Source organism: Shewanella sp. YLB-07, assembly GCF_009377275.1.
Genome location: NZ_VOQB01000001.1, coordinates 461369 through 576711 on the forward strand (window position 1 = coordinate 461369; position 115343 = coordinate 576711).

At 44.9% G+C, this 115343-nt stretch carries 97 protein-coding genes, 3 tRNA genes and 1 pseudogene (2 of these 101 running past the window's edge); 52 read left to right on the top strand and 49 right to left on the bottom strand.

Going from position 1 to position 115343, the window contains the following annotated elements; all coding sequences use genetic code 11:
- The 6 genes from FS373_RS01860 to FS373_RS01885 all read left to right on the top strand — a co-directional run.
- On the top strand, positions 1-897 hold the final stretch of the coding sequence (locus FS373_RS01860) for an ABC transporter permease subunit (protein ID WP_152828932.1). The gene continues 1359 nt to the left of window position 1, outside the view; the window shows 897 of its 2256 coding nt (coding positions 1360-2256); the start codon falls outside the window, past its left edge; it ends in the stop codon at positions 895-897.
- A 366-nt stretch (positions 898-1263) separates the two neighbouring features.
- Complete coding sequence (gene pstA / locus FS373_RS01865; protein WP_144047357.1) at positions 1264-2916, top strand: phosphate ABC transporter permease PstA; 1653 nt, start codon at positions 1264-1266, stop codon at positions 2914-2916.
- Positions 2917-3056: 140 nt separating this feature from the next.
- Positions 3057-3875: a phosphate ABC transporter ATP-binding protein PstB gene (gene pstB, locus FS373_RS01870; protein WP_144047356.1), complete on the top strand. Its 819-nt coding sequence runs from the start codon at positions 3057-3059 to the stop codon at positions 3873-3875.
- An 86-nt stretch (positions 3876-3961) separates the two neighbouring features.
- Positions 3962-4672, top strand: coding sequence for a phosphate signaling complex protein PhoU (gene phoU / locus FS373_RS01875; protein WP_144047355.1), 711 nt, complete (start codon positions 3962-3964; stop codon positions 4670-4672).
- A gap of 834 nt (positions 4673-5506) precedes the next feature.
- Positions 5507-7483, top strand: a complete 1977-nt coding sequence (locus FS373_RS01880; protein WP_144047354.1) for a BCCT family transporter — start codon at positions 5507-5509, stop codon at positions 7481-7483.
- Between the two features lie 148 nt (positions 7484-7631).
- Positions 7632-7994, top strand: coding sequence for a YajD family HNH nuclease (locus tag FS373_RS01885; RefSeq protein ID WP_144047353.1), 363 nt, complete (start codon positions 7632-7634; stop codon positions 7992-7994).
- A gap of 71 nt (positions 7995-8065) precedes the next feature.
- Here the strand turns inward: FS373_RS01885 and FS373_RS01890 are convergent, their stop codons facing one another.
- Positions 8066-8311 carry a DUF1289 domain-containing protein gene (locus FS373_RS01890; protein WP_152828933.1) on the bottom strand — a complete coding sequence of 82 codons (246 nt, stop codon included), beginning with the start codon at positions 8309-8311 and terminating at the stop codon, positions 8066-8068.
- A gap of 322 nt (positions 8312-8633) precedes the next feature.
- Between FS373_RS01890 and FS373_RS01895 the strand changes: the two genes are divergently transcribed.
- From FS373_RS01895 to FS373_RS01935, 9 genes are all read left to right on the top strand, one after another.
- Entirely contained in the window at positions 8634-9824 is a 1191-nt protein-coding gene (locus tag FS373_RS01895; RefSeq protein WP_144047351.1) for a chemotaxis protein, read from the top strand.
- Between the two features lie 306 nt (positions 9825-10130).
- A complete protein-coding gene (locus tag FS373_RS01900) occupies positions 10131-11426 on the top strand; it encodes a methyltransferase (RefSeq protein WP_152828934.1) in 1296 nt (431 codons plus the stop codon).
- A 227-nt stretch (positions 11427-11653) separates the two neighbouring features.
- Positions 11654-12703, top strand: coding sequence for a 3-oxoacyl-ACP synthase III (locus FS373_RS01905; protein ID WP_144047349.1), 1050 nt, complete (start codon positions 11654-11656; stop codon positions 12701-12703).
- A gap of 114 nt (positions 12704-12817) precedes the next feature.
- Positions 12818-13705, top strand: a complete 888-nt coding sequence (locus tag FS373_RS01910; protein ID WP_144047348.1) for an alpha/beta fold hydrolase — start codon at positions 12818-12820, stop codon at positions 13703-13705.
- Positions 13706-13800: 95 nt separating this feature from the next.
- Entirely contained in the window at positions 13801-15558 is a 1758-nt protein-coding gene (gene oleC / locus FS373_RS01915; protein WP_152828935.1) for an olefin beta-lactone synthetase, read from the top strand.
- Between the two features lie 3 nt (positions 15559-15561).
- Complete coding sequence (gene oleD, locus FS373_RS01920) at positions 15562-16656, top strand: 2-alkyl-3-oxoalkanoate reductase (RefSeq protein ID WP_152828936.1); 1095 nt, start codon at positions 15562-15564, stop codon at positions 16654-16656.
- A gap of 57 nt (positions 16657-16713) precedes the next feature.
- Positions 16714-17187 (top strand): hypothetical protein, encoded by a 474-nt coding sequence (locus FS373_RS01925; protein ID WP_227992507.1) that lies wholly within the window; start codon positions 16714-16716, stop codon positions 17185-17187.
- A 104-nt stretch (positions 17188-17291) separates the two neighbouring features.
- The gene (locus FS373_RS01930) at positions 17292-18167 is read left to right on the top strand and encodes a DMT family transporter (protein WP_194165808.1); all 876 of its coding nucleotides are present in this window, start codon (positions 17292-17294) and stop codon (positions 18165-18167) included.
- Positions 18168-18231: 64 nt separating this feature from the next.
- Positions 18232-19092, top strand: coding sequence for a LysR family transcriptional regulator (locus tag FS373_RS01935; RefSeq protein WP_152828938.1), 861 nt, complete (start codon positions 18232-18234; stop codon positions 19090-19092).
- Between the two features lie 617 nt (positions 19093-19709).
- Here the strand turns inward: FS373_RS01935 and FS373_RS01940 are convergent.
- The 5 genes from FS373_RS01940 to FS373_RS01960 form a co-directional block, all read right to left on the bottom strand.
- Positions 19710-20321: a hypothetical protein gene (locus tag FS373_RS01940; RefSeq protein WP_152828939.1), complete on the bottom strand. Its 612-nt coding sequence runs from the start codon at positions 20319-20321 to the stop codon at positions 19710-19712.
- Between the two features lie 269 nt (positions 20322-20590).
- A complete protein-coding gene (locus tag FS373_RS01945; protein WP_152828940.1) occupies positions 20591-21088 on the bottom strand; it encodes a DUF417 family protein in 498 nt (165 codons plus the stop codon).
- Positions 21089-21167: 79 nt separating this feature from the next.
- On the bottom strand, positions 21168-21707 hold the full coding sequence (locus FS373_RS01950; protein WP_144047340.1) for a carboxymuconolactone decarboxylase family protein: 540 nt from the start codon (positions 21705-21707) through the stop codon (positions 21168-21170).
- An 84-nt stretch (positions 21708-21791) separates the two neighbouring features.
- Positions 21792-22343, bottom strand: coding sequence for a TetR/AcrR family transcriptional regulator (locus tag FS373_RS01955; RefSeq protein ID WP_144047339.1), 552 nt, complete (start codon positions 22341-22343; stop codon positions 21792-21794).
- Between the two features lie 106 nt (positions 22344-22449).
- Entirely contained in the window at positions 22450-22797 is a 348-nt protein-coding gene (locus FS373_RS01960; protein ID WP_144047338.1) for a DUF6508 domain-containing protein, read from the bottom strand.
- 184 nt (positions 22798-22981) lie between these two features.
- Here FS373_RS01960 and FS373_RS01965 point away from each other — a divergent pair, with 184 nt between their 5' ends.
- From FS373_RS01965 to FS373_RS01975, 3 genes and pseudogenes are all read left to right on the top strand, one after another.
- The gene (locus FS373_RS01965; protein ID WP_194165809.1) at positions 22982-23773 is read left to right on the top strand and encodes a substrate-binding periplasmic protein; all 792 of its coding nucleotides are present in this window, start codon (positions 22982-22984) and stop codon (positions 23771-23773) included.
- A gap of 202 nt (positions 23774-23975) precedes the next feature.
- Positions 23976-24737 (top strand): annotated as a pseudogene (locus tag FS373_RS01970) (alpha/beta hydrolase family protein); the annotation flags it as partial.
- Between the two features lie 269 nt (positions 24738-25006).
- Complete coding sequence (locus tag FS373_RS01975; RefSeq protein WP_152828943.1) at positions 25007-25762, top strand: putative porin; 756 nt, start codon at positions 25007-25009, stop codon at positions 25760-25762.
- A 260-nt stretch (positions 25763-26022) separates the two neighbouring features.
- Here the strand turns inward: FS373_RS01975 and FS373_RS01980 are convergent, their stop codons facing one another.
- A complete protein-coding gene (locus FS373_RS01980; RefSeq protein ID WP_152828944.1) occupies positions 26023-26886 on the bottom strand; it encodes an RluA family pseudouridine synthase in 864 nt (287 codons plus the stop codon).
- A gap of 95 nt (positions 26887-26981) precedes the next feature.
- Positions 26982-27308 (bottom strand): SMR family transporter, encoded by a 327-nt coding sequence (locus FS373_RS01985; RefSeq protein WP_144047333.1) that lies wholly within the window; start codon positions 27306-27308, stop codon positions 26982-26984.
- Between the two features lie 383 nt (positions 27309-27691).
- On the opposite strand from FS373_RS01985, the gene FS373_RS01990 reads away from it, so the two are divergent.
- Complete coding sequence (locus tag FS373_RS01990; RefSeq protein WP_152828945.1) at positions 27692-29413, top strand: phospho-sugar mutase; 1722 nt, start codon at positions 27692-27694, stop codon at positions 29411-29413.
- Positions 29414-29515: 102 nt separating this feature from the next.
- Here FS373_RS01990 and FS373_RS01995 read toward each other — a convergent pair whose 3' ends face one another.
- The 3 genes from FS373_RS01995 to FS373_RS02005 form a co-directional block, all read right to left on the bottom strand.
- Positions 29516-29800, bottom strand: a complete 285-nt coding sequence (locus tag FS373_RS01995; protein ID WP_144047332.1) for an HU family DNA-binding protein — start codon at positions 29798-29800, stop codon at positions 29516-29518.
- The gene (locus FS373_RS02000) at positions 29797-30084 is read right to left on the bottom strand and encodes an HU family DNA-binding protein (RefSeq protein WP_185976859.1); all 288 of its coding nucleotides are present in this window, start codon (positions 30082-30084) and stop codon (positions 29797-29799) included. The genes FS373_RS01995 and FS373_RS02000 overlap by 4 nt, the downstream gene beginning before the upstream one ends.
- 245 nt (positions 30085-30329) lie before the next feature.
- Positions 30330-30554, bottom strand: a complete 225-nt coding sequence (locus FS373_RS02005; RefSeq protein ID WP_144047330.1) for an amphi-Trp domain-containing protein — start codon at positions 30552-30554, stop codon at positions 30330-30332.
- A gap of 244 nt (positions 30555-30798) precedes the next feature.
- Here FS373_RS02005 and FS373_RS02010 point away from each other — a divergent pair, with 244 nt between their 5' ends.
- The 8 genes from FS373_RS02010 to FS373_RS02045 all read left to right on the top strand — a co-directional run bounded on the left by FS373_RS02010 (position 30799) and on the right by FS373_RS02045 (position 39607).
- Entirely contained in the window at positions 30799-31107 is a 309-nt protein-coding gene (locus FS373_RS02010) for a hypothetical protein (protein ID WP_144047329.1), read from the top strand.
- A 283-nt stretch (positions 31108-31390) separates the two neighbouring features.
- Positions 31391-32206 carry a GNAT family N-acetyltransferase gene (locus FS373_RS02015; RefSeq protein WP_144047328.1) on the top strand — a complete coding sequence of 272 codons (816 nt, stop codon included), beginning with the start codon at positions 31391-31393 and terminating at the stop codon, positions 32204-32206.
- Between the two features lie 136 nt (positions 32207-32342).
- On the top strand, positions 32343-33233 hold the full coding sequence (locus FS373_RS02020; protein ID WP_152828946.1) for a helix-turn-helix domain-containing protein: 891 nt from the start codon (positions 32343-32345) through the stop codon (positions 33231-33233).
- A 334-nt stretch (positions 33234-33567) separates the two neighbouring features.
- Positions 33568-34587 carry a hypothetical protein gene (locus FS373_RS02025; protein ID WP_227992508.1) on the top strand — a complete coding sequence of 340 codons (1020 nt, stop codon included), beginning with the start codon at positions 33568-33570 and terminating at the stop codon, positions 34585-34587.
- 400 nt (positions 34588-34987) lie between these two features.
- Positions 34988-37687 (top strand): M16 family metallopeptidase, encoded by a 2700-nt coding sequence (locus tag FS373_RS02030; protein ID WP_194165810.1) that lies wholly within the window; start codon positions 34988-34990, stop codon positions 37685-37687.
- 122 nt (positions 37688-37809) lie between these two features.
- Positions 37810-38193: a VOC family protein gene (locus FS373_RS02035; RefSeq protein WP_144047324.1), complete on the top strand. Its 384-nt coding sequence runs from the start codon at positions 37810-37812 to the stop codon at positions 38191-38193.
- Positions 38194-38292: 99 nt separating this feature from the next.
- The gene (locus FS373_RS02040; RefSeq protein WP_144047323.1) at positions 38293-38787 is read left to right on the top strand and encodes a GyrI-like domain-containing protein; all 495 of its coding nucleotides are present in this window, start codon (positions 38293-38295) and stop codon (positions 38785-38787) included.
- A 133-nt stretch (positions 38788-38920) separates the two neighbouring features.
- Positions 38921-39607 carry a helix-turn-helix transcriptional regulator gene (locus tag FS373_RS02045; RefSeq protein ID WP_144047322.1) on the top strand — a complete coding sequence of 229 codons (687 nt, stop codon included), beginning with the start codon at positions 38921-38923 and terminating at the stop codon, positions 39605-39607.
- A 22-nt stretch (positions 39608-39629) separates the two neighbouring features.
- Here FS373_RS02045 and FS373_RS02050 read toward each other — a convergent pair whose 3' ends face one another.
- The 4 genes from FS373_RS02050 to FS373_RS02065 form a co-directional block, all read right to left on the bottom strand.
- Complete coding sequence (locus tag FS373_RS02050) at positions 39630-39971, bottom strand: NIPSNAP family protein (protein ID WP_144047321.1); 342 nt, start codon at positions 39969-39971, stop codon at positions 39630-39632.
- A 15-nt stretch (positions 39972-39986) separates the two neighbouring features.
- Positions 39987-40289, bottom strand: a complete 303-nt coding sequence (locus FS373_RS02055; protein WP_144047320.1) for an AzlD domain-containing protein — start codon at positions 40287-40289, stop codon at positions 39987-39989.
- Positions 40286-41002: an AzlC family ABC transporter permease gene (locus FS373_RS02060; protein ID WP_152828948.1), complete on the bottom strand. Its 717-nt coding sequence runs from the start codon at positions 41000-41002 to the stop codon at positions 40286-40288. Before FS373_RS02060 ends, FS373_RS02055 begins: the two co-directional genes overlap by 4 nt.
- 85 nt (positions 41003-41087) lie before the next feature.
- Positions 41088-41963 (bottom strand): AraC family transcriptional regulator, encoded by an 876-nt coding sequence (locus FS373_RS02065; RefSeq protein ID WP_152828949.1) that lies wholly within the window; start codon positions 41961-41963, stop codon positions 41088-41090.
- Positions 41964-42162: 199 nt separating this feature from the next.
- On the opposite strand from FS373_RS02065, the gene FS373_RS02070 reads away from it, so the two are divergent.
- On the top strand, positions 42163-43434 hold the full coding sequence (locus FS373_RS02070) for a transporter substrate-binding domain-containing protein (protein ID WP_152828950.1): 1272 nt from the start codon (positions 42163-42165) through the stop codon (positions 43432-43434).
- A 125-nt stretch (positions 43435-43559) separates the two neighbouring features.
- Here FS373_RS02070 and FS373_RS02075 read toward each other — a convergent pair whose 3' ends face one another.
- Complete coding sequence (locus FS373_RS02075) at positions 43560-44039, bottom strand: hypothetical protein (protein ID WP_144047317.1); 480 nt, start codon at positions 44037-44039, stop codon at positions 43560-43562.
- A 157-nt stretch (positions 44040-44196) separates the two neighbouring features.
- On the opposite strand from FS373_RS02075, the gene FS373_RS02080 reads away from it, so the two are divergent.
- Positions 44197-44598 (top strand): thiol-disulfide oxidoreductase DCC family protein, encoded by a 402-nt coding sequence (locus FS373_RS02080; RefSeq protein ID WP_144047316.1) that lies wholly within the window; start codon positions 44197-44199, stop codon positions 44596-44598.
- Between the two features lie 45 nt (positions 44599-44643).
- On the top strand, positions 44644-45270 hold the full coding sequence (locus FS373_RS02085) for a GNAT family N-acetyltransferase (protein ID WP_144047315.1): 627 nt from the start codon (positions 44644-44646) through the stop codon (positions 45268-45270).
- Positions 45271-45351: 81 nt separating this feature from the next.
- Here the strand turns inward: FS373_RS02085 and FS373_RS02090 are convergent, their stop codons facing one another.
- From FS373_RS02090 to FS373_RS02105, 4 genes are all read right to left on the bottom strand, one after another.
- The gene (locus FS373_RS02090) at positions 45352-46278 is read right to left on the bottom strand and encodes a metal ABC transporter permease (RefSeq protein WP_152828951.1); all 927 of its coding nucleotides are present in this window, start codon (positions 46276-46278) and stop codon (positions 45352-45354) included.
- Entirely contained in the window at positions 46262-47215 is a 954-nt protein-coding gene (locus FS373_RS02095; RefSeq protein WP_144047313.1) for a metal ABC transporter permease, read from the bottom strand. The genes FS373_RS02090 and FS373_RS02095 overlap by 17 nt, the downstream gene beginning before the upstream one ends.
- A 63-nt stretch (positions 47216-47278) precedes the next feature.
- Positions 47279-48142, bottom strand: a complete 864-nt coding sequence (locus tag FS373_RS02100; protein WP_144047312.1) for a manganese/iron ABC transporter ATP-binding protein — start codon at positions 48140-48142, stop codon at positions 47279-47281.
- Positions 48143-48352: 210 nt separating this feature from the next.
- Positions 48353-49246 (bottom strand): metal ABC transporter substrate-binding protein, encoded by an 894-nt coding sequence (locus FS373_RS02105; RefSeq protein ID WP_152828952.1) that lies wholly within the window; start codon positions 49244-49246, stop codon positions 48353-48355.
- 234 nt (positions 49247-49480) lie between these two features.
- On the opposite strand from FS373_RS02105, the gene FS373_RS02110 reads away from it, so the two are divergent.
- The 3 genes from FS373_RS02110 to map all read left to right on the top strand — a co-directional run bounded on the left by FS373_RS02110 (position 49481) and on the right by map (position 50733).
- Positions 49481-49696, top strand: coding sequence for a ParD-like family protein (locus FS373_RS02110; RefSeq protein ID WP_144047310.1), 216 nt, complete (start codon positions 49481-49483; stop codon positions 49694-49696).
- A complete protein-coding gene (locus tag FS373_RS32400; protein ID WP_265575319.1) occupies positions 49693-49824 on the top strand; it encodes a hypothetical protein in 132 nt (43 codons plus the stop codon). Before FS373_RS02110 ends, FS373_RS32400 begins: the two co-directional genes overlap by 4 nt.
- A 201-nt stretch (positions 49825-50025) precedes the next feature.
- Entirely contained in the window at positions 50026-50733 is a 708-nt protein-coding gene (gene map, locus FS373_RS02120) for a type I methionyl aminopeptidase (RefSeq protein ID WP_152828954.1), read from the top strand.
- Between the two features lie 31 nt (positions 50734-50764).
- Here the strand turns inward: map and panP are convergent, their stop codons facing one another.
- The 4 genes from panP to FS373_RS02140 all read right to left on the bottom strand — a co-directional run bounded on the left by panP (position 50765) and on the right by FS373_RS02140 (position 56448).
- Positions 50765-52423: a pyridoxal-dependent aspartate 1-decarboxylase PanP gene (gene panP, locus FS373_RS02125; RefSeq protein ID WP_416221743.1), complete on the bottom strand. Its 1659-nt coding sequence runs from the start codon at positions 52421-52423 to the stop codon at positions 50765-50767.
- 223 nt (positions 52424-52646) lie between these two features.
- Positions 52647-53828, bottom strand: a complete 1182-nt coding sequence (locus FS373_RS02130) for a glycerate kinase (RefSeq protein WP_144047308.1) — start codon at positions 53826-53828, stop codon at positions 52647-52649.
- A 95-nt stretch (positions 53829-53923) separates the two neighbouring features.
- A complete protein-coding gene (locus FS373_RS02135; protein ID WP_152828955.1) occupies positions 53924-55282 on the bottom strand; it encodes a GntP family permease in 1359 nt (452 codons plus the stop codon).
- Positions 55283-55548: 266 nt separating this feature from the next.
- Positions 55549-56448: a LysR family transcriptional regulator gene (locus FS373_RS02140; protein WP_152828956.1), complete on the bottom strand. Its 900-nt coding sequence runs from the start codon at positions 56446-56448 to the stop codon at positions 55549-55551.
- Between the two features lie 225 nt (positions 56449-56673).
- Here FS373_RS02140 and FS373_RS02145 point away from each other — a divergent pair, with 225 nt between their 5' ends.
- The 3 genes from FS373_RS02145 (at position 56674) to FS373_RS02155 (ending at position 59598) form a co-directional block, all read left to right on the top strand.
- Positions 56674-57219 (top strand): carboxymuconolactone decarboxylase family protein, encoded by a 546-nt coding sequence (locus FS373_RS02145; protein WP_152828957.1) that lies wholly within the window; start codon positions 56674-56676, stop codon positions 57217-57219.
- A gap of 197 nt (positions 57220-57416) precedes the next feature.
- On the top strand, positions 57417-59075 hold the full coding sequence (locus FS373_RS02150; RefSeq protein ID WP_152828958.1) for a 2Fe-2S iron-sulfur cluster-binding protein: 1659 nt from the start codon (positions 57417-57419) through the stop codon (positions 59073-59075).
- A 40-nt stretch (positions 59076-59115) separates the two neighbouring features.
- The gene (locus FS373_RS02155) at positions 59116-59598 is read left to right on the top strand and encodes a DUF1348 family protein (protein ID WP_152828959.1); all 483 of its coding nucleotides are present in this window, start codon (positions 59116-59118) and stop codon (positions 59596-59598) included.
- A 107-nt stretch (positions 59599-59705) separates the two neighbouring features.
- On the opposite strand, the gene FS373_RS02160 is transcribed toward FS373_RS02155, so the two are convergent.
- The 9 genes from FS373_RS02160 to FS373_RS02200 form a co-directional block, all read right to left on the bottom strand.
- Entirely contained in the window at positions 59706-60929 is a 1224-nt protein-coding gene (locus tag FS373_RS02160) for a glycosyltransferase (RefSeq protein WP_152829098.1), read from the bottom strand.
- A 585-nt stretch (positions 60930-61514) separates the two neighbouring features.
- Positions 61515-62543, bottom strand: a complete 1029-nt coding sequence (locus tag FS373_RS02165) for a transposase (protein ID WP_152829099.1) — start codon at positions 62541-62543, stop codon at positions 61515-61517.
- A 211-nt stretch (positions 62544-62754) separates the two neighbouring features.
- On the bottom strand, positions 62755-63216 hold the full coding sequence (locus tag FS373_RS31805; RefSeq protein ID WP_227992510.1) for a hypothetical protein: 462 nt from the start codon (positions 63214-63216) through the stop codon (positions 62755-62757).
- A gap of 112 nt (positions 63217-63328) precedes the next feature.
- On the bottom strand, positions 63329-64048 hold the full coding sequence (locus FS373_RS02175; RefSeq protein WP_152828960.1) for a hypothetical protein: 720 nt from the start codon (positions 64046-64048) through the stop codon (positions 63329-63331).
- A gap of 175 nt (positions 64049-64223) precedes the next feature.
- A complete protein-coding gene (locus FS373_RS02180) occupies positions 64224-64556 on the bottom strand; it encodes a hypothetical protein (protein ID WP_152828961.1) in 333 nt (110 codons plus the stop codon).
- 627 nt (positions 64557-65183) lie between these two features.
- Positions 65184-65615: a hypothetical protein gene (locus FS373_RS02185; protein WP_152828962.1), complete on the bottom strand. Its 432-nt coding sequence runs from the start codon at positions 65613-65615 to the stop codon at positions 65184-65186.
- Between the two features lie 2 nt (positions 65616-65617).
- Entirely contained in the window at positions 65618-67927 is a 2310-nt protein-coding gene (locus FS373_RS02190; protein WP_152828963.1) for an MIX and LysM peptidoglycan-binding domain-containing protein, read from the bottom strand.
- A gap of 388 nt (positions 67928-68315) precedes the next feature.
- Complete coding sequence (locus tag FS373_RS02195; RefSeq protein WP_152828964.1) at positions 68316-68822, bottom strand: helix-turn-helix domain-containing protein; 507 nt, start codon at positions 68820-68822, stop codon at positions 68316-68318.
- A 422-nt stretch (positions 68823-69244) separates the two neighbouring features.
- Complete coding sequence (locus tag FS373_RS02200; protein WP_152828965.1) at positions 69245-69970, bottom strand: TetR/AcrR family transcriptional regulator; 726 nt, start codon at positions 69968-69970, stop codon at positions 69245-69247.
- A 291-nt stretch (positions 69971-70261) separates the two neighbouring features.
- On the opposite strand from FS373_RS02200, the gene FS373_RS02205 reads away from it, so the two are divergent.
- Complete coding sequence (locus tag FS373_RS02205; protein WP_152828966.1) at positions 70262-71410, top strand: efflux RND transporter periplasmic adaptor subunit; 1149 nt, start codon at positions 70262-70264, stop codon at positions 71408-71410.
- A 2-nt stretch (positions 71411-71412) separates the two neighbouring features.
- Entirely contained in the window at positions 71413-74472 is a 3060-nt protein-coding gene (locus tag FS373_RS02210; RefSeq protein ID WP_322619451.1) for an efflux RND transporter permease subunit, read from the top strand.
- Positions 74473-75070: 598 nt separating this feature from the next.
- On the opposite strand, the gene FS373_RS02215 is transcribed toward FS373_RS02210, so the two are convergent.
- From FS373_RS02215 to FS373_RS02270, 12 genes are all read right to left on the bottom strand, one after another.
- Entirely contained in the window at positions 75071-76219 is a 1149-nt protein-coding gene (locus FS373_RS02215; protein WP_322619452.1) for a sugar diacid recognition domain-containing protein, read from the bottom strand.
- A gap of 166 nt (positions 76220-76385) precedes the next feature.
- Positions 76386-77180 (bottom strand): hypothetical protein, encoded by a 795-nt coding sequence (locus tag FS373_RS02220; protein WP_152828968.1) that lies wholly within the window; start codon positions 77178-77180, stop codon positions 76386-76388.
- A 143-nt stretch (positions 77181-77323) separates the two neighbouring features.
- On the bottom strand, positions 77324-78304 hold the full coding sequence (locus FS373_RS02225; protein ID WP_144049045.1) for a GGDEF domain-containing protein: 981 nt from the start codon (positions 78302-78304) through the stop codon (positions 77324-77326).
- A gap of 157 nt (positions 78305-78461) precedes the next feature.
- Complete coding sequence (locus tag FS373_RS02230) at positions 78462-79085, bottom strand: uracil-DNA glycosylase family protein (protein WP_144047297.1); 624 nt, start codon at positions 79083-79085, stop codon at positions 78462-78464.
- A 333-nt stretch (positions 79086-79418) separates the two neighbouring features.
- Positions 79419-81530 carry an MtrB/PioB family decaheme-associated outer membrane protein gene (locus FS373_RS02235; RefSeq protein ID WP_152828969.1) on the bottom strand — a complete coding sequence of 704 codons (2112 nt, stop codon included), beginning with the start codon at positions 81528-81530 and terminating at the stop codon, positions 79419-79421.
- 14 nt (positions 81531-81544) lie between these two features.
- Positions 81545-82546, bottom strand: a complete 1002-nt coding sequence (locus FS373_RS02240) for a DmsE family decaheme c-type cytochrome (protein WP_144047295.1) — start codon at positions 82544-82546, stop codon at positions 81545-81547.
- A 93-nt stretch (positions 82547-82639) separates the two neighbouring features.
- Entirely contained in the window at positions 82640-84649 is a 2010-nt protein-coding gene (locus FS373_RS02245; RefSeq protein WP_152828970.1) for an OmcA/MtrC family decaheme c-type cytochrome, read from the bottom strand.
- A 432-nt stretch (positions 84650-85081) separates the two neighbouring features.
- Positions 85082-87301 carry an OmcA/MtrC family decaheme c-type cytochrome gene (locus FS373_RS02250; protein WP_152828971.1) on the bottom strand — a complete coding sequence of 740 codons (2220 nt, stop codon included), beginning with the start codon at positions 87299-87301 and terminating at the stop codon, positions 85082-85084.
- A 508-nt stretch (positions 87302-87809) separates the two neighbouring features.
- Positions 87810-89969, bottom strand: a complete 2160-nt coding sequence (locus FS373_RS02255; protein WP_152828972.1) for an OmcA/MtrC family decaheme c-type cytochrome — start codon at positions 89967-89969, stop codon at positions 87810-87812.
- A gap of 103 nt (positions 89970-90072) precedes the next feature.
- Positions 90073-91962, bottom strand: coding sequence for an OmcA/MtrC family decaheme c-type cytochrome (locus FS373_RS02260; RefSeq protein ID WP_227992511.1), 1890 nt, complete (start codon positions 91960-91962; stop codon positions 90073-90075).
- A gap of 126 nt (positions 91963-92088) precedes the next feature.
- A complete protein-coding gene (locus FS373_RS02265) occupies positions 92089-94215 on the bottom strand; it encodes an MtrB/PioB family decaheme-associated outer membrane protein (protein WP_152828974.1) in 2127 nt (708 codons plus the stop codon).
- 13 nt (positions 94216-94228) lie between these two features.
- Positions 94229-95191, bottom strand: a complete 963-nt coding sequence (locus FS373_RS02270) for a DmsE family decaheme c-type cytochrome (RefSeq protein ID WP_407695668.1) — start codon at positions 95189-95191, stop codon at positions 94229-94231.
- 422 nt (positions 95192-95613) lie between these two features.
- Here FS373_RS02270 and FS373_RS02275 point away from each other — a divergent pair, with 422 nt between their 5' ends.
- From FS373_RS02275 to glnS, 3 genes are all read left to right on the top strand, one after another.
- Entirely contained in the window at positions 95614-95883 is a 270-nt protein-coding gene (locus tag FS373_RS02275) for a FeoA family protein (RefSeq protein WP_144047288.1), read from the top strand.
- Entirely contained in the window at positions 95876-98167 is a 2292-nt protein-coding gene (feoB, locus tag FS373_RS02280; RefSeq protein ID WP_152828975.1) for a Fe(2+) transporter permease subunit FeoB, read from the top strand. The genes FS373_RS02275 and feoB overlap by 8 nt, the downstream gene beginning before the upstream one ends.
- A gap of 215 nt (positions 98168-98382) precedes the next feature.
- Entirely contained in the window at positions 98383-100053 is a 1671-nt protein-coding gene (gene glnS, locus FS373_RS02285; RefSeq protein ID WP_144047286.1) for a glutamine--tRNA ligase, read from the top strand.
- An 82-nt stretch (positions 100054-100135) separates the two neighbouring features.
- On the opposite strand, the gene FS373_RS02290 is transcribed toward glnS, so the two are convergent.
- Entirely contained in the window at positions 100136-100732 is a 597-nt protein-coding gene (locus FS373_RS02290) for a Yip1 family protein (RefSeq protein ID WP_144047285.1), read from the bottom strand.
- Positions 100733-101119: 387 nt separating this feature from the next.
- Between FS373_RS02290 and miaE the strand changes: the two genes are divergently transcribed.
- Positions 101120-101908, top strand: coding sequence for a tRNA isopentenyl-2-thiomethyl-A-37 hydroxylase MiaE (miaE, locus tag FS373_RS02295; protein ID WP_144047284.1), 789 nt, complete (start codon positions 101120-101122; stop codon positions 101906-101908).
- A 76-nt stretch (positions 101909-101984) separates the two neighbouring features.
- Here the strand turns inward: miaE and FS373_RS02300 are convergent, their stop codons facing one another.
- Both FS373_RS02300 and FS373_RS02305 read right to left on the bottom strand, forming a co-directional pair.
- Complete coding sequence (locus tag FS373_RS02300; protein ID WP_144047283.1) at positions 101985-102719, bottom strand: UDP-2,3-diacylglucosamine diphosphatase; 735 nt, start codon at positions 102717-102719, stop codon at positions 101985-101987.
- 9 nt (positions 102720-102728) lie between these two features.
- Positions 102729-103223, bottom strand: coding sequence for a peptidylprolyl isomerase (locus FS373_RS02305; protein WP_144047282.1), 495 nt, complete (start codon positions 103221-103223; stop codon positions 102729-102731).
- A gap of 263 nt (positions 103224-103486) precedes the next feature.
- Here FS373_RS02305 and cysS point away from each other — a divergent pair, with 263 nt between their 5' ends.
- Positions 103487-104866, top strand: coding sequence for a cysteine--tRNA ligase (cysS, locus tag FS373_RS02310; protein ID WP_144047281.1), 1380 nt, complete (start codon positions 103487-103489; stop codon positions 104864-104866).
- Positions 104867-105216: 350 nt separating this feature from the next.
- Here the strand turns inward: cysS and folD are convergent, their stop codons facing one another.
- A complete protein-coding gene (folD, locus tag FS373_RS02315) occupies positions 105217-106077 on the bottom strand; it encodes a bifunctional methylenetetrahydrofolate dehydrogenase/methenyltetrahydrofolate cyclohydrolase FolD (RefSeq protein ID WP_144047280.1) in 861 nt (286 codons plus the stop codon).
- Positions 106078-106488: 411 nt separating this feature from the next.
- Between folD and FS373_RS02320 the strand changes: the two genes are divergently transcribed.
- From FS373_RS02320 to FS373_RS02360, 9 genes are all read left to right on the top strand, one after another.
- Positions 106489-106565 (top strand) — tRNA-Pro (locus tag FS373_RS02320).
- Positions 106566-106755: 190 nt separating this feature from the next.
- A tRNA-Arg gene (locus FS373_RS02325) sits at positions 106756-106832 on the top strand.
- A gap of 8 nt (positions 106833-106840) precedes the next feature.
- Positions 106841-106916 (top strand) — tRNA-His (locus FS373_RS02330).
- A 253-nt stretch (positions 106917-107169) separates the two neighbouring features.
- A complete protein-coding gene (gene tig / locus FS373_RS02335) occupies positions 107170-108474 on the top strand; it encodes a trigger factor (RefSeq protein ID WP_144047279.1) in 1305 nt (434 codons plus the stop codon).
- Between the two features lie 90 nt (positions 108475-108564).
- Positions 108565-109176 carry an ATP-dependent Clp endopeptidase proteolytic subunit ClpP gene (gene clpP / locus FS373_RS02340; RefSeq protein WP_144047278.1) on the top strand — a complete coding sequence of 204 codons (612 nt, stop codon included), beginning with the start codon at positions 108565-108567 and terminating at the stop codon, positions 109174-109176.
- 81 nt (positions 109177-109257) lie between these two features.
- Positions 109258-110535: an ATP-dependent protease ATP-binding subunit ClpX gene (gene clpX, locus FS373_RS02345; protein WP_144047277.1), complete on the top strand. Its 1278-nt coding sequence runs from the start codon at positions 109258-109260 to the stop codon at positions 110533-110535.
- A gap of 149 nt (positions 110536-110684) precedes the next feature.
- Positions 110685-113042 (top strand): endopeptidase La, encoded by a 2358-nt coding sequence (gene lon, locus FS373_RS02350; RefSeq protein ID WP_144047276.1) that lies wholly within the window; start codon positions 110685-110687, stop codon positions 113040-113042.
- Positions 113043-113300: 258 nt separating this feature from the next.
- Positions 113301-113573: an HU family DNA-binding protein gene (locus FS373_RS02355; RefSeq protein WP_013052264.1), complete on the top strand. Its 273-nt coding sequence runs from the start codon at positions 113301-113303 to the stop codon at positions 113571-113573.
- Positions 113574-113762: 189 nt separating this feature from the next.
- A protein-coding gene (locus tag FS373_RS02360) for a SurA N-terminal domain-containing protein (protein WP_144047275.1) crosses the window boundary here: on the top strand, positions 113763-115343 show its 5' portion. The gene runs 285 nt beyond the window's last position; only the first 1581 of its 1866 coding nucleotides appear in the window; it begins with the start codon at positions 113763-113765; its stop codon lies off the right edge, out of view.

Below are 115343 nucleotides of genomic sequence, written 5' to 3' on the forward strand. Positions count from 1 at the left end.
AAAGCCGCTTTCTATGCCATGATGTTTGCCACTCCTTTGGCGATTGCCGGTGCCATCTATACCGCCTATTTTATGACGCCTAAAGTACGCTCCATCGTCAAGCCAACCATCGAGATCATGGAAGCCTTGCCTACGGTAATACTCGGTTTCCTTGCCGGTTTATGGCTGGCGCCCTTGATAGAGGACCACTTGCCGGGGATCTTAGTCTTACTCACTCTCTTGCCGCTCTCGATACTAACCAGTGCTTTCATCTGGCATAACTTGCCAGGTAAGGCTAAAGAGTACTTGCCTGAAGCCTATCAGGAGTTGATGTTGATTCCGGTGATTTTATTCGTCGGCTGGTTCTCTTTCGCTATCAGTCCAGCATTGGAAATCGCCTTCTTTGATGGTGATTCAAGATTATTTATCACCAATGAACTCGGTATCACCTTCGATCAGCGTAATGCGCTGGTTGTGGGTATCGCCATGGGATTTGCAGTCATACCAACTATCTTCTCGATAGCCGAAGATGCGGTGTTCTCTGTGCCTCGTCATCTTTCCAATGGCAGTTTGGCGCTGGGTGCGACCACCTGGCAGACTCTCACTCGAGTGGTATTGCTTACTGCAAGTCCGGGCATCTTCTCCGCCATTATGATGGGAGTTGGACGCGCGGTTGGTGAAACCATGATCGTACTCATGGCGACAGGTAACACGGCTATCATGGAGTGGAGTGTGTTTCAGGGCATGCGCACCCTGGCGGCGAATATTGCCGTCGAAGTACCTGAGTCGGCCATAGGCAGTTCTCACTATCGGGTACTCTTCCTGGCGGCTTTTGTACTGTTTATTTTCACCTTTATTTTCAACACTATTGCCGAAGTGGTGAGACAGCGTCTACGTGAACGCTATAGCTCACTTTAATCGCTCATTTTAGTAGCAAAGAAATGATGAATATATATATGAACATGAATATATGGGTTTTACAGTTGAACTTATGGAGACACTCTCATGGGTAATTGGTTTAAATCTGTTTCTCCTTGGGCTTTGGGAATGAATGACATGGTGCTTGTTGCTAAGTTTGATCTACTTCTTGGGAGTCAGTGTCATGGGTAATTGGTTTAAGTCTGGTTCTCCTTGGGGCTGTGATATGGCAGGTGGTGCGGTATGTTCAGCACTAGATGTATGGAGAAACTCACATGGGTAATTGGTTTAAGTCAGGTTCTCCCTGGGACTGTGATATGACAGATGATGCGGTATGTTCAGCACTAGATGTAGGGAGTCAGTGTCATGGGTAATTGGTTTAAGTCTGGTTCTCCCTGGATCTGGATGACAGGTGGTGCGGTCAGCATCAGTTTGATTGCAGTATTGGGTCTACTCTTGATGATTGCATGGCGGGGCTTGAGTTACTTTTGGCCTGCTGAGATCTATCAATGGGAGATGCAAGATCAACAGGGGACCCAATATACGCTTATCGGGGAGATATACGACACCGAGCAGGTGCCCACAGAGCAGTTGATCTCGGCTGGTCATGTGTTTGAAGAGGCGCCGGGTGATACGGTTACCCGTTACTTAGTTAAAACGGGTAACCGTGAATTTGTTGGCCTGGATTTTCGTTGGATTCTAGCCACTGATATCATCTCTCGCAGTCGACCCGAAGATATCGCGGTCATCGAGCGCAGCAAAAATGGCGATTTTTACGGCTACCCTGTTGCAGTCATCGAAAATGGTAAACGACTCGACTTCGATAATGTCGAAGCCTCGTTCGAGTCGCACATAGATCGTTCTGTGGCGCTCAATGATAAGGCGGTGGATCTTCAGAAGGGGGAGATTGGTTCGATAAACTACGCCATTGAGAAGCTTCGTCTGCAGGGACGTGGTTATGAACTCGATGGTAAGCTAACACCAGTGATTAAGGCCGACTTAGCCCTGAAACGGGCGGACCTACAGGCTCAATATCTGATTGTAGAGAAAAAGTTCTTCGGACTCAGGAAAGAGGCGGGTCGGGATTCGGTCGTTATCAAAGACATGCGCGGCGTGGAGGTTACCCTCAAGCTGGACAGCATTTTGGATGTGACTTATTCCAATCGTCTGGGCCCGCTGGATAAATTGGGCCATTGGTTCGTCGGTGTTGGGCGTTTCGTCAGTGACGATCCTCGTGAAGCCAACACTGAGGGCGGAGTATTTCCGGCTATTTTTGGTACTGTCTTTATGGTGATGTTGATGGCTGTGATCGTGACGCCTTTTGGGGTGATTGCGGCGGTTTACCTGCATGAATATGCCAAGAAAGGCCCGGTCACTAAGATGATCCGCATCGCCGTGATTAATCTGGCTGGTGTGCCCTCGATTGTTTACGGGGTATTCGGATTAGGCTTCTTCGTCTATATGTTCGGTGGCAGCATAGATCAGCTCTTTTTTCCCGAAGCGCTGCCGGCGCCGACATTTGGCTCCCCGGGTGTACTCTGGTCTGCATTGACCTTAGCTATCTTGACCTTACCTGTGGTTATCGTGTCGACCGAGGAAGGCTTGAGCCGTATCCCAAGTTCGGTACGCCAAGCTAGCCTGGCACTAGGGGCTACCAAGGCGGAAACTCTGTGGCGCATTATCTTGCCTATGGCGAGCCCGGCGATCATGACAGGACTCATTCTGGCTGTGGCGCGCGCCGCGGGTGAAGTGGCTCCCTTGATGTTGGTGGGTGTGGTTAAGCTTGCGCCAACCTTGCCCATAGACATGAACTTTCCCTTCGTGCATCTGGAGCGAAAGTTTATGCACTTAGGTTTTCATATTTACGATGTGGGCTTTCAAAGTCCGAACGTAGAGGCCGCGAGACCTCTGGTTTACGCCACCTCGTTCCTGCTGGTTACTGTCATTGTGTCATTGAACCTGACGGCGATTGCGGTTCGAAACCATCTACGTGAGAAATATCGCTCACTCGAGCACTAATATTGGCTAGCGGAGTAATGCAAACCCAGTATGATAGAGAAACAGAATCATACTTTTAAGTTGCAGTTATAAACCAAAAAGTTGTCACACAGTGACTCAAATAGAGATGCGTAGCAGATCTATAAGTGATAGGACATAAAATGATTTCGATAGATAAGTCAGCGATGAGTACTAAATCAGTGGACCTGAAAAACTTGAGCCAGGAAGAAACAGCCCTGGAGATCCGTAACTTAGATCTGAAATATGGCGATAAACAGGCCCTGTTTGATGTATCGATGAAGATACCGGAGAAACAAGTTACCGCATTCATCGGCCCTAGTGGTTGTGGTAAGTCGACTCTACTGCGTTGTATTAACCGGATGAATGATCTGGTGGATAACTGCCATATTAGTGGTGATATCCTGCTTCACGGACAAAATATCTATGACAAGAAGATCGATGTTGCCGCCTTGCGTCGTAACGTTGGCATGGTATTCCAGCGTCCTAACCCTTTTCCTAAATCAATTTATGAGAATGTGGTCTACGGATTGCGCCTCCAAGGGATAAACAATCGTCGCGATCTTGATGACGCTGCCGAGCGCTCTCTTCGCGGTGCCGCGATATGGGATGAAGTGAAAGACAGACTTCATGATAACGCCTTCGGCCTTTCAGGTGGTCAGCAACAGCGTCTGGTGATTGCTCGCGCGATAGCTATCGAGCCTGAGGTATTACTACTGGATGAACCCACATCGGCTCTGGATCCCATCTCGACCCTGATCATTGAAGAGCTGATCAGTGAGCTTAAATCAAAATATACCGTGGTGATAGTGACCCACAACATGCAGCAGGCGGCTCGGGTGTCAGATCAAACCGCATTTATGTACATGGGCGAGCTGGTTGAGTACGCCGATACCAACACCATTTTTACCACGCCGCAGAAACGTAAAACGGAAGATTACATCACCGGCCGTTACGGGTAATTAAGGCTAATTAGAGTGAGTCAACCAATCCAAGTCCAGTGAGCTAAGCTCCCTGGGGATGAGATACTGAAAAAGGGTTAACACCGATGGATAATATGAATTTAAATAAACACATTTCGGGTCAGTTTAACGCCGAGCTGGATGATATTCGTAACCGCGTCTTGGCCATGGGTGGCCTGGTAGAGCGTCAGTTGGAGCAAGCTCTGGATGCTATTGCAACCTTAGATGCTGAGCTCGCCCAGAGCGTGATCGAAGGCGATCATAAGGTTAATGGTATGGAGGTCGCGATCGATGAGGAATGTGCCCGTATCATCGCCAAAAGGCAACCTGCGGCGAGTGATTTAAGGTTAGTGCTGGCCATCTCTAAAACCATCACAGATTTAGAGCGTATCGGTGATGCTTGTGTGAAAATTGCCAAGGTTGCTCTGGATAAACGTTTGAAAAAGCAACAGCCTCTTCTGGTGAGTCTCGATAGCATGGGACGCCACGCGACCCGCTTTCTTCACGGCACCCTAGATGCCTTGGCTCGCATGGATGCTGATGCAGCTTTCGCGCTACATAAGGAAGACGCTAAGCTAGATAAAGAGTATGAAGGTACCATCCGCCAACTTATGACCTATATGATGGAAGATCCCCGTTCAATACCTGAGGTGTTTGATGTGCTTTGGGCGACACGAGCGGTGGAGCGTGTCGGCGATCGCTGTCAGAATATCTGCGAATACATCATCTATTATGTTAAAGGAAAAGATGTACGCCACGTTTCTTATGAAGAGATGGAAAAAGACCTGAACTTATAACTTGGCTAAGCGAAAAGTCTGGTAATAGAAAAGATGCCCGGCAATCTCATATCTTATGAAGAGATGGAAAAAGACCTGAACTTATAACTTGGCTAAGCGAAAAGTCTGGTAATAGAAAAGATGCCCGGCAATCTCATATCTTATGAAGAGATGGAAAAAGACCTGAACTTATAACTTGGCTAAGCGAAAAGTCTGGTAATAGAAAAGATGTCCGGCAATCTCATATCTTATGAAGAGATGAAAAAGATCTGAGTCTTTAGGCTAAATTTTGAGCCCACAATGGTGTAAATCTTGATTAAAAGCAGCTTATCGCTGCTTTTTTGTTTTAATTGTCTAGCCGCACATTACTGGATCGGCATAGTAGGTTATTATATTAGCGAGTTTTGTGAGTATCTGTTTTTTTGACAGAGCAAGGATATGATTACCGAGCTCTGTAGATAAATCGATACGCAAATTCTATTTAATAGCTGGGCAGCAGCCCGCTCTAACACCTGGAGTCTGCAATTTGGATTCGGATCTTGTGTTCAGGAGCTGGCGTGAGCCGGACTCACTTTAGTGAGAGTCTTGGGCTGGGTTATTCAATATGATTTGTTTCAGCATCTTTTACGCTAAATTTCCTATTTTTATCTATTAAGCGGATGAAAGGCTTTTAAATACCTAATCGTATGCCAGAAGGATTTAGTGGGCTTTACCACAAAATGCAACTTCCCGGTTGCTGCATATACTTAACCTGTGTCGGATTTGATGCGTCATGGTGTGAGTGTGTCGTGCTTCGGGATCCGAGTGGCGTCATCATTACTTGTGTGCCGCCGCATGTTAACGTGCGGGAGCTATATGTCTATTAAGACCAGTATCAATCCACCTGTTTTTTTTCCATCGTTATTTCTCATCATCTTGATGGTGTTCGTCGGCTCTGTGTGGCCAGAACAAGCCCAAGATGTATTCAAAACGGCTCAGACTTGGTTTCAGGTTAAAGCTGGTTGGCTTTACATCTCAGGCGTAGCCATTTTCCTTATTTTTATCATCTTTGTCATGTTTAGCCGTTTCGGTGATATCAAACTTGGGCCAGATCACGCTGAACCCGATTACAGCTATAAGAGCTGGATAGCCATGCTGTTTTCTGCTGGTATGGGCATAGGCCTGATGTTTTTCGGTGTTGCCGAACCTGTGATGCACTATATGTCGCCACCTGATGCTACTCCTGAGACGATTCAGGCGGCAAAAGATGCGATGAAGATAACCTTCTTTCATTGGGGGATCCATGCTTGGGCCATCTATGCCGTCGTTGCCCTGAGTCTGTCTTATTTCTCTTATCGTCATAAATTACCTCTGTTGCCGAGAAGTGCCCTTTACCCCTTGATTGGTGAGCGTATTTATGGACCCATAGGTCATGCGGTTGATACGTTTGCCGTGCTAGGTACCATGTTTGGCGTAGCTACCTCTCTGGGCTTCGGCGTACTGCAGGTTAACTCGGGTCTTAACTATCTACTCGGTGTGCCGGTGAATGCTATGGTGCAGGTAGGCTTGATCATCGCGATTTCGTTGATAGCTACCCTGTCTGTATTCTCAGGTTTGGATAAAGGGGTTAAACGACTCAGTGAGCTCAATTTGGGGCTGGCAGTGCTTTTGTTGATTTTTGTGCTTATTTTTGGACCAACGGTCGAATTACTACAGGCTTTTGTGCAAAATACCGGTGCCTATCTGAGTGATATAGTGGGTAAGACATTTAACTTATATGCTTATGAACAGAAGAATGATTGGATAGGCGGTTGGACCTTGCTCTATTGGGGCTGGTGGATCTCCTGGTCACCTTTTGTCGGCACCTTTATCGCACGAGTTTCCCGAGGCAGAACCATTAGGGAGTTCTTGATTGGCGTGTTATTTGTGCCATCGGCTTTTACCTTCTTATGGATGACGGTCTTTGGTAATACCGCTATAGATGCCATCATGAATCATGGCGCTACTTATCTGTCCGAAGCGGTTTCATCGGACGTGTCTGTCGCCCTGTTTGTCTTCTTCGAACACATGCCTTTCTCGACGCTGTTGTCGACTATTGCCCTGTGCTTAGTGATCACCTTCTTCGTCACCTCGTCAGATTCAGGCTCCTTGGTGATCGATAATCTGACTTCGGGAGGTGATTTAGAGGCTCCTGTGTGGCAGCGTGTCTTCTGGGCTCTACTTCAGGGTGTGGTTGCTTCAGTGCTCTTGCTGGCAGGTGGTCTACAGGCCTTGCAGACTGTGGCTATTGCCAGTGCGCTGCCATTCTTGCTAGTGATGTTGTTGATGTGCCTAGGTCTTTATAGGGCACTGCGAGATGATTGGATCAAGATCAATAGTGTGCAGTCACATAATACCAGTGTGCAGTACAGTAAGACCGATGTGGACTGGGAAGATCATCTCGATGTCCTGGTGTCCCATCCCAGTGAAGATGATGTACAGGAGTTCCTCGAGCAGGTGGCGACGCCGGCGCTGACTAAGGTGTGTGAGAGCTTCGTTCGTCGTGGTATTCCGGCTAAGTTTGTCAATTTTGATAATCGAGTCAGGTTTGTTATCCCTAGTGAAGATCATAACGATTTTGTCTATGGTCTGCGTATCAGAGCCTTCACCATTACCAATCCGTTAGTCAGCGAAGTCGACGATGGTGAGACTGATTACTATCGCGCCGAAGTCTTCCTTGAGCATGGCGGCCAGCACTATGACGTGATGGGGTTCACTCAGAAACAGATCTTGGCCGATGTAGTGACTCAGTATGAGAAGTATAACTATTACCTGCATATCTCAAGTTCAGAATATCTGGGTGGGGATGCATAAGCTTTTTAGCAATAGGCTTTTCGTGGAAAGTCGGTTAAACAGTTAAATTTACCCTGTAGCGATGTTATTATCGGTACAGGGTATTTTTTTGCTATCGTGCCGGTAATGATGAAGTCAGTTTCGATAGCTGTGAGCAGGATTAAAGTATATGTCGGTAAGTCAAGGTCAAAGTAAACTAGATAAAGTATTAGCTGAAGCCAGAGATTATAAAGCGAAGCGCGAAACGGGCTATCGTGAGCAGGCGCTGAAGTTATATCCATGGGTGTGTGGCCGTTGTACTCGTGAGTTTACTCACTCAAATCTGCGAGAGTTGACCGTGCATCATAGAGATCACAACCATGATAACAACCCATCGGATGGCTCAAACTGGGAGTTACTCTGTCTTTATTGTCATGATAATGAACATTCGAAATTTGAAGAGTTGATTCAGTACGGTGCGACGACTGAAACAAAAGTAGAATCGGCAACCTATAATCCCTTCGCCGATCTTAAAGGCATGATGAAGAAGTAGTTTACCGGCAAGACGATTAAGAGATATGTGCCAGTATCGCCTATATCTCTTTTTATCGATTTTTATATCAATTAACGCTCGTTCAGTGCTATCCGAGCCTCAGCTTCTAGCCATTTCTGTCGACTGATGCTGTTACTTTCGCTGAACTCACCTTTGGCTAGTTCGGTCTTACGCAGGGCTAGTTTCTCCCATACTTGAGTTTTAAACCCATCGTCACCCGCACTCCAGCCGACAATCTCATCGATAGTCCGGTAACACCCCATACAGATGTCATCATCGTTTAAACCACATTTGGCCACGCAAGGCGAGTGAATCATAGGTTTCGGCTCAGATTGTAATTCCAAAATCATTGACCGAGATTTTAGTGATCCTTGTCACGATTTTCAAGGGGGAGTGAGAATAATCCTCAGTTAGCTAAAGCCTATGGTTGTTTGATTGTAAACTTGATGTTTATTAGTTTGTTAATATTTTAATCCCAATGAAAACAGAGTGGGGTATATTGAGCTGATGAATGATCTATAGCACTGTAAGCTATAGGTAAAGCAGACCTCAAATGTTAGACTCGATTGAATTTTTTATCGATTTGTTTTTTCATTTATTTAGCTTTTCAATGGATTGTGGAAAGTTACTGGGGGCTTTATGAAAGCGTTGCTACGCTTAAGTGTTTTTGTCGTGCTGGGTCTGCTTACGACGGCATGTTCTCTGTTAGAGGTAAAACTTGAAAGTGGTGTGGTGCCTCTGCCACAAGAGCAGCTAAATATGCGGGTATTTAGTCGTGATTTTAGCAGCACTTTTTACAGTCAGGTCGAACAGACTGCCGACCAGATTTCAGCGATCGAATCTAACGACGAGCAAGATATCTATCTGAAATCTAACGCTCTGATGTGGAAGATAAATGCTGAACAGGCACTACAGAGGACTATTTTCCAGGCCTCACCAGTAGCAGCCATGGTCGATACCTGGGCATTTACGGCGCAGATGAGTGACTTTTATGACACTGGCGCGGGTAAAGCCCTGTTTGGCGAGCAACAAGCGCTGGTTATTGAGACCAGCAGGGCATTAGAAGCTCAGTTTGAGAAAACAGTTAAAGGTTTCGTCTCCCAGAGTGACTTCAACAAGAACCGCGAATTTATCAAGCAGTACGTGCTGGATAATCCCCTTACTGATATCACATTTAGTCGCAAGTCGGCATTCAATGACTGGTTAACATTCAGAGAGATCAATGAATTTGAAGCCGTGACTACCTTCGGTTCAGTGCCAGAAGTGATGAGTGATATCTCAGACCGTATGGCGATGATCTCTGAACAGATGCCCAAAATTTTAGGTTGGAAAGCCGAGCTCTATGCACTGCATTCCAATATCAATGCCGAAGAAATCCAGGCAACGCTTGTGAGCATCAGTGAGACATCAGCAAGGTTCCAGGAGCTGATGGCACAGAGCCCTGAGATGATGCAAAGCTTAGCCGTAGATATGCGACGTGAGCTGAGCCCCTTACTGCAGCAGCTCAGCGATTCGACCGACGACAAGCTTAAGCAACTATCGGTCGAACGTCAGGCACTAGAGTTAATGGTGAAGAATGAGCGCCTGGCTTTGGAAGAGATGGTAGCCAGAGAGCGTGTCGCCGCGGCGGCTAATCTGGATGAGATCTCCAAACACACGGTAGAGGTAGTGTTTCAGGAGCTGACCAAGACTCTTAAGAGTCTGATCCTCTATTTCGTGCTCTTCTTGCTAGTGGTTTTCTTCGCTCCTCTTGGTCTAGGTGTTTTCTTGGGTAAACGCATGGAAAGCAAGAAGACGAGTAAGCTGAGTAGTAAGGTTATAAAAACTTAATTGCTAGAAGATTCATAGCTAGAACAGGCTAGTGGTTTTCTTCGTCTCTCACCTAATTGGGTCTCGGTGTTTTCTTGGGTAAACGCATGGAAAGCAAGAAGAGTTAATTGAGTAGCAAAGCAGTAAAAAGCTAATAGATAGCAGGTTGCTAATGAACAGGCTAGTGGTTTTCTTCGCCTTTCAGCCAGTTGGGTCTTGGTGTTTTCTTGTGTAAACGCATGGAAAGCAAGAAAGCCAATAAATTTAGTAAAGAGACAGTTCCTAGGGCCTAGGAACTGATTTTGTTCCTGTTTTTCACCTATAAAAATGAGTGCCAACACCTTGCAAGCAACCTCCCATCGCCATCGACTCAAGCAACTCGATACATTATTAGTTCAGAGCCGTGCGCTATGGCAGGTGAAGGCGTTCGACTGCACCCAATTACCTTGGGAGAAACAGTTCCCTGGTTTGGCGGAAAAAGTGTGGTCGATATCTGATGTCGATATCGATGAACTCGATAAGGGTCAAGCTAAGCTCAACACTGAGCTGCTGCCAGCGCTACTGCGAGATTTAAAGCGAAATGGGTCGGCGTGGCAACTAGACTTGCTCCTGCAAGTGGACCCCGTGTTAACTGGTGGGAACACAAGCCAATTGCAACACTCGGTTCAGCAGTTGTCGGATAGGGAAGTCTCCCATTTAAGCGCTGGAATAAAAGGGCGCAAATGGTCACAGATCACGGCATTTGCGGCTCAAATCAAGCAAGATAGCAGCGAAGTACTGGAGTGGTGCGCCGGAAAGGGCCATCTTGGTCGACTCATCGCCAAGGCTCATTCTCGTCCTGTGGTGAGTCTGGAATGGCAGCAGAGTCTGTGTGATGAAGGAGCAAAATTTGCCGGTAAGTGGGATCTGCCTCAAGAATTTATCTGCGCCGATGCATTTACGCCTCAGCAGTCCAAGCTAAAGAGGGATCAGCAGGCCGTTGCACTTCATGCCTGTGGCGATCTCCATGTGCGCCTGTTAAGGCTGGCATCTCAGGCAAACACCCGATCTATTATTATTTCTCCCTGTTGTTATCATCTTATTCAAGCTGAGCAGTATCAGGGGATGTCTGAAGTGGTACTAGATAGTGAATTGATGTTATCTCCACATGATCTGCAAGTGCCACTGCAACACAGCACCATTGCCAATGCGAAACAGGTCGAATATCGCCACAGAGAGATCGTTTGGCGTTTGGGATTCGATTCCTTGCAGCGAGATGTGAACCGAAGCAGGCGATATCTCCCGATTCCATCAATAAAGCAGAGTCAGTTGAACCAAGGTTTTGAGGCATTCTGTCACTGGGCGGCCGGGAAAAAGTCTGTAGAATTACCTGTTGCTCTGGATGTTGATTTTTACCTTGAGTTAGGCGTTCAGAGACAGAGACTCACTCGACGAATCGATCTGGTTGCCCATCTGTTTCGTGACATTCTGGAACATTGGTTACTGCTCGATAGAGTCTGCTTTCTCGAAGAGCAAGGTTACTCGGTAAAGCTCACCAGGTTCTGCAGTGAGGCCATTACCCCAAGGAATTCACTGATTTTGGCGGAAAAACCAGCAAACGAATGTTTAACCGATAAAGGATGAACTAAGTCTATGTTTTTATAGTGAAGATATACTAAGTCATATGAATTTATTTCTTTTACACTGCATTTTTTTGATGAAAAATGCAGTTTATTAGTGAATAAATCGCACCTATGACGGTTTTTTATTGAATCATTAGCCTTTTCTTGCTCAAATGATGGGTTAATACTAAATAATAATACTTATTGGCTGAAGTCGCGCCGATATTGTGAGCGAAATAATACTGTTTCATGAAATATTCCCGAGTATTTATCAATAGCCTGGCATATGAACTGGCACCTGAAGTTGTGTCAACTTCCGAATTAGAATCTCGTTTGGCACCTCTATATAAGAAGTTTCGAATCCCAATGGGGCAACTTGCCGCATTAACTGGGATCACCGAGCGTCGCTGGTGGCCAAAGGGCCATAGATTATCAGACGGTGCTCTGGCAGCGGCTCATAAGGCTATTGATGAAACTGGCGTGAAAGTGAGTGATTTAGGCGCTGTGGTTTATACCGGCGTTTGCCGTGATCAACACGAGCCGGCTACGGCGTGCCGTATCGCTGCCGAGCTTGGAGTATCGAAAGACACCGCCATCTATGACATTAGTAATGCTTGTCTGGGTGTGCTCTCTGGGATCTTAGATATCGCTAACCGCATTGAACTCGGTCAAATTAAAGCCGGCTTAGTGGTCTCCTGTGAATCAGCCCGCCATATTGTCGATATCACCATAGACAATATGTTGGCCGATCAAACCATGCAGAACTATGCCCAGTCTCTGGCAACCCTAACTGGTGGCTCGGGAGCGGTAGCCGTCTTGCTTACCGATGGCAGCTTGCCATTGAGTACCGAGCGTCAACATCAGCTTTTAGGTGCGAGCCACCTTTCTGCACCTGAACACCATAACTTGTGTCAATGGGGTCTTCAGGAAGCGGGTTTACATCTCTACCGCGAGTTTATGCGCACCGATGGTGTGACTCTACTCAAAGAGGGAGTAGAGCTTGCCCGTCATACCTGGAGCCATTTCCTCGAACAGCGTGACTGGGTGGTGGAGCAGGTCGATAAAGTGATTTGCCATCAGGTGGGGTCATCAAATCGCCTGAAAGTGCTCAATGCATTGGCTATTCCCCAAGAGAAAGAGTTTCCTACTTACCAACTACTGGGCAATATGGGCACGGTTTCTCTGCCTGTCACGGCAGCAATGGCCCACGATCAGGGTTTCCTTAAGAAAGGTGATCAGGTGAGTTTTCTTGGCATAGGCAGCGGACTTAACTGCATGATGCTTGGGATCAAGTGGTAACGAGCTGCAGCCAACTAGTGCGAACTTTGCGCGTTTCAGTTCCATACCTCACATAATCACGTTATGCGCCTCAAGTTTGAGGCGTGATGATGCAAAGAATATTTAGGAAGAGTCATGTTAGACACTCTGTTTCCCTTCAAGCGAAATTATCTCGACAGAAACGGCCATAAGCTACAGTACGTAAATGAAGGCCAAGGTGAGCCTGTAGTCATGGTTCATGGTAACCCTAGCTGGTCTTTCTATTATCGAAATGTGGTGTCTGCTCTGAGCAGTAACCACCAGTGTATCGTGCCGGATCATATCGGCTGTGGCCTGTCTGATAAGCCGGATGACAGTGGTTACGACTACACATTAAAGAATCGTATCGACGATCTCGAAGCCTTACTCGAACATTTAAACGTCAAAGAGAATATCACCTTAGTCGTACACGACTGGGGCGGGATGATAGGCATGGGTTATGCTGCGCGCTACCCTGAGCGGATAAAACGTCTGGTTATTCTCAATACCGGCGCGTTTCATCTTCCTCAATCTAAGCCGTTTCCCTGGCCCTTATGGATCTGTCGTAACACCTTACTAGGCACGGCCATGGTCCGAGGTTTCAACGCGTTTTCATCCATAGCCTCCTATGTCGGTGTTAAGCGTAAACCTATGGCGAGTGAGATACGTAAAGCCTATGTGGCGCCTTTCAATTCCTGGGCTAACCGGATCTCGACCTTGAGGTTTGTACAGGATATTCCCCTCAAAGAGGGTGATAGAAACTATGAGCTGGTCTCTGAAATAGCCGCCAGTCTGCCAAAGTTTGCTAATGTGCCGACTATGATCTGCTGGGGCCTGAAAGACTTCGTTTTCGATAAGCATTTTCTGGCCCAGTGGAAAGTAGAGATGCCCCATGCGAGCGTGCATGAATTTGCAGATTGCGGTCACTATATTCTTGAAGATGCCACTGATGAAGTCGTCGGACATATCACTCAGTTTATGAACAGCGACTCTGCCGCTGTTTAATACTCGCAGTCAGCTTTTAGCGAGAGGATAAAATACAAATAAGCGGTCAAGATTGACCGCTTATTTCATATAAGCAATGAGAAAGGTCATCGAACATGTCAGCCTCTTTAACTGCCAGCCATTCTTCAACAGTACAAAACAGCGACATTAACACGAGAGCGGACGCTAATCTCTGTCGTCACCTCATTAGCGCCGCAAGCCATTCCCCTAAAGATCTCGCCGTAGTGGTACAAACAGCTAGCGGGACTATTTTCTCCGTCAAGACGCTGGAATATCAAGAGCTCAACTTTTCAGATCTCAATCAACAAAGTGATCGTTTAGCCCATGGCTTAAATGCTTATGGGATAACGCGTGGCATGAAGGCCGTGTTGATGGTGACCCCGAGCGTCGACTTTTTTACGTTAACCTTCGCCCTGTTTAAGGCGGGTGTTGTGCCTATTTTGGTGGATCCGGGCATGGGAGTGAAGAATCTCAAGCAATGTTTCATCGAATCTGAGCCCGATGCCTTTATTGGTATTCCTAAGGCGCATCTGGCCCGCAAGCTCTTTGGTTGGGGCAAGGGGTCGGTTAAGCATCTGGTGACCGTAGGCGGTCGCAGTTTGTTTGGAGGAGTGACACTGGAAGCCATCGCAGCACGCGGCTCATCAGAGCCCTATGACATGCACTGGCTAGACCAAGATGAGATGGCCGCTATTTTGTTTACCAGTGGTAGCACAGGAACGCCCAAGGGTGTGGTCTACTCCCACAAGATGTTTGAAGCTCAGATAAGCGCTCTGAGAGATGATTACGGCATTAAGCCTGGTGAACGTGACCTGGCTACTTTTCCGCTATTTTCTTTGTTTGGACCCGCACTGGGTATGGCCTCGATTATTCCAGAGATGGATGCCAGCAAGCCGATAACGGCCAATCCTGATTACTTGTTTGCCGCGATCGAGAAGTACCAATGCAGCAACATGTTTGTCAATCCGGCTTTGATCGAGAGGTTGGGGCAAGCGGGCGTACAAGAAGGACTGGACGATGAGGTTAGTTACCATAAGTTGCTAAGCATCAAACGTGTCATATCCGCAGGTGCTCCGGCGACTATCTCTTCTATCAAGCACTTTAGTAAGATGCTGAGTGATGGTGTGGAAGTGCTTAACTCTTATGGTGCCACTGAATCTTTGCCCCTGAGTAAGATGGGCAGCCAGGCATTGTTTGACACCAGTGCCATCACAGATAATGGCGGCGGGATTTGTGTCGGTGACGCCATCTCTGGGGTGGATATTGCCATCATAGAGATCACCGAGAAACCGCTCACGCACTGGAGCGAGTCATTGAGGTTAGAGGCCGGTCAGATAGGTGAGATAGTCGTTAAAGGACCTATGGTGAGCCGCAGTTACTATCGCCGTGATAGCGCGACCGAGCAGGCTAAGATTCAAGATGGTGAAACGATACGCCATCGTATGGGCGATCTCGGTTATCTCGACAGTGAAGGCAAGCTATGGATGTGTGGCCGTAAGGCCCATAGAGTCGATGCCAGTTGTGGTAAACGCTACTTTTCCATCCCCTGTGAACGTATCTTCAATACCCACCCCCAAGTAAAGCGAAGCGCGTTAGTTGGGGTTGAGGTTAATGGCGACGCTGGTACCCCAGAGGTTGTGCCTCTATTGTGTATTGAGCTGGATAAATCTCTGGCATGCTCGTTAGGCGCCGGTTTATATGCTGAGCTTAATGCCATCGCCGAGCAACATAGCCAAACTCTGGGTATCAAACGTTTTCTCATTCATCCTGAATTTCCTGTCGACATTCGTCATAACGCTAAGATTTTTCGTGAGAAACTGGCAGTCTGGGCCCAGAATAAACATAAGGAGTAATCCATGTCAGCGACTCATGTCTCAGTCGATACACACGCTGTTTCATCTGCTTTAGAAGCGTTTCATGTTCTGGAACAAGCAGCGGTCCTGGCTCTTAAAGGTAAGGTGGATCATGCCTTTGTCACAGGTGCTGGCGGTTTTTTAGGTAAGGCAATCTGCCAACGTTTATTGGCGGCGGGGATTAGGGTGACAGGCTTTGCCCGAGGTGAATATTCTGAGTTAACGGCCATGGGCGTGACTATGGTTAGAGGCGATATTGCCGATGAGGCTGCTGTTGTTGATGCAATGAAAGGCTGCGATCTGGTTTTTCATGTGGCTTCCAAGGCGGGTGTCTGGGGCAGCAAACAGAGCTACTTTTCACCAAATGTGGATGGCGCGGCCAATATCATCAGCGCTTGTCAGCAGCTTAAGATCAGCAAACTTATTTACACCAGTACGCCAAGTGTGACTTTTGCCGGTGAGGATGAATCCGGGATCGACGAGAGTGCGCCTTACGCCGCTAACTATTTAAATCATTATGGTGAGTCTAAGGCGGTTGCGGAGCAGATGGTGCTCGAGGCCAATAGCCAAGTATTGAAGACTCTGGCGTTGCGCCCTCATCTTATTTGGGGGCCAGAAGATCCTCATTTGGTGCCGCGTGTCATTGAGAGGGCAAAAGCCGGACGACTCAAGTTAGTCGGCAAAGAAGATAAATTGGTGGATACCATTTATGTGGACAATGCTGCATATGCTCATATCCTAGCCGCCGTTAACTTGTGCTGTGAGGATGCGTCGGCCGCGGGTAAGGCTTACTTCCTCAGTAATGACGAGCCAATCACCATGGCTGCCATGCTGAATAAGATTTTAGCCTGCGCTGACTTACCGGAAGTGACCAAGCGGGTTCCTGCTGGCCTAGCCTATGCCGTCGGTGTCGTGCTCGAAAGCGTCTATGGTGTCCTTGGTAAGACAGATGAGCCTATGATGACCCGTTTCGTGGCTAAGCAATTGTCTACTAGTCACTATTTCGATATTTCGGCCGCGAAAACAGATTTCGGATATTCTCCTATTATTAGCATTGACCAAGGGATGGTGAAACTGAGACAGTATCTTAAGTCTTAAATCAATCTAGCTTAGGCATGCAGAATGAACATGCCTAAGCGCTACCAAGGAAGAAACATGTTCGCTCCAAGTCGTCTGCTCTTATCTGTTTTGGTCTCACTCTCGTTGATTTTCTCTCTACTCTTACTAAGCTCTACGGCGCTAGCAACTGAGCTTTCGACTAACCCTTTTATTGGCAGTTGGCAGTTAGAATCGGGCAAGTATCTGGATGACAGAGGTGAATGGCAGGACTATAAAAACCTTAACTTGACAGCCATCAAGGTTATCTCGTCCTCTCATTTTAGCTTCACTACCATGAAAGAGATTGAGCAAGCTGATGGTAAGAAGAGGCAAGAGTTCTGGGCCGCAGGTTCGGGGCGCTATGAGTTCACCGATAGCCAATATATCGAGTATCCTCAACTTAATTCTTTCGGCGTAACGCCTGGAGAGTCATTTGCGTTTGAGTATCAGATGAAAGGCCAACAGCTGCATACCAAACGTATCGAGCAGGGCGTGCTTAAAGAAGTTGAGGTCTGGCAGAGGTTGGACTAATTATCTATTCGTTTTTCGAATGCTATTATCCATTATTATTCGTTTTTATAATCAGTTCTGTTTGGTTAAGCTCTTCTGATAAATTCTAACTAGGGTGAATGCTAATGCATTCTAAGTATCAGCTTTCGTTACAGACAGCGGCTTTTCTTTTTGGCGCTTCAGCATTAATCGCTGAGCAACTGGCGGTCGGGGTTGTGGTGATAGTGTTCGCTCGTTGCCTGTTTGCCTCACTCACTCTTACTGCCTTAGTGCCGTTTTTTAGACATCAGTTACTCTCGCCATTATCTGTCAATGAGATGCTCAAATTATCTGTGTCTGCCACTCTACTAGCACTGCACTGGTTCAGCTTCTTTATGGGAGTCAAGCTAGGAGGATTAGCCATAGGTACATTGGGCTTTGCCTGTTTCCCGGCTTTTGTGATCGTGTTTGAGGCGCTTTTCTTCAAAGAGAAAATTACGGCTCATGATGGGGTTATTATCCTGTTGATAGGTATTGGGATATGGCTAATCACACCAAACTTTGATTTGTCAGATGAATCAGCCCTAGGCATGCTGTGGGGGCTGGGATCCGGTGTGATCTACAGCATCATGATGCTTACCAACCGCTATCTGGTTGACGGGGTTAATCCTATGCAATCATCTTGGGTTCAATGCCTGGTTATTACTTTTCTGCTGTTGCCATTTTCCTTCGAAGGCATGTTAAATATCACCTTAGAAGAGTGCTTATTACTCGCTGTATTAGGTATCTTATGCACCGGCATTGCCTATACCTTGTTTATTTATGGCGTATCAGGCGTTAAGGCTAAAGTCGCCGCCACTGTTATTGCATTAGAGCCCATTTATGCCATCTTGTTAGCCTGGATTATTTTTTCTGAGCAGCCTTCTTTAGTTGTATTATCTGGTGGCTTTGCCATTATTCTTGCTGTAGTCATTTCGTCACAGAGACGTGTATTTAAGCAAGAAAAGACGGCTAGTATTTGAATAATTCTTTTTGGTTACTTCTATTTCAGTTGCTATGTAAACCATGTCGCAAAGAGAAATCATAATGAGTGAACTTAACCTTGAAATAAGCTGGCTCCACTCGTTCGTGACAGTCGCCAAGACTGGTTCTATGACGGAGACGGCAAAGATTCTGCACCGCTCACAATCTGCGATTAGCATGCATATCAAGAATATCGAAGACACTCTAGGGCGAGCCGTGTTTAGCCGTGAGTCGAGACGCTTGAGCCTGAATGCATCGGGGCAAGAGTTGCTGGTTCACGCGCAAAAAATTCTTTATGTTTATCGCAATTCTATGCGGGAACTTATGGGATCTGATGTCCAGGGACATATCAGCTTAGGTATTCCTGACGATTATGCCATGGCTTATCTGCCTGCCTTACTCAGCATATTTTCCGAGAAATACCCCTCTATAGAAATTACCTTATGCTGCGAGCCTTCGTCACAACTCATCCCTAAGATAGCAGCCAATGAACTGGATATTGCCGTCATCACACAAGATAAAGCCGATCGCGGGGAGTCTCTTTTTTCCGAAGAGCTGGTCTGGGTTGGCAAGCAATCTCAGCAGATTTGGAACCGGAGTCCGCTGCCCGTCGCCATGTATGAGTTTGGCAGTCAGGCTAGAGCTAAGATACTTGATAAACTCGAATCACTTAGCTTCGGGTATCGCATCGTCTACAACAGCCCTAATATTGCCGGTCAGTTGGCCGCCGTCGAGAGTGGCATGGCCATCGCGGTGTTAACAAGATGCAGCGTACCGGCGCATCTTCAAGTGCTAAACAATACTAGGTTGCCTAAATTACCGGCCCTAGATGTAGGTGTTATGACCAGCTCTTCAGTCACTAAAGGGTCTCTGGCGCACTTGCTCTATGATGAAATAGTGTTAACACTAAGGAAAGAAGCTTAGCTTTCGGTATTTGTTGATGGGGAAGTTACTCTAACTCATCTATAAGCATTCTTCTCCAGAATTGACTCTTCGGCTTTTAAAAATTAGAACTTCTAGATTAAGCCACCTGGATACCTTGCAGAAACAGAAAAAACTTATGACTTACAGTAGTTTGTTACTGAATTTATAAGCGGTTGTTTCTATAAGGATGTAGGTAAGATGCGGTATCGTGCTGTTAATGTGTTGAGTGTGGCCCTTCTGTGCTCCTCTCTAAGTTCTGTGATGCTCATTCCACAGGCCCAGGCTATTGAAAATAGCACGGTGTCCTTTTGGGGGCGTTCAAAGTCAGCCAGCAAGGCGCGGCAACTTACAGCTTACCTATCGATGTGCCTAATGCCCGCGGCTTAAAACCCAATTAAGACGCTCAGAGTTGTCAGGTGATACACAAAATACCAAGGAAAGTTTGATGACTAAAGTTCTATTTATCTTGATTGTATTTTTATTGGGGTGTGAGCTTGTTATTTTCCATTCCTGTATTTTGGTTAGCGGGAATAATATTTTCAGCTTTATGGCTTCACAATAACCTCTAGGCGGTTATGCACTGACATGTTGCCATAGTTGTTATGTAGTAAGTAAGGTTAGAATAATACTGATTGAAATCTGTTACCCAAGCTGCATAAGAAAAGCTTCACACTCCATGGCTGTGCACATTTCAGCCTATCTGAATTTTGTGTGTTGAGTGCTGAGTAACGATGATATAACTCGCTTTGGTGTACCAATAACAGCTCGAAGCGATTAATCAGTGTTTGAATCGCCTCGACTAACACTTGCTCTAGTCTAGCTAAGTTTTCATGGGTCTCCTTTATCCTTAGAGTAAATTCAGGTTTATCGGTTTTGAGGCTGGTCAATGTTTCTGAAACGAATTGACTCAAATGATAAAACTCATCAGAAGCAGTATTGAGCTCTCCAACCTCATCAATGTAACCATAAAGCAATCGCTCCGAACGTTCAGTTAAATAGTTAAATCGGGCATTAAGCAGGCATAATTGTTTTTGTGCCGCGCCTGCCTGAACGCACACGGCATCACTCAGTGATACTTCGGGGAGGGTGAGTAACTCATCAGTCTTTAATTCATCATGAGCTATTTTATAGAGCGACAATGTGTTCTTAGCCGCTAATAGAGTTTCTGCTGTGCCTTTGTTGATTAACGACTTAATTGACTGCTCTGTTTCTAATAATACATTTTGCATATTCCCTCCCTTTGTTCAGCTAGTAAGACTTGCTTTCCTTTCGTCGAGTAAGCTATCAAGAGGCTTAATCTATGTGTTACTAAATAGGCTTCATTTTGCCAACTATTTCTCTTGGTTGTGCATCCTATTTGTTATCGGGTTGTGTTTTATTGCTGCCGCCCCATAAAAACTCGGTGGAGCGGTGCAATAAAACGTTCTACGTCCAGACTTCATTTCATTACTGCATGACATAAGCGAGTTTGTTTGCTCTAGTGTTAGTTTCAAGGTTATTAGTCTTGACGTTGTGCAGCTGCCCATGTTGTTAGACTATGCCCAAGTACAAAGAGAGAGGCGGCAAATAATCCCGCATCTTTGAGTAAAAACTCGCCGAAGAAACTCAGTGTCGGAAAGCCTGCTTCGGTTGTGATACCAGGCAAAAAAATCATCATACTTAGGGTTACCGTAAATAGAGTGATTGAGAGTAGGCCGCCAATAGCGGACAAAGCAGGATTAACAAATCGCCCAATAATCAAGATACCGATAAGCACTTCCAGGCTTCCTAGAAAATCAACTAAACCTTGTTTAGAGAAAATGATATACATCCACGAGACTAAAGGGTTATTAGCTATCATGCCGTACATGCCTTCGGCCTGGCCAGAGGTGAATTTCATTCCCCCAAACCAAATATAAATAATTCCTAGCGTGATATAGATCAGGGGTAAGCCCGTCTTCTCAATTTTTTGGCCAAGGGTCGATAAGGTTTGCAGTTGGATGGTATTAACGTTCATGGTTCACTCCTGTGGCATGTGCCTGATTATATTTAGGGCTCTATGGCCCAACATGTGTTTGCTATGTACTTGGCGGCGATTATTCAGTTAGGCTGATTTTTGGAAAATCGATGTCAATCTCAAAAGCTTCATTGAAATAATTAGTGAAGGTGTTTAGCGCTATATGTGCTATGACCTCAACAAGTTGCTCTCGGTTAAATCCTGCAGCTTCTGTCGCTGCGAGTTGTTTCGTCGTGACACGGCCTTTTTGCTCTATCACCTGTCTAGCAAAACTCAATATGGTGTTTGTTTGGCTGTCTTCAGAGCGGGCATTTAAATTCGCTCTTATTTCTGCCTCTGACAAGCCGAGTTTTCCACCGATAAAAGCATGAGCTGATGCACAGTAGTGACAACCATTAGTCCCGGCGATAGTTAACGCGAGTTGCTCTGACAATTTTTTGCTTAAAACGCCTTTTTCAAGGGATCCCTTAAAATTTAAAAAACCTTCTAATGCACTGGAAGAGTTGGCTATTGCGCCAAATAAATTGATTTCGGCGCCCATCGCCTTTTTTAATGCTGTGAGCTGAGTTTGTGCCTGACCTGTCGCGGTATTAACAGTTAACGTAGTAATGCGTTGCATAATAAAATCCTTAATTAATTAAAGTTAAGCTACCTTCTAGTAGGTAGGTGTAATGGTTAAAATTTTTAGGGTTTCCCCTCCTTCTTAGCTAATAATATCCAAGCAGGCGTCACAGGTTTGCTTATATAACCCTTGCTGGTTACGGTTTAACATCAGCGCACCTTTAATCGCGCAGCAGATAATGACAGCTTGTTGCTCTGGTGCCCCATTAAAGCGAAACTCACCCGTTGTTAAGCCCTTTAGCAGCACACCACTGAGTATCTGTAATTCTAATTGAACCAGTTTATTTACTTGTTTTTGCAACTCTGCACTCAGGAGTTTCAAATCTGTTTGCATAGAAAATATTCCACACATGCCTCCAAGCTCAGCACAATCATCAAACACTGAAAAGTAACCTTGTAATTGTGCCCGGGCTGTTTTTTTCATCGATAATTGCTGTTGTAACTCACTGAGCGCATCACTTTTTTGCTGACAATAAGCAATCCCCAAATCCGCTTTGGTAGGAAAGTGATGATGTATACTGGCTTTCTTTATACCCAGCTTTTTGGATAAGTCAGCATAACTAAAACCATTAAAGCCATTTTGCTGAATTAATTCATCAGCGTACTGTAAAATATCTATGTATGTAGTGTTCATGCAATCAATGCTACCTACCAGTTGGTAGGGTGTCAAGGTTTGTTATATCAAAATACGCTGGCCATAACGTTGAGATATTTCAAATCAATGAGTTTCAGGCACTCAATCAATGGCTACTAGCAAACCAACTTAGCCGATCCATTACAGCTTTTAGTACGCCAAGTTGCCGCATGTTATCCAGAGTCTTAGGGCTAAACCGTTCAAGCCTGATAATAGCCGTGAGTATCAGCTGACATTCAAATATCGTGGAATCAGAGATATAATCAGGTCTATCAATAAAATGGCTATAATTATACCAGTCTTCCCAGCGGAAGCTGATTAGTAATAGATTTCTGTTCTCTAATTCTTTTTCAAAGTTTTTCTTATTACACAATAGTGATGAGCCAGATTTTTCTAAGCAGCTTCCAAATCTTTCGTGAATAAATGAAGTGTGTTGCAATAGAGGTTTGTTCATGTTTATTCTTTCTCCTATTTAATAAAGTAGCAATAACAAGCATTAGACAGTAAACAGAGACCTGTACAATCAAAATAAAATTTCAATAGTTATTTTTTGGGAATGGTTTTATGTATTCTCCGGTCTTTATATCTTGAAGTATGGTTAAATAATCGATTTGTAGTGATTAACACTGGGGGTTAAGGTGAAATTAAATATTCTCGTTCTCATTTATGTTATTCCACAGCTTTCTCTAGCTGATTGTCTAGTTAAAGTTGGAGTTGAAGATTTTTTCCCTCAATCTTATTTACATAGTAGCGGGCATTGGCAGGGGATGAATATTGAACTCGCAGAGGCCTTACTCGATACGATCAACTGCACTCCGGACTACATGACTATCCCTAGGAAAAGGGCTCTTCACCTGATGATGAATGGGGAAATAGATATGTTACTCAATGTTTCTATCACTGAAGAGAGAAAGCAAGGGATGTATTTTATTGGGCCTCAGCAGAATGAGGCCATCGTACTTGGCATAGATGAAAATTCAAAATTTTCGATAAGCTCAATAGATGACCTCACCCATTTAGGTGGATTAATTTCCATTCAACGTGGTGCTCACTATGGGGATGAATTTTCTCTAAAGCTAGAAAATGAGCCAGATTTTTCTCATTATTTTGTCACTGTAAATGGCAATAAGGATAAAATAAAACTCCTAAATTTAGGCAGAACAATAGGCTTCTTGGAAGAGTATTATCAGTTGCGCCACGCCATTGCTATTCATCCTGAATACAAGAATGTTAAGATACATCCATTTGTTATTCATACAAACTTGGTTTACTTTGCCTTTAGTAAAAAATCAATTAAACCTGATGTTTACCTGAGTTTGAAGATAGGTTTTGAGAAGGCGAAAGAAAGTGGGAGCTTTCTAAAAATAATAAATAAGTACAACCGAGTTGATGTTCCTATAGAGGGAGAACCTACAGGGGATTTTAAATAATATTACGCCACTAACAAGTATTAATGGGTGCAATCCTTTTAAATAGGAAGTTTAATATGTCTGAGGTCAATATTTAAATGTCATTTTAGTGAACAGAAAAGACCATTACTCTTATTATTTTTCAGCGTTAATAAATACAAGTGTTTTTTGAGCTAGTCGCGGCCATAGATGGGCTAAATAATCAGTAATTGAGGATGCCAGCATGAAAGAGAAAGTTGAATTTATCAGTAATGGTCAGACATTAGTCGGTTTATTAGAGCAACCAGCTGGTAATGTTAGTGCTTTTGCCTTATTTGCCCACTGCTTTACTTGTGGCAAAGATATCGTTGCCGCCTCAAGAATATCTCGGGCTTTAATGGAGAAAGGTATAGGTACACTTAGGTTTGATTTTACTGGACTTGGTAGCAGTGATGGTGATTTTGCTAATACCAATTTCTCCTCAAACCTTGACGATCTCAAAGCAGCAGCGGATTTTTTGAGACGAGAGTACGATGCGCCGCAGCTATTAATTGGTCATAGTTTAGGTGGTGCCGCGATGCTGTCAATCGCCGATGATATTCCAGAGTGTAAGGCTGTTGTTACTATAGGTGCGCCTTCAACTGCCGACCATGTGATCCATAACTTTTCCGGTTCAATTGACGAAATCAACACCGAAGGGTTAGCTCATGTGACCTTGGGGCCGCATACATTTACCATTAAAAAACAATTTCTAGATGATTTAGACTTGCATGCTAAAAAAGGTTTTACCCTAACAAAAAAAGCCTTGTTGGTTATGCATTCTCCAGTGGATACCACAGTGTCTATTGCTCAGGCCGAGAAGGTATACTTTCAGGCAAGACACCCTAAAAGTTTTATCAGCTTGGACACTGCAGATCACCTAATAACACGCAAAGAAGATGCAGAATATGTAGCGATAAACATAGCCAGCTGGAGTAGTCGATATTTATGCTTCTCTACGGCTCATAAATAGGGCTAGGAGTTGGTCATGACTGGGTTAAACGGTTAAAGAACCGTTTATTTGTAGAACAGCCCATCGATTGAGAAAAATACGACTTAAATTCAAGCTCTGAAATACAAAACTGTAAACATTGAAGCACTGATCCTTTCTTTTCCTACCCTTAGGAAACAAATAAAAAATATTTTTATCAGATAGTTATGGTTGTTTTACATTGGCTCAGTTAAGTCATCGAACACCATCAATTATTATGTCATTAGACATGTCAAGGAAAGAGAATGAAATTAATTACTGCTTCAACATTGGTTATAGCCCTATTGAGTGCAAATGCAATGGCTGCACAGGATAATGCATACCAGCATGAAGCTAGCGTGGGTTATCTTACCAATTCAGATGAAATGGGTGACGGCATTTTGGGTGTTAATTATCGATACTATGCCAATCCTGTCGCACAAAATACTAGCCCTTATGCGCTAAACGGTTTTCTTGCCCAGGAATCTAATATTGGAGCGCATTATGCTAATTTTGATGCTCTGGACCTTGATACCGTAGGCGTTGATGGTACTTATGTCTTCGATTCTAATTGGTTTGTGGGTCTAAACTATCAACGTAGTAGTATTGGTAATGTGGATCTCAACACTTATGGCGTTGAGCTTGGTTATTATGTTAATGAGCAGACATCTTTTTCAGCTTTTTTTGATGGTGGTACAGATGATAATGCAGAGGAAAACTACGGCTTAAATATTCGTCGTTATTTAGAGCTAGACTCAACACCTGGAATTGATCTGTCGGCGGGCTGGGTACATGCCAATTCGGAGAATAACTATAACTTAGGCGCTGACTGGTATGTAACGAACTCATGGTCCGTTGGATCTGGATATACACGCGATGCTGAAGATGGTGACTTCGACATTAGAACCGCTTATTGGTTACGTATTTCTGATGATTTCTCTGCTAATTTCGCAATATCAAAAATCATTAACGAAGATATCGACGGTGTCGGTTTAGGTATTACGCTCACTGGTCGATTCTAAAGGCTTATTTATAGTCGATTCACTTATCTTGTTTGTGTCTTAATGGTTTCAATCATTGGGTGAGATTTGTTTTCTGCATGTCTACACTTAAGAAACATGCTTAGGTTTAGCTTGGGCTATTCTTGATGTGAGTCAGTAGTGCGGCTCTCATCAACATGCTTGTCTTGGATGTTTTTTAGCTCTATTCCGTCCGAATAGAGCTTTTTTTTTGTGAAAAATTGAGACTGAGAACGGTGGGAGACTTATATTTTCATTCTGTATCAGCACGCGATGAGTTTAGGCTTTAACCTTTCAGGCAGTTCAAATTCTTTAATTTCATCTGTGATGGGACAAGTGAATTTAAGATAGCAAGAGGTGAGCTGCAGATTCAATTCACCTTCTTTCGCTACGCCGTGGAGTCTGTCTCCTACGACCGGATATCCAATAGATGCCATATGAATACGGATTTGGTGCTTACGTCCCGACTCAATTTTCACCTGTACTAAAGAGCGTTTTTTCTCTTCATCAAAGGCTAACAATCTAGCGTGTGAACGGGCTGCTTTGTTATCCACATCTGTCGCTATGGTGACTGACTCCAGATTTCCCGAGTTAAATTGACCTTCTACTATTACCTGATAGTACTTATCGAGTTGCCTTAGCTCAAAGAGCTTAGCCAGGGCCGCGGTGGTTTTTTTGCTGTGACCGATAAGAACCAAGCCTGTCGCGGCTCTATCTAGCCTATGAATGATAAATGCCGGACGATCGGGGGCGAGGTGAATCTCGGCGTAGCGGTTAATAGTGGTGTGATCGCCCCATTTAGACCCCTGACACAACATGCCATAGGGCTTGTACCAGATACTGTATTGACCCCCATCGAATATCAATTCGGCTGCATCGACACTGTGTGCTAACACTTGCGGGTTGTAATACAGATGTAGCTCATCGCCAAGCTTTAAAGTCCGTTTAGCACGGCGAAGTCTCTGGGTCTGTTTGCCTCGTGTAAGCCAAACGGCTCCCTTGTTCATCGCCTGCTTTATCTGTTGCTTAGACAGTTTTGTCTCTGCTGCCAATAATGAAGCAGCATCAAGTTCGAGGTTATTAATGGTCAAGTGGGATTCGAGCACATTTTGAGTGACTTGGGGCATAAAATATAGGCATAGCTGATAGTGTTAGACGCTATTTTACATCATTTGATAATGAAATCTGCTGATTATTGTGCCCAATCACTACTGGTGTTATTTCAACATATGGCTTTAGTATTCATATTGATTAAAGATACGCCTATGATGATCAATATCATGCCGAAAATGGTGTCCATATTGGGTATATCTCCTCTTATTGCTCCGATAAGTGCGATCAGCACTATTCCAGCTCCACACCAAATAGCATAAACCACGGCAGTAGGAATATTGGCTGTCGCTAATGAGAGGAAATAGAATGCACTGGCATAACCTATAGCGCACCCAAGGGAAGGCAATATCCGGGTAAAGCCCAATGTAACCGGGAGTAAGGTGGTAGCAATGACTTCTGAAATGATAGCGATACTTAAATAGAAGTAACTGTTCATTTTTAATCTCTGGGGGTCAATGTAGGCTTTAGAAGTGGCTCTATGAGTTTAAAAAAACGGCCCTGACAAACTCAGGGCCAAAATAAAACCATAAAGGAGAAGCTAAGACGAATAATGCCTCTGCAGGGCAAGCCTACTTAGGTTAAAACCATCAGGATTTAGTTAAGTAGGGTTGACGACTTCGGAGGGGATAATGCCCTATGCACGTCTATTAGGCATCATTAAGGATTTTGATTAAGCTTGGTAGTTTTCATTAATCATTTTTTAAAGTGCAAATTTGCTTGTTCTCTATAGATGCTAGGTTTAGGGTTAATGATAACTATTTCCAGCTGCTGACGGTAATTTAGGCCAGGCGGCACAATCTATACCAGGTGAAGTGAATTATGGATACACAGTTAAAGTTTAGGGTTAAACATTGGCTTGATTATGATCCAGATCCCCGTACTCGACAGGAACTGCAGGCGCTCATAGATACTGGCAATGAAGCTGAGTTACAGCAACGTTTTTCGGGTCGACTCGCATTCGGTACCGCCGGGCTAAGAGGCGTCGTCGAAGCGGGCCCCATGGGGATGAATCGCTTGGTAGTACAGCAGACATCGGCAGGGCTTGGAGCCTATCTTAAGCAACAGGTTAGCGATGTCGACACTCGTGGTGTGGTCATCGGATACGATGGACGCCACGATTCAAAGCAGTTTGCCCATGATGCGGCGGGCGTACTCACTGCCATGGGAATCAAAGTCTATTTGACCTGTAAGGTAGCGCCGACTCCTTTAGTGGCATTCGGGGTTAATCATCTCGATGCGGCGGCAGGAATAGTGGTGACCGCGAGTCATAACCCACCTCAGTACAATGGTTATAAGGTGTACTGGGGCAACGGGGCACAGATCATCCCGCCTCACGACTCAGGTATTGCGGCGTGTATCGATAAGGCGGCGACAGAGTCAATCCATTTATTGGATCTCGAATCTGCCAGGGCCAATGGTAAGCTAGTCGTGTTGGAAGATGATTTCTATCAAAGTTATCGTCAAGGGATCAAGGATGCATCTGTGCTGCAAAACCACACTCAGCCTGAGCGGGTAAGCCTGTCTTACACCGCCATGCATGGTGTCGGCGCGGAGATGGCCGAGACTGTACTGGCCGATGCTGGCGTGACTCAGGTCTATTCTGTGGCCGCTCAACGTGAGCCCAATGGTGACTTTCCTACGGTGAATTTCCCTAACCCCGAAGAGAAAGGGGCTATGGATCTTGTGATAGCCGAGGCGAAGAAGCACGGCGCCATGTTGGCTTGTGCTAACGATCCCGATGCCGATCGTTTTGCGGTTGCCGTTCGTACAAAGGCCGGTGATTATCAAATGTTAACCGGTGACCAAGTGGGTGTGCTGTTTGGCCATTACTTGATGACTCACGCCGCTAAAAATCAACGTCTGACCTGCACAACTATCGTGTCTTCAAGCCTATTATCGAAAGTGGCGGCGAGTATGGATGCGACCTGTTTGACGACACTGACAGGCTTTAAGTGGCTGACTAATGTCGGCATGGCGGAGCAAACTGAGGATAACCAATGCCTGTTTGCCTATGAAGAAGCCTTAGGTTACATGGTTGGCTCTATGGTGTGGGATAAAGACGGTCTATCTGCGCTGGTGGCGTTTGCTCAGTTAACTGCTGAGCTTGCCAGTCAAGGCAAGACCATATGGGACAGATTAGAAGCCATCTATCGTGAGCATGGGTTTCACCTCAATGCACAGGTGAGCATAGCGCTTAAGCCCACTACGCCTAATATTGGCGCATATCTACGTAAGGAGCTACCGAGTGTGATTGCCACAAAGCAGGTATTGAGCACAGATGATATCAGTTGTGGTTTGCGAACCTTTAAAGACGGCACCACTGAAGTTATCGATCTACCTGCCAGTGATGTGCTTATTTTTAAGCTGGAAGGAGGGGGACGTGTCATCGTCAGGCCGTCAGGCACAGAGCCCAAGATTAAGTGTTACTACGAAGTGGTCGCGAACATGACGAGTGATGACAGTTTAGATAGCGTTCAGATCCGTGCTCAAGCAGAGATGGATACCTTTATCTTGGCTCATCAGGCATCTTTACCTCAATAATCGCTATTGATATAAGGCGTTTTACGTTTTCTTTTCTGAGCCTAGCAACTGTGAATAGTCGCTAGGCTCAGAAATAATTGGGAGTTGGTTGCTAGGTAAATGCTATGGGCTTATGTCGGTGGTGGAGCGGGAAGGTACAAACCAAGGGACAATTTTTTCAGGAACGATTATTTGTTGATCTGTTTTGGGATTGCGTTTAATCCCCGAGGGACGGATATTATACTTTATGACCCCAAAACCTCGAATTTCAATTCTCTGTTGTGCCCTGATTGATTCAATGAAAAAGTCTCGTGTTGCCTCTACTATCAGCATGGCATCTCTCTGGGGAATGGAGAATTCATGGCTTAAACGCTGAGCCAAATCTATGAGGTGGATTTTCACGTTCATGTTTCCTCCGGTGTCTGTGCGAGATTAGGACGAAATTTAAACGTTAATCGACTTCTGGCGGCTATGATCACATCTTCGCCCGTTTTGGGGTTTCTTCCCGGTCTAGCCGCTTTATGAGATTGCTGGATATTCCCTAGGTTTTTCAAACTAACGATATAGCCTGACTTCGCTATTTCAACTATGTCGTTAAGTAAAAAATCAGTCATCTCTTTTAGCTGTTCGGCTCGATATTTTGATAAGTCTTGCTTTACTCGGACCACAAGATCTTTTTTTGTTTTTGTCATTTGATTTATCGTCATAAGAGTTTGTAATCATAAAATAGGCAAGGATTGCGCAGTCAGTAGGGAATAACATACTCGCTATCTGTTGAAAAAAGGCTCTAAACAGAGAGAGTAAAGAGCATTAAACAGCAACAGGGTGAGATTTCTTAAGAATCTCTGGGTATATTTATAGTCGAAACAGTGGCCTTTATTGTTTCTTTAGCGTTTCGGGCTGAGGTTTTCATTATGCCTTTTGTGGCCATGAATGTTTAAACGTTAGTCCATTTTATCTGGAACTCAATTTCCTCTTCGTCTCCCTCACGTTCATGCTCTATGTTGTACTTTGCACGCACTGGCACATAGATACGCTCGCCGGCGATCTGAATCTCAAACTTACTCTCGCTTTCCAATGAATCAGCCAGTCGGCGAAGTTTAGCCACGAACTCTGCCTTTGGGTAATCCTTCTCTATGTCTCTATCTGCTTTATTCGTCATGTGTATTCCTTCATTGAGAGTGAGAAATTGTCCAATATCACTTTACTTAAAAATGGGCTGGTTTCCTCTTATTTTAGGGAAAATAAATTATTTCTAGATCCATGCTTGACCCTCCACTAAGGGGAGGGATTATCCTGCTGTTATTGAAAACGAGGAGGCTAGTTGGCAAACTTTATAGCCCTCGTGAACAGCAAATTATTAGCCCTTATTTATAATTAATCGAACCTAAATTGTGGAGTTAAACATGAAATTATTGATCAGCGCAGCCCTATCAGCCATCTTAGTACTCTCTTCTGCATCCGCCTTTGCCGAGACTCCAGATTTCTCAAAAACAGCTGCTGCGCAATCTAGCTATGATTTTTCAAATAATCAGCCTGCCAAGGGAAATAATGTGCAACAGAGCTCGGCACAGCACGATTTTTCCAAGACTGCGGCAGCGAGTCGCCAGTATGACTTCTTAAACAATCAAGTTGCCGAGAAGAAAGCACATCACCTTCTTGCTTCCACACAACATGATTTTTCGACAACAGCGGCAATAAAGCAGGTTTGTTAATTCAGTGAGCTGTCACTGTTTCAGGTGAAAAGCCAAGCGTGTCTTGGCTTTTTGTTTAAGAACCTTTGTTCTCCCTGAATGCGGGTCATATTTTCAGAGTAGACACCTTAGAGAAAAGCTCGACAACAGAAATAGTACTCACATCTAGTTCATGCGATTTATCACTTTATTGCTCAAAGTGTCGTTTTTATTCAATCTTATATTCCGGCCATCTCGTACTATTTTCCTATCGAAAGCGAGTTCCCTCGTTAGTTTTTCAAATACATTTGTTAGGTACAGAGCCATGTTAGAAATTAAAAAAATTGTGTCATTAAGCGAGATCTGTAAACTAAAACTGCAATATTTTTCGCTATCAAGGGCCCCACTCGATGGCATGTGGCATTTCGGTTTTGTCCCCATGTCTGACCATTTTGCTTTTTACGAGAATAATCGCCTAGTAGGTTTCTGCTGCATTAATGGTGAAGGCTATATGTTGCAATTTTATCTATCTCCAACAGCGAAAACCAAAGCTACAGAATTGTTTACTTTGATTGCGAAAGAAAATATTTCTGAATTTGGGAAAGTACTTGGGGCATTCGTGAGTACTGCAGAGACCGATTATTTATCACTTTGTTTAGATAACACGTCTTCAGTTAAGGTCAATGCTTTAATGTATCAGCACAATAAGGTACAGAATATTGAGACCATAGAACCGTTGGGAATGACATTAGCGTATCAGGAACAACTTAATGATTTCGTTGGCTTTGCAGCGACCAATATTGGTGCGCCAGAACAATGGTTGTCGGCATATTTTGGTAACTTGATTCAGCGCCAAGAGCTATGGGGCTACTGGTATGAAGGCACATTATTAGCAACTGGTGAGTGCCGGTTATTCGATGATTATCAGACTGACTATGCGGATCTAGGTATGATAGTTGCTGAATCTGAGCGAGGTAAAGGTGTTGCGACTCGTGTTCTTTATCACTTAATTAATCAGGCTTCAAAGCAAGGGTTAATACCGATTTGTTCGACAGAAAGTAGCAATATTGCTGCTCAAAAAGCCATTTTCCGTGCAGGATTTATCTCCTCAAACCGAATAATTCAGTGTGAATTTACCTAGGGTTAATGAAGGATTCCTATAGCTTCATTCCTATTTAGGGATGAAGCTATTTGCCTTAAATGAGTAAGCTAACTGTAATTAGTCATGGTTTAGCATATAGTAACAATGTAATCCAAGATGATGGTTATAGACTACAATGATCAACTGGCTTCAGGCGCCCAAGTCTCAAGACGTCGCCAAATATATTGAGTGTTATTGGCTTATTGAAAAATGCCCTAGTGTAGAAAGTTATCAATATCCCAAGTTAAACCCAGATCCATCGGCTCACTTAATCATATCCCCAAGCAACCAAGCCTATGATTATGGTATGGACCTTGGCACAGTTGATGGCCATGGTAGTCATTTGTTGTTTCCTCATCTGCAAACTTTTCAGCTCGATCACTCAAAACCATTTATTCATTTAGGAGTCAAATTTCGTGTTGGCGCATTGTACTCCCTTGGTTTTCCACTCTATTCCCATTCGATGTTAGATGTTATTGAAGAAATTAATCTTGCTAACTTATTTTATTCAAATGAGTCAAATGTAAATGAACTTGATGAAAATAAACTTATAGAAGTGGCAAGAAGTGATTCTGAACTATGTCGTAATCAATTAGATACTTTATTTTTGCCTTGGCTTGGGAACTGCAAAGAGGATCAGCATAGCAGGCTTACTCGAAAAGTACTTCAGTTACTGGACGCATCTCCAATCTCTAAACTTGGCAATATGCTTTTTTGTTCTCAAAGAACTTTAGAGAGAAGCTTTAGTCGGGTAACAGGCCTAACATTGAAACAATGTCAGACGATGAACAAGTTAGAGGAGATGCTGGAATATCTTTATCAACGTAGTGCTAATGAAATTGATTGGGTTGAAGTCGCTTTTGAGTTTGGGTTTAGCGATCAGCCTCATCTTATTCGTCACTTGAAAAAGCAGATAGGTTTAACACCAAAAAGTTACGCTAATGAGAGGGGCTTAACCATAGATGTTTATGGTGGTGTTCGTTCTTCCTTAGCCAAGACTTCAACTATTGCTATTCCAACGAACTGACTTATTTAATACGCTAGCCATACAGTTGGTTTTAAATGAGCTATTTAGTATTTCGCCTTTTTTCAAGAAGTTGCACTTATTTCTGGAGTGGCAGGCACATCAGGGAATCTAAATAGGAAAATGAATCTAGTTAAAAATGTAATCAAGCTTTATTTCAACCTTTCTCTACTTTGTTAACGAAATTAGGTACTAGATGTTATTATCTGATATCTCATATTTGTATGACATTGGATAACAGTTGTTGCAGGTTAGAAGCTTACTACTTTCACTATCGCTTACCTTTATGGCTTTGACAATTGCTGAAGCTCAGGGTCAAGCTCTGGAACCTGTTCTGATGCAATCTCGAACTCAAGTGAATAAGCCTGTTGTGGCGAGCAATGCTGGACTATCTCTTGAGCAAGAAGCTATGGATCCAGAACCTACTGAACAAGACGCCGATGCACAAGAAGATGTAGAGCCAGTAAAAGAGAAAGCCTCACTCGATAAGGCTGAAGAGGCTCTTGATCCCTGTTTAACCCACTCGGCAGATAATACCGCTTTCGATCAAGCCTTTGATTATCTCAATACTAAGTTTTGTCAGCCGGCTATCTGGTTCGACAGCTTTTTTGTCGATGATCGTACTCAGGAAGATGCTCGGGCCGGGACCTTAGTTCGCTGGACTAATGATTTCTCTTATTACTTCAAGGAAGGGTTCAAATATAGGGCAAACCTCAATGCCAGGTTCAATCTTCCCGGGGTCAACCAGAAGCTTAAAGTGATCATCGACTCTCAAGGGGAGGACGATCCGTTCGCTTTCCTAAAAGGGCCCGATGATGAGGGGGAACGGGATATCGGGCTTAGATATGATTGGTATGCTAAGGACAGAGTGAGTTTCAATATTAAGGCCAACTTTAAACCTAAGTTAGAGGCGAGGTGGCGCTATACCTATCCCATCTCCCAGGGCACCATTACTCGACTCACGCAGAAAATCTATCAAGAGAAGAAGGTGACCGGAGAGTCTACCGAGTTCGATATTGAGCATTCCTTCGATGAAGATTTTTTATTGCGTTGGAGCGTGGTCGCTCAGTATGAAAATCGTGATAATGGCTGGGAGTTTGGCAGCAGTGTTAACCTTTACCATTACATCAGTAGTAAGCAAGCACTTAACTATATTGCCAGTATCTATGGTGTCGATACGCCTTATCATTATGTGGAGAATGCCAGAATCGCCATCACCTATCGGCAAAATTTCGCCAGGGACTGGTTATTCTTCGAAATTACCCCCGAGTATAACTGGAGTAAAGAGATCGACACAGACAGGTTAGATCAAGCCATTATCACCTTTCGATTAGAAGTAATGTTTCAGAACATCTGATCTATTGTATCTATTTTGTTTAATACTTATCCGGCTTTGGGTTGGTTGTTGTTTTTACTGTGATTAATTGATCTTATAGTGATCTACTATTGGCCTTTACATAGTATGCCACCCTATATTGAAACAGTTTGTATCCACCTCGTGCTAATCTCACGCCAATCTTTTAGCAGTAGTATAAAAATAGAGACTTTAAAATACTATTCGCTTCTTATTTTAATTATATAAATTCATGAGGTTATGGAATATGTTGCGTATTCGATCGAGTTTACTAGTCATCATTTTTACACTGGTTATTCCTATTGGATTTATCGATGCTGCTCCCTTACAGCCAGTAGATAAGAATGATGCACTTTGGTATCCGAAAACTGATCTGACACTGCATCCCAGAGTTAAGCCATATGTGTTAGAGAATGGTATGAGATACATACTAATTCAAAGTCAATCTCCGAAAGATGAGGTGGAAATCCGGCTGCATATCCGTGCAGGGTCAGCATTGGAAAAAGGCCCGCAGCCAGGTGTGGCACATTTTTTGGAACATATGGCATTTAATGGGTCTAAAAATATTCCTGAAGGTGAAATGATCACTATGTTGCAAAGGGATGGGCTCGCTTTCGGTGCTCATACCAATGCGTTCACCGATTTTACGCAGACGGTTTATCAGTTGTCACTGCCTAGCGCTGAAGAAGAGCTTATTGAAAAAGCTTTATTTATTATGAGGGAAACCAGTAGTAACCTGACGATTGATAAAGCTGCGGTTGCAAGAGAAAGAGGGGTATTAAACGCTGAGGTTAGAGGCAAGCAGGGGCCTGAATTTAACAGTTTTCTTGATTGGATTCGGTTTGCCTATCCGGGGACTGATTACATCAACAAGATCCCGGTTGGTTCATCTCAAGGTATTAAGTCTGTTACTCAAGATATTCTGGTGGAGTTTTATCACAGGTATTACACACCAAAGCGTACAACATTGATTGTTACAGGAGACTTTAACCCTGAACGGGTCAAAAAAGCGATTCAAAAGCAGTTCTCAGATTGGACGGCGGATGAAAGCCTCGATGAACCGGACTTTGGGAAATTGGTCGTCAATACTGAAATTAGTACCCATGCTTTTATCGATAAGAGTATCGATAGTCGTATCTCCATTAATGTGATCACACCAGCTAAAGTTGAGCCAGATAGTCGTAAAAAACGTCTTGGTGATCTGTTAACTTATCTTGCTAATACTGCCCTGTCTATTCGACTCAATGATATTGCTATTAACAGCGATAACTTGATGACGGGAGCTGCGGCCTATCAAGAGCGTTCGGAACTGGCAACCATTAGTAGTGTTTCAAGTTATATCGATGCAGAGCAATGGCCATCAGCACTTGAGTTGATTGAGCAAAGCTTAGGTCAAACCTTAGAGTTTGGTTTTACGCAAAAGGAGATAGATCGGTTAGTGGCAAGCTTTGAAGCTGATTTGAAACTGGCTGTCCAATCTGAAGAGACTGTTCCGAATTATGTTATTGCGGACTCGGTGACTCAAGCTGTTGAAAATCGAGAATCAGTGTTGTCGGCGAAGGATAATTTAGCGTTCTTTCAAAAGAACATTGTGGGTATTAAAGCGGAACAGGTCGCTGAGCATTTTAGACTGTTATGGTCAGGGGCTGCTCCCAGTGTTTATCTCACAAGCAATATTGAAATTGAAGATGCAGAAGCAGCAATATTAAAGGTATATAACCAAAGCTTAAATACTCAAGTTTATCCCTTGGAGGCACGTGAAGAAGTCGAGTTTCAATACGTAAACTTTGGTGATAAAGGGAAAGTTGTATCTGAAAAAACAAATAAAGTGAGTGGAATAAAATCTGTCCAGTTCAACAACGGTGTTGTAGTAAACGTAAAGCAAACAGAGTTTGATAAGGGACAGGTGTTTATCTCTTTACGTGTTGGTCATGGCCTTGAGGATTTTCCTGCTGACAAAGATGGGTTAATTAATCTTTTTGAGTATGGTTACCAGTCAGGTGGGTTGAAAAAACACACATTCGATGAGCTGCATAATATCTTTCTCGATAAGAATGTCTCAATGGCTTTAGGCGTCGGGTTAGACAGTTTAGGTGGAACTTACAGTACGACGCCTGATGAATTAAAGCTGCAGCTGCAAGTATTGACTGCACTCTTGACGGAACAGGCTTATCGTTCGGAAGGGGAATCTTTTTTTAGACATGAGATCAAAGTCAGTGAGCAAATGGCTAGCTCCAGTCCAGAACATGTGATTGATACACAATTCATGCGCACTTTATATGGTGAGGATAAGCGTTTTGGGCTTGGACCCTTATCTGAGATTCAGCAGCGCACATTTGCTGAACTTAGACCTGTTATCGAACGGATCATGAAGAATGGGCCGATTGAAATTGCGATTGTGGGTGATATCAATAATCAAAAAGCAATTTCAGCGGTAGCTGAAACATTTGGCGCTTTGCCACAGCGGTTTAAGCTCCCAAGTCACCATTATCTAAAGGGAATAGATTTTCCTGAGCCCCAAACTGTTATCTTGTTTCATCGAGGGGGGGTGGACACCGCGTTGCTAAACACCTATTGGAAAACTGATGACGATCGTGATGTGAAGAGCATGCGCAGATTGCAACTTCTGCAAGAGATACTCACATTAAAGTTGACGAAAAAGCTAAGAGAGTCAATGGGCGTTTCTTATTCTCCCTATGCATTTAGCACTAATTCAGATTCTCTGGATGGTTACGGTTTCATTGGTATGAGCAGTAACATAAAGCTTGGTGATATAGATAAAGTTGAGGCGGCTTATAAACTGATAACTGACGAGGTGAAGAAAGAGGGCGCAATTACAGATGATGAGTTATTAAGAGCCAGAGCTCCTATCATTAAAGATGTTAAAAATGCAGTGAATAGTAACTGGTTTTGGTTAGACTTGGCTAGCCAAGCTTATAGCGCCCCGGCTCGTTTTGATCGATTTAATCAATTTACACAAGAGTTGAGTGCCGTGACTGTGGCCGATATCACTCAAACTGCAAACCGGTACCTAGTTCAGGAAAGAGAAGTGATTGTTAAGGTTCTTCCTGAGAAAATATCTAATAGTGTTATAAAGCAATAAATTTGTCCTGTCTGAAAGCCTACTGACACTATGCTGTCAGTAGGCCTGGTTTATCCTTGTTTCGTCGCTAAGGGAGAAGCACTCATGTTGAGTGTGAACTTAGTAATTGAAAGGAGTTCAATATGTTACATCAAGCACCGCTAGTCTGGGGCGAAATAGCCGTCGAAAACATGGATAGAGCCGTTGAGTTTTATGGCAAGCATTTTGGTGTCAGTTTTAGACGCGAAGTCATGAACGATATGGAGATGGCGATTCTAGAAACTGAGGATAAGGAAGCGGCCAGTATTGGCTTGGTTAAACATGAGATGATGAAGCCGTCGGCCCATGGTAGTGTGCTTTATCTGCACTTGAGTGAGAAACTGTCTCCTCTGGTTGAGAGTATTACCCAAGCTGGCGTAAAAGTGCTCCTTCCTGTCATGCCTATCAAAGAAGGCGAGTGCGGTTTCATCGCGTTATTCGAAGATAGCGAAGGCAATACTGTCGGCCTGTGGTCAAAAGATAAATAGTGGCTAGTTGTAGGTTGGGAGTGGGTGGGCCGGATTAGTTCCGGCTCATGCTTGGTATTACTTGAGTGAGTAAAATGGCTTTAGGCTAAAGGAAAGCAGATGACTGTGATAAAGGAAGATGTGGTTTCGCCGGTTTTGGTAACCCAAGAGGTGATTGAGTTAAGGGGACTGGCGGTAAGAACATCAAATCGTGCCGAGCAAGTTGCCGATACTCAGAAAATTGGGCCGCTTTGGCAGCAGTTTATAAGCTTATCTGATGTTCAGAGCAATATGAGTTCGCCAGTTTATGGCAGTTATTACGACTATGAATCCGATCATAATGGTGAGTTCTCTGTTCTCGCGGGATTAGTGGTAGGGTTAACTAAAGTGGGAGCCGATAATTCGGAGCTGACTGGACTGACGTTAGCCGCCGGAGAATACCTGCGTTTTAGTGCTATTGGTGAGATGCCTGCTGTGGTGATCAGTCTTTGGGGTCAGGTATGGCATTATTTTAATGATGAAAATTGCCAATTTGAGCGGAGTTATAGCACAGATTATGAGTGCTACACCTCCAATGACGGTGTAGATATTTACATTGGCATCAAGCTTAGATAGCCTTAATTTCGTACCAAAGAGTGTGCTAAGTCAATCGGGCTTGGCACTTTTTGTTTTGTTAGAGATATGTTTTGCAGAGCCAGTGTTTTAGAGCTGGATGTCATCTGTTTGATGTTCAATATTGAGGTGACTCATGCGCCGAGCCGACAGATTATTTCAGCTAGTTCAACTACTGCGTCATCGCCGTTTAACGACGGCCAAAGAGCTGGCTGAGAGGCTGGAAGTGTCGACCCGAACCATATATCGCGATGTGCAAGATCTCTGTCTCAGTGGTATCCCTATCGAAGGCGAGGCCGGTGTCGGTTACCTGCTGCGCCATGAGGTCAATGTCCCACCTTTGATGTTCAATGAAGCCGAGCTTGAAGCGATTCAAGTCGGCATGCGTATGGTACAAGCCTGGGGCGGTAAAGAGCTCTCCAGCGCCGCCAAGCAGGCGATGATCAAGGTTGAAGCAGTCTTACCTGCACGTTTGCAGGATTATCAGTCCCTGATGTTTGCTCCGGACTTTTATATCGACACCGATGAGTTTAAATTTCTCGATGTGTTGAGAATTGCATCCAGATTACGGGAATACCTGTCGATGGAATATCGGGATGTCAAAGAGGCTAATACTCAGCGAGAGATCCGCCCTCTGGCCATCTATTTTTGGAAGGGAACCTGGACCTTGCTCGCCTGGTGTGAACTCAGAGATGATTTTCGTAACTTCAGGGTCGATAGGATCACCGGACTCACCAATTTAGGCCGGCACTTTTCAGTGACGCCCGGTGAGGAGATGCAGGACTATATCGAGGCGATGGAGGCTAAGTACGGTTACAATTAGGACGCAATAGTGTCCATAAATATTAGCCTAGTACAGGACGCATAAAATTACGCTCATATCTTAAAATGAATTTATGTTTTTTGGCGAAGTCAAATGCAGCGAGACAATCAGCATCTTTGGCTGAATCATTCCGATAGATTTCGTAAACAGCCAAACTAGGAAAAGAGAATAAGGCTATAGCGATATCATTTGCTCCCTCGCCAGGCAGAAAGTAGCCATGATGTTGGCCACCAAACTTTTCAACTAGCGGTATCCAGAGTTTGGCATAGTGTTCAAACTCCTCAATCATTTCCGGGTTTATTACGTATCTAACATGACAAGTGACCTGCATTCTTGGGTGTTCCAAATTTTCGTTCGAAGTCATTTTTATTCCTTTACCCTAGTGAATAACGAAGAAGAGCCCCATGCTCAGTACTGTGGTTAACAGTACGCTGCGTGTGGTATATGCCAAAAATGCGGCTAAGATTGCGCATATCAAATAGCTGTTATCTAAACTCAAATCTAACTGATTTTCTCGAATAAAGACGATGGGAGCGAAAATGGCTGTGAGAACGGCTGGGGCCGAATAACTCAGGAATGCTAAGGTGTTTTTGCTTAATCGTACCGGCAGCCTTGGCTCCAGAAACAGATATCGACTGCCAAATACTACTGCTGCCATGGCTAAAATAGTCAACCAAATCATGTTTTCTCTCCTGTCAGCTTGGCGTAGAGTGTGCCGGAGGTCATGCCAAGCAGTGCTGCGATGAGTAGTCCAGCGGGGATGGCTAATAGCTCACAGACAACGGCGCCGACGAGAGAGACTAGTACACAAAATAGCATTGAAGGTTTCTTTACCGAAGGAACGACAATGGCGATAAAGGTGGCCGCGATGGCAAAATCCAGTCCCCAGCTGTCGAGGTTTGGGATTGTTTGACCCGCGATAATACCGGCCGCCGTGGCTAGGTTCCAGCCCAGATAAAAGCTAAATCCGCCGCCGAATGCATACCAGGGATCCAGCTTGTGTTGCTTGCCTTGATTAGCGATGGCAAAGAGTTCATCGGTAAGCAGAAAGCTTAAGACTAGCCGCCACTTGAGTGGCAAGGGACTAATTTGGGGGCGCATGGCCATGCCATAGAGAAAGTGCCGCGAGGTGATGAGTAAGGTGGTGATTAAGATGCTGGTTAAGCCAACACCAGCTTTGATCATGCCAAGTGCAACCAACTGGGCCGAGCCTGCGAAAATGATGGCCGACATGGCCTGACTCTCGAAGGGAGACAGTCCGGCGTCAAGTGCAAAGGAGCCTGCTAAAATGCCCCAGGGAATGACGGCTATGGTTAATGGCATCACAGCTAAGGTGCCCTTTAAGAAGCCGTTAAATTTCCCCTCAGCCTTTAATGTTTGTATTTGGGAACTCATTAATCTTTTGAACACTTCTATTGGTAACATTAACCACTAAGTTAACCTATCTGAGATCCGCTGGCTTGTACAAACTTGCACTCATTTATCTGGTAAACTCTTTTGCATATTGGCCTGGTGTGACCCCCATGGTGCGTTTAAAGTGACGGTTGAGGTGGCTTTGATCGTGAAAACCACAGGCTAAGGCGACATCCAGTAGCTTATCGCCATTTCGGATCCGTTTCTTGGCGAGTCTGACTCGCGCTTGGATCTGATAGGCATGGGGCGGTAGGCCAAAGGTGCGCTGAAATTGTTTGATTAAATAGAAGGGGCTGAGCCCGGCTAACACTGCCAACTCTTCCAGAGAGATATCGGCGTTGGGGTGATCGTCGAGAAATTGTTTAACCAGTGCCAATTGAGGCTGAGCCAAGGCCTGTGTCTGGTTTTCTCCTCTGTGTGTGCTGTGGCGTGCCATGAGTTTAATCATGGTGGAGTAGACAACAGATTCCCGCAGCAGGCGGTTATCGGACTCTTTAAGAGTCTGAAACGTCATGCGGAGCATGTCGGCCATCGACTTGTCGTGGACCACAGCGTCGGGAAAGTAAGGTGCGCCTGTCGAGGCCAGTCCTAATTCTTGGTTGATCGAGGCAAATTGCTCGGGAAGAGGATACATGGCGCGATAAGACCAGCCATTCTCTGTGGCAGAGCAGCCGTTATGTACCTCATCGGCGTTGACTAAGATGATACTGTTCTGCGGCGCTAGGTGATTGCTGCCGGTACGAAAGAACTTCTGGGCACCTGTATCTATCACACCAACGGTGTAGCCTTCATGACTGTGACGGGAAAAGTTCTGTTTTTGATAGCTGGCATCGAGTAGCTCAATACCACCCAGCTCTTGGGCCAAGGTAAATTCCGCTTTTTCACTATTGTTTCTCTGTCGGGCAGAATCTTGCTTGTCTGCCTTAGGTGCCGCTTGTTCCATGATACTCCTCGTTGTACTGAGTCATCATAGCGCATAAATGGCTAATGCTTTTGTACAAAATTGTGCTCATTTAATGCCAGTACTAGTGCTAGGTAATGTCGTTACCCTATCGATTAGTCAGGCTAGCTTGTTGTCTCTGTTGCAATATTAGGTGTAACTGATATCTTTGTGCTCCATTTCAGTCATCTTGATCTTTTTTATGGCCTCTCTTCGTTTTTATACCCTTAATTCCGTCCGTCTATACGCAGTATTATGCTTAAGTTTACTGACGCTCTTGTCTTTCTCTGCTCATGCCGAGGATGATGAAAATCAGGCGCTTTATTCAGAAATGAATACACGTCTTGGCTACATGAAAGCTGTGGCCTTATATAAATGGCAACATAAGTTAGCGATTGAAGACCTCACCAGAGAGAAATTGGTGATCGAGAAGAGCGTCTCGATGGCAAAGGAGCAAGGGATAGCATCTCAGGCGATCGAGAACTTTTTTCGGGTTCAAATCGAATTAGCTAAGAAGATACAGGGGAAATATTATCAGCAATGGACCGAGCATGGTTTGCCTCCTGAGTTACAAGGGGCCACTCGTTCCGAACTTAGCTTGTCTGAAATTCGTCCCAAACTGATAGTACTAGGCAAATCGATTATTCAAAGGATTGCGAGTCATCAGGGGGAGCATGACTTTGTGATATTTAATCATTCCATAGATACCCAGTTTGTGAGCCTTGAAGAGAAAGCCTTGTTGTTCAGAGCATTAACTTCAGTGAAGCCTAAAGTTTATTCGTCGGCATTAGACAAGATACTGGCTCAAAAAATTATGATAGTCGGTACCACCGGCGACTACGAGCCGTTTTCATATTTAGCGGGGACGCACAGAAGAGGGATAGACATAGAGCTGGCAAATCAGTTGGCCGCTTCTTTGGGGGCCAAAGCTGTATTTTTATCTACGAGTTGGACAGATCTGATAGCAGATCTGCAAAGCCAAGATTTTGATATCATGATGAGTGGCATTTCGAAGAAGCTATTTCGTCAACAGGTAGGTTTGATGTCTGATGTTTATCTGGAGGGGGGGAAAACACCGATTAGCCTGTGTGCTAACGTGAGTCAGTATGATTCCTTAGCCAAGATAGATACGCCGGACACGCGAGTTATCGTCAATAAAGGTGGTACGAATCAGCGCTTCGTCGATGGCAATATTAAGCAGGCTAAGGTCATTGTTCATGGCAGTAATGTGACAGTATTCCAAGAGATCATCGACGGCCGCGCCGATGTGATGTTCACCGATCGTATTGAGGTACAGGTGCAATCTAAGAAACATCCTAAGCTATGCGCCGCAATGCCTGATACTAACCTGAGTTATTCGGCCAAGGCGTTCTTGATGAACAGAGATCTTATTTGGAAAGAATACGTAGACACTTGGCTAGAAATTACGATCAAGGACGGCACTATGGTGAGAGTTTTCGCTCGCTATATTTAATTATTTTCAAGGATTGGCTGCTGGTATTTATTTCTTGCCGTTATTGCGGCTAATCCTTGCCTGCAAACGGCATCCGCTTTGCCGCTATCTTTAGTCGCTATGAATGTTGCGCTAAACATCGGTGGCTATGACGTGATTTTATTATCGTATTCTTGCTGGTTTTGTTCGTTTTTCTCGACAAACTCTTGAATTAGTTGTGTCTTTTGCTCCTCTAACAGTTTGATCTGTGCCTCCTTCTGCTCTTTGCTTAGGGTGTCACTCTTTGCAATAGCCTGTATTTGAGCCTCTATCTCATCTAATTTATCACGGTCAATGCCAGTGCGTTTATCCAGTATGACCTGCATTATATCTTGTAAGCTGGCTCTTTGTTTGGCTTGTGAGCCAAGTTGTTCATAGGTGTCGGCCTCGGGACTTTCAGCGGTTTGAGCGCTCGATGAAAGTGTGACTCGGTCTTGATATTGGCTGTTTGGGTCGATGATATGACTCTGGGGCTCCGGAGATTGGACTGAATTTGACGCAATATGATGGCTAGCTTGAACCTGTGATGGCTTACTAATATGTGTGTCTGTATTTAAATAAGCATTGTAGCCATTAACTGTCATCATGTTACTGTCCTTCCATTGGAACTATGGAATATCTTTGCGTATATTATCGAGTCGACTTCGTCTCAGTAAACCGAGCAATTTCTGAACCAGAAATCAGGATTTAAATGTAAATCTTAAGCCCAGCAGCCACTTTGTATAAGAAAAAGTAAGGAGTGCCATGGAAACCAGAAATATCATCATCTTCGATGGTGTGTGTAATCTCTGCAATAACGCGGTCAACTTCATCATTAAGCGAGATCCTAAGCAAATTTTTTGCTTTACGCCTATGCAAAGCGAGGCTGCAAAAGACTTGATGGCTAGGTATTCGCTTGTGAATGATTACGGCGATACCTTCTTTCTTATCAAGCAGGGAAAATGTTATACCCGTACCGATGCGGCGCTTGAGATCTGTAAAGACCTATCCGGTTTATGGCCTCTGCTGAGGATATTTTCGGTCTTGCCTCGTTCATTCAGGGATTATTGCTATCACTGGTTGGGGAGTCGGCGTTATTCACTCTTCGGCAAACGCGATGCCTGTATGCTGCCTACAGAAGATCTGCGTAGCCGGTTTATTGATTGATATTAACTTGTATTAATTAGATTGATTGATATTAAGAGAGGGCATATGGAAAATTCTGCTTTATTGTACCAATTCGAGACCCCAAGGTTGGTTATTTCAGCTTGGCCTGACTCAGCCAATCATCAAGTGCCGGATATGGCAGAGCTTGCCAGTATGACACTGGATATTCTCACCCCAAATGTGACCCGCGCCTTGCCGCCGGGTTGGCAAAATATTCATAATCTCGAGGAAGCTAAGATCTGGCTAGAGGCCAGGGTCGAGGAGTGCAGTTTCTTAGTGGTGAGAAAGCGTGAAACCCGCCAAGTGATAGGTTTCATCTTCTTACATGAGGAGCGGCATCAAGAGCAAGAGTTGCCAAGCGATAAAGTGGTTACATTACACTTAGGTTATCTGCTCACGGAGTCACAATGGGGACAAGGCTTTGCTTGTGAGATGATTAAGGGGCTGGTGGCTTGGGCAAAATCTCCAGTCAATAGTGTAAGGTCTTCTGTTAAAGATAGTCTGATTCATGTTTGCAAGATCGTCGCCGGTGTTGAAAGTAGTAATCTGGCATCGATTGCTGTGTTAGTTAACACTGGATTCAGCCTCTGCTTTGTGTCGTCAGAAGATTCTGAAAAGGGCGTTGACGATACAGACCAACAGGTATTTTACCATATCGTTTTTCAAGATTAGCGGCTTAGTATCTGATACCAATCGGTATAAGCCAGCCGCTCCTTGTTTATCTCATTTCATTTATCTGACCTGATTGACTCGTTATTCGGCGAACGCCTCTTTGGGCGTTTCTAAACTGTGCTGCTGATCTTGTTGGTTTTTCTGGTCTTTTGGGTCTAGGGCGGCGGAGGCTCGTTTCGTCTGATAGCCGGAATAGAAGAACACACAGATGAAGATCAGCGTCATCAGCATGATGATGGTGGGCGCGGGGGCACTATCGATGAAGAAGCTGAGATAGACGCCCAGGAAGGAGGTCAAGGTCGAGATAAGCAGGGCGATTAGCATCATAGATTGAAACTTACGGGTTAACAGGAAGGCGGTGGCCCCGGGAGCTATCAGCATGGCGACAACCAGAATCATGCCAACGGCCTTAAGTGCGCCGACTATGGTGAGGGAGAGTATCGACAGCAAACCATAATGCAGCAGACCTACGGGCAATCCTATGGCTTTGGCATGTTGCTGATCGAAGACAAACACCAGCAGATCCCGCCCCTTGAATAGGATGAAGCTTATTACCAGCAGCGCAATGCCCCCAGCTTCGAGCACGTCTGTCCAGCTCACTCCGAGCACATCGCCGAACAAGATATGGTCCAGATGGACCCCAGTCTCAACCTTAGTCATCAGCACCAGACCTAAACCAAACATGCTGGAAAACACTACGCCCATCACAGTGTCCTCCTTGAGACGACTGTTGTCCTTGATAAACCCCGTGGCTAAGGCGCAGAACATGCCGGCGGCGAACGCGCCTATGGCGTAGGGGATAGACAGCACATAGGCCAAGATAACTCCTGGCAGTACCGAATGGGAGATGGCATCTCCCATCAGGGACCAGCCCTTGAGCACGAGAAAGCAGGAGAGCACTGAGGTGGGAATCGCCACTAACAAGACGATCACGAAGGCTTGATGCATGAAGGTAAAGCTAAAGGGTAAGAGTAATATGTCCAGACCTGAGTTAAATAAACTGGTCATTGGGGACTCCTGTATCGACTGAGATGTTTTTCGACTTTTGTTCTAGCATGCTTGGCGATATTTTTTTAGAGGTCGTTTTTAAGCTTGGAGCTGAGAAGCGTTTCGCCCTGTGCCTCGCCGCCAGGTAACCATGTTTAGGGGCAAACACAAATGTCAGCACGAAGACACATGCCTGTAAAACCACTATGATGCCGCCAGTAGCACCATCGATAAAGAAGCTTAAGTAGGCGCCAACAAAAGAGGTAATAGCGCCTATGGCGACACTCAAGATGACGACAATGCCAAATCGGTCGCTAAGCTGATAAGCGGTAGCTCCGGGGGTCACTACCATGGCAATAACCAGAAACGCGCCCACGGTCTGCAACGCCGCCACAGTCGATGCACTCAGTAAGGTGAAGAAGAGGATCTTCAGAGCATTGGGATTGAGACCTATGCTTCTGGCGTGGTTCTCATCGAAGAAAACCACCATAAGATCTCGCCATTTCAGTACCAGCACGGCCAAAGATATACCGGAAATCAACAGGAGTTGTAGGGTATCTTCCGGGGTGATTGCCAAAATATTCCCCAGTACTATGGTCTGAATGTTCACCGAAGTGGGGGAGAGGGAGATCATAAACAGGCCGAGGCCGAAGAAGGAGGTGAAGATTAGGCCTATGATGGCATCTTCTTTAAGCTTAGAGCGTTGACTGAGAAACAGCATGGTCGTTGCCGCGAGTCCTCCGGAAAAGAAGGCGCCCAGGGCGAAGGGCAAACCTAACATATAGGCGCCAGCGACACCGGGAACGATGGAGTGTGACAGGGCGTCGCCGATAAGAGACCAGCCCTTGAGCATCAGATAGGCTGATAGGAAGGCGCATACGCCACCGACCAGGGCACTGATAAAGATGGCATTTACCATGTAGCCATATTCGAATGGCTGTAATAGAGTTTCAATCATAGGGTTCACTTTTTAAGCTGGTACTTTAATCAAGAATTCACTTCTATCGCTATTTTCCAAATACTATTCACTGCTAACAACCTGAGTCTTGCTGTCATCACCGTATAACACCACAGGCCGCTCATGATCCGTCAGTAAGGTTACCTGCCTGGCATCATCATCTTCATGGAGGTCTTTACCTCCTAATACGAAGTGACGCAGCACGCCGCCAAATGCCAGTTGCAGATTTTCCTGAGTGAATACCGATTTGGTGGGGCCTGCGGCGAGTACGGTGCGGTTGATGAGTACCGTTCTGTCACAAAACTCGGGTACACTGCCCAGGTTATGGGTCGATACTAAGATAACCTTGCCCTCGGCGCGTAGCTCACGCAGTAGTGCCATGATCTGATCTTCGGTCTTCACATCCACACCGGTGAAAGGCTCATCGAGTAAGATGACTTGCCCCTCTTGGGCCAGAGCTCTGGCAAGAAAGATACGCTTCTTCTGTCCGCCGGAAAGCTCCCCTATCTGACGCTTGCGAAACTCCCTCATATTGACCCTGTCCAGGGCGATATTCACCATCTGTTCATCATGCTTGCTAGCGATGCGAAACATGTTCATATGGCCATATCGACCCATCATGACCACATCTTCTACTAGCACAGGAAAATTCCAATCTATCTCTTCGCTCTGGGGAACATAGGCCACCAGGTTGCTCTTTAGGGCCTGTTTAACCGAAAGACCCAAGATCTCAACTTTGCCCTTAGCCAGAGTGACGAAGCCCATGATGGATTTAAATAGGGTGGACTTGCCGCTGCCATTGACGCCGACCAGGGCTGTGATTGACCCCTTAGGCAGGTCAAAGCTGGCATCATGAATTGCAGTATGACCGTTGCGGTAGGTGACTGTGATGTCGTTAACTGTGAGTCCGCTAGTGAGTGCAGTCATTAGTCGTTGGTCCTTAAGCTGCTTGTCAGCTGGCCGTTGCGATAGGGGACAGTGATGTCGTTAACTGTGAGACTCGTAATAAGTGCTGTCATTAGTCGTTTAGTCCTCTGCCTATGGTCTTTAAAGTGCTTATCTTCAGGTTGTTGCTAGAGGGGAATGTGATGTCGTTAACTGTGAGACTAGCTATAAATTCAGTTGTGAGTACTGTCATTAGTCGTTTAATCCTCTGGCTATGGTACTCAAGGTTGTCGTTAGCAGCTCGATATAGGTCGGCACTGGGCCAGAAGTGCTGCTCAGAGAGTCGACATAGAGCATGCCTCCGTATTTGGCTCCGGTTTCTCGTGCCACCTGCTGAGCGGGTTTGGCCGATACCGTGCTCTCACTGAAGATGACTGGGATTTTATGCTGCCTCATCTGATCGATAACCTTTCTCACCTGCTGAGGTGTGCCTTGGGCATCGGCATTGATGGGCCAGAGGTAGAGCTCCTTCAGATCATAGTCTCGAGTCAGGTAGCTAAACGCTCCCTCACTGGTTACCAGCCAACGTTTCTCCTCCGGCACCGCATCTAATAGCGCCTTGAATGGCGCGACTGCGGCGAGGATCTGCGCCGAATAACGTTTGGCGTTGGTGTTATAGCTTGCGGCATTGCCGCTGTCATACTTGACCAAGGCTTGGCGGATATTTTCCACATAGATCAGCGCATTGGGGGCGGACATCCAGGCGTGGGGATTAGGCTTACCGGAATAGGGGCCCTGAGAAATTCCCATAGGCTCTATGCCTTTGGTGACTATGGTGCGGGGGACTTCACTGAGATTGTAAAAAAACTTATCGAACCAGAGTTCCAGATTTAGGCCGTTATACAGGATAAGATTGGCCCCCTGTGCACGACGAATGTCGCCCGGCGTCGCCTGATAGTTATGAATTTCGGCATCTGGTTTGGTGATGGACTCGACAATAGCGGCGTCGCCTGCCACGTTTCTCGCCATGTCGGCGATAACGGTGAAGGTGGTGATGATCTTAAACTTATCACTCTGGCTGGCAAGCAGGTCTTGCGACCAGAAGGAGAGGGTGATAGCGAGCAGCAAACCAAATGTACGAAACATATTTTTTCCTTGTTATGTGCGGTTACGTGGTGGACCGACTCAATGCTAGCAGGGAATAAGTGTTTTCTCAATGCAAATGATAATTATTATCAATTAAGTCGTAAAGTGTGAAGGGGAAAGGGAAGGTGTTGATCTGGGCTATTGATATTGGTATCTGAGTCAGGGCTTGATGGGTATATACGTTTTATATATAATACATATACGTTTTATATATAAACCATATAAAGGTGCATTTTGGGACTGGTTAAAATTTCAGATGAACTCCATGAAGAGATCAGAAAGTCGAGCAATGTGATGTCGAGATCGATCAACTCCCAAGTGGAGTTTTGGATCAAGACCGGCATGCTAGCCGAGTTGAATCCGACGTTAACCTTCAATGAGATATTGCAGCAACGCCTCAGGGATGAAAACGTATCTTTAGAAGGCATTCTTCATGAAGGTAAGTCATGAGTGACATTCAGATCAAGTCAGCCGTTGAAGCTGAGTTAATGAGGCAATCGGGCAAGCTACTGGCCCGGGTGTTTAATACCATTCCGAGTAAGTATCTGATCATTCAGCGGGAGTTCAAAGCACTGTAGGCAAGGCGAATGTTTGAAGCTAATAGTTATTCTATATCGAGAACATTCAACGTAGCATAAAGGGCTTTGAAACCCGCACTGCGTGAGGCTCTCAGTGTTTCCACGTCTGCGTTTCATTGACTGAAAAGGGAATAACCATTTCCTCATCAATGCGCCTTGAATTGAAAAAACTGAGAGTCTCTGAACTGACCAGATACTTATATGGAATGGTATCGGATTCTAGATGAGTATATTCGGGTGGGAATCACCACCATGGAGATCAACAATAAGGTCGAAGACTTCATCGTTAACGAGCTTGACGCTCGTCCCGCCAGCAAAGGTCAATACGGTTATCAATATTCGCTCAATACCTCGGTCAATGAGGTGGTCTGCCACGGCATACCTTCTGCAACTTATAGGTTGAAGAGCACCGATATCGTCAATGTCGATATCACCTTGGAAAAGCATGACTTCATTGCGGACTCGAGTAAGACCTATCTGTTACCCGATGCCAGCCCACTGGCTAAGAGATTGGTGCAGACCACCTATGAAGCCATGTGGCTGGGGATAAATGTGGTTAAACCCGGCGCCACACTGGGAGATGTAGGCCATGCCATACAGAAACATGTCGAGAAATCGGGTTACAGCGTAGTGAAGGAGTATTGCGGCCACGGTATAGGGCGTGAAATGCATGAAGAGCCACAAGTATTGCATTACGGTCGGCCAGGTTTGGGCTTAACATTGAAACCTGGAATGACTTTTACCATTGAGCCTATGATCAATCAGGGAAATGCCAAAATAAAAACCAAGAAAGATGGCTGGACCGTGGTGACCCGGGATAAGAAGCTATCGGCTCAGTGGGAACACACTATCTTAGTAACCCAAACGGGTTTCGAGGTGTTGACCTTAAGGGAAACTGAAGCCGTTTGATAAACGGCTTCTTTATGGTTTTGTCACATGGTTAAGACGAGTGAGAGGCGAGTGCTAACAGTTGCGGCAAGAATTTATTATCTTGTTTGGCTATCTCTATCTGCTCGGCTAAGACCAGCTGCAATATCTCACGGGTGGTGAGGGGATTAGCCAAAACCACACGAAAAACCACAGATTGAATATTGAGTCCGCTGCTACTTTCGGGATTAATACGGGTACGAGACACAAATGAGGTGCCTTGTTCTCGTTGACGTTTCTGGACAAACTTAGTCAGACCGTCGAGTAAGCCGTTAAATTCGATTAACTTCTTTGTGTTGCCATTGTCTCTGGTCTCTTGCATCGCCAGCTGCACCGATTTTGGCACATAGCGATAGGTGAGCAGACAGAGCTCAGGTTCTGATACCAGTTGGAAATCTTCTTGCTGCTGGATAAGCTCGGCGAAATAACGCGCCTTCTCTAAACTGTTGTTGATTAATATCTCGTAACCATCCCGGCCAATGACTTGCAGGCAGGCATGGACCAACATGGCCATTCCCGGGCGTGAACCTTCCAGAGTTTGACTGCCTAAATCTTTAGAGCCTTTTCGTAAAATATATTCTGCATGATGCTTAATGGCGTTGGCGAAGGCCGGGTCTTTGAAGATCACCATTCCCGCGCCCATGGGCACATACATCTGTTTGTGAGCATCGATTGTGACTGAGTCAGCGCGCTCTATGCCTTTAAGCAGATGGCGGTACTGGTTCGATAATAGCGAGGCGCCGCCCCAAGCCGCATCGACGTGGAAATGGCACTCAAGTTCTACGGCCAGTGTGGCAAGTTCATCTAAGGGGTCGATATTGCCTGTTTCTGTGGTACCTGCGACGCCGACGATGGCCATGACCTTGATGTTGTCATGCTCAAGCTGTTTTGCCATGGCGCGCATCTTCTCCACATCGACCTTGTTACTACTCGATGTGGGGATTTTAACGATGTTCTCACGGCCTATGCCAAGTAAGTCTGCCGTTTTCGCCAATGAGTAGTGACCACGCTCTGAGACTAAGATGGCCAGATCATCATAGCCATAATGACGTAGGCCTTTCATCAGGCCTTGAGCCGAAACTCCTTTGAAGTCACCGTCGGCCTTGAGTAACTGATTACGGGCTATCCATAGGGCCGTGATGTTGGCGACCGTGCCGCCAGAGCAAAATGCTCCGAGGGAGTAGTTGGCGCTGTGCATCCAGCTTTTGTAAAACTTATCATCTTCACTGTAGATCAGGTGATGCATCATACCTAAGACCTGACGTTCCAGTGGCGTAAAGGCCTTAGAGGTCTCAATTTTTACCAGATTTTGATTCAGGCCAACCATCATCTTAGACAGAGGCAAGACGAAGTAAGGTAGAGCCGAGGTCATGTGACCGATAAAGCTAGGCGATGACGTATGAACCGAATGCGCTACTAAGGTTTTCATCATCTCATCGGCATAGTCTGAAACAAACTGAGGCGCAGAGGGGATCTGATGCTGTTGGAAGTCTAGCTCTATCTCAGACAGAGGCTTCTCGATGGCAACCACACTTTCTTGCAGGAAGCCCATCAAGTTTTGCGATATGTTTTGCTCGATGACGCTTAATGTTGAATCAGGGGCTTCCGGTACGGTGAAGATGCGCAGTAATGCCTCTTCAGAAGCTGTGGCTCGTCTGGGTGTCATCGACATGGTTATCTCTTAGCTATCACACTATTCAACAGGAACTGCTATTTGTTGCAGTTTTCCAAAGGGGAGTCACTTTACTTTATGCGCTTTGGTGCATCAAGTGGAAAAGTTAAAACGATTCATGGGGAATGTAAAGCGGTGGCGATTGTTTGGGCTGAGTGCCATTGAGGTTATCTGAAGACGATAAAGAGAGGATAGCCTCATTTTATCGTCTTCGAGGACGGCATTACGCCTTTATCTTCATGGCATAGAGAGCGGCGATATTCTGCGACGCGGTAAATAAGTTGTGTTTAGCATTGGCAAGCACATCCTCCAGTGGCAGCGCCCTGGGAGTGATGGAGAAGATGGCAGATAGGCCATGTTCGAGTAGCATATTGGCATCATCACTGACGCAGCCTGCTATGGCGATAACAGGAATACCCTGTGAGTTGGCGACGCGCGTGACGCCCATTGGGGTCTTACCGTGCAGGGTTTGGCTGTCGAGTCTGCCTTCTCCTGTGATCACCAGATCTGCGCCTGCAATTTTTTCGTCGAGTTTTACGGTTTCCATGACGATATCTATGCCGGGTTTGAGTGTGGCGTTTAGGAATGCCATGACACCCAGCCCCATTCCGCCGGCGGCGCCTGCACCTGGTGTATTGCGCTTGTCTTCAATTTTAGTGTCATTGATCTGTTTGTTAGCAATAGTCTTGGCGATAATGTCGGCGTATCGAGTCAAGGCCGCATCCAGGCTGGTTACCATTTCGGGTGTAGCGCCTTTTTGTGGACCAAAAATTACCGACGCGCCTTTCTCACCACACAAAGGGTTATCTACGTCACAGGCGACGATAAATTCACAGCGCTGGATAAGGGGATGGAGATCTTTCATGTCTATGGTGTGAAGCTCGTTTAATGCCGAACCGCCCACACTCAGGGCTTTGCCTGACTCATCGAGCAGATGAATACCAAGTGCCTGTGCCATACCTGCGCCGCCATCGTTGGTGGCACTGCCACCTAGGCCAATTATGATGTGTTTGATGCCGCGGTTGAGCGCATCACAGATAAGCTGGCCTGTGCCATAGCTGGTGGTGATACGAGGGTCGCGTTTCTCGACTGAGACATGATGTAGGCCCGAGGCCGACGCCATCTCTATGATGGCTGTCTTACTGTCACCAATAAACTCATTTCCTAAGATCCCGTAATGAGCACTGACTCGTTTTCCCAGGGGGCCGATAACATCGAGCTCGATAATGGAACCGTTTGTCGCATCGACCATAGACTGCACAGTGCCTTCACCGCCGTCGGCAACAGGCAACTTTAGATACTCAGTGTCGGGCAGGACAGATTTAAAGCCGCGTTCGATTTCGTTGGCTACTTCCATCGCACTCAGGCTTTCTTTGAATGAATCGGGAGCGATAACTATTTTCATTGGTGGGGATCCTAAAGCAGTCAGAAGAACTGGGTACTAAAAACAATAAAATGTCAGTGGCTGCTGTGACAGCCACTGAACTCTGGGCCTGGCGTTTAAAGCAGAATAAGACTCAAGATATACACTAAGGTCATTGCGGTTATGCCTTGCACTAGCGTCGCCATAGTTTGTGCTTTATAGGCTTGCTTAACACTCATGCGGCTAAATTGAGTCACGACCCAGAAGAAGCTGTCATTGGCATGAGAAACCGTCATAGCGCCGGCTCCGATGGCCATCACAGTCAGTACTCGTCCCATGTCACTGGCAAGACCGATATCACCCAGCATAGGTGCCACCAAGGCCGATGTGGTCACTAATGCCACTGTCGATGAACCTTGGGCTGATTTAAGGGCAGCAGCGACGATAAATGGCATGAAGATGCCTATGCCTAATGCCGAAAGTGATGTTCCAAGGAAGGTGCCAATTTCTGTCGCTTTAAGCACGGCGCCGAATGCACCGCCTGCACCTGTGATTAGCAGAATGGGGGCGGCAACCACTAGACCTTGAGTGATGCGCTCGCTGAACTCTTTAATCTTTTCACTGCTTTTAAGCAGTGAAATAGACAGGAACAGACCAATCATAAGGGCGTTTACTGGTTGACCCAGGAAGGCGAGCACATCAAATAACAGACCATTGCCAAGCGGCGCTGAAGGGAAGTTAGCGACTGAGCCAAAGCAGATGAGTAAGATGGGCACGAAGATAGGGGCAAAGGCGCGAGTCGGGCTTGGCAGTGTGCCATAGGCTTCTTTTAGCGTGTCGAAGTCTTCTACATTCTTGTTAAGTTCTTCCGCACCTTCACCGTCCGGCTCAACATTGGCAAAACGGTTAGCCCACAGCGTGCCAGCAAGTGCGGCAACGGCCGCGACAAACACACCGACAAAGATGACTAAGCCGAGATTCGATTCCAGACCTAAGTTACCCGCAGCGGCAATAGGGCCGGGTGTTGGCGGCACGAACGTGTGAGTCGCATACAGACCCGTGGCTAAGGCGACACTCATGGAGACACTCGAGACCTTCATGCGATTGGCCATAGATTGTTTCAAGGAGTTAAGGATCACGAAACCTGAGTCACAAAAAACAGGAATTGAGACCAGGTAGCCGATAATCGACATGGTCAGGGTCGGAAAACGTTTCCCCAGCACCTTGATGACTACATCTGCCATGGTGATGGCCGCGCCGCTCTTCTCCAATATGGTACCGATAATAGTACCGAGTACGATAACCAGGCCAATATAGCCAAGAATACCACCGAATCCGCTAGTGATGGTCTTGGCAATATCTGTGCTGGGTAATCCGTAGGCAAATGCGGTAAGGAATGAGGCTAAAATCAGCGTTAAAAATGGATGTAGTTTGAATTTTGAGGTGGCAATAACAATGAAAAATATCACTGCCAACAAGATCATGACTTGGCTCATAGGGTGTCCCTGTTTGGGTATTATTAGCTTACTTTTTTATTTGACCCGGTTCACTCGCCGTTTTTAAAGGTCGACGGCTAAGGTATTTCAGGCTTTGGCTATTATCCTGTGCTGAGTACAATCTGACATCGTGTCTAGTGACTGATTTATCACCTTTATCGGTAATATATTTGTGCGTTTGCACAAATATATTTAGTGGTCAGATGAGGCTCAGCGATAATTTGAGCGTTTAACCACACCTATTGAGGAGAGGTAGCGTTGTTTGTTTAATTGAGCGCCGGATGTTGGCTAAGCTGTTTCGCTAACAGGTCAACTAAACTGCGCACCTTGGCCGAGCCATTGGGGCCCTCTCGATGAATGATATGCACAGGCCGGGGTTCGGGCTCGAAGCCCTCCAGTAAAATTTTAAGTTCACCCGAGGCGAGTTGCAGGGCGATTTGATATGAGAGTAAGCGGGTGATACCCAAGCCTTCGACGGCTGAAGAGATGGCGGCGTCGTTAGTGGTGACCGTCAGTCGAGGTTTGACCTTGATTGACTTGATACTCTTACCATCGGGAAAGCGCCAATCCAGACCATTATTGCCGGCCTTTGAGGCAATAATTGTGTGTTGATGCAGATCATCTGGGTGTTGGGGAAGGCCGTGGATCTGGATATATTGTGGTGATGCACAAAGCACCAGCCTGACTGAGCCCACCCGTCTGGCTCGCATACTCGAATCAGGCAGTTGACCTATCCTTACTCCCACATCTATACCCTCTTCGAGCATATTAACCACCCGATCTAGAAAGATGGCTGAGACTTCCATTTTAGGGTGCTGCTGCAGGTATCGGACTATTGAAGGCATAACGAACAGGCTGCCAAACATCACAGGTGCGGTGACCGCAAGATGTCCCTGTGGCTCTGCATTTATGCCCGTTACCGCTTCATCGGCAGCGCTTAGGTCTGCCAAGATACGTCTGGCATCATCTAAGTAACGCAGCCCTACATCGGTCGCTCTGACAAAACGTGTGGTGCGATTGAGTAGTTTGACATTGAGCTGCTGCTCGAGTCCTGCGATGGCGCGGGTAACCGCTGGTGGCGACATGTTCAGCCTTCTTGCCGCGGCAGCGAACCCTTGCTCTTCAGCTACGGCAATAAATACTTTGAGAAGATGAAATCTATCCATTTGTTATTCCACTTGCTGGTTATTTTATTAGCCTGATACTTCACTTACTGGTTATTTCACTAGGCTTATTATTTCACTAGATTTGTTATTCCATTTATTGGAATTATCAAATGTAATATACGGGTATTCTTCTTTAAAGTGAAATTTGGCAATCTAGTTACCAAGCAAGCACAGAAGGCTTGTTACCGATAAACCTACTAGCAATTCATATAATGGAGAACGACCATGAGCCGCATTAATTTAATCGAAAACGATACTGCCAATAACGAACAAAAAGCACTTTTAGAGGTGATTCAGTCTCAGCTGGGTATGGTGCCAAATTTCTTGAAAGTGTTCGCTAACTCACCCGCCGCGCTGCGCGCTTTTCTAGGCTTACATGGCATTGCCGGGGAAGGTAGCTTAACCCCGCTGACTCGTGAGCGTATTGCGTTAGCCTTGGCTGAACAAAACAGCTGTGAGTATTGCCTATCAGCTCATACCGCACTGGGTCGTAAAGCGGGTCTCAATGGTGATGAAATAGAGGCTAATCGCGCAGGTACCAGCCAAGATGCAAAGGCTGCTGCTGCGGTGAAATTTGCTACCTCTCTCGCCGAACATAACGGTGATGTGACCAATGCAGAGTTAACCGCGGTGCGCGCTGCGGGCTACACCGAAGCAGATATTGTCGAGATCATTACTCATGTCGGCATGAACGTGATGACCAATATTCTCGGTAAGGCGAGTCAATTAGATATCGACTTTCCAAAAGTGTCACTGAACAAAGTGGCTTAATTGACGTGAGTTGAAACAACAAAACTTGACACTTGTGTCAGATAATTGTTTCACTTGTATTAGGGCACTATTCTCGCCTGTATTAGAGGGCTATTTTAAACTCTGCCAGGTGAGATTCGCTACTGTCACTCTCTAGCTGGCATATCAGCTAAAGAGTGACAGTCAGATAAGATTATCGAGTTATTGGAGATAAAGTCATGGGTCATAAATTTGCTGAGATAGGTTTCACTCAAGCCGTGAAAGAGGTCCAGGCGAGGCTTGGCAGCCGTAAAGGCTATGAGGGGATGGAAGGTGGCGAGGATTTTAATGATCGCCTTGGCGTTGCTGAAACAGCATTCATCCAGGCCCGTGACAGTTTCTATATGGCCAGTGTCAGTGAAACCGACTGGCCTTACATTCAACATCGAGGTGGGCCGCAAGGCTTTATGAAAGTGCTCGATGACAAGACCATTGGCTTTGCCGATTATAACGGTAATCGTCAGTATATCAGCACAGGTAATTTTGCTAACAATGACAAGGTGTCACTGTTTTTTATGGATTATCCCAACAAGACCCGACTTAAGTTGCTCGGCAGGGTAAAGCTTGCGGATGTGAATGACTCAGAAATGTTGAGTCAATTGCAGGACGATGATTACCGTGCCAGGGTCGAGCGTGCTTTCGTTATCCAAGTTGAAGCCTTCGATTGGAACTGCCCTAAACATATCACCCCCAGATATAGTGAAGCTGAGGTAGAGGACATTGTAGCGGCAAGACTCGCCGAAGCTAAGCGATTAGAAGCTAAACAGCTTGAGCAAGCTGAAAGTAAGCCAGTGGAAAAGGCCGAAAACCTTGGCAGACTGAGTCCTGTCACTTTAGGTGAAGGGCCACTGAGTCTGGTTATCAGCGGCATACGTCAATTGACACCTGAAGTACGTGCCTTTGAATTTAAAGCTGCTGGTGGAGGAGAGCTGCCTTTAGTGACTGCAGGTTCTCATATTAGAGTGCCGGTTCTGCTCAATGATGGCTCTCTGGTGCATCGTTCCTTCTCTATCTGCTCTAATCCCTCGCGCCGAAACTTCTACGAGATAGCCGTACTCGCTAAACGCTTAAGCAGCGAGACTGGCCAAGGTCGGGAGCATTATCTGCACAAGAGTGCATCCCATTCGATCCACCATAACTTTCAAATTGGCATGGTGATTAACTGTGATTTACCAAGCAACCATTTCGATGTGCACTCAGGGACTGAGCCTGCAATCTTGATTGCTGGAGGAGTTGGGATCACTGTGATAAAGCCGCTGTCGCAATACCTAAAGTCGAGAGGCGTAACACTTTCGCTGCACTACTGTGGCCGAAGTATTAAGGATATGGCTTTTAGGGACCGACTAGAGCGAGAGTTTGGTGAGTCGATATCAATTTATCCCAGTGACGACAATAGGCGAATGAATTTACGTCATGTGTTATCGAGGGCGCCCAAAAATACCATCTTCTATATCTGTGGCCCGCAAAAGATGCTCAGTGAGATGAAGTTTATGGCCAATGAGCTGGGTATCGATAGTGACCGCATCAGAAGCGAAGGCTTCGGTGGCGTTGTAGACAGCTCAGTTGAGGATAAGGCATTCACCATTGATCTTGCTAAGTCGAAACTGAAACTTAAGGTTGCTGCCGATGAGTCGGTTCTCGATGCCTTACTCGCTGCCGATATTGATACACCTTTTAGCTGTCAGTCTGGAAGCTGTAAACAGTGCGCAATACCTGTGATAGAGGGAAAACCTGACCATAGAGACAGTGTGCTGACCGATATTGAAAAAGAGCAACTACAGCTATTTTGTCCCTGTGTTTCCCGATCAAAGACACAAGTGCTGACTCTGGATCTTTAATCATTAATGATGCAAGCAAGACATACAGTGAGAGATTGATATGAATAACATAACTAATGACAAAAAAGCACCACTGCCGCCCTATGACCAAGCCAGTGCAGTGATTAAAGCAAGAATGGCCGAAGATGCCTGGAATGGACAGCAACCGGAAAAAATAGCGAAGGCATACAGTGAAAACTCAATTTGGCGTAATCGTGATCAATTTGTGCAGGGACGAGATGAAATTATCCAGCTGCTCACAGCCAAATGGCAGCAAGAGACTGAATATAGATTGATTAAAGAGGTATGGGCGGTGGATAGCCATCGCATTGCGGTACGTTTTGCCTATGAATATTGCGATGCTAGTGGTCAATGGTATCGAGCCTATGGTAACGAGAATTGGCAATTTGATGAAAACGGCTTGATGGAGCAGCGCCACGCCAGTATCAATGATCTGAAGATTGAAGAGATTGAACGTAAATTTTATTGGCCCATAGGACGCCGGCCAGATGAACATCCTGGGCTGACTGAACTAGGGCTTTAGGGGTCTGTGGTTTAGGAAACGGTTGTTTCAGTGCTTTATGGCTTTGTTGTGATGGAAGTTGATGAGTAGCTCTGGTAAATCAGTCTGCAGAGCTACTGGTTGAGTCATTACTTGGCATTCTTAGCCGCTATCCACTGAGACATATACTTAGTGCTCGCCATCGAGTGATGCTTAAGCATGGCGCCGGTAAAGTTATTCAGCCTATGTTGGTCAATATTTTCTATTGTATGAGCCAACTTTTTCATCCAATTCTGCCCTAACATCTCACCATCGTATCGCGCCGTTAATAGACTCGAGGCGTGGCTTTGAGCCTCTGTCCAGAGTGATTCTTGAGTGTATAAATCAACCGCAGCTTGGGCAAAGTCATCGATAATATCTGTAATGCAACCAGGCCACTGCTCATCTTGAATCATGCCTTCACTGCCAACACTTGTGGTGACGCTTGGGGTCTGCATTATCATGGCATCGAGTAGCTTACCCTTGATACCGGCACCAAAACGAATGGGTGCTAAGCAGACACGAGACTGCTCCATTACCTGATAGGCATCTTCCGCCCAACCCTTAATGATAAAGCCAGTTTTGGGGTTATTGAGTGCGGTGGCTTTCGGTGGCGGGTAGGAGCCATAGATATGTAGCTCTGCCTGGGGTAGCTGTTTTCTGATCAAGGGCCAGATTTTTTGCAGATATAGCACGGCGTCCCAGTTAGGAGCATGACGGAAATTACCTATGGTCATAAAGTGCTGACGCTCAGTATAGGTTTTTGTCTGAGACGGGCGCTTGTTCAAGTCCACCATAAACGGCAAGTGATGCAAGAGGCTTGGGTCAAGCTTAAACTGGTTTTGTAGCAGCTCCATCTCGAAACTTGAGATGATAAGTGAGATGTCACAGCGAAGAATCGCGGCTATTTCACGTTTTGCTATATCGCTGAACAGGTCGGCTTGAGTGAGTGCTCGCTCACTCTTAACGGCTTGATGGCGTGCATTACGCAAGCATTGTAGGTCTTCGGTATCGAGTATTTTTATGGCATCGGGGCAGTGTTTTTCCACGCGCCAGCCAAACTGCTCTTCCATCATGAAACGGTCGAACATGACGATATCTGGTTGAAAATCCATGATATAAGTATCGAAGCTATCGCAGTTCAAGCTGATATTTTTACTGGATATACCTTCTAGGCTTAGGTCTATCATGTGATCCGATGGCTGCGCCGGGGTGGCGAACTCGACCTGCCAGCCTTGTTGCCTGTAAAGCCTTAACAGCGACAACATATGTGTACCTGCCGCCGATGAGTTGGGCTCTGGCCACACATAGCCTATCACTAATACTTTCTTCATCATTTCTCACATAATAGGTACTTTAATGGGAGGGTATTGTATACCAGATGAAGGTTCAAGCTTGTCGGATAACAAGTTGGTTAAATATCTATTGTGGGTTCATTGGACTGGTTTTGTTATTTGGTTAGTTTGCTGATCACCAAAGCTTCATTGGTGTTTATTGCCTGCAGCAGGTGCTGTAAATGGATTTACGAATGTCACAATCACAAGGATGTGAATGAGTGACCTCATGTGCAAACACTTCTGCGAGTCGCCATTCAAATTTTTTGTCTGATAATAAGTTGTAAGTATCTTTTTGGGTTTCATTAGGCTGAATTAGTATTTGGTTTTATGTCGAATACCAAAACCTTATAGTTATCTATCACCTGCCGTGGGCTCTGCCAAAACGTCCTTGTTTCGGAAGCTCTCAGCCGCGTTCACACCTGAGTGTTTGTCTCTTCGATTGTAACTATACTGGCTAGTAATAAAGTTTACTCTGACCCCGGAGATCAGAGTCTAATTAAACTGACATTGATTAGAAAAAGTATCTTGGTTTATTCGAAATCCCTAATTATCACCAAGCCTTTGTAGATAATTTATATACGACTAAGGCGAGGGGTGAAGTGCATTACTGCTGGCTTTACCTTTACACCATAGCCCACAGTTATGTTGCTTTTTGAAAGCACACATAGCATCCCAACGACCACTAATACCACTGTATTGGCGGCGAAACTCTTTTGCTGAGGTTATCCAGGCATCGGATGATATACCAAGTTCATCAAGTAATTTAGGGCGACTTGAGTCGATGAAACCTCTTTTGTCTGGCCTAATTGCTCTGCCAGTCCAATCGATAAGTTGTAAATAATCACAGAAATGAAATGGGACGCCTGATTGAGTCGCTAAATGAGCTGCACCATCAAATTGGGCAAGGGGTTTGAGTCGCTCACTCGAGATTAGTTCTGATTCATCATTTGGTTTAGTGTCTTTATCTGGTGTATTGAGCTCGTTAATGCGCTCCTGAATAGACGTATAATCAGAAGCTTGAAGTGTGTTGGCAATTCCCGCTCTAATAGGATTTAAATCAACATACATCATGCAGGCTAATAGTGCTTGCTCATCAAGTAAAGCTTGTGACTTAAAGCGCCCCTCCCAGAAAGCCCCTTTACATCCATCCTCACGATTGGCCCTACGCGCTATCTCTTCATTGAGGCACCTCATAAACCAAGAGATACTGGATAGACGTTCGTGCCACTCAGCCAATAACCCATCAAGTAGTAAACGCTCCCCCTCGATTAAGGTCTCTCCATTCATAAATTTAGTCGCTACATCATGCCCTTTTGTTACCTTACACCATCGACTAATAACCTCACGGTTACTCAATGACTTGGCTTTGTCGGTATCGATTTTAAGGACCAAATGATAGTGATTATTCATCACCGCATAGGCACAGACATCAATACAAAAAATAGCAGATAGAGCCTTAACTTTATCGACAATCCAGCCGCGTCTATGCTCATAGCTTTTACCTGTGAGTTCATCCTCTCCGCACAAAAAAGCCCTTCTAACACAACGATTTATTATGTGGTAAAACGGAGTCGATTCTGCATCGATAAGAATTCTTCGAGCTGAAGTCATCATCGTTATCCTGAACAAAACTAAGTTGAGGTAACTTAAAGGTTAGTAGAGGATGTGCTAAAGCACAAAAGATATGGCTGTCCCGTCTTTTTCTGGCTTTGCACTAATGCACTTAGTTCAGATTAGAAAAAGTCTCTTAGTTTATTAAAAAGCCCTAGTTCGGTCCGATCCCTATATCCACTTCACTTGGAGCCGTTTGTTATGTCTGTCTCTATTTATTATCATATGGAAATCTATCAACTAAGAATTCTGATGCATAATACCCCCATCCCATATGTTGATAGTACTTTTCCATTGCTTCGTAGTGGCTAGTTGCAGAAATCGACCATATCAGCTCGGCATCCGGTTCCATTTGACTCCTAGCTTCCTCGCCACCTCTACCAGCCAAACAGAACAGTTGCTCTACTTCGTTTTCTGACCAGAGTTCATGCAGGTATCCCTTCGCTTCATGCGACTCTAAGAAATAATCAAACTTATCCAAATCAAAGCGATGTAATAAAATTCTTACAAAGTTATCTTTCTGATCATTATCTATCTGATAGCAATCGAGTAAGGGATAGTTAGCTTCACGGCTAAAAATGAACTGCAATTCAATGGTACTTAAGTAAAAAGGCTCTTCACCAATAAATGCGTCACCTTCTTTTTCATACCACCTAATGTATCTTTGAATCATCCTGACTCTCCATTACTTAGGAGACATAACGCCCTCGTTAATGGGCAAAATATTGTTGCGGAATGAAACACAGCCAACTGTATTTGTCCTGATTTAACAGTTTTATGTGTAGCTATGATATTTCACTTTTTGCTATTTGAAGTTGCTCTTTAACCCAATCTGGATCATATGTTTGGATTGAAACCTCGTTTACTGGCTTCACTTTTAACTGAGGCTCAAAAAAGTCTGCACCGAGCATACGTGCTAATGCAACGTTCGTTTTCCCCATTAACTCCCAAGCGTGTTTGCATAGAGTTGTTACTTCTACGTCCTCATACCCCGGGAGTTTCCATTCACGAATCACAGCACTTCTTTCACCGCTACCATCATCCTCTGTATATAGAATACCTAGAAAGTCTGTATCTCGTGCTGCTGCGTCAATGTACATTAAGATGCCTTCAACACTATCATAACGAGGATTGATCGGTACACTAATACCAAGCTTTAACTGTTTTCCTCGCACAAACCCGACAGTCGCTGAACTTGCGGTTTCTAAAGTTTTTTTGTGCACCACTACGTCACGCTGTTTGCTCAAGTATTTTACAATAGGGTCATTTTGAATGTCTTTTCGCACCTCTTTATACCAGTCTTTTAATTCAGCGTGTTGCTGAACCTCCATACTGATGATCTGAGGGATTTCTTTGATTGAGCGAAGAAAACCAGTTAGTGCCCAACGAAACTTGTTTGCCGTGTGATAATTATCTTGCATCAATTCAACGTACCATTGCGCCTCATTGAGTCGGTCCATTGACGAACCTAATGCTTTTACTGCCGCTGAATTAGGGCATTTCATAAATATTATCCTCGATTTCCAATAGACACATAACTCCGCATTAAACGGACTAAAATCGCGGGTTAAAACGTGGAGAGAAGCCAAGACTAACCGACTGTTTTAGTTGCATTTAAGTGCATTACTATTTTTTCACACTCGATGATCGTTGATAAGAACAAATCACCATACCCCCAAACTAAAGTACCAATGCAGCGGCAAGAAACTTCAATTTTTGAATTGTTTTTCCATATTTAATTCTTAAACGGCTCCCAACTTCTAAGTTATCCCACGTTTGTCCATTGGCACTAATCGGGTTTGTTGAATTTGTTATTTTAAATAGCTTGAATTCAATCCACACTGCAAAAAGTACCATTAAAGAGCCACTTCTTTGGAACCAAGTACCCACATTTTCATCTAGTTGAAACCAACCACGCCATGCAAGGGTTGGAATTAGTATTGCAAAAATGAACAGAGGGATAGAAGTCAAAAGCTCATTCTTGATTGATTTATCTAGGGACTCAAAATCCATGATTTCTCCGAAAAATATAACCTTTGTATACACGCCTTGCGCGTTTATCAGGTTAGACCAGTCAAGGCGTATACTCATAATCGTCTCATTTATAAACATTTTCAACGATTAGTCCAAACACACCTTCTGGAAAAACGAGAATGCACACTCTGCTTGCCTCGTATCTCCGGTCTCTTGAAAACCGAGTATGCGCGTTTTTAATTACTTGAATCTACGCTGCTTTTTATTATCACTCAATAGAAAATCGTGAACTGAATACGCAAAATTCGGTAAATATCCGCAAAAAACCAATAATACTGTATATAACTCAAGGACTGGTTAACTAAAGAGTTGTCGCAAGAAAAATAATTACCTCTTCAGCTGAGAAAAAGTATTGCGAAAAGGTTAATACTGAAATCGGCGAAATACTGCCGCCAACTCATGTTGGGGCAGAAGTGAGCCAGAGCCTCTCCTTTGATTTGCACCTAAACCAGTAAAAGTGACAAACTTTAATGATCATTGATCAGGATTTATTGTCTGCCGACACTAGTGATTTATTCGTAGTGGCATGGCTATAGTCACTACAGTTGTAATTTTATTTACTTCAGATTGACTATTTTGGGAGCTTAGCCATTATAAATATCACAATTATTTTTTACACATAGACTCAAATACAACATATTTTACTGCCATGAAAGGCATGTATCCAACCGGTACTCCACTACATTGAATGTAGCCTTTATCTTCCAAATGATTGGAGTACCATATTGAAAAAGTAATTGATGAAACAAATGCAGATATAGCAATGAAAATAGTCGCTCGCACTAGTTTCACTCCAATAAAGTGAGGTAAGTCACGGCCATATATTAATATATAAACCTGATAACCAGTTACCATAATAAAAAACAGAGGAATAAATAAAAAAACTACCAGTCCTCGCGTGTAGATGATGACATCAGTATAGTTGAAATACCCTAGAACTCCTTGAAACCCAAATATACTGGTTCCTATTGTTATAGCGATCCCTATCAATGTAGCAAAGAATGCTCTGAGCCGATTTGTTAAATAATTAGATTGCATAACTAAAACATCCTTGGCTTAATATCTTGTATTGTGCTTCTGATATAACTCCGAACCTCATCTTCTATGACTCTTTTACCAGCCTCTAGCATCCCATCTAAAATCATAGACCCTAAGTCCCAAAAGCCATCTTCAATATCTCGTGCTTTATCTACAACTTCTTGCTGCGACTTTTCTAAATATTCAATGACTTGATTAGTTATTCCATACCTGTCATCTAAATAGTTTAAAATCACAGCAGTAGCTAACCCCGCAACGATTACAATTCCAAAATTCACAACAACAAAAGAGGTAACGATGACGCTACCGATCCCCCATGTAATAGCAGAAGCTATTCCTATCTTCACTACATCAGTAGCCATCGAACCTATGAATTCAGAAAGCCTTTGTTCATCTGTCAAAATGTAATCAACGATACGGTAAGCTGCCGCAACGTAAAACGTTAATACTGCGCCACTTTTAATAGAGTTGGCAAGGCCATATTTTCCGATACCAACTTGAACAATCTTGGGGTTTACAGCACTAAAAGAGGGGGCGTTTAAGACTTTGCGTATACCTGCATAACCAGAGAGTTTTATCATCTCTGTACCACTTTTATTGAGATAACTTGTAGCCTTGATACCAACGCTACCTAATTGAGAGATGAGCATAGATGCTGTGACGACATCCTTACCATTTACACCGTAATTGATTAGTACCTGCCCTAACACTGAATCAGTACTTTCTTTCCATAGCCCTTTTGTATCCTTCCACCCCCAATCGCGTAATACATCTAGGGCTTCTTTTAGCGTCAAAAACATAATGTGTTTATTATTTTCCTTTAGCTTGTCTCGTAAAGGTTCATCAGGGAAAGACTTAGTGTTTCGATTAACTAGCTCAACTAAATTCAGGACCGCTACACCCTTTAACACCGATTGCTTAGTAATGCCGATAATACCCGGTGCCAACTCTGGTGTTGAAGATTGGTAATAGATGTTATCTGCTCGGCTTACCGCTTGCGGGGCTTGGGGCGGCTGAGTATCTACTTTGGACTTATCTTGAGCTGTTTCCGCTTTGGCGATGACTAAGATATCGCTGGCTTTAAGCAGCATCGGGTCTTGCTGGAAAGCAGGATTTAGTGCGAGTAACTCATCAGGCGTCAGTCCGTATTGCTTGGCAATATCAGACCAGCTTTCACGACCGGGACCAGCATGACTGGGGAGTACCGCATGGTTTTGTGGTTTAGCCGGTTGTTTGTTTTGTTGGCTCGCTTGCTCTTCTGCTCTTTCAAGCCCCGCTTCCTGGTTGATGGCTAAGATGGCTTTCAGGTCAACCATGAAGGCATTAGTGTTTAGCCAGGCCCCATCGATGCTTTGGAACATCTCAGCGGTTAACTTTTGCTTGCTGTAGTAAATATGCTGAGGGGCGACCTGTTGTCCATTAATTTTCCAAGGCAGAAAGATACTCCCTCTTAATGCCGGTATGTTTACCTCATCAGATAAGGCGTTCGCTGTCGAGTGAGTGATATTAAAATATCCTTTGGCACCCTCGACGATAGCGTATTCATGTACCAGTTGACCTTGCTTGAAATGATAGAAATAACCGCGAATGGGGTAGCCCAGCCTCTCACCCACTTGCACGGCAAGTTGCACTGGAACAAAGGACTCATAGACTTGTTGAGAGCCTAAGGGCACCATCTTTACCGGTTTTACAGATAACTGGCTGCTCTTGCCTGTGGTCAGCATGTGCAGAAGTTGTTTAGGCTCCTCAAACTTACCGAGCGCAGTGAGCAGAGAATGACTGCCTAATGGCTTGACCGTAGATAATGCCAAGCTAGGTTCATTCTTGGTTTTAGCCAACATGAAGTAGCCATAATTTAAAGTGTCTAAATGTTGAGGAGTACAGGCTATCTCTACATTGTACTGGCAGGAGATAGGGAACACTTGCTCCTTCACTGTAGAAGTATCGGGCGTGTAATCTAATTGCGGTGAAGGTGGTAGCGACTCACCGGGCGAACGCTCAAATGCGATACTACTTCCAGCAGCATTAAAACGTTGGGTGATGGCGGTAACAGCACAACTTGGAAAAGCCGAACTTGCACTCACTGACTTTATCCACTCGCCTTGAGATAAGGTAAATAATGGACTTCTGGGGCTGTCACTCAATACAACTGATTCGCCAGATTCAAGCTGACTTTCAATTTGGCCTAAAGAGCTACCAGTAGGCAACATCTCTTTCCAATCCTTATCGCTTATCCAGGAGGTATCAGATTCGATGCAACTGGCATCCGCTAGCATTAAGGTGTCGACGTTGACTATTTTCGTTGAGCGCATATATTCATCCATTGAATGTATGGGGGTTAACCCAAAAGTGGTCCATCACTTATTTGCTAAATTGAGTCGTAACTTTCGATAGACGAGGATAGTACCACCTATCTAGCAGGTATTGAACGATGAGCTTGCAACATTATGTAGCCACCATATTCTTGCTGGTTTGAACTTTTCTAAAAACAAGAATACGCTTTATATCGCTAAAATAGCTACTAGCTGACTTTATTTAGAGTTAGCACCTTTGTTTGATTATTCTTCACTTAGATAGTCACAGCTTTTGTACGGGAAAATGTTTCCACAAGGTAGTATGTGAGCCAGAAGAGCTGAGTAACTATGGAAGCCTAGCTAATCAGGCTTCAAATAATAAAGCTGCAATCGAAGGCTAACAAACTTACTGTTTACTCAATACCTGTCCAAGATATAGCTGAAGCAGGCCATCGAGTTCTTGAATATCGGCGCCAGTGAGTTGTTGGATTTTATCCAGACGATACCTTAAAGTGTTTCTATGGATAAAGAGTTCATTAGCACACTGCTGCAGATCACCGAAGTGTTGCAGGTAAGCGGTTAAGGTCTTAATGAGTTGACCATTTTTATCCCCATTCACGAGCGTCTGATAGGGTGTTGTTAGTTCTTGTCCCCGCCAATTTCCCCTGAGCCCGGAGAGTAATACAAGTAGCGAGAAGTCTTCATACAGATATTTGCTTTCATTGGGCCTTAGTTGCTGACCTAAGGCTAAGGTTTCTCGTGCTGTTATGTAGGAGCGACTAATATCGGCTGGGGTTGGGAAGAAGTGTCCCAGTGCGATTTTTAATCGGATATTCAACTCTTCAGGAATGCGAGTAAGAAGCTGATCGATTCGCTGACTCTCCAGGTGCGGGTCCCATTTGTTTCCATCCAAGAATGCGGGTTTAAATAACTAAGACACCCATTGTTAAATCTAACTGATTGGGTGTTTTTGGGGAAATTCTTTCGTTGCAAAACGTGAAAAAAATAGGGGGAAGATTGATATGAATCAATTGCTTGAGCAGTTCACTCTGCTTTTCTTCTTTTCTGCAAAGAGTGAGTGAGTACTGCTAGCTTGTCTTCATCCCTGAATGGCGACTTTCTACCTCTTACTTAAGAAGTGAGTCTCGCCTGCGTTTCCCTAACTGCACACACAATAACCTACTTTTATTGTGGGTTACAATATACAAGCCGTTACTTTATTGAAAAATATAGTTTTTAGTGAAAGATTTAACCAGAAACAAACAAAAGATATGGTTGTCTCGTCTTCTCTCCTTTATCCTAAAAGGGCAATATAAATTAAGAAAGAATCTAAATCTATCGTAAATCATTTTCGATGAGCACTTGCTCAATTTCAGATAGCTCTTTTCGTGTCACTGGGTATTTCCAAGGGTAGCAATTTGTCATACGGATAGTCGCTCTCATTAATGGGTGATCCAATGTCAGCGGTACATTAACGTTTACCTTAGCTTCATTTATATGAGTCTCATGGGGGTGGTTAAGGATTTGAGGGGAGCCTATATTTACGGCCCAATGCAGGAGCATAAACTCTTCAATCAGAGCTTCTTTTTCTTCCTCTTCACAAAGTAATTCTTCTGAACCTACTGCCTCTCGTAACGCATCTTGAAACTGAAACCTAATTTCTGTAGACACTAAAGATAATTTAGCTAGCCATTTATCAGAGGCTTTGGCTAGCAAGTCTCTACTGCTTATCATCGTAAGAAGCTGATAAGAAAAAGAATAAATATACATTGATTCTTGTGACACAAGATTAATTGCCACGATCTTCGCTGGAAGTGAATAGGGTAGAGCAAGAATGAATCGAATAACATTGGATGCTTGACTATCAAGACGTACAGACAGGGCAACCAATACATCTTCTTTAGATTGGATGTGCTTATAAACTGAGCCCATTGATAAACCAGCTTTTTTAGCAATCGCCGACATCTTAAAATCGATCAACGAAGTATCGAGAATACATTGTGCAGCAGCATCTAATATTAGCTTCTCTTGTTCAGCGATAGTGTGTTTAGGGGCTGGCATAGTGGACCTTCATTCGAATAATATTCGGGTGAATGCTAATAAATCTCCCTACCTGAGTCAATCTTTATGGATAAGCTGCTATGAATACGAAAAGGTTGTCAATGAATATAATTTTAACACAAGTATGCTGTCTTAAAGTGATTGATATTTAAAGAGTAAAGTTACCTTCCTGCTCTCACCATTGCTTGAAACTTAAACCTTTCAGTTTGACAAAAAATTCCAACAATTCATAATCCGAATCCTATTCGAATATCATTCGAATGCAATTATTTAAACTTTTGTGGTGATTATATGAAAAAGAAAAGGTCTTCATTCGTAGGTTGGCTATGGGTGCTATCAAGCTTAGCCTTGATTATAGGTGGTTTAGGGTATTACAAATACAATCAAATAAAAGTCGCAATAGATATAGCGTCCTCCTTCCCTGAGCACTACGAAGTCGTCGATGCCACCTACGTAAAAGTTTCGGAGCATACACCGACTGTCAGCGTACTTGGCAGTGCGGCATCGCCACTGCAATCTAATTTATCACTGGAGCTGTCGGGGAAAGTTGCCTCTGTTGGTTTCCAAGCTGGTGGAAAGGCTAATGGAGGAGATCTATTATTTCAGGTCGATATTTCTGAAGAACGCGCGAGAATAAAATCGGCACAAGCACGCAAAAAACATGCTCAATCAGTACTTCAACGTTATCTAACTTTGCTAGAAAAAAAATCGATTAGCCAAGAGCAATATGATCAAGCTTACGCTGACCTTATTGTGATTGAATCTGAAATTGAGGTACTACAAGTCACAATCAAACAAAAGACCGTTATTGCGCCATTTGATGGGGTCATAGGACTTCATGATATCAAGTTAGGCGACTATGTCTCTGCTAACCAAGTACTTTCAACGTTTATTGGAGACAGTGACAAAGTCTGGGTAGATTTTAGCGTTCCACAATTCTACCCAGAGCTCGACATAAGCTCTCAGATACGAGCAAGAAACATTGATTCTCTTGGTACATCGTCTTTCCAGCAGGCAACAGTCATAGCAAAAGACACACAAATATCGGAGACAACTCGTAGCCTGAGATATCGCGCAGAGATTAGCCGAACCCTCGCCCCCTACACACCAAACATGCCATTGGAAGTGCTTATTCCGATAAGTGAAAACAAGACGGTATATCAAGTCCCTGTTATTTCTGTTAATCAGGATCTTTATGGCTCATATGTCATGAAGCTAATCGCACTCGACAGTGAGCCCGGAGCTTACCGGGCAAAACGCGTTCCCGTACAGGTTATCTCAGAGATTAATGGATCGAAACTAATCACTGAAGGCGTTCATGAAGGTGAGAAAATTGCGGCGGCTGGCGCATTCAAACTTTATGAAGGCTTGTTGGTTCGCTCAAGGGAAGGAGCTTTACCACAAGAGCCGCCACTCGTTGCAGCTATTGTTGGAGAATAACAGTGGATATCTTTGTTAAAAAGCCAGTTATAGCAATCGTCATTTCTTTGATCATTATCATTGCCGGTTTGATGGCATCACAACGACTATCGATTTCGCAGTTCCCCCAGATCGAAAGTTCGTCTCTTATCATCACCACTGAGTATGTTGGTGTCTCTGCTGATGTCGTAAAAGGTTTCGTTACAGAACCAATCGAAAGAGTTGCAATGAGTGTTCCGGGCGTCGACTACGTCGATTCATCAACAACAGCAGGACTGAGTAAGGTAACGGTATGGCTCAAGCTCAACGAAAATAGCACCAATGCGCTTGCTGAACTTAACTCACGGCTCAGCCAGATCTCTTATGAACTGCCAGATGGCGTGCAAGACCCAAGCGTTTCTGTTACCCGTGTCGACAGGCCAGGAGCCACTTTTTATCTGAATGTTTCTAGCACTACAATGGACAGAGCAGAGCTCACCGACTTTTTAGAACGCGACGTAACACCTTGGTTTGCGTCTGTGCCTGGCGTTCAAAGTGCGGATGTACTTGGTGGACGCAAGCCGGCTATGCGTGTATGGCTCGATCCTCTGAAAATGGCAAGCTTGAATATTGGTGCCGATCAAGTTCATCAGGCTTTAATCGATAACAATGTTATCGCTTCTTTAGGTCATGTAGAAAGCGCTAGCCAAAACATAAGTATCATGAGTAATGCACTGTACCAAAGCGCCGATGATTTTCGCCAAATGATCGTGAAAAAGAGTGGTGATACTTTTATTTACCTTAGCGATTTCGCTCGTATAGAGCTTGGAGAGGATCGCGGTACCGACTCTGCACGCCTAAATCTTAGTGAGTCGGTTTTTATCGGCATCGTAACGTCACCGGGTTCGAACGAAATTTCAATTGGTGATGCATTATACGAGCAACTTGTGGTCACTAATTCACGCTTACCAGAAGGAACAAGTATCACCATTGGCTATGATGGCACTCAATATATGCGAGATGCACTCAAAGAAATTTTCACCACTCTTGTCGAAACTGTATTGCTGGTAGGCGTAGTGATTCTGTTGCTAATGGGATCATTTCGAACGGCGTTGGTGCCTTTGGTGACGATTCCTATTTCAATTTTAGGCAGTATCGCAGCGATGCTACTAGCGGGTTTCTCACTTAATTTACTGACCATTTTGGCAATCGTCTTATCTGTAGGACTGGTTGTCGATGATGCGATTGTCGTCGTAGAAAATGTCGCACGTCATATGCGAAATGGTAAAGGCCGAATTGAAGCTGCATTAATAAGCTCAAGAGAGCTGCTGCGCCCTATTTTCTCTATGACAATCACCTTGGCTTTAGTATTTGTCCCCATTGGTTTTGTCGGCGGTTTGTCTGGGGCTCTATTTAAAGAGTTCGCGTTTACGTTAGCCATTGCTGTTCTTGTTTCCGGTATCGTTGCTATTACTTTATCGCCAATCATGAGCGCCTACGTCTCTCAAGAAAAGGGGAAAGAAAGTCGCCTAACGCACAAGGTCAACCTGATATTCGATCGATTGTCAGCGCGTTATGAGAATGGACTATATCGTGTTTTCTCTCATGACCGAGCCCTATTGACTGGAGCATTTGTTCTTTCGCTTTTGATCGTTCCTTTCTATCTATTTTCACAGCAAGAGCTTGCTCCTGTTGAAGACCAAAGTTCGCTATTTGTTATTTCTGAAGCCCCTTCAGGTGGTTCTTTAGACTATAGCAATCAATTTATGCAAAAGGCGGTCAGCTCTATTGAGAAAATGGAAGGCATAGACATGGTATGGCAGACCCTTACTGAGTCAGGCGGTTTCAGTGGCATTAACTTCGTTCCATACGACCAACGCTCATACTCAACCTCAGATGTTGTACAAAATATTTATTTTGCACTCAAAGAAATCACTGGCTTGAGAATTTACCCAACGTCACCGATGCCACTGCCGACGGCTGGGCAATTTGATGTAGAAATGGTCATTCAATCGCAAGATAGTCACAGCGATATGCTTAGGTATTCATATGCACTGCTAGAGGCCGCGCAAAAAAGTGGCAAATTCATGTTTGTTGATACGGACCTGAAGCTAGATATGCCTCATGCACGACTCGAGTTTGACAGTACAAAAATGATGGACTTGGGGTTAACAACCAAAGCGGTAACAGACCAAATATCATTGATGGTGTCAGAGCAGGACGTGACACGTTTTGATAGTAATGGTAGGGCCTATCGTGTGATCCCCATGATTGAGGAGCAACAGCTAAATAGCAGTGAAACATTACTCACCCTACAAATAAAAACACCGAATGGCGATTTTGTACCCTTAAGTAGTATCGCAAACTTAGAGCAAACCGCTAGCGTACGCAGCGCGAACCGATTTAATCAACTTAACTCGTTTCGTGTTTTAGGTGGATTGGTGCCAGGGACAACACCTGATCAAGCGTTGAGTATTCTGGAACAAAAGGCAGAGGAGATATTACCGCCAGGATACCAAGTGAATTATGCGGGCAGCTCTCGTCAACTACGCCAAGAAGGAAACAGTTTATTCTCTGTGCTTGCCATATCTTTATTCATGGTTTACATGGTTCTAGCTATACAGTTCAACAGCTTTCGTTCGCCATTAGTGGTATTACTTGGGTCCGTACCTTTGGCTCTTGCTAGCGGTATGTCGTTTTCGTTTCTTGGTATGACAACGATGAATATCTACGCCCAAATCGGTTTTATTACTCTCGTGGGCTTAGTTGCTAAAAATGGAATACTAATTACAGAGTTTGCGAATGAGCTTCAACAAAAAGGGTATCGAAAATTGGACGCTGTCGTATATAGCGCAAAGTTAAGGTTACGACCTATTTTGATGACAACAGCTGCGACAGTACTTGGTCACTTTCCTTTAGTTTTAGTGACAGGACCAGGCGCAGAAGCCAGGAATAGTATTGGTATTATTTTGGTAGCAGGCATGTTTATCGGCACAATATTTACCCTATTTGTGTTACCGGCAGTCTATTTGGCTCTAGCAGAAAATCTCAATAAATCTACAGACGCCTTGTTTGATGAGAGGCAAGCCGTGTTAACTAAGTAAACATTGAAAATGGTGAGTGTAGTAACTCACCATTTCAAGAAACAAAGGGGGCGTATCAAATAAGGTCAAATATTCTTGTAAACCACCAAGTTGTAGATACGGCTGCGAGCTTCCAAAACATGGCCAAAAATGTTCCCTACATTTTCTGGCATTCCCCACATATATGGAGGTCAGATTCCGGCCCAAAAGAGCTACCGGAATGACGGTTATACAAACAACAAGAAAATGCAATAAGCCTTCATTCGAAGGCTAGCTAACTTTCGGCAAAAGCAATTCACCACGGAGTACACAGAGGACACGAAGAAGAGCATAAAAAGCTCAATCGAAGAGAGAAAATAACTCAGTGCAGATGCGGCTGCGAGCTTCCAAAACATGGCCAAAAATGTTCCCTACATTTTCTGGCATTCCCCACATCCATGTGGGTCAGATGTTTTGGCAGAGCCCACACGGCCAATTTTGCTCCATACAAAATTTGGCATTTCCTCCATCCATGGAGGTCAGATTCCGGCTCAAAAGCTCTACCGGAATGATGAGAAGGAACAAGCAAAACAAAATGAACTAAACAAAAAATGTAATCAGCCTTCATTCGAAGGCCAAATTACTGTTTACTCAATACCTGGCCCAGATATAGCTGAAGTAGGCCATCGAGTGTTTGAATATCGACGCCAGTCAGTTGTTGGATCTTATCCAGGCGATATCTTAAGGTATTTCTATGGATAAAGAGTTCATTAGCACACTGCTGTAGATCACCGAAGTGTTGCAGGTAAGCGGTTAAGGTCTTACTGAGTTGACCATTTTTATCAGCATCGACGAGTGATTGATAGGGCGTGGTCAGCTCTCTACCTCGCCAGTCTCCTCTGAGTCCGGAGAGTAATACAAGTAGTGAAAAGTCTTCATAGAGGTATTTACTTTCATTGGGTCTGAGCTGTTGACCTAAGGCTAAGGTTTCTCTGGCTGTGGTGTAGGAACGGCTTATATCGGCAGGGCTGGGGAAAAAATGGCCTAGCGCAATCTTTAATCTGACATTCAACTCTTCTGGGATACGGGTGAGAAGCTGATCGATGCGCTGGCTCTCAAGATGCGGGTCCCACTTGTTGCCATCAAGAAACGCGGGCTTTAAGATCACCAACTCAGTCATAGAGGTCATGGCGACCAAGTTACCACGTGAAGGGGTCTCCAATAGGTTGAGCACTTTTTTGAGTAAGGAGTTTGCTGAGGTTTGCTCTTCATCACCCTGGACTTGAATCACCGCGACTACACGAGGGGCGTCTATCTCTATATTGAGTTGTAGGGCCCAGTCTCTAACTTGAGGCGAAAATTCAGTGTCTGATTTTATCAGTTGAAGAATAAACTCTTCTTTTTGACGATATTGCCATTGAGCAAGCTCTAAGGAGTTGGCTTGCTCGACGATCATCTCGGCGGTCATTTTAAGTAGCTCACCGTAGTTTCTTAAGGTTTCAGGTTCACCTGTGATGCCAATAACGCCAATGATCTCGCCTTTATAATGTAAGGGTAAGTTAATACCTGCTTTTACCCCATGAAGATTAGCCGCCATGGCTGAATTAATTACAACACTTCGATTCTGGCTAATCGCCAGCAGGGCACCTTCATGAGTGGAGCCGATACGGTGTGGATCGCCCGAGCCTAAGATGACAGCTTTATCATTCATCACATTAATATTGTGATGGATAATTTTCATGGTTCGTTCAACAATTTGTTGGGCTAGGTTGGGATCTAGAAAATACACATTTAGCGTCTCGAAGGTGTTTCTATTAGCTTAAGGTATTTTGGAAGGGCTAACTATGAGATATGGCAAACTTTTATACCGATACTTTTATTTACCGCTCTTGTTTGTCCAAAGACTGGGGGCAAACAAGAGCTGGGGCTTTTATTTCACGGTGATATAAATAACGCTATTCAAAATAGTGATTTATTTGCCAGCTAGATGTTGTTCCAGGTTTGGCCACAAGTACACTCAGAGTGTCATTCGATTCTTGTGTGATAACGGCTTGTAACAAGTAGTGACTGGTGTTGCTGTAATCCGGGCTTGTGCCAGAGGGAATAGCGAAGACATTAACTTCAGCCAGATTTTGATCATATTTAATAGGCGCAGACACTTGGTTAAAGGCCAAGTTGAGGGCAATAGCGGTTTGTGCATCAGCATTATAGATATCGATACTGCGGGGCTCTAAGGCGTTAGCGTGAAACAAGCGATAGCTGGCTTGCTCACCTTCGAGCTTGTTGATGCGGATAAGTGACACGGCTTGAGTCGTAGGTTTCTCACCTGTAGCAAGTAGGAACAGGTCTTGTTGAGTATTGCTATAAGTCATGGTGCTTGTGCTGAGCAAAGACTGATTATTGAGCGCGTCTTTTACTGTGAAGCTTAAATTGGCTTGAGTTAGGCCAGTCCAGCCAAAGTTAGATGTTCTTTGTCGCTCTAAATAATCGATATTTGAGGCTATTTCAACTTCATCTATGCCGATATGCTCATAGAAGAGATCGACTTTAGTGGCTAATTGAGTATTAGGAATAAGGTTAATGAAATCAGCATTGAATTGATACGTGCTGCTGTTGCCTGAATTTCCATTTGTCTCTGCTGTGGAGTTTGCGCCGCCACCGCTACATGCCGTGAGCACACTGATTGATAATAGGGTGAATAACCGAGGTAAGTGAAATTGTGCCAGGCGAGAAGATACTACTGATGCCATAAACTTAAGTTCCGTCTAAACTAATCCATATGCAGTAATTTTATATGTGTTACAGGTATTACATCAAGGTATATATCTTGTTGAATCTAACATTTATGGTATTTACCGATGTAATCAATATTATGGGTCTTCTGAATCTCGAGTTAAGACTGAGATTTCTTAGCAAGTTTATTTTGGTACATGTATTCGTCGGCAATTTTTAACAATGATTCGAGATCGGTTTCTTCACCAGGTTTGAGCACGGCATAACCGAATGAGTATTCTATCTCAGTTTTTAAGGAGCAAGCCGATAAATGCTCAGCCATTCTGTGATTGAACAGTTCGACACAGTGCTCGTTTTCAGCATGAATCAATACCAGAAACTCATCGCCGCCCCACCTGGCGACTAAGTCACAGCTTCGACTGTTCACTTTCAGTGTTTTTGCGAAGACTTTTAAGATGTCATCTCCAATTTCATGGCCAAAAATGTCATTGGCTTCTTTAAAATGATCCAGGTCGAAATAAAGCAAAATAAGTTGCCGGTTGAGTCTCTGGGCTAAGTCTTGAGTGCTGAGAAGCAGGTCTTCGAAGCCACGTCGATTATAGATTTGTGTTAATGGGTCGGTATAGCTGAGTGTCAGCAGTTGATTCTCTTTATACAGATGACGAAGGTCACTATCGATCACCTCTTTAATGACTCCAAGCGCATTGATATAGGTTTCAGGGTAATCGGTGGCCTTAGTGTCTAACACACACAGGGTGCCGAAAATGCTGCCATCGGGCCAGGAGATAGGTAAGCCTAAGTAAGAGACATAGTTATCTTCGGTGTATTCTGGGTTATTGCTCCATTGGGGATCGAGCTTGGCGTCTTTAACATAGAGCTCGATCGAGTTTTTGACTACGTGATGACAATAGATATTAGTGTCTAAATCGACACTCCCCGGTTGATAATGTGTCTCTGGTTTTTGTGACGCTATGATGACTTCGATGCCCTTGAGATTAGCTTGATTGATGAAAGTAGCCGGAGCATGGAACATGTCGGCGACAGTGTTTACCAGCCGCTGCCATCTTTGCCAGTCGATCTCCTCTATCTCTAGCTCTAAAATAGATGAGTAAGGGTAAGGAGCACGTGTTGGACTTAGCATGTCACTCACAAATTGACCTCAGATCTTGTGTTATTAAAATTAAGTTTAGCTAAGGCCTAGAGGTTTTGTTGGGTGAGTGGATGTTTATTACTCATTTAAGATAATAGTATGAGGGGCCTAGTCTGTGGAGTGATTCGTTTCAAGTTAAGCATTTAGCTCAACCCTGAACTGTTAATATATCTTTCACCTTGTTTCTGAGTCTTGGAATGACCTCTGCCTCAAACTCTGGATGGCGTTTAAGCCAGATATTATTCCTCGGGCTTGGATGAGGCAGGGCGATGCTTGCTGGCCAATACTCCTGCCAGTTCATCACAGCCTGAGTCACTGACAGCTTATTTTTTCCTTGTTTACTATTCAGGTGATAGTCGATGGCATATTGGCCTAGAATGATAGTCAGCTCGATATGGGCTAACTCTTCAAACAAGGTTTGACGCCAGATCGGCGCACATAATGGCATGGGCGGTTTGTCGCCGGATTTTTTACCATTTCTGATTATGGTGCCGGGAAAACAAAATCCCATAGGTACTATGGCAAACAGGTTTGCATCGTAAAACTGTTCCTCTGTTACACCTAACCAGTCTCTGAGTCGTTTACCACTGGGGTCGTGAAAGGGCGCTCCTTTCTCGTGGGCTTTTATGCCTGGTGCTTGGCCAGCAATTAATATTTTGGCATTTTGCGAGATTTGGATGATAGGCTTTGCAGGCAAAGGCAGCTCAGCCTGACATAAGTTACAGGCTGAGATTTTTGCTTTGAGCTGCAGGAACTTATCAGATGGTTTCATTCATTATATGAGGTCATTGTTTATCGAATCATTATGACTCATCTATTGCGTGAATACTTGCAAGGTTTGTAAGCCAGTTTTTCGAGCTAGAGACAGTGACGCTAATGTCGATGTGAGACAGTTTTAAAAAATAAAAATGCCAGCGACTAATAAGATAGCAGCTGGCATTTATGTTTTAGCTAGGCCCTAGGCCCTAGGCCCTAGGCCCTAGGCCCTAGGCCCTAGGCCCTCGGAACTTCTTACAACCTATAGCTCATACTCAACATTATGAGGTGGGCTGTGGTAGGTCATAGAGTTGGCTGTTTGAGCTTCATCTATAATCTACCCGAGTTTTTACAACCTATAACTCATACTCAACATTATGAGGTGGGCAGTGTAATCGTGGCTGTTTGAACCAAAACTCACTACATTCCAGATACCGTCAGGTGCTATCTCATTGCCAGCATCATTATCTTGGTATTTCTCCATCTTATAATCTAAGCGAAGCGCCATTTTTTCGGTGGCTTGATACTGACCATAGATGTTGATGTTATGGGACTTGGCATAGTAGTCGCCGTAATCTCCGGTGACACCTTGGGTGACCTGAGTATTACTGTCTGAATTTGAATAAGTGTAATCTACGCCTAAACGTAACTTTTTCTCCATCAGGTTGTTATAACTCCAGCCTGCACCGATCACATCGACCTGATCTTCAACCACACCAAACCAGTTTGGCGTGCTGAAGTTAGTGCTACCTGATTGATCTGATTCTATGTTCTGACGGTTATAAAATGCCGTCAATGTCATATCATCGTTGATCAGGTAACTTGCACTGACATCATAACTAAGATCTCTAGATTCAGTTAAACCAATCTGGGTGTCGTTATAGTCATCCAGTGCGTATCGCGTACCTAAGTCGATAGTCAACGCCTCGGTAGGGCTGTGAGTGATACGAGCCTCAACCATGGTGCGTTTGCGATCTGCTAGGTTGTACTTACGTAGCAGGTCGTTAGACTCGTTTGAAGTCCACTCTGATGCTTGGTATTCAGAACCGTCACGCTCGCCATAGCTACCCTTGATCCACATATCCCAGTTTTCGAACTTACTCAGACGGAACTTGCTCCAGAGTGTGTGTTCGTTGGTGGTTTCTCTATCTTGATAGCTACGGTCATCCTGGCGGTAATCATAACCCGCTTCGAGTCGCATACCGCGAGTGATGCGATAGTTGGCACTTAATTTAGCCCTTTGTGTGGTGATGTCATAGGGCGTGTTATAGGCAGCTTGCCCTGTTGTTGAGTCTATGCTTATCTGCGTCCATTCTTCAACGTTAGTCTTGTTGTCACGATCGCTATAATCATAGCTTGCCTTAATACTCACGCTGCGATTTAAGCGGGAGACTAGCTTCAAGTTCACACCTGTCATGTCGACGCGACCATCGAGGGATTCTGCTGGCATCTGGTAACCGTACCCAGAGGTGACAAACGCTTGATCTTGGGTCATTTGTCCGTAATGAACGCGGCCACTCAAGATAGTCTTATCGGCAGTGACTCGGCCCATCAATGAAACCGTATGAGCTTCATTGTCAGGATCTAATGCCATGGTGCCTTGAGTTTGCGCGCCGAACGTTGGGTTAAAGGCGTTATCAAACGTTAGCTGACTATACTGGTTTTTAAAGCTCGAACCTGAGTAGTTAAGTGCTGTGAACCAGTTGTCACCTTTAAGCTTTATACCTGCTTCTACCGTATCTGTGGTGTAATCGACGGGTTCAGCTAACATCATAGACTGGTTATAGAAACTACCAGAAGCTTGCTTAAGTCCGGTCTTATTTTCACGTTGATAATTTAGATAAGTGGTCCATAACTCCTCACCCGGATCAGCATCAAACGTATAGTCGAAACCAAGTCCGGCTCGTTTACGCTTAAGTGATAACTCCATAGGGTTCAGGCTGCTGTATAGCTGAGTCATATCTTGACTCGAACCTGCCGTCTGCCAGTTATCTGGCAGGGTTAGATGGTCTCCACCAACGCCCTGATAAGGTGACATGGCGCTGTCTGTTTTATAGGTGGCAATCTGACGATAGTTAAGGTTCAGGTTGTACTGACCGGATTTACCGGCATTAATATCTAAACGGCCATTTTCCATGCCGAGGTTATCGGCCTCTATGGTGGCGCGGTAACCTGATTCGCTAACATATTTCAGATCTGCATCTAGCTTAGCCGCTAAGTCGTTTTCGGCTGCGAAGGCGTTGGCAGAGCGAATATCATCGCTATTGTTATAGCCCATGCCGACACCGACAGTGCCGTTAACGCCAGTTTCGACAACGCAGCGTTTACACGCCCACTTGTCGAACTTAACCTTGTCGGTATTCGCATCTTGAATACCATAGCCGCCAGCTGCCATTGCCGTGCTGACAAAGCCAGCATTAGCAAGTAGGGCGAGGGTGACTAAATTTAATTTGAATTTCATCTTCTCGACTCCGTTTAGCGCTGAAATAGCTTGCCAGATGGGTGGTTAGAACCATGGATCTGGCTATGGCAGTTCAAACAGCTGCGACCACCAGTGAATGCATTGCCACCTACGGTTGAGCCTTGATCTGTGTTGCCCATGTAGGCACTACTGGAATGACCGTCACTGGCATGACATTGCTGACAAAGCTGAGGAGCACGAGTCTTCAGCATCCCTTCGTTCACCGAACCGTGTGGATTGTGACAAGCGACACAATCTTCAGTTACGGGTGCATGCTCCCACAGTTTTGGGCCGCGCTTCTCGGCGTGACAGGAGTAACATGTCTCGTTAACCGTAGGTTTTACAAGATCTGAGTCGCTCAAAGTGCCATGTGGATTATGACAATCGCTACACACCATTTGGGCCCACTTCATCGGGTGGCTTGAGCGCTTGTTCATGTCAGCTTTTTGCTTGGTGTGACAACTAGTACAGACTTCCATCTCGGTGTTTTTAGACAAAACAGGGTCTTTATCTGTGTGTATGGAGTGACAAGAAGCACAAGCAACGTCGGCATTGTCATGGTGTCCACCATTCCAATCCATACGCTTATCATCTAAGTGACAGCTCATACAGACACTGTTTTGTTTTTCGGCTGACAGAGTCGAGTCTGGACCGAAGGCGATCATTGGCTCGTTACCGCCGCGGTTATGCTTACCAAGAGGGCCGTGACAGGCTTCACATTGAAGACCAGCCATAGGGCTCTTACTTGAATCGATTGAGCCATGGACACCTTTAAACAGATCCATCACTTTTTCAGATTTACGGTGACACATTAAGCAAGAATCGGCGCCTTTAGGGGAGTATTTACCTTCGGCAAACTTCTTATCTAATGTGGCTTCGACTTCATCGGGAGTCATCTTGGCATCCCACTTTGACGCGTGAGCGACAGAAGTCATACCGAGAGACAAGACTGCTGACACTAGCAGTACGGGGAGCACTGACAGTGAAACAGATTTTAGTGTATTAATGATTTTCATATTTGGCTTCCTAATCTGCACAAATTCGCTTGAAAGCAGGGGGAGAGGACTCCCCCTTTCAAACTCTCTATTTATCGTTAAGAGTTGAGCAAATTACATCTTCACCGAAGTGTGATCATTGATGCTTGGGTTGTGACACAAGAAACAGGTTTCAAGTTGGGCTGCATCGTTGGCGGCTTCATAGGAACCGTCGATGATGGCACCTTGACCTTCAGCGTGTGGCTTGAAGCTATCGCTATGACTATGACAAGAGCTACATGTTGCCGCGATAGGTGTGCTGTATTTGCCTGATGAGGTTGCTAACGCACCTTTCACCTTGAAAGCATCAAGGTTGAAGTCGTTATGACACTGACTACAGGTCATGCCTGAAATAATGCCGTAATCACCAGAACTATGTACTGAGTGAAGTTTCATCTCGAGTGCACCTTTGTTGCCGCCACTCATGTAAGTACCATCTGGAGTGTGACAAGCGACACAGCCATCAACACCAACAATCATCTCACCCGCTTCGTTGATGCGGCCTAGCTGCTCTGTCATCACGAAACCTGCATGGTACTCTTGATGTAGCTCCCACTCGGTGCCATGACAGCTTTCACAAGCTGCAAAGTTAACTGAATCTGTGTGACGTACACTCGGTGCTTCACCAGAAAGTGTGCCGTGGGCAAGCTCTGCTTTCATTGATGTGCTATCAACGCCTTCACCACAGGCAAGCAGATCAGTACCGTCGTTGCATAAGGTCAGGCCGATAAAGCTAAATGCTGTATCAGTATCTGCGCCGACTTCACCGTAAGGAAGGTTAGCGATTGTGGTGACAAATTTACCATCAACAATAGAGGCTGCTTCATCGAGGGTGCCATCTTTAACTAGATTAATAAGCACTTTATGCTCACCATTACCAGGGCTTGGGTTGTAGCCCATTATCGGGAAGTTAGGACCCACGTTAGTGATAGATTCCAGTTGCTCAATATTAGTCAATAATGTTGCAGCATCTATTGCGGCGCCGTCAGCACCAGTAATGGTAATGCTGAGTGTGGTATCGCTACCTGAGTCTGTGGCTATCGCAGTAAGGCTTGCTTCCATACCATATTGGTCGATAAGTGCTTTCTTCTCAACGAAGCCACCCATATGAAGCTCTTCTGTCCAACTTGCGTTATGACAAGCGATACAGTTGCTGTTGTCATTTTGCTGAGAGTGACCTTCACCGGCTTTAAAGTCGATGTTAACGTGACAACTTGTACAGGTTTCCATGGTTGGAACGCGCGTCCAGTTGCCCCATTCACTTAGCTCATTGCTACCTTCTTCAGGTGCAATGTGACAGGTTTGACACTTGTCTTGCAGCAAAGCGTGCGCTTTTTCTGCATCTTTAGTGAATTCACCAGTATCTTTGTCAGCTTTATAGCCTTTGGCTGAGTTGTGTACGTTGTGAACCAGGTGAGTGAAGGCCACTTCTGGCTTACCGCGCCCTTCGGCCCACTCTTGGGTATGACAAGATGCACAGGTTTCTGCTGAAGTGTAGCTGTGATAAATTGCTTCTCCTGCAGCATGGCAAGAAGCACAGGTTTCAGTTGAAACTATGTCTTTGGTATAAAGCGCTTGGTAGCCGTCACCTGAGAAATCTTCTGAAAGCTCGGTACGTGGTACAGAAGTTACGCCATCTTGCAGTGTCGATGCACTGGCGATAACGTTGTATCTTTGAGTTAGCTCTGAATTATAGCCTTCAACCTCAATGGTGAAGCTATAGTTGCCATTCTTGTGGTCGGTAAAGGTTTTCTCAGAACCAATTTTCTGCCACTGAGCGCTGTCACCAGCGCCGGTAGAACCTTGTGGGAGAAGCTGGGCAACGGCTTTAACTTCCAAGTCTTTTAAACCTACAACCGGAAGGTCTTCTTCGTTAGTGGCGAAGACTTCAATGGTTGGCATGCCGTCTTGGTAAGTCACCTTAGTCACATCTAAGTTGAGTACATTAACTACATCGGCAGCTGGACCGCCTGGGTTGCCGTCATCACCATTATTACCGTCACTGCCACCACAACCGGTTAAGGCTAGAGATACAGCACTTGCTGCCAATAGCAGCACAAACTTATTATTTATCACGTTCATCATTTTTTCCCTGCATAGGTTTGACATTGGCTCAAGTGCTTGGTCAGCTAAGCTAACCGATTATCATTTAGATGATTTCATTATTAGTGCTACTTAAGTCGATGCTGGAAATATAATTCCCTAGGGGAAGGCTAACGTAATAGGGGGGTGAAATCTGCAAAGCAGGTGTTAATGTGTGACCAAGATCCGCCTATTTATAAAGTGGTAGTTTAGACAGGGGGGAAACGCTATTCCAGATCAATAAATGAGCGGGTTAGTTGATAACTATTCTCAGTTAAGTTGATGTTATGTATGGTAAGTGTTTAATATTTTCTTTTTTTACTTACGCAGATAAAATAAAGGGAGGCTAAGCCTCCCTTTGGGTATAAAAAATGATGGTTTAACGGCTAGAGAGCGAGTGCTAATTCATCATATTTAGTTAGTGCTTGCCGCTGATTAGTTACCGTGAAGTTCCATTAACTTCTCTGGAGAGTGACAAGTTGAACAGGTCTCTTTCGCACGATTTTGAACGTCTTCAGCGCTGATACCATCTAAGATACCGCCGTTTGTTTCGATGTGAGATTTACCAGAATCACTGAGGTATTTCTGGTGGCAGCTCATACATGAACCCGCATCAGAAGAGACCCACATGTCTTCTCCAGTCAACATGTCACCGTAGCGCCATGTACGCTCTGGAGCTCGGCCAAGTTGAATACCGTCATCAGTATGACAGGTCATACAATCGGTTTTTACTACAGTACTCGAACCAACACCTGCATATTTCAGGTAATGTCCTTCAGCTTCATGTGCTTTGTAAGCGAAACTGGTTGGCTTCTTAGCATTAGGGTACTGCTCACTCGCATTACTTTTAGTGGTCTTGTCTGATGTATGACATGTCTGGCAATTCACACCATTGTTGTAGTGATAAATCTCCTGATTGTGGCAACCTGCACACTTAGTTGGGTCGATAATGTCACGACGCGCCATAGGAGCTGTGTCTAAGTCTGCACCTGTGTCACTCCAAATAAAATGGAACGGCTCATCTTTCACTTCAACTTTGCGAACACCTTCAGTTGTACAATCTGTCATTTCCACGACAGGGCGGCCATAACCACCATTGTTGTAACAAATTTTAAGTGCAGACCAAAGCTCAAACGTTTTTCCGCTTGCATCGGCAGGAAGGTCGATACCAGCATAAGTCATCACCCATGCATTAGCTGCAGCGTCATAGATGCCTTCGCTAAGTTTCATACGACGTTTGCTATATGAAGCTTCAGAGTATGAAGGGAAGTCTTTATCGCTGTCCCAAGCCATTACAATACGAGAACCAGTATCGACAAACTCTGCAGCTAATGGCAGGCCATCAGTACCCAGCACTTGAACTGTGGTTGTGAACTTACCATCGCTATCAACACCAATTTCAGAGAATTGTACACTCATCTCTTGGGTTTCATTGTAGGCTTTCATGATATCGCCGTGAGCTTCTTTAGCACTACGTGCATAGCCTTCTTCGATATGACAAGACATACAGTTTTCGTTGCTTGGATCGTGATATGCCTTAGGCATAGTCGTGTGACAGGCAATACAAGCTTGGTTGCTTTGATTGGCTTCGAATAAGTCCGCATTAACTGGTGCATTTTCGCCTGTGACGTGACATGAGGTACAGTCAGCAGCAGGTCCCTGAGGGAACATCACTTTACCGTAATCGTGAACGCCACCACCGTATCCTATAACCTTGTAAGGTGCTGGAATATTGCCATTCTCATCAGCGTCAGGTGAGTCAGGGCTATAAGTTGTTCTGCTATTTCCTTTATGGATAGCGTGGATCATATAGGTGAAGTCGACACTGTTACCACTTTCAGGATCGCCTGAAGTCGCAGTATGACAAGATACACAGTTTTCAAGATTGATTCGACGCCCACCGTGGAACTCTAGGCTATCTGGTTGGTGACAGGTGTAACAGGTTTCGATAGAAACGACTTCACGAGTTTGAATGCCGTCAGTGGTGCCAGTAGATGGCTGCCAATCATAATTTGCATTTGCAGCAAAGCTAGGTAACTCAAGTTCCAATGTGGCACGTTGAGTGTAGTCTGCGTTGTAAATGACTTCAACAGGCGTTGTGACGTTGCCAATATTTTGTTGGAAGGAATAAGTATATGTCCCATCGTTATTATCAACAAAACAGGTTTCGCAATCACTGGCTTTTTCTACATTAGCCTGGAACTGATTCGTTGGGTTAATATCTGATTCACCTTCAGGAACCCAGTCCGGGTTAGGTGATTTTTCAGCATTGATATAGGCTTGCCATTGGTAACCACGGTCGTATTCTGTGGGTACGCCATCTTTGTCGTTCATGGTTTCGGTAACATGTGCAAGCTGAGCGATACCAAAACGCAGATCGTGATCTTTAGTCAGGCCGAGAACGGCAACACCATTATCATTTTCAAGAGTGAAGTCGACGGTGACTATGCCCGCTTCGACAGCAGCATTAGTAAATATCGCATTGACACTCTTAGCCGAGTCTATATTTACGCCAATAGGACCAGGCTTGCCATCTTCACCATCACTACCGTCGCTGCCGCAACCAGCAAGTGCAAGAGAGAGTATCCCTGCACTGAGTACAGCTTTGGCTGCTGCACTCTTTTTTAGATTAAAAGAGTTGAACTTTTTCATCATGATTATTCCCTGCAATAGTTTTAATCATCACTGAGTCACTATTTAAGCGTTTGCTTTATAAGCTTTGCGATATATAAGAGTAATTCTCATTATCAACTTGTTGTTAAACAGCAACTTAGTGTGTGGAATTTATTTCCCTTGGTAAGGCTAACTAAGCAGCGAATTTTTAGCAGTTGTTTTAGCTAGTTTATGTGAACTAGGTCTGACTATTTCTTTAGGGGTAGGTGAAAGAGGGGTTTTCAGCCGTTCTTAAGGATCGGATAAGCTAAACACTCGTGGAAGAGGCTAAATATTTATCAGAGGTTTAGTGTGGGTTATTTGATATTTCGTTGCTATTGGGTGGTGTTCTTAGCCTGAGATGTCAGGTATCTAAATAGTGAATGTTAGAGTATTACTTTTTAGATATAAAAAGCAGGAAGGTTTACTTCCTGCTTCAGATTGCTCAATTAAACTATTTTCGTAGCTCGTAGCTCGTAGCTCGTAGCTCGTAGCTCGTAGCTAAATGTATCTAATACTGAGTTGGATGAACCGCATCGACGCCATTAGTTTTACCTTCGGCGTGACAAGTTGCGCAGCTTTCACTGCCAGGCACATAACTCCCTCTGGTGTCGTTAGCTGCGCCGCCATTAGCCCGTATATGCGCCACTAAAGAGTCTTTTACGCCGTGACAACTGACACAGGTTGCCGCGATAGGTGAGAATTCAACAGCTCCAAGTACTGAGTCCGTTGAAGGTGTCGCGACCATAGCGCTCAAGCCATCCATCTTTAGCTGGCCCTTATCATGACAGACTGCACAGTTGCCATAATGCTCAGGGAAGGTCACAGGATCTTGAGTCGAGCGCTTGCTGGCATGGTGTGCATGAATGCGGACTTTAAAGTCGATATGATCGATAATCGATTTCGAGTCAGCGCCTGAACGAGTGGGGTTATGACACATCTGACACTCACCCTCGAAGTTGCTGTAACTGCCGCTGTGTTTGAAGCCGATGCCAAACTTACCGATAAACTTCTCATCATGGCAATTGGCACAGGTGTCGTTACTGACAACCACTCTTCTGGCCATCACGCTAGTATCACCATTGAGATTGAACGCGACAAGCTCACCGGTGATCACTGCTGGGTTTATAGACTCATGGGTTCCTGTGCCGCAATTTACCCCCATTAGACTGTCTCTATCGACGCACATCTTAGTAGAGACAACACCAGTGGCTGCTTGGCTTTCATCAGGCGTTAACGAGGTTGCACTTGTATATCGATATACCCCATTACTGACCGATGTCGGAGTCATTGAGCGTAAGTCTATTTTTTGTGTTCCTGAGCCAAAGTCTATGTCATTACCAAAGCCAAAATAGAGATTGCTCAATGAGATACGGGCATCGGCATCGGGACTCATTACGGTGGTCGTTAGTGAGCTATCTTTGAATTCTACATCGAAGCTAATCATATCCGTTGCTATCGACACTGACCCTGGCACTAAGCTAGCCGAGTAGCTGTTTTTGGCATTATCTTTTGCTATCGCATCGGTCATATGATGGCCTGCACCTTCCTGGCCTTGCTCGGCATGACAGGTGCTACAAGCATAGTCGGGTTGATACTTATCATGCATTTCAGATTTTATTACTGCGGGATCGCTTGAATCGGAATGACATGAACCACAAGCGAGTGCTCTGTGATGTTTAAAGTTTGCAGCATCGGCTGGCGCCGTTTCGCCTTCGATATGGCAAGTGCGGCAATCGTATATATCGGCAGGGAAGGTGACATCTTGGTAGTCATGGACACTACCGCCATAGCCCACCATAAAATACTCGGACTTGTGGATCTTATGAATCATGTAGCCCATGTCGATAGGGGCCCCCGTTTCTGGATCGCCCGCGTAGCTGGTATGGCACATTTGACAATTTTCGATGGCGTAACGTTTTGAACCATGCATGATGAGCTTTGGTGCCCAGGCGTGACCATAATTATCACTGTGACAGCGCAAACAGGAGTCTTCTAAAAACTCGACCGTGCGCGTGTCCTCTGCACTGACCATCTCACCCGATGAAGGTAAAAAGTCATAATGGGTATTAACCAGCTTCTTGATGTCGCCATCGGCGCGCATCTCCATGGTGACCCTATGAGTTAGGCTAGTATCAAACGTCAGGTCTAAATCACCTACAGATTCAACTGCACTGAGGTTGAGCTGGAAGGTATAGGTATATTCACCCGCAGAAATCTTCTCGACACACTCTTGTTTACAACTTCCCTCAAGAGATGGCTGGATCTGAGGCCCTGCCATCTCTTCATATCCGGCGGGAATATTCTCGGAAACCGGTTCGACCATATTATTGATATAGTTGATCCACTGGGGTGTTTTATAACCTTTGCCGCTTTGAGGAAGCAGCTTGGCTATCCCCATGCCTAATGTGTCGACGCCTTCATAGGTATCAAAGTCTGTGATGGCGACACCATTGGCATTTTCAACACTGAAGCTGACTGTCACTACACCATCCACAATGTCGACTGCACTAATGTTAGTGACTAGCTCATTGGCTTGGCTAACTGAGAAGCCGACTTCTCCGTCTTGTCCATCTTCACCGTCTTTACCATCACTTCCACAGCCTAGTAGTAGGGCAGAGCAGGTCAGTGCGATAACGCTTAGCTTCGAACCTTTTCTTTTGATATCCATAAGTTGCGTTCCATTATCTATACATCATCTCGGGTTGAGGCACTCACTCTTTTATCTGACAGAGTTTATTGAGTGCCTCACTCTTTGTATTCATTCTGTATTGCTACTTTATTGGATGGACTGTCAGTACGTCCGCTGTAGCCCCTTGTCCATGACAGGTTGCACAGCTCTCTGTACCAGAAGTTGCATCTTCCTCGGTCCCCATAAATACAGCGCCTTGCTGAGTCATATGATTTGCGGCATTTGTACTGGAGTGACAGTCGCTACATATTGCAGCGGTAGCACTGGTGAATGTGCCATTGTCAATTGAAAGGGGTTGTACAGCGTTACTCAGCGGCAGTGCTGCAGTTAGGGTTCCTGTATCGTTACTGGTATGGCATTGAGCACAATCACCTATTTGACCTGGATAATTAAGATCTTCAAAACCTTCACGTTGTGAGCTATGTAAACCGTGAATAAGATGCTTAAAGTCTGCGGTTGCAATCGAGGGATTAACAGCACTGGCATCAGCCATCATATTATTGTTATGACATAACTGACATTGTTGCTCCAGGTCGTTACGAGAACCATGAAAATTGAGGGCTTGATCGCCATGACAGCTTCCGCAGGTAGTATTAGTGACAACAATTCGTCTGCCTTCATCCGATATAGAAGCGATTGAGAAGAATTGATGGCTGGATTTTATATTAACGCTTGAAAATTGTTCATTGGCGCAATCACCAAGCATTCCTTCTGAGCTACAAAGTTTACCTTGAATAGCTAAGGTTCCGTGGTCTGATTCGCTTCCCGATGGAACTGTTAGGTCAGTAATGTCATAAGTGTAGATACCTGCACTGCCTGACTTTGGCGGTATTTCTTGTAACTTGATTGATTTTGCCGAACGAGTGGCATAATCAAAGCTTGTTCCCCAGTTAGCTACTACGCGTAAATCAGCCACAAAGTTAAGTTTATCAGCGCTATCTGTGTAAACCTCCCCAGTGACAGGGTTAGAGAGTCTTAGTGAAAAAGTGACAGTCGTGCCTGAGAGGCTAGCAACGGTTATTTGGGCATTAAATTGTGCTAATGCCTCATCGTTACCACCATCATTATGTACACTCATGGTCCAATCGGGATTATGACAAGCCACACAATTGCTGTTATCGACTTGGGCTGGATGCCCTTCACCTGCAGGAAAGTTGATATCGGTATGACATGAACCACATGCCTCCATACCTGGCACACGGGCCCAGTTCATATTTTCAGTCAATGTTTCATCATTGGCATGACAAGTCTGACAATCTGCCAAGGAGCCTGGGAAGCCGGTTAAATGTTTACCGTGTATCATCTGCGGGAAGATATTGTCATTGCTACTCACTTTTCCTTCACTATGACAGGTCACGCAAGTTTCGACTTCGTTGTACTTACTACCGTGAAAAGCGAGATCCTTGTGACAGGTGTTACATGTCTCCATGGTGATCAAATTACGAGTGTAGGCGGCTTCACCTGAATCTTGCCAATCGAAATTTTGGTTAGTTGTTGGTAATGCTGTTCCGTCAGGTAAGCTATCTCCGCCAATCTTAATGACTATGCGTTGGGTGGCTCCTGGCAAATAGCTCATCTCATTCATGCCATCGAAAGCAGCACTGAAAGTATAGGAATACTTTCCATTCTTGTGATCGACAAGCTCGCCTGTACAGCTGCTTGTGCAGCTCTCAGAGGTAAAGTATTGCCACTGACTGCTGTTTCCGGCATTGGTAAAACCTTGGGGAAGAAGCTGAGCTGCAATATACGTTGAGCTAGGTATGCCGACGATGGGCTCATCGTCTTGGTTGTTGACGCTGTAATTCACCGTGGCTACGCCATGAGTAAAAATGACTTCATTAACCTCGACGTTAAGTGAAGATATATCGGTAGCAGGAGGACCGCCGGGTTCTCCTGAGTTACCGGGCTCACCGTCATCACCACCACAAGCCGTTAACAGTAAAGCAAGGATAAGCGGTGCTGCATTTTTCATGTCAAATACACATATTAGATTTGTAATTAGTTTCATCATCTCTTCCTTGGAACATGCTCACACACTGACTTTCCCAAAAAACGTGCTATTAATAAGTCGTTTAAATCTGATGTTTATCGCTAATGTTTATAGCTGGTAGCTCAATGTCACCCCGAAGTAATGCGCATTGTAGTCATGGCTGAGATCACCAAATATCAATACATTTGGGATGGAGTCGACGCTCATCCCTTGGTTACTCCAATCGGCATCTTGGTACTGTTCAAAAATCCAGTCAAAGCGTATACCTATTGATTCACTCATTTGGTAATCGGCGAATGCATTCACATTATGGCTGGTGGAGAAGTATGCGCCGTAAGGGGTTGCCAAGCCTTGGGTGACCTCGGTATCGCTTTGGCCATCTGAATAGTTGTAGTCGACCCCCAGAGATAACTGCTTATCCAATAGGTTTTGATACAGCATCCCAAGGCCTACGATAGTGGATTGCTCATCAGCAGTTGCGTACCAGTTAGGAGCACTGAAATTGCTGCTGCCGGCTTGCTCGCTATCACGCCAGTCCTGATTGAGAAAAACGTTGAAACTGAGGTCTTCATCGATCAGGTATTGGCCAGAAATGTCATAACCGGAAGTGTCGACATCGGTTAAGCCTATCTGGGTATCGGTATAATCTTGTTGGCTTAAATGTAGATTCGCTGAGGCAGAGAAAGATGCAGAGCCAGTGTAATTTGCCGAGAGTTTATATTCCTGATGTTCTCTATCTGCAAGGTAGGTTTTTCTCAGTAATGGATTGCTGGGACTATCAGTTCTACTGACCGGCTTGTATTCACTACCGCTTCTATCTTGCGCTTTTGCTTTAAACCCAAATGACCAAGCGTGAGAAGGTCGGTAGCTCAAGCGTCCATATAGGCTGGACTCGTGTATGGTTTCTCTGTCCAAATCACTATAATTGTTATGATCATATTCATAACCCACATCGAGATAGACATTACGGCTAAATCTGTATTTAGCGGCAAGCTTGGCCTTTTGACGTGTGCGATCATATTCAGGATTTGTTGCTGCCCCGCTAAAATAACTGTCGGTGATCACCTGAGGGTAGTCATTCACTTCAGTTTTATTATCCCTGTCTTTGTAGTCGTAACTGGCACGTAAGCTTAATTCACGGGTTATGCGCCCCGAATACTTAATGGTCATCTCAATCATATCGACTTGACCATTTAAATTCGCTGAAGGTAAGTCAGGAGAAGGGCCGTTAATTGTAGCGGGTAGGAATGTTTGTTCTTGGGTGAAGCGACTGAAACCTGTGTGCATTAAAATTTGTTGGCCATTGTCGCTAAATTGCGCATTGCCCGCTATTCGGTAGGCCTTGTTATCTGGTGTCGTAGCACTTTGACCCGAATAAGCCGCACCAAAGGTTGGGCTAAATGCTGAATCCCAGCTTATTGCATCATGATCGTTATTATAGCGGCTAAGCATGGTATCTATGCCCGCAAGCCAACCATCGCCATTGAAGTAGATTTTTGCGCCTAGATTATCGATGGAGTCATCGATAGGTTGTGCCAACATGGCACTGTTTGTTAATAAGTTACCACTAAAGGCACCTTGTCCTGAGCGCTCTTGGTGCTGGTAATCCAGCTCAGCTTTATAGAAATCACCTTTATAATGTGCATCTAGGGTCAGGCTATCACGCTGGGTCATAAGCTCAGCTTGCCTGACGCTATCGATTAGCGAAATCATTTGTCCAGTAGTGGCACCAGTTTGCCAGTCTTCGGGGAGAAGCATAGCATCACTGTTAACCATATAAGGTGTCAGAGCCCTGTTAGTATCGTAATTAGCGATACCTCGATATCCGAAAGCGACTTCATATTGCCCGGGCTTGCCGGTGGTCAGCGTTGCACTGCCGTTGTCATAACCTAGCTTGTTCGCTGCAATTTCGGTGCGATAGCCTGATTCGCCTTTTAACGTCACATCGGCATCTAAGTGGCCGACGAGTCCGTCTTTGTCTGTTCCAGAAGTATTACCGAACCGAGGATCTGAGCCATCATTATAGGCAAGTCCTACGCCGATACTCCCTTGGGTGTCAGTTGAAACCTTGCAACGCTTACATTGCCACTTCTCAAGTTTTAAACTGGTACGATTAACTTGTGCTAGGCCGTACCCATCGGCTATTGCGGGGGAAAAAACACTCGTCATGGCGATGGCAACTAAGCTCATTTTTATCGTGTGTTGCGCTAGGGTATTCATAATATGTGTTTTCATTATCTATTCCCTCTTAACGCTGCAGTAGCTTACCGGATGGATGATTAGAGCCGTGTACTTGGCTATGGCAGTTCATACAGGATTGCCCCGCATTGAAGGCATTCTTCTGATTAGCGAAAACAGCGTTCGATGTGTGTCCATCAGAAGCGTGGCAACTCTGACAGAGCTGAGGTGGCTTACTGATAAGCATGGCTTCATTCACGCTGCCATGAGGGTTATGGCAATTGGCGCAGTTATCCGTGACAGGTGAATGTTCCCACAGCTTTGGACCGCGTTTCTCTGCATGACATGAATAGCAGTTTTCATTCACACTCATCTGCTTGAGGCTAGAGTCACTTAAACTTCCATGGGGGTTATGACAATCACTACACACCATCTGTTGCCATTTCAGCGGGTGAGAAGAGCGCTTATGGATGTCGGCTTTCTGTTGGGTGTGACATGAAGTACAAACTTCGACTTCTGTTTTACGATCACTGATTGGGTCGTGTCCGGTGTGGATCGAGTGACAACTGGCACAACTGACATCGGCGTTGTCGTGGTGATTACCACTCCAAGCCATACGCTTGTCATCATTATGACAGCTCATGCAGACACTATTTTGTTTTTGGGCCGGAACTGGTGAGTTAGCACCGAAGGTGATCATTGGCTCTTTGCCGCCTCGGTTGTGTTTGCCTAATGGACCATGGCAGGCTTCGCACTGCAGATCGGCCATCGGAGAGCCCTTGACGCTGGTATTACCGTGTACACCGTCAAACAGCGCCATCACCTTGGCACTCTTTCTGTGACACATTAGGCAAGTATCAGCGCCTTTTGAGGAGTATTTACCTTCGGCAAATTTTTGGTCGAGAATCGTTTCTACTTCGGCAGGGTCTTTATCATCCCAAGGAGCAGCCGCTAGATGTAAACTAAATACTGTTAATAAAAATAACAGGCAAGGTAAGGCCTTGCTTTTTGTCCAAGCAGATCCCATGTTCATCATCACACATCCTGAGCGCTATTTTGCTAATAATTGTTATATTAGTAATTATCTAATTTACTAATACATAACTATAGAGCATGTGCATTACATTTGAGTCACATTTGCGGTGATTTCGTCCGGTAAAGAGTGATGATTATGAAGGGAAAATCTAAAATGTGATCTCGATCACTGTAGGGTGCGATTAATAAGCTCAATAATTAAGTAATTGATAATTATTCGTATTAGCTTGTAGTTGGATTTATTTGATTACAATCATTTATTAGTTGGGACTTTTGTCACATAATATAGAATACAATTGAAAACTATTATCGTTCCCAATGCGAAAAGTTGATCTAGGTAAAGTTATTCTTCTTGTTCCTCCGTTAAAATTAGTTCGAGTTTAAGAATTATTGAGACCTGTTAAAAGGTATAAAAGCATAATGAAATTAAGCGATTTAAACCCTGGCGATCACGCCACGATTTCAGAGGTTGGCCAGTTGAGTTTGCCATCTGTGGTTAAACGAAAATTACTTTCCATGGGGATCACCCCAAACACGTCATTCTTCATGATCCGTAAGGCTCCGATGGGATCCGGGCTTTTGCTCGATATTCGAGGCAGTCGATTATGTATGCGTCGTGACCTTGCCGACATTATTGATGTAGAGATAGTTAGAGCAGATACAGTTAAGGCGGTACTAACGAATGGCTAAGCAGTTTCATTGTGTGACTGTCGGTAATCCTAACGCGGGTAAATCGACACTTTTTAATGCACTCACGGGTGCCAATCAACAGGTTGGTAACTGGTCTGGGGTCACAGTAGAGAAGAAAACAGGCTTATTTACCCTAAATGGTACCGATGTTTCTCTAACCGACCTTCCTGGTATCTATGATCTACTGCCTGCCGGTAAAAGCTGTGATTGCTCGTTAGATGAGCAGATAGCACAGCAGTTTCTTGCCGAGCAACAGATAGACGGTATTATCAATCTCGTCGATGCGACCAATATTGAGCGACATCTGTATCTAACGATTCAGCTGCGTGAGCTTGGCATACCTATGATTGTCGTGCTCAACAAGATAGATGCGGCCAAGAGCCACGGCATCGAAGTCGATGTTGAGCAGATGAGCAAAACCTTAGGTTGTCCGGTTGTGGGTGTTTGCTCACGGGATGAGGCCGATATCGAGAAAGTGAAGGCGCAAGTTGTGATTTTGTTCGAGGGCAAGGTGTCCGAGAAAGCCTTGATTCTCAATTATGACGCTCGAATTGAGACAGGCGTCACCAGTTTATTGTCCAGTGATACAAGCCTAAGCCGTGGCCGCGCGCTCGCCATGTTGGCCAATGGAATAGGGTGTGGTCAGTGCAAGAATGGCCAGATGCACGATGAGGTTAATGAGTGCTCTGAATCGATTTCCAGGCAGGGCCAAGATATAGAAGTTATGGTGGCCACCACACGTTTCGACTTCGTCCAAAGTGTCTATGACTCCTCTGTATCATCGGATGGCAGTGAAACCCTGAGTGACAAACTAGATAAGGTGATTCTTCACCCGGTGGCCGGCGTGCCAGTATTTCTGTTTGTTATGTATCTGATGTTCATGTTCAGTATCAATGTGGGTAGCGCGTTTATCGATTTTTTCGATATTACCGCTGGCGCTATCTTCGTCGATCACTTAGGTGCATTGATGGCGAGTCTTGGTTCGCCGGCTTGGTTAGTTACTATCATTGCTGGTGGTATTGGACAAGGTATTCAGACGGTAGCGACCTTTATTCCTGTCATCGCCGCGCTGTTTTTAGCGCTGTCTGTGCTCGAAGGCTCGGGCTATATGGCTCGTGCGGCGTTTGTTGTCGATGGCCTTATGCGTCGCATCGGTCTGCCGGGTAAAGCTTTCGTGCCTATGATAGTGGGCTTTGGCTGTTCGGTACCCGCTATCATGGCCACACGTACTTTAGGCAGTGAACGTGAGCGCATAGTAACAGGTATGATGGCGCCGTTTATGTCCTGCGGTGCACGGCTTCCTGTGTATGCGTTGTTTGCCGCCGCCTTTTTTCCTGAGTCGGGACAGAACCTGGTGTTTTTACTCTATATCATAGGAATATTAGCCGCGGTAGGGACTGGTTTACTCTTGCGCTCGACCTTGCTTCCTGGCAGCAGCAGTGCTGTGGTGATGGAGTTACCGAGTTACGAGAAACCCAAATTTAAGACGGTAATGAACCGTACAGGTAAACGGACCAAGAGTTTCATTCTTGGTGCGGGCAAGACTATCGTTATCGTGGTGACCTTGCTTAACTTCGTCAACGCCATAGGCGTAGATGGTACCTTTGGCCATGAAGATAGCTCAGAGTCCGTGCTCAGCGTTGCCAGCCAGAAAGTGACGCCATTTTTCGGCCCAATGGGAGTGGAGCAAGATAACTGGCCTGCCACTGTGGGGATTATCACCGGGATATTTGCCAAAGAAGCGGTAGTCGGGACTCTTAACAGCTTGTATAGCACAGCTGGCTCGGGTGACGAAGAGCTTGCACCGTTCTCTGAAACACTCAAACAAGCCTTGAGTACTATTCCGGAAAACTTGTTCGGTATCGCACTCGATGATCCCTTGTCGATCTCTGTGGGTGATGTGTCTTCGGTGGAAGCTGCATCGGAAGAGTTAGAGGTGGATACTTCGACCTTCACCGCGCTTCAGGCGGGTTTCTCTGGGATCACGGCAGCCTTTGCCTATTTGTTGTTTATCTTACTCTATACACCCTGTGTCGCGGCGATGGGCGCGTTAGTGGGAGAGTTTGGTGGGCGTTGGGCTGCATTTGCCGGGGTTTGGACTTTTGCCTTAGCTTACGGCACGGCGACTGTCTTCTATCAGGCGGCGACGTTCGGGGAGCACCCGCTTTCATCGAGTCTGTGGATTGGTTTCTTTATCAGTGCGCTGGCTATTTTCTATATTTGGTTGAAGGTGAAAGCCAAACGGACTGAGATGGTCACATTAGATGTAAAAGTGATCACATAACAAGCAAGTCGTAGTCGAATATAATAAAAAAGCAGCGTTTATTCGCTGCTTTTTTATTATATGGTTTTTTGTTGCTGTTTTTTGCTATCAGGCGTTGTATCTGGCACTGAGATAGTAGATTATCTTTCCAATTACATCAAAATATGCCATCCCATAAAGCTAATTGTATATACAAGCAGGCTAATGGTTGGCCAGCGTTCTCTAAGAGGAATCACATGAGCCATGTGGACAGCGAAGTTCGTCCCAGTAACTTCATTCGTAACATCATAGATGAAGACCTTGAAAGCGGTAAGCACACCAGCGTGCATACACGTTTTCCACCTGAGCCTAATGGCTTTCTTCATATTGGTCATGCTAAATCTATCTGCTTAAACTTCGGTATAGCAAAGGATTACAAGGGCCAATGTAACTTACGTTTTGATGATACCAATCCTGAAAAAGAAGATATCGATTATGTTCATTCGATTCAGGACGATGTGAAGTGGTTGGGTTTCGAGTGGTCTGGAGATATTCGCTACTCGTCTAATTACTTCGATCAGCTACACGGCTATGCTGTTGAGCTGATCACTAAGGGCTTAGCTTATGTCTGCTTCCTAAACAGTGAAGAGACTCGTGAGTATCGCGGTACATTGAAAGCACCGGGTAAGAACAGTCCTTATCGTGAGTCTTCAGCGGCTGAGAACCTTGAGTTGTTTGAGAAGATGCGTAGGGGTGAGTTCAAAGAGGGTGAATGTTCACTCAGAGCTAAGATAGATATGGCATCGTCTTTCATGTGTATGCGCGACCCTATCATCTACCGCATTCGTTTCGCTCATCACCATCAAACGGGTGATAAGTGGTGCATCTACCCTATGTACGATTTTACCCACTGTATCTCGGATGCCATCGAGAACATCAGTCACTCTTTATGTACATTAGAGTTTCAAGACAACCGTCGTCTGTACGACTGGGTACTGGATCATTTAGATGATTTTCAGGCGCCTAACAGAACTCGTCAATATGAGTTCTCCAGACTTAATCTTGAATACACCTTGATGTCTAAGCGTAAGCTAAATGACTTGGTTACCCGTGAGCTGGTACATGGCTGGGACGACCCCCGCATGCCTACTCTCGCAGGACTTCGCCGTCGTGGTTATACCGCCGCCTCTATTCGTGAGTTTTGTCTGCGCATTGGCGTGACTAAGCAAGATAATATGGTTGAAGTGGCCATGTTAGATGCCTGTATTCGTGAAGAGTTAAACGATAATGCTCCCCGCGCCATGGCGGTGATCAATCCGGTTAAGGTGATTATCGAAAACTATCCGCAAGGGCAAGTTGAGACTCTTCATGCACCCATTCATCCGAGTAAAGATGAGTTTGGTAAGCGTGAGATAACATTTGGCCGCGAGCTGTTTATCGATGCCGATGATTTTCGTGAAGAAGCCAATAAGAAGTATAAGCGTCTTGTACAAGGTAAAGAAGTGCGCCTTCGTAACGCATATGTCATTAAAGCTGAGCGCTGTGACAAGGATGCAGAAGGTAACATCACCACTATCTACTGTACCTATGATGATGAGACATTAGGTGTAAACCCATCTGATGGCCGTAAAGTGAAAGGTGTTATTCACTGGGTTGAAGCGAGCAGTGCTAAGCCTGCCGAGTTCCGTCTCTACAATCGATTATTTATCGATGCTAACCCTGCAGGGGCTGAAACAGTAGAGGATGTATTAAATCCTGATTCTCTTGTGGTGAAGCAAGGTCTAGTCGAAGCGGGTCTTGTGAATGCTGCAGCGGAAAAAGCCTATCAGTTTGAGCGTGAAGGATATTTCTGTGCAGATAGCAAAGATTCAACGCCAGACAGCTTAGTCTTCAACCTGACGGTAGCGCTGCGAGATTCTTCACAGTAGTTAGTTGATATAAAAATTGATGTATTAAAAAGGCTTTAGGGGAAACCCTAAAGCCTTTTTTGTTGTCCTAGATTCCTAGATTCTATTGATACATAGGGCCAAAACCCATACTCCAGAGGATAACGCTCGATGCCATCAAGGCGACCAGCAGTACCAGGCCAGCAGTGACCACTGAGCTGGCATAGATGAAGCCTTTTTCTTCAGGAATATTCATGATAATAGGGACACCGGTATAGAGCAGATAAACTGAGTAGGCGAGTCCGAAGAAGCCGACGACCATCACAAACCAAATAGCGGGATACAATGCGGCGAGCCCCACCATAAATAATGGGGTTGCCGTGTAAGATGCGAGTTCCAGTGCTTGAGTATAGCTAGGATCAGCATCGAACGTCTTTGCCATCCAAAAAGCCAGATAAGCGAGTGCAAACACACCGGCAATGAGTCCAAAATACATGCCTCCGGACATCAATAGTGCACTTTCTTGTGTTAGAAAGAGTCGATCGCCAACACCTAAGTCCCATCCCAGTTCAGTAGCTGCGATGAAGGTACAGATCACTGGAATGAGTGCAATGAGCAATATGTGGCTCAGACTGCTCTTGAGTGCTTCATGATTCTGCTCAATTGTGTGCCATTCTTCTTTTGGATGTGTGTAGAGTCCCATTAAGTGATTCAATATCATTATAATTATCCTTGTTTAGCTTTAACTTTTGCTCGCCAAACTTCAGACGAGCCTACATGCCTATTGGTCTAATTCCCAAAGACCTTACGGCTCACGATACCCAATGCCAATCAATGCTCTCACTAATGTCTAGCTCATATTTCCAATAATTGCATGGTGTAAGTTTATTTATTGAACAAAACAGGCTCTTAGTCAAGCTGAACTTACCTCATTTGTTAATTATTTGTTTCTAAGTTTGTATTCCTGTTTGTTTGATCGAGTTCAAACTTCTGGATTAATAATTCAGGATAAGAAATAACGATTAAATTGATCCCTCTGCCTACCCGAGTCGATGCTAGAATAATGCACCCATAAAGATGACATTTATTTACTTCGAGAACAGAGTCCATGCAGCAATTGTTAGCCCCGATCCATGATTTTTTAGGATGTGAAACACCAGATGCCTGGATTGAAGTGGCTAAAAAGCCGGAAAGTCTACCTGAGTTACTTATCGATCACTGTAACTGTGAATTAAAAGCGGCGCAGACGGCCATGTTTCTTATTCGGAAATATGCAATCGATAAAGACAGTGGCAAATTGTTACTTCAATGGGCAAAACCCTATGAAGAATTTATCTATCAAAAAGACAGAGACATAGACGCCTTTTTATCTCGTGACAGTAAAAAAAATGATTTTTCCGGGGAGCTAGTCGCTAAACCCGGCTTCGATCATGGCTCCGAACTGATAAGTAAGATGGTTCGTCTTATCAAAGAGGAGTTTCATCATTTCGAGCAGGTGTTAGAGATTATGCAAGCACGAAATATCCCTTACCAGAACATGACAGCGGGTCGTTATGCCAAAGGCATGATGAAGCAAGTCAGGACACATGAGCCAGCAGCCTTAGTCGATAAGCTCATCATAGGCGCCTTTATTGAGGCTAGATCCTGTGAGCGCTTCGCAAAACTGGCGCCCTTTTTAGACGATGAACTCAACCGGTTCTATGTTTCTCTGTTACGCTCAGAAGCGAGACATTATCAAGATTACCTGGTGCTAGCGGAACTGATTCAGGCCAATGCTATGACTAAGAAGAGTGTGCCTGTGAGTGAGCGAATAGCCGTTATCCGCCAGACTGAAGCTGAGCTAATTTTATCTGTCGATCCTGAGTTTAAATTTCACTCTGGCGCACCAGTGACCTAATACCTTTTGAATCTGTTTCGAACTATTGGGGGCGGTTTTTGTAGGGGAGAGAGCCAGTAAAGACTTAACGAAGTCATTACTGGGCTTGAAAGGGCAGGCTGGTTAAGGCTAGATTATCTTTCGACACGCTAAGCACGCTGCCTTGTTCGTACCAGTCACCGACCACAATTCGCAGATTCTCAATTCCAGCCTGATTTTTACCTAAATAATGAATATCGGGTCTATGGGTATGGCCATGGATCATCTGTGTTGCGCCGCAACTATTCATTAGTTGAGTAACGGCATCTTTCTCTACATCCATGATGGTGTAGCTTTTATTCATATTACTCGCCTGACTCTTTGCACGTATCTTGGTTGCAATATTTTGGCGAGTGCGCTTAGGAAGGCGTGAATAGATCCACTTAACCACTGAGTTATTTCTGAAGCGTCTGAATCTTTGGTAGCCCTTATCGAGTGTGCATAGGCTATCGCCATGAAGGAGCACAGTAGCAATGCCATATAGATTAAGGCTATGGAGTTCTGGCAATAAGGTTATGCCAGATCGTGTTGCAAATTGATTACCAATCAGAAAATCTCGATTTCCATGGATATAATAGATAGGCAGGTTTTGTGAGATGCCATGGAGTTTATCGGCTAACTCATTAGCGAAGGGCTCGGCAATATCATCGCCTGTCCAGACTTCAAATAGGTCGCCAAGTATATAGAGCGCTTCGGCATCATCGAGTTGGGTATCGAGAAACTGATTGAAGGCGAGTGTAATATCAGGGCGATCTGCAGATAGATGCAGATCGCCTATAAAAAGTGTGCGCATTAAGCTGATTTATTCGGCAATGGTCACTTTCTCGATAATTACAGCTTCTAGAGGCACATCTTGATGCATGCCCTTGTTACCTGTGTTTACCGCTTTAATCTTGTTGACCACGTCCATGCCGGCACTGATCTTGGCAAATACGCAGTAACCCCAGCCCTGTGCTGTCTCTGATTTGAAATCCAGGAAGGTATTGTCATTGATGTTGATGAAGAACTGAGCCGTTGCCGAATGGGGATCCGATGTTCTGGCCATAGCCACAGTGCCTATCACGTTCGACAAACCATTGTTTGCTTCGTTCTGGATGGTTTCACCGCAAGGCTTCTGCTCCATATCTTCAGTGAAGCCACCACCTTGAACCATGAAACCATCGATAACGCGGTGGAATACCGTACCGTCATAGAAGCCATCTTTAGCATACTTGATAAAGTTTTCGGCAGTTAACTGTGCTTTTTCTGTCTCTAGTTCCAGGGTGATTTCACCATGGTTGGTATGAAGAGTGATCATGATTTGATTCTCACTAAATTTAGCAATAAGAAATTGTGGCAGGATTCTATCGTAATTGCCATTTCGCATAAAGAGCTAGTCGCTAATTTGCTTAAGAGAATAAAAATTTGATTGTCAGAGCGTGTGAGGATAAAACTCGTCCATATACTTGATAAAAAGCCGGGTTTCATGGTGAGAGTCACGTAAAACTGATGGAAGCAACATGGGGGCGATGTTAAACTGTCTAGCTAATTTTTATTGTTTTTTCGTTGAAGAGAGTAGCGATGTTGAAGTTATACAATAGTCTGACCCGCCAAAAAGAGGAATTCAAACCATTACAGCCAGGAAAAATTGGCATGTATGTGTGTGGGATCACCATCTATGACTTATGTCATATCGGTCACGGTCGAACTTTTGTCTCTTTCGATATGATTGTCAGGTATCTGAGATACTCAGGCTATGAGGTGAATTTTCAGCGAAACATTACCGATGTAGATGACAAGATCATCAAGCGCGCGGCTGAGAATAACGAAAGTTGTGAATCTTTGACTGAGCGTTTAATTGGTGAAATGCATCGTGATTTCGATGCGTTAAACATGAAACGCCCAGATTTTGAGCCTAGAGCCACACTACATATGCCTGAAATTATCGATATGGTTGAAAAACTTATCGAGAAGGAACATGCCTATGTATCCGATAATGGCGATGTGCTCTTTAGCGTGTCATCTTTCCCTGAATATGGCCGCCTGTCGGGGCAAAATATTGAGCAGTTGCAAGCCGGTGCTCGCGTCGAAGTCGAAGACACTAAACGCGATCCTATGGATTTTGTGTTGTGGAAGATGTCTAAACCCGGAGAACCGACCTGGGAATCTCCTTGGGGGGCCGGTCGTCCAGGATGGCATATAGAATGTTCGGCAATGAACAGTAAGCACTTAGGTCAACACTTCGATATCCATGGTGGTGGTTCAGATCTTCAGTTTCCACACCATGAGAATGAAATTGCTCAATCTTGCTGTGCCCATGACACACCTTATGTGAATTACTGGATGCACACTGGTATGGTAATGATCGACAAGGAGAAGATGTCTAAGTCATTGAACAACTTCTTCACCATACGTGATGTGCTTAAGCACTATGATGCTGCGACGATTCGCTACTTCCTGTTATCGGGTCATTACCGTAGCCAGCTTAATTATTCGGAAGATAACCTCAAGCAAGCTAAATCTGCACTCGAGCGTTTGTATACTTCACTTAAAGGTTTAGATCTTAGCGTTGAGCCTGCAGATGCCTCCGAATTTGTCGCTAAGTTTAAGGCAGCGATGGATGACGATTTTAATACGCCTGAAGCTTATTCGGTGCTGTTTGAGATGGTGCGTGAGATTAACCGTCTCAAAGGCAGTGACATCGCACAAGCGTCGGCATTGGGGGTTAAGTTAAAAGAGCTGGCCGAGGTATTAGGTCTACTGGAACAAGATGTCGATACCTTCTTCAAGGGGGAGGGCAGTGATGATGAAGTGGCTCAAATAGAGGCCTTGATCGTCGAGCGTAATCGCGCCAGAGCCGAGAAAGATTGGCCTGCTGCCGATGTGGCTCGTGATGGTTTAAATGCTTTAGGCGTTATCTTAGAAGATGGCCCTAGTGGCACCACCTGGCGTAAGAAGTGAAATTACTCTTTCCCATTAAAAAGCCTGCAGATGCAGGCTTTTTTGTGTCTGGAACACTTATGCCACGCCCCATGGATGGAAAGGTGTGGTATTTATGTCTGGAACATTTATGAAGATTTACCAAGGACGGGTATAAACCTTCGCTGTGCCTGGCCATAAATGTTCCATTCATTTATTGGCATTTCCGCTATCCGTGGCAGTCAGAACATTTATGCTTTTTAGAACCTAGAACCTAGAACCTAGAACCTAGAACCTAGAACCTAGAACCTAGAACCTAGAACCTAGAACCTAGAACCTAGAACCTAGAACCTAGAACCTAGAACCTAATAATATCCAAGCCTATAATCTATCTAGACTTTATCGTGATAAGTCTCGGCGGCATATAAAGTGTTCTCCAGCAGGCTGGCTATGGTCATTGGACCGACGCCACCGGGAACCGGGGTGATGAAAGCGGCATTTTCCGCCGCAACGTCATATTGAACATCACCCACTAAGCTGCCATCTTCAAGACGGTTAATCCCCACATCGATAACCAAGGCGCCGGGCTTGATCCAATCTCCAGGAATAAACCCCGGCTTGCCTACTGCGACCACAACCAGATCCGCTTGTCTGACTTTTTGTTCAAGATTGCGGGTGAATCTATGACAGGTGGTGGTAGTACAACCCGCGAGTAACAATTCAAGTGTCATAGGGCGACCCACTATGTTCGAGGCTCCCACTACGATAGCGTCTAAACCGAAGGTATCAACGCCAGTAGACTTAATCAGTGTCATGATCCCCATAGGTGTACATGAACGCAATACCGGAATGCGCTGAGCCAGACGGCCAACGTTATAGGGATGGAAACCATCAACATCTTTATCGGGTCTGATACGCTCGATGACCTTCGACTCTTCGATATGCTTAGGCAGAGGCAGTTGCACTAATATACCATCGATAGATGAATCGTTATTACACTCATCAATTAGCGCCAACAACTCCTCTTCAGACGTGCTGCTGTCTAAGTCATATGAGCGGGAAAGAAATCCGACCTCTTCGCAGGCGCGTCTCTTGCTGCCAACATAAACTTGAGACGCTGGATCTGCGCCGACTAAGATCACCGCTAAACCTGGAGCTCTCTGTCCTGCCTCTTTACGGGCGGTTACTTTTTCTTTTAGCTGTGTTCGAATGGATTGAGCGATCGCTTTGCCATCGATTCTTTGAGCTGTCATTGGGGTTGGATATCCTTTAATGGAGCGCGATAATGAAAACGGCGCCATTTTAACAGGACAAGGCTTGAGTGTCATTTATTAAGCTGTACAACAATCAGTTCTAAAATACGGATAATTTGAGTGGTTTTAGACCCGATAGTTTGTAAAGTAACCAAGCTCACTTTCTTTATAAAAAAACCGTTGACGCATGTCAGGCTAGGGGCTAAGATGCGCTCCGTTCTCAACGAGAAGCTAGATTGTTCTCGAGGTTAGCAGAAGATTGAATGTTTCTCCCAATTATAAACATTCTTTAAAATTTTCAAATGATAGACCTTCGGTGATTAGCGCAGCCGCTTTAGCATCCTTGTTTAGGATAAGAAGTGGAACAGAGGAACTCTGGTGTTGATTGCAGATAAAGTAAAAGTTGATTTTCGGTGATTAGCGCAGCCCGGTAGCGCATCTGGTTTGGGACCAGAGGGTCAGAGGTTCGAATCCTCTATCACCGACCAAATTTATTAAAGTAGGTTGTTAACCTTCCTGCTTTAAGGTCGAATAGGAACAGAGGCTAAGAGCTTCGAATTCTCACTCTTTATGAAAGAGAGTGGCCGACCAATTATATATTTATCTGAACACCAAGCAGATAAATGAAAGATACGTCTTTCAACGCTTATTCAGGATGTGAGAATTATCACTTTCGAAGCGCCCGTAGCTCAGTTGGATAGAGCACCCGCCTTCTAAGCGGGTGGCCGCAGGTTCGAATCCTGCCGGGCGCACCATATCAGTGGTGATTGTAGCTCAGTTGGTAGAGCCCCGGATTGTGATTCCGGTTGTCGTGGGTTCGAGCCCCATCAGTCACCCCATTTCTTTCAGAAGAAAGTAGAAAAGCGACCTTAGGTCGCTTTTTTTACGCCTGTAATTCGTGTTTTAAGGTCGACTCTGGGATAAAGCGTGGCTATAATGTCGCGTCTTGATAATTCTCAACTATGAGTGATTAGAGCCGGAATTCAGTTGTGATGGGCTTTCTAGTCAAATTTTAAGATCAAGAAACGAATACTTTAATAGTTGATCATTCGACTATTACAAAGGATGTAAGACTTATTTCGAGGTAAAACAATGCAAGTTTCTGTTGAAACAACTCAAGGCCTAGAGCGTCGCCTAACTATTTCTGTTCCTGCTGAGCAGATTGAAAAAACCGTTAATGAAGCATTAAAGAGCGAAGCAAAGCGTGCTCGTCTTCCTGGTTTCCGTCCAGGTAAGGTGCCAGTTAGTGTCATTAACAAGCGTTATGGCAAGGCTATCCGTCAAGATATCACCGGTGAAGTGATGCAGCGTAATTTCGTTGAAGCTATTGTTGCTGAGAAATTAAACCCAGCTGGCGCACCGACTTTCATACCTGGTGAGTCAGATACCGATAACTTCCAGTTTGTAGCGACTTTCGAGATCTACCCAGAAGTAGAACTAAAGGGTCTTGATGCAATCGTAGTTGAGCAACCAACTGCTGAAGTCACAGATACTGATGTTGACGCTATGATTGAAACATTGCGTAAGCAACACGCTACTTTTGAAGCTGTAGAGCGTGAAGCTGCTGATGGCGACAAGGCGATGATCAACTTCGTGGGTTCAGTTGACGGTGAAGAGTTTGAAGGCGGTAAAGCCGAAAACTTCGAACTACAACTTGGTAGCGGCCGCATGATCCCTGGCTTCGAGTCTGGTGTTGAAGGTCATAAAGCGGGTGAAGAGTTCGATATCGATGTCACTTTCCCTGAAGATTACCATGCTGAAAACTTGAAAGGTAAAGTTGCTAAGTTCATTATCACATTGAACGAAGTTCAAGCGGCTAACCTTCCTGAAGTTAACGATGAGTTTGCTAAGCTATTCGGTGTGACCGAAGGTGGTCTGGAAGCGCTTAAAGCTGAGATCAGCAAGAACATGGGTCGTGAACTTGAGCAAGCACTTAAAGCCAGTGTTAAAGAGCAAGTACTTAAAGGTCTACTTGAGCAGAATGAAATCGGCCTGCCTAAGTCGCTTATCGATGGCGAAGTTGAAGTATTGCGTAAGCAAGCGATGCAGCGTTTCGGTGATCAAGCTGCTAACATGCCTGAGCTACCTGCAGACCTATTCACTGAGCAAGCAGAACGTCGCGTAAAAGTTGGCTTACTACTTGGTGAAGTGATCAAGACTAACGAGCTTAAAGCTGAAGACGAACGTGTTCAGGCGCTTATTGCTTCTATGGCTTCAGCTTACGAAGATCCAAGTGAAGTTGTTGAATATTACAAGGCTAATCAAGAGATGATGCAGAACATGCGTAATGTCGCTCTTGAAGAGCAAGCGGTTGAAGCTTTGTTAAAAACTGCCAAAGTGACTGAAAAAGCAGTTAACTTTGAAGAATTTATGAACAAGGCTACACAACAAGGCTAAGCTTAGCTTGACTTAAATGGTGATTAACCATTTATAATGGCTCGTATGAGGTTCCTCATGCGAGCCGTTTTTATTTAGGGATTATAAATAATGCAAAATGCACCAGAATCAGTATTAAATGCACTAGTGCCTATGGTAGTTGAACAAACTGCCAAGGGTGAACGCTCGTACGATATCTATTCTCGCCTATTAAAAGAGCGTATCATCTTCCTGGTTGGTCCAGTTGAAGAGCATATGGCTAATCTTGTCGTCGCACAATTACTGTTTTTGGAGTCAGAGAGCCCTGATAAGGATATTTTCCTGTATATTAACTCTCCAGGCGGCTCTGTTACTGCCGGAATGGCGATCTACGATACTATGCAATTCATCAAGCCGGATGTCAGTACAGTCTGTATTGGACAAGCTGCTAGCATGGGGGCGTTTCTTCTTGCTGGGGGCGCTGCAGGTAAGCGTCATTGTTTGCCAAACTCCAGAGTGATGATCCATCAGCCATTGGGTGGCTTTCAGGGGCAAGCCTCTGATATCGCCATTCATGCTCAGGAGATATTGGGCATCAAGGATAAGTTAAACCAGATGCTGGCTGAGCACACGGGCCAACCACTGGAAGTGATTGAACGTGATACGGATCGTGATAACTTCATGAGTGCCAATCAAGCGGCAGAATATGGAATCGTCGATTCAGTGATGAGTAAACAGGGCTGATTTTTGTCTTTGGCTGAGCTATGCTGAGTAGTAAGGCGATAAGTAGATTTAAGTAGTGCAGACTGCGCAAGAGGTAGTGTAATGAGCGACAACAAAAGTACCGGTGACAGTGGGAAACTACTGTACTGCTCTTTTTGTGGAAAGAGTCAACATGAGGTTCGTAAACTCATCGCTGGCCCTTCAGTATATGTTTGTGATGAGTGTGTTGAGCTCTGCAACGATATTATTAGGGAAGAGATCAAAGAGATTTCACCGAAGCAAGATCAGGACAAATTACCGACACCACATGAGTTAAGAGCTCATCTGGATGATTATGTGATTGGGCAAGATAAGGCGAAGAAGGTCCTGTCTGTCGCGGTATATAACCACTATAAGCGATTAAAAAATTCGAGTCCTAAAGATGGTGTCGAACTCGGCAAGAGTAATATCTTGCTGATTGGCCCAACGGGTAGCGGTAAGACATTACTCGCCGAGACATTTGCGCGTTTTCTGGATGTGCCATTTACCATGGCCGATGCAACCACATTAACCGAGGCTGGTTATGTAGGTGAAGATGTCGAGAATATCATTCAGAAGCTGCTACAAAAATGTGATTACGACGTCGAGAAGGCGCAGCGCGGTATTGTCTACATCGATGAGATAGATAAGATCAGTCGTAAGTCTGATAACCCATCGATCACTCGCGATGTGTCCGGTGAAGGTGTTCAACAGGCACTGCTCAAGCTGATAGAAGGCACCGTTGCTTCTGTACCACCTCAGGGAGGACGTAAGCATCCTCAGCAAGAATTCTTACAGGTCGACACCTCTAAGATTCTGTTCATTTGTGGTGGCGCCTTTTCTGGTCTCGAGAAAGTTATCGAGCAGCGTAGCCATAAAGGCAGTGGTATTGGCTTTGGCGCTCAAATTAAGGGCGAAGATGATAAAGCCACTATCTCTGAGATCCTGATGCAGGTTGAGCCGGAAGATCTGGTCAAATATGGTCTGATCCCTGAGTTTATCGGCCGTCTTCCTGTTCTGTCGACATTGGCAGAGCTCGATGAAGAGGCCTTGGTGCAAATTTTGTCTGAACCTAAGAACGCCTTGACTAAACAGTTTGCAGCACTGTTTGAGATGGAAGGCGTAGAGCTTGAGTTCAGAGCTGATGCACTCAAAGCCATTGCAGCTAAGGCGATGACCCGTAAGACTGGTGCTCGTGGATTACGCTCAATCGTTGAAGGTATCTTACTCGATATCATGTATGACCTACCTTCCTCAGATGATGTTGCTAAAGTTGTGATAGATGAATCTGTCGTTAAAGGTGAATCTAGCCCTATACTCATCTATGAGAATAGTGAGCCTAAGGCTGCAGGCGCAGAGTAAGTTTCTCAGAAACAGACTCATCAGAATTGAAAGGGAGCCCATATGGCTCCTTTTTTATTCGCTCAGTTTATATATTTGTTGTTAGCCATTGAAACCAATCAATTCATCCCAATATAATCATTAGTATTATCATCAAACGGAATCGAGCTATGACACAAGAGAGTGAAGCGCGAATCGAACTACCCGTACTACCACTAAGAGATGTGGTGGTTTATCCCCATATGGTAATTCCGTTATTCGTAGGACGGGAAAAATCTATTCGTTGCCTGGAATCGGCGATGGAGCAAAACAAACAAATTATTCTGGTTGCCCAGCGCGATGCTGAGCTCGATGACCCAAGCATTGATGACATTTTTGAAGTGGGTACAGTCGCTTCAATTTTACAGTTGTTGAAGTTACCCGATGGCACAGTAAAAGTACTGGTTGAAGGTGGTAAGCGCGCGCGCATCGAGAAATATTCAGACGAGGAATCTTTCTTTGTCGCCACGGCTCAATACCTGGAATCTGAGCCAATGGTTGAGAAAGAGGAAGAGGTGTTGGTTCGTTCTGCCGTTGGCCAGTTTGAGGGCTACATCAAGCTGAATAAGAAGATCCCACCTGAGGTGTTAACGTCACTGTCGGGGATCGAAGAAGCCGCACGTCTTGCCGATACCATGGCGGCCCATATGCCACTTAAGCTCGAAGATAAGCAATCTGTGCTTGAGATGGTCGATGTTGCCGAACGTCTCGAGTATTTGATGGCCATGATGGAGTCCGAAATTGATCTGTTACAGGTTGAGAAGCGGATCCGTTCTCGAGTCAAGAAGCAGATGGAGAAGAGTCAGCGCGAGTATTACCTCAACGAGCAGATGAAGGCGATTCAAAAAGAGTTGGGGGACATCGATGAGTCTCACGATGAATTTGAAACCTTAGCCAAGAAGATTGAAGAAGCTAAGATGCCGGAGGAAGCCAAAGAGAAGGCGATCGCTGAGCTCAATAAATTGAAGATGATGTCGCCCATGTCGGCTGAAGCTACGGTTGTTCGTAGCTATGTCGATTGGATGATCTCGGTTCCTTGGCGTCAACGTTCTAAAATTAAACGTGACTTGGCCAAGGCACAAGATGTGTTAGACGCTGATCATTTTGGTTTGGAAAAAGTCAAAGAACGCATTTTAGAGTACTTGGCGGTTCAGAGCCGAGTCAAGCAGCTTAAAGGTCCAATTCTTTGTTTAGTGGGACCTCCAGGCGTGGGTAAAACCTCATTAGGACAGTCGATTGCTAGGGCAACCGGGCGCAAGTATATTCGTGTCGCCTTGGGTGGCGTACGTGATGAGGCCGAGATCCGCGGTCATCGTCGTACTTATATTGGCTCTATGCCGGGCAAAGTCATCCAGAAAATGTCTAAAGTAGGGGTTAAAAATCCGCTGTTCCTGCTCGATGAGATAGATAAGATGAGCAGCGATATGCGTGGCGATCCAGCGTCGGCTCTGTTAGAGGTGCTAGATCCTGAGCAGAATTCGACCTTTAGTGATCACTATTTAGAAGTGGATTACGATCTGTCCGATGTGATGTTCGTTGCGACCTCGAATTCGATGAATATCCCTGGCCCACTACTTGACCGTATGGAAGTCATTCGTCTATCGGGTTACACCGAAGATGAGAAACTTAATATTGCTAAGCAACACTTGTTGCCTAAGCAAATCGAACGTAACGGCCTCAAAATCAAAGAAGTGACAGTTCATGATAGTGCCATCATAGGTATCATTCGTTATTACACACGTGAAGCGGGTGTGAGATCGCTTGAACGTGAACTATCAAAAATCTGTCGTAAAGTGGTTAAGCGTATCTTGCTCGACAAGACGCTTAAGCATGTTGACGTGGATCAGGATAACCTAAAATCATTTTTGGGTGTGCAGCGTTGTGACTATGGTAAAGCAGAGTCCAATAACCAGATCGGTCAAGTGACTGGGTTGGCATGGACTGAAGTCGGTGGTGATTTGCTCACTATTGAGGCCACCTCGGTACCGGGTAAAGGTAAGCTAAGTTACACAGGCTCACTCGGTGATGTTATGCAGGAGTCAATTCAAGCTGCGATGACAGTGGTCAGAGCTCGTGCAGAACAGTTAGGCATCAATCCTGATTTCTATGAGAAACGTGATATCCATGTTCATGTGCCAGAAGGGGCAACACCGAAAGATGGGCCTTCTGCTGGTGCGGCTATGTGTACCGCATTGGTTTCTAGCCTAACGGGGAACCCTGTACGTGCCGATGTCGCCATGACAGGTGAAATCACCCTACGTGGTGAGGTATTGCCTATCGGTGGATTGAAGGAAAAGTTGCTTGCTGCCCACCGAGGTGGAACTAAAGTCGTGTTGATTCCAAAGGAAAATGAACGAGATTTGGAAGAGATCCCTGCAAACGTAGTCGCCGACTTGAAAATTTATCCGGTGCGCTGGATCGATGAAGTGTTAAAATTGGCGCTAGAGCGACCAATTGAAGGCTTCGAAGTCGTTAAAAACACGGGTTAACGCAAAAATTGCCCCTTTGTAGTAAAAAAATTGCAAAAAGGGGCTTTTTAAACTCGCTAGCTGTGGTAGCCTAGGTTGGTGGATAGCCCATTCTTCTCAAGCCCTTATGGCTACTGGTTTTGAGCTATTTCCAATTATATTTATCTTGCTTTTCCTACTGAGCTTGAGTTTTAAATTCAAGCTTGTTATAAAAGCCACCGCAGACCGCTCTAGCAAAGGATTTGGTTGCGGTGCAAAAATTACATTCAAGGGGATGACATGAACAAATCTGAACTAATCGAGAAAATCGCTTCTGGTGCTGACATTTCTAAAGCGGCTGCTGGCCGTGCATTAGATTCTTTCATCGGCGCAGTCACTGACGGCCTTAAAGATGGCGATAAGATTTCTCTTGTTGGTTTTGGTACTTTTGAAGTGCGTCAACGTGCTGAGCGTACTGGTCGCAACCCACAGACGGGTGCAGAGATCAAGATTGCTGCAGCAAACATTCCTGCATTCAAAGCAGGTAAAGCTCTAAAAGACGCTGTAAACTAAGATCCGTTTTACCACTCTTTTTAAAAGAGTTTCGTAAGATACAAGCACTGCTTTAGCGGTGCTTTTACGAATAATGAGTATGACAGGCATTCAGTAGCATAGGTTGCTAATGACCTCAAGTTTACGAAAAGGCGCATCTCAAACGTGATGCGCCTTTTTATTTTTTAATCGCAACGAGCGAGAGAACAGATGTTAGAGAAGATTCGCGAAGGCTCACAGGGCGTGATTGCAAAAAGCATTCTGGTTCTAGTAATACTTTCCTTTGCATTTACTGGTGTAAGTAGTTACTTAGGATCATCGACAGAGGCAGCAGCTGCCACTGTTAATGGTGAAGATATCAGTGAGTCAGCCTTGGAACAAGCCTACCAAAGTGAACGTGCTCGATTAGAGCAGCAACTGGGTGAAATGTTCCAAGCGCTAGCCGCAGATGATACTTATCTGGCAAGTGTAAAGCAAAGCGTGTTAGAACGTTTGGTCGCAGAAAAGTTACTCGATCAAACCGCCACTGAACTTGGTTTGCGAGTATCAGATCAGCAGATTAAGAATGCCATCATGACTGAGCCTGCATTTCAGACCGATGGTCAATTCGATAACGACCGTTATCTGGCCATTTTGCGTCAGTTAGGCTATCAGGCGAATACGTTCAGGAATATGATGCGGACCGATATGACCCGCCGTCAGCTTGTTGCTTCTCTGGTCGGTTCTGAATTTGTGCTTCCTGGTGAAACCAGTTATTTGGCAGGTATTCAGGGGCAGACCCGCGATATTCGTTATCATATTGTAGATGCAAGCCCATTTGTAGCCGATGCTGAAGTGACTGATGAACAGGCGCAAGCATTTTTTGATGCGAATCTTGCACAATTCATGAGTCCTGAGACTATGAGTCTCGAATACATTGAGCTTAATGCTACTGATATGGCTAACGATGTGGCAGTGACCGATGCAGAGGCTCAAGCCTATTATGATGAGAATAAGCAGCAGTATCTAAAGGCTGAGAAACGCCTTGCTGCACATATTCTCGTTAACCTTGGCGATGATGAGTCAGCATCAAAAGCTAAGGCCGAAGCTATCTATTCCAAGCTCCAAGCTGGTGAAGATTTTGCTGAACTTGCCAAAACTGAGTCTGAAGACACTTTCAGTGGCGAGCAGGGTGGTCAATTAGATTGGTTTGAACAAGGCGTCATGGAGCCAGCTTTCGATGATGTGCTTTATTCACTGTCAAAAGGTTCATATTCGACTGTGGTGAAGACAAGCTTTGGTTATCATATCATCAAGCTACTCGACGTCCAGCCAGGGGCCGAAGCACCTTTTGCTGATGTTAAAGATAAGATTATTGCTCAGCTGAAAGATAAGGCAGCGGTCGACACTTATTATGGTTTGCAGCAGACACTTGCCGATGTGACCTATGAAGTGCCTGATACCTTGAGTGAAGCTGCGAGTGAGCTTGGAGTTGAAGTCATGACTTCACCCGTGTTTACTCGCTCTAATGCACCGGCACCGTTCGATAACCCAGATGTGTTGAAGGCGGCTTTTTCTACCAACGTATTGCTAGATGGAATGAACAGCGATGTGATTGAGATAGACGCTAACCATGCCATGGTTATCCGCATCAAGTCTCACACTACTGCGGGTACTGTCGATTTCGCTAAGGTAAAAGCCGGTATTGTTGAGCGTTTGAAGCAGGAGCAAGCTAATGAAGTGGCTCGTGAGAAGGCTCAAACCTTAATGAGTGCTTTCCCTGACGCCGAGTCGAGCACTGAGTTTGTAACT

Coding starts and splice junctions, on each gene's coding strand:
- pstA (WP_144047357.1), top strand. CDS start 1,264: ATGGGTAATTGGTTTAAGTCTGGTTCTCCCTGGATCTGGATGACAGGT.
- pstB (WP_144047356.1), top strand. CDS start 3,057: ATGATTTCGATAGATAAGTCAGCGATGAGTACTAAATCAGTGGACCTG.
- phoU (WP_144047355.1), top strand. CDS start 3,962: ATGGATAATATGAATTTAAATAAACACATTTCGGGTCAGTTTAACGCC.
- FS373_RS01880 (WP_144047354.1), top strand. CDS start 5,507: ATGTCTATTAAGACCAGTATCAATCCACCTGTTTTTTTTCCATCGTTA.
- FS373_RS01885 (WP_144047353.1), top strand. CDS start 7,632: ATGTCGGTAAGTCAAGGTCAAAGTAAACTAGATAAAGTATTAGCTGAA.
- FS373_RS01890 (WP_152828933.1), bottom strand. CDS start 8,311: ATGATTCACTCGCCTTGCGTGGCCAAATGTGGTTTAAACGATGATGAC.
- FS373_RS01895 (WP_144047351.1), top strand. CDS start 8,634: ATGAAAGCGTTGCTACGCTTAAGTGTTTTTGTCGTGCTGGGTCTGCTT.
- FS373_RS01900 (WP_152828934.1), top strand. CDS start 10,131: ATGAGTGCCAACACCTTGCAAGCAACCTCCCATCGCCATCGACTCAAG.
- FS373_RS01905 (WP_144047349.1), top strand. CDS start 11,654: ATGAAATATTCCCGAGTATTTATCAATAGCCTGGCATATGAACTGGCA.
- FS373_RS01910 (WP_144047348.1), top strand. CDS start 12,818: ATGTTAGACACTCTGTTTCCCTTCAAGCGAAATTATCTCGACAGAAAC.
- oleC (WP_152828935.1), top strand. CDS start 13,801: ATGTCAGCCTCTTTAACTGCCAGCCATTCTTCAACAGTACAAAACAGC.
- oleD (WP_152828936.1), top strand. CDS start 15,562: ATGTCAGCGACTCATGTCTCAGTCGATACACACGCTGTTTCATCTGCT.
- FS373_RS01925 (WP_227992507.1), top strand. CDS start 16,714: ATGTTCGCTCCAAGTCGTCTGCTCTTATCTGTTTTGGTCTCACTCTCG.
- FS373_RS01930 (WP_194165808.1), top strand. CDS start 17,292: ATGCATTCTAAGTATCAGCTTTCGTTACAGACAGCGGCTTTTCTTTTT.
- FS373_RS01935 (WP_152828938.1), top strand. CDS start 18,232: ATGAGTGAACTTAACCTTGAAATAAGCTGGCTCCACTCGTTCGTGACA.
- FS373_RS01940 (WP_152828939.1), bottom strand. CDS start 20,321: ATGCAAAATGTATTATTAGAAACAGAGCAGTCAATTAAGTCGTTAATC.
- FS373_RS01945 (WP_152828940.1), bottom strand. CDS start 21,088: ATGAACGTTAATACCATCCAACTGCAAACCTTATCGACCCTTGGCCAA.
- FS373_RS01950 (WP_144047340.1), bottom strand. CDS start 21,707: ATGCAACGCATTACTACGTTAACTGTTAATACCGCGACAGGTCAGGCA.
- FS373_RS01955 (WP_144047339.1), bottom strand. CDS start 22,343: ATGAACACTACATACATAGATATTTTACAGTACGCTGATGAATTAATT.
- FS373_RS01960 (WP_144047338.1), bottom strand. CDS start 22,797: ATGAACAAACCTCTATTGCAACACACTTCATTTATTCACGAAAGATTT.
- FS373_RS01975 (WP_152828943.1), top strand. CDS start 25,007: ATGAAATTAATTACTGCTTCAACATTGGTTATAGCCCTATTGAGTGCA.
- FS373_RS01980 (WP_152828944.1), bottom strand. CDS start 26,886: ATGCCCCAAGTCACTCAAAATGTGCTCGAATCCCACTTGACCATTAAT.
- FS373_RS01985 (WP_144047333.1), bottom strand. CDS start 27,308: ATGAACAGTTACTTCTATTTAAGTATCGCTATCATTTCAGAAGTCATT.
- FS373_RS01990 (WP_152828945.1), top strand. CDS start 27,692: ATGGATACACAGTTAAAGTTTAGGGTTAAACATTGGCTTGATTATGAT.
- FS373_RS01995 (WP_144047332.1), bottom strand. CDS start 29,800: ATGAACGTGAAAATCCACCTCATAGATTTGGCTCAGCGTTTAAGCCAT.
- FS373_RS02000 (WP_185976859.1), bottom strand. CDS start 30,084: ATGACAAAAACAAAAAAAGATCTTGTGGTCCGAGTAAAGCAAGACTTA.
- FS373_RS02005 (WP_144047330.1), bottom strand. CDS start 30,554: ATGACGAATAAAGCAGATAGAGACATAGAGAAGGATTACCCAAAGGCA.
- FS373_RS02010 (WP_144047329.1), top strand. CDS start 30,799: ATGAAATTATTGATCAGCGCAGCCCTATCAGCCATCTTAGTACTCTCT.
- FS373_RS02015 (WP_144047328.1), top strand. CDS start 31,391: ATGTTAGAAATTAAAAAAATTGTGTCATTAAGCGAGATCTGTAAACTA.
- FS373_RS02020 (WP_152828946.1), top strand. CDS start 32,343: ATGATCAACTGGCTTCAGGCGCCCAAGTCTCAAGACGTCGCCAAATAT.
- FS373_RS02025 (WP_227992508.1), top strand. CDS start 33,568: ATGCAATCTCGAACTCAAGTGAATAAGCCTGTTGTGGCGAGCAATGCT.
- FS373_RS02035 (WP_144047324.1), top strand. CDS start 37,810: ATGTTACATCAAGCACCGCTAGTCTGGGGCGAAATAGCCGTCGAAAAC.
- FS373_RS02040 (WP_144047323.1), top strand. CDS start 38,293: ATGACTGTGATAAAGGAAGATGTGGTTTCGCCGGTTTTGGTAACCCAA.
- FS373_RS02045 (WP_144047322.1), top strand. CDS start 38,921: ATGCGCCGAGCCGACAGATTATTTCAGCTAGTTCAACTACTGCGTCAT.
- FS373_RS02050 (WP_144047321.1), bottom strand. CDS start 39,971: ATGACTTCGAACGAAAATTTGGAACACCCAAGAATGCAGGTCACTTGT.
- FS373_RS02055 (WP_144047320.1), bottom strand. CDS start 40,289: ATGATTTGGTTGACTATTTTAGCCATGGCAGCAGTAGTATTTGGCAGT.
- FS373_RS02060 (WP_152828948.1), bottom strand. CDS start 41,002: ATGAGTTCCCAAATACAAACATTAAAGGCTGAGGGGAAATTTAACGGC.
- FS373_RS02065 (WP_152828949.1), bottom strand. CDS start 41,963: ATGGAACAAGCGGCACCTAAGGCAGACAAGCAAGATTCTGCCCGACAG.
- FS373_RS02070 (WP_152828950.1), top strand. CDS start 42,163: ATGGCCTCTCTTCGTTTTTATACCCTTAATTCCGTCCGTCTATACGCA.
- FS373_RS02075 (WP_144047317.1), bottom strand. CDS start 44,039: ATGATGACAGTTAATGGCTACAATGCTTATTTAAATACAGACACACAT.
- FS373_RS02080 (WP_144047316.1), top strand. CDS start 44,197: ATGGAAACCAGAAATATCATCATCTTCGATGGTGTGTGTAATCTCTGC.
- FS373_RS02085 (WP_144047315.1), top strand. CDS start 44,644: ATGGAAAATTCTGCTTTATTGTACCAATTCGAGACCCCAAGGTTGGTT.
- FS373_RS02090 (WP_152828951.1), bottom strand. CDS start 46,278: ATGACCAGTTTATTTAACTCAGGTCTGGACATATTACTCTTACCCTTT.
- FS373_RS02095 (WP_144047313.1), bottom strand. CDS start 47,215: ATGATTGAAACTCTATTACAGCCATTCGAATATGGCTACATGGTAAAT.
- FS373_RS02100 (WP_144047312.1), bottom strand. CDS start 48,142: ATGACTGCACTCACTAGCGGACTCACAGTTAACGACATCACAGTCACC.
- FS373_RS02105 (WP_152828952.1), bottom strand. CDS start 49,246: ATGTTTCGTACATTTGGTTTGCTGCTCGCTATCACCCTCTCCTTCTGG.
- FS373_RS32400 (WP_265575319.1), top strand. CDS start 49,693: ATGAGTGACATTCAGATCAAGTCAGCCGTTGAAGCTGAGTTAATGAGG.
- map (WP_152828954.1), top strand. CDS start 50,026: ATGGAATGGTATCGGATTCTAGATGAGTATATTCGGGTGGGAATCACC.
- panP (WP_416221743.1), bottom strand. CDS start 52,423: ATGTCGATGACACCCAGACGAGCCACAGCTTCTGAAGAGGCATTACTG.
- FS373_RS02130 (WP_144047308.1), bottom strand. CDS start 53,828: ATGAAAATAGTTATCGCTCCCGATTCATTCAAAGAAAGCCTGAGTGCG.
- FS373_RS02135 (WP_152828955.1), bottom strand. CDS start 55,282: ATGAGCCAAGTCATGATCTTGTTGGCAGTGATATTTTTCATTGTTATT.
- FS373_RS02140 (WP_152828956.1), bottom strand. CDS start 56,448: ATGGATAGATTTCATCTTCTCAAAGTATTTATTGCCGTAGCTGAAGAG.
- FS373_RS02145 (WP_152828957.1), top strand. CDS start 56,674: ATGAGCCGCATTAATTTAATCGAAAACGATACTGCCAATAACGAACAA.
- FS373_RS02150 (WP_152828958.1), top strand. CDS start 57,417: ATGGGTCATAAATTTGCTGAGATAGGTTTCACTCAAGCCGTGAAAGAG.
- FS373_RS02155 (WP_152828959.1), top strand. CDS start 59,116: ATGAATAACATAACTAATGACAAAAAAGCACCACTGCCGCCCTATGAC.
- FS373_RS02160 (WP_152829098.1), bottom strand. CDS start 60,929: ATGAAGAAAGTATTAGTGATAGGCTATGTGTGGCCAGAGCCCAACTCA.
- FS373_RS02165 (WP_152829099.1), bottom strand. CDS start 62,543: ATGACTTCAGCTCGAAGAATTCTTATCGATGCAGAATCGACTCCGTTT.
- FS373_RS31805 (WP_227992510.1), bottom strand. CDS start 63,216: ATGATTCAAAGATACATTAGGTGGTATGAAAAAGAAGGTGACGCATTT.
- FS373_RS02175 (WP_152828960.1), bottom strand. CDS start 64,048: ATGAAATGCCCTAATTCAGCGGCAGTAAAAGCATTAGGTTCGTCAATG.
- FS373_RS02180 (WP_152828961.1), bottom strand. CDS start 64,556: ATGGATTTTGAGTCCCTAGATAAATCAATCAAGAATGAGCTTTTGACT.
- FS373_RS02185 (WP_152828962.1), bottom strand. CDS start 65,615: ATGCAATCTAATTATTTAACAAATCGGCTCAGAGCATTCTTTGCTACA.
- FS373_RS02190 (WP_152828963.1), bottom strand. CDS start 67,927: ATGCGCTCAACGAAAATAGTCAACGTCGACACCTTAATGCTAGCGGAT.
- FS373_RS02200 (WP_152828965.1), bottom strand. CDS start 69,970: ATGCCAGCCCCTAAACACACTATCGCTGAACAAGAGAAGCTAATATTA.
- FS373_RS02205 (WP_152828966.1), top strand. CDS start 70,262: ATGAAAAAGAAAAGGTCTTCATTCGTAGGTTGGCTATGGGTGCTATCA.
- FS373_RS02220 (WP_152828968.1), bottom strand. CDS start 77,180: ATGGCATCAGTAGTATCTTCTCGCCTGGCACAATTTCACTTACCTCGG.
- FS373_RS02225 (WP_144049045.1), bottom strand. CDS start 78,304: ATGCTAAGTCCAACACGTGCTCCTTACCCTTACTCATCTATTTTAGAG.
- FS373_RS02230 (WP_144047297.1), bottom strand. CDS start 79,085: ATGAAACCATCTGATAAGTTCCTGCAGCTCAAAGCAAAAATCTCAGCC.
- FS373_RS02235 (WP_152828969.1), bottom strand. CDS start 81,530: ATGAAATTCAAATTAAATTTAGTCACCCTCGCCCTACTTGCTAATGCT.
- FS373_RS02240 (WP_144047295.1), bottom strand. CDS start 82,546: ATGAAAATCATTAATACACTAAAATCTGTTTCACTGTCAGTGCTCCCC.
- FS373_RS02245 (WP_152828970.1), bottom strand. CDS start 84,649: ATGATGAACGTGATAAATAATAAGTTTGTGCTGCTATTGGCAGCAAGT.
- FS373_RS02250 (WP_152828971.1), bottom strand. CDS start 87,301: ATGATGAAAAAGTTCAACTCTTTTAATCTAAAAAAGAGTGCAGCAGCC.
- FS373_RS02255 (WP_152828972.1), bottom strand. CDS start 89,969: ATGGATATCAAAAGAAAAGGTTCGAAGCTAAGCGTTATCGCACTGACC.
- FS373_RS02260 (WP_227992511.1), bottom strand. CDS start 91,962: ATGAAAAATGCAGCACCGCTTATCCTTGCTTTACTGTTAACGGCTTGT.
- FS373_RS02265 (WP_152828974.1), bottom strand. CDS start 94,215: ATGAAAACACATATTATGAATACCCTAGCGCAACACACGATAAAAATG.
- FS373_RS02270 (WP_407695668.1), bottom strand. CDS start 95,191: ATGAACATGGGATCTGCTTGGACAAAAAGCAAGGCCTTACCTTGCCTG.
- FS373_RS02275 (WP_144047288.1), top strand. CDS start 95,614: ATGAAATTAAGCGATTTAAACCCTGGCGATCACGCCACGATTTCAGAG.
- feoB (WP_152828975.1), top strand. CDS start 95,876: ATGGCTAAGCAGTTTCATTGTGTGACTGTCGGTAATCCTAACGCGGGT.
- glnS (WP_144047286.1), top strand. CDS start 98,383: ATGAGCCATGTGGACAGCGAAGTTCGTCCCAGTAACTTCATTCGTAAC.
- FS373_RS02290 (WP_144047285.1), bottom strand. CDS start 100,732: ATGATATTGAATCACTTAATGGGACTCTACACACATCCAAAAGAAGAA.
- miaE (WP_144047284.1), top strand. CDS start 101,120: ATGCAGCAATTGTTAGCCCCGATCCATGATTTTTTAGGATGTGAAACA.
- FS373_RS02300 (WP_144047283.1), bottom strand. CDS start 102,719: ATGCGCACACTTTTTATAGGCGATCTGCATCTATCTGCAGATCGCCCT.
- FS373_RS02305 (WP_144047282.1), bottom strand. CDS start 103,223: ATGATCACTCTTCATACCAACCATGGTGAAATCACCCTGGAACTAGAG.
- cysS (WP_144047281.1), top strand. CDS start 103,487: ATGTTGAAGTTATACAATAGTCTGACCCGCCAAAAAGAGGAATTCAAA.
- folD (WP_144047280.1), bottom strand. CDS start 106,077: ATGACAGCTCAAAGAATCGATGGCAAAGCGATCGCTCAATCCATTCGA.
- tig (WP_144047279.1), top strand. CDS start 107,170: ATGCAAGTTTCTGTTGAAACAACTCAAGGCCTAGAGCGTCGCCTAACT.
- clpP (WP_144047278.1), top strand. CDS start 108,565: ATGCAAAATGCACCAGAATCAGTATTAAATGCACTAGTGCCTATGGTA.
- clpX (WP_144047277.1), top strand. CDS start 109,258: ATGAGCGACAACAAAAGTACCGGTGACAGTGGGAAACTACTGTACTGC.
- lon (WP_144047276.1), top strand. CDS start 110,685: ATGACACAAGAGAGTGAAGCGCGAATCGAACTACCCGTACTACCACTA.
- FS373_RS02355 (WP_013052264.1), top strand. CDS start 113,301: ATGAACAAATCTGAACTAATCGAGAAAATCGCTTCTGGTGCTGACATT.